Origin of the sequence: Oceanobacillus sp. FSL K6-0127 (genome assembly GCF_037983385.1) — a bacterium.
Classification (GTDB): domain Bacteria; phylum Bacillota; class Bacilli; order Bacillales; family Amphibacillaceae; genus Oceanobacillus; species Oceanobacillus profundus.
Genome location: NZ_CP150287.1, coordinates 4037000 through 4152342 on the forward strand (window position 1 = coordinate 4037000; position 115343 = coordinate 4152342).

103 protein-coding genes, 8 pseudogenes and 1 riboswitch (2 of these 112 running past the window's edge) are annotated in these 115343 nt (G+C 36.8%); of the genes and pseudogenes, 34 read left to right on the forward strand and 77 right to left on the reverse strand.

Going from position 1 to position 115343, the window contains the following annotated elements; genetic code table 11:
* Positions 1-56 carry the 3' end of a hypothetical protein gene (locus MHH64_RS19715; RefSeq protein WP_340002291.1) on the forward strand. It extends 136 nt beyond the left edge of the window, so only the last 56 of its 192 coding nucleotides appear in the window; the start codon falls outside the window, past its left edge; it ends in the stop codon at positions 54-56.
* A 100-nt stretch (positions 57-156) separates the two neighbouring features.
* Here MHH64_RS19715 and MHH64_RS19720 read toward each other — a convergent pair.
* The 4 genes and pseudogenes from MHH64_RS19720 to hxlA all read right to left on the reverse strand — a co-directional run bounded on the left by MHH64_RS19720 (position 157) and on the right by hxlA (position 4787).
* A pseudogene (locus MHH64_RS19720) lies at positions 157-1808 on the reverse strand (IS1182 family transposase).
* Between the two features lie 106 nt (positions 1809-1914).
* A complete protein-coding gene (locus MHH64_RS19725) occupies positions 1915-3048 on the reverse strand; it encodes a zinc-dependent alcohol dehydrogenase (RefSeq protein WP_065180902.1) in 1134 nt (377 codons plus the stop codon).
* A 541-nt stretch (positions 3049-3589) separates the two neighbouring features.
* Positions 3590-4147: a 6-phospho-3-hexuloisomerase gene (gene hxlB / locus MHH64_RS19730; protein ID WP_118890492.1), complete on the reverse strand. Its 558-nt coding sequence runs from the start codon at positions 4145-4147 to the stop codon at positions 3590-3592.
* A 7-nt stretch (positions 4148-4154) separates the two neighbouring features.
* Positions 4155-4787: a 3-hexulose-6-phosphate synthase gene (gene hxlA / locus MHH64_RS19735; protein WP_118890493.1), complete on the reverse strand. Its 633-nt coding sequence runs from the start codon at positions 4785-4787 to the stop codon at positions 4155-4157.
* Positions 4788-4995: 208 nt separating this feature from the next.
* Between hxlA and MHH64_RS19740 the strand changes: the two genes are divergently transcribed.
* Positions 4996-5340: a winged helix-turn-helix transcriptional regulator gene (locus MHH64_RS19740; protein WP_340002292.1), complete on the forward strand. Its 345-nt coding sequence runs from the start codon at positions 4996-4998 to the stop codon at positions 5338-5340.
* A 126-nt stretch (positions 5341-5466) separates the two neighbouring features.
* On the opposite strand, the pseudogene MHH64_RS19745 reads toward MHH64_RS19740, so the two are convergent.
* Positions 5467-5655, reverse strand: a pseudogene (locus MHH64_RS19745) (glucose-6-phosphate isomerase); the annotation flags it as partial.
* On the opposite strand from MHH64_RS19745, the pseudogene MHH64_RS19750 reads away from it, so the two are divergent.
* The 6 genes and pseudogenes from MHH64_RS19750 to MHH64_RS19775 form a co-directional block, all read left to right on the forward strand.
* Positions 5655-7199, forward strand: a pseudogene (locus MHH64_RS19750) (transposase); the annotation flags it as partial. The pseudogenes MHH64_RS19745 and MHH64_RS19750 overlap by 1 nt on opposite strands.
* On the forward strand, positions 7192-7401 hold the full coding sequence (locus MHH64_RS19755; RefSeq protein WP_095308359.1) for a hypothetical protein: 210 nt from the start codon (positions 7192-7194) through the stop codon (positions 7399-7401). The pseudogene MHH64_RS19750 and the gene MHH64_RS19755, both read left to right, overlap by 8 nt.
* A gap of 329 nt (positions 7402-7730) precedes the next feature.
* On the forward strand, positions 7731-7976 hold the full coding sequence (locus MHH64_RS19760) for a DNA alkylation repair protein (RefSeq protein ID WP_095308358.1): 246 nt from the start codon (positions 7731-7733) through the stop codon (positions 7974-7976).
* A 255-nt stretch (positions 7977-8231) separates the two neighbouring features.
* A riboswitch (TPP riboswitch) is annotated at positions 8232-8331 on the forward strand.
* A gap of 150 nt (positions 8332-8481) precedes the next feature.
* Positions 8482-9234, forward strand: coding sequence for a 3-oxoacyl-ACP reductase (locus MHH64_RS19765; RefSeq protein ID WP_095308357.1), 753 nt, complete (start codon positions 8482-8484; stop codon positions 9232-9234).
* Between the two features lie 81 nt (positions 9235-9315).
* Entirely contained in the window at positions 9316-10626 is a 1311-nt protein-coding gene (locus tag MHH64_RS19770; RefSeq protein WP_303448833.1) for an LLM class flavin-dependent oxidoreductase, read from the forward strand.
* Positions 10627-11113: 487 nt separating this feature from the next.
* Positions 11114-11611: pseudogene (locus tag MHH64_RS19775) on the forward strand (transposase); the annotation flags it as partial.
* A gap of 64 nt (positions 11612-11675) precedes the next feature.
* Here MHH64_RS19775 and MHH64_RS19780 read toward each other — a convergent pair.
* The 8 genes from MHH64_RS19780 to MHH64_RS19815 all read right to left on the reverse strand — a co-directional run bounded on the left by MHH64_RS19780 (position 11676) and on the right by MHH64_RS19815 (position 20142).
* Entirely contained in the window at positions 11676-12455 is a 780-nt protein-coding gene (locus tag MHH64_RS19780; RefSeq protein WP_095308354.1) for an IclR family transcriptional regulator, read from the reverse strand.
* Between the two features lie 28 nt (positions 12456-12483).
* Positions 12484-13749: a TRAP transporter large permease gene (locus tag MHH64_RS19785; RefSeq protein ID WP_251660676.1), complete on the reverse strand. Its 1266-nt coding sequence runs from the start codon at positions 13747-13749 to the stop codon at positions 12484-12486.
* A gap of 21 nt (positions 13750-13770) precedes the next feature.
* On the reverse strand, positions 13771-14295 hold the full coding sequence (locus MHH64_RS19790; RefSeq protein ID WP_303448835.1) for a TRAP transporter small permease: 525 nt from the start codon (positions 14293-14295) through the stop codon (positions 13771-13773).
* A gap of 69 nt (positions 14296-14364) precedes the next feature.
* Positions 14365-15420 (reverse strand): DctP family TRAP transporter solute-binding subunit, encoded by a 1056-nt coding sequence (locus MHH64_RS19795; RefSeq protein WP_303448837.1) that lies wholly within the window; start codon positions 15418-15420, stop codon positions 14365-14367.
* Entirely contained in the window at positions 15404-16600 is a 1197-nt protein-coding gene (locus tag MHH64_RS19800; protein WP_251660682.1) for an iron-containing alcohol dehydrogenase, read from the reverse strand. Before MHH64_RS19800 ends, MHH64_RS19795 begins: the two co-directional genes overlap by 17 nt.
* Before the next feature lie 138 nt (positions 16601-16738).
* Entirely contained in the window at positions 16739-17683 is a 945-nt protein-coding gene (locus MHH64_RS19805) for a U32 family peptidase (protein ID WP_187393191.1), read from the reverse strand.
* Positions 17684-17779: 96 nt separating this feature from the next.
* Entirely contained in the window at positions 17780-19246 is a 1467-nt protein-coding gene (gucD, locus tag MHH64_RS19810) for an alpha-ketoglutaric semialdehyde dehydrogenase GucD (RefSeq protein ID WP_095308349.1), read from the reverse strand.
* A gap of 494 nt (positions 19247-19740) precedes the next feature.
* Positions 19741-20142: a hypothetical protein gene (locus tag MHH64_RS19815; RefSeq protein ID WP_095308348.1), complete on the reverse strand. Its 402-nt coding sequence runs from the start codon at positions 20140-20142 to the stop codon at positions 19741-19743.
* Between the two features lie 374 nt (positions 20143-20516).
* Between MHH64_RS19815 and MHH64_RS19820 the strand changes: the two genes are divergently transcribed.
* Positions 20517-20897: a hypothetical protein gene (locus MHH64_RS19820; protein WP_095308346.1), complete on the forward strand. Its 381-nt coding sequence runs from the start codon at positions 20517-20519 to the stop codon at positions 20895-20897.
* A 392-nt stretch (positions 20898-21289) separates the two neighbouring features.
* Here MHH64_RS19820 and MHH64_RS19825 read toward each other — a convergent pair whose 3' ends face one another.
* Positions 21290-21394, reverse strand: coding sequence for a putative holin-like toxin (locus MHH64_RS19825; protein WP_222863058.1), 105 nt, complete (start codon positions 21392-21394; stop codon positions 21290-21292).
* A 302-nt stretch (positions 21395-21696) separates the two neighbouring features.
* Between MHH64_RS19825 and MHH64_RS19830 the strand changes: the two are divergent.
* A pseudogene (locus MHH64_RS19830) lies at positions 21697-21980 on the forward strand (YeeE/YedE thiosulfate transporter family protein); the annotation flags it as partial.
* A gap of 47 nt (positions 21981-22027) precedes the next feature.
* Here the strand turns inward: MHH64_RS19830 and MHH64_RS19835 are convergent.
* Entirely contained in the window at positions 22028-22186 is a 159-nt protein-coding gene (locus tag MHH64_RS19835; RefSeq protein WP_316246675.1) for an arginase family protein, read from the reverse strand.
* 1 nt (position 22187) lies between these two features.
* On the opposite strand from MHH64_RS19835, the pseudogene MHH64_RS19840 reads away from it, so the two are divergent.
* A pseudogene (locus MHH64_RS19840) lies at positions 22188-22310 on the forward strand (hypothetical protein); the annotation flags it as partial.
* Positions 22311-22435: 125 nt separating this feature from the next.
* Here MHH64_RS19840 and MHH64_RS19845 read toward each other — a convergent pair.
* Positions 22436-22609 (reverse strand): hypothetical protein, encoded by a 174-nt coding sequence (locus MHH64_RS19845; protein ID WP_168927303.1) that lies wholly within the window; start codon positions 22607-22609, stop codon positions 22436-22438.
* Between the two features lie 239 nt (positions 22610-22848).
* Here MHH64_RS19845 and MHH64_RS19850 point away from each other — a divergent pair, with 239 nt between their 5' ends.
* On the forward strand, positions 22849-24297 hold the full coding sequence (locus MHH64_RS19850; protein ID WP_340002293.1) for a DEAD/DEAH box helicase: 1449 nt from the start codon (positions 22849-22851) through the stop codon (positions 24295-24297).
* Positions 24298-24402: 105 nt separating this feature from the next.
* Here MHH64_RS19850 and MHH64_RS19855 read toward each other — a convergent pair whose 3' ends face one another.
* The 3 genes from MHH64_RS19855 to MHH64_RS19865 form a co-directional block, all read right to left on the reverse strand.
* Positions 24403-25842 (reverse strand): M14 family zinc carboxypeptidase, encoded by a 1440-nt coding sequence (locus MHH64_RS19855; RefSeq protein ID WP_340003294.1) that lies wholly within the window; start codon positions 25840-25842, stop codon positions 24403-24405.
* 1044 nt (positions 25843-26886) lie between these two features.
* Positions 26887-28260 (reverse strand): HAMP domain-containing sensor histidine kinase, encoded by a 1374-nt coding sequence (locus MHH64_RS19860; protein ID WP_339316232.1) that lies wholly within the window; start codon positions 28258-28260, stop codon positions 26887-26889.
* 61 nt (positions 28261-28321) lie between these two features.
* Entirely contained in the window at positions 28322-29035 is a 714-nt protein-coding gene (locus MHH64_RS19865; protein ID WP_340002294.1) for a response regulator transcription factor, read from the reverse strand.
* Between the two features lie 162 nt (positions 29036-29197).
* Between MHH64_RS19865 and MHH64_RS19870 the strand changes: the two genes are divergently transcribed.
* From MHH64_RS19870 to MHH64_RS19880, 3 genes are read left to right on the forward strand one after another with little or no spacing between them, the layout of a single operon-like run.
* Positions 29198-29965 carry an ABC transporter ATP-binding protein gene (locus MHH64_RS19870; protein WP_095308342.1) on the forward strand — a complete coding sequence of 256 codons (768 nt, stop codon included), beginning with the start codon at positions 29198-29200 and terminating at the stop codon, positions 29963-29965.
* The gene (locus tag MHH64_RS19875; protein ID WP_340002295.1) at positions 29952-31814 is read left to right on the forward strand and encodes an ABC transporter permease; all 1863 of its coding nucleotides are present in this window, start codon (positions 29952-29954) and stop codon (positions 31812-31814) included. The genes MHH64_RS19870 and MHH64_RS19875 overlap by 14 nt, the downstream gene beginning before the upstream one ends.
* Complete coding sequence (locus tag MHH64_RS19880) at positions 31815-32180, forward strand: YxeA family protein (RefSeq protein ID WP_095308339.1); 366 nt, start codon at positions 31815-31817, stop codon at positions 32178-32180.
* A 234-nt stretch (positions 32181-32414) separates the two neighbouring features.
* Here the strand turns inward: MHH64_RS19880 and MHH64_RS19885 are convergent, their stop codons facing one another.
* The 21 genes and pseudogenes from MHH64_RS19885 to MHH64_RS19985 all read right to left on the reverse strand — a co-directional run bounded on the left by MHH64_RS19885 (position 32415) and on the right by MHH64_RS19985 (position 55118).
* Entirely contained in the window at positions 32415-34157 is a 1743-nt protein-coding gene (locus MHH64_RS19885; protein WP_340002296.1) for a phospho-sugar mutase, read from the reverse strand.
* A 121-nt stretch (positions 34158-34278) separates the two neighbouring features.
* Positions 34279-35445, reverse strand: a complete 1167-nt coding sequence (locus MHH64_RS19890) for a nucleotide sugar dehydrogenase (RefSeq protein WP_340002297.1) — start codon at positions 35443-35445, stop codon at positions 34279-34281.
* A 51-nt stretch (positions 35446-35496) separates the two neighbouring features.
* Positions 35497-36522: a GDP-mannose 4,6-dehydratase gene (locus MHH64_RS19895; protein ID WP_340002298.1), complete on the reverse strand. Its 1026-nt coding sequence runs from the start codon at positions 36520-36522 to the stop codon at positions 35497-35499.
* Positions 36512-36733, reverse strand: a pseudogene (locus MHH64_RS19900) (UDP-glucose 6-dehydrogenase); the annotation flags it as partial. The gene MHH64_RS19895 and the pseudogene MHH64_RS19900, both read right to left, overlap by 11 nt.
* Before the next feature lie 139 nt (positions 36734-36872).
* Positions 36873-38345, reverse strand: a complete 1473-nt coding sequence (locus MHH64_RS19905) for a lipid II flippase MurJ (protein ID WP_340002299.1) — start codon at positions 38343-38345, stop codon at positions 36873-36875.
* A gap of 19 nt (positions 38346-38364) precedes the next feature.
* A complete protein-coding gene (locus MHH64_RS19910; RefSeq protein WP_340002300.1) occupies positions 38365-39465 on the reverse strand; it encodes a polysaccharide pyruvyl transferase family protein in 1101 nt (366 codons plus the stop codon).
* An 82-nt stretch (positions 39466-39547) separates the two neighbouring features.
* Positions 39548-40573, reverse strand: coding sequence for a glycosyltransferase (locus MHH64_RS19915; RefSeq protein ID WP_340002301.1), 1026 nt, complete (start codon positions 40571-40573; stop codon positions 39548-39550).
* Between the two features lie 362 nt (positions 40574-40935).
* Positions 40936-42054 carry a glycosyltransferase family 4 protein gene (locus tag MHH64_RS19920; RefSeq protein ID WP_340002302.1) on the reverse strand — a complete coding sequence of 373 codons (1119 nt, stop codon included), beginning with the start codon at positions 42052-42054 and terminating at the stop codon, positions 40936-40938.
* A gap of 50 nt (positions 42055-42104) precedes the next feature.
* A complete protein-coding gene (locus tag MHH64_RS19925; RefSeq protein ID WP_340002303.1) occupies positions 42105-43253 on the reverse strand; it encodes an O-antigen ligase family protein in 1149 nt (382 codons plus the stop codon).
* 33 nt (positions 43254-43286) lie between these two features.
* Entirely contained in the window at positions 43287-44393 is a 1107-nt protein-coding gene (locus MHH64_RS19930; protein ID WP_340002304.1) for a glycosyltransferase family 4 protein, read from the reverse strand.
* 38 nt (positions 44394-44431) lie between these two features.
* Positions 44432-45673: a hypothetical protein gene (locus MHH64_RS19935; protein ID WP_340002305.1), complete on the reverse strand. Its 1242-nt coding sequence runs from the start codon at positions 45671-45673 to the stop codon at positions 44432-44434.
* 14 nt (positions 45674-45687) lie between these two features.
* On the reverse strand, positions 45688-46524 hold the full coding sequence (locus MHH64_RS19940; RefSeq protein WP_340002306.1) for a glycosyltransferase: 837 nt from the start codon (positions 46522-46524) through the stop codon (positions 45688-45690).
* A 2-nt stretch (positions 46525-46526) separates the two neighbouring features.
* A complete protein-coding gene (locus tag MHH64_RS19945; RefSeq protein WP_340002307.1) occupies positions 46527-47381 on the reverse strand; it encodes an NAD-dependent epimerase/dehydratase family protein in 855 nt (284 codons plus the stop codon).
* Complete coding sequence (locus MHH64_RS19950) at positions 47378-48016, reverse strand: sugar transferase (protein WP_340002308.1); 639 nt, start codon at positions 48014-48016, stop codon at positions 47378-47380. Before MHH64_RS19950 ends, MHH64_RS19945 begins: the two co-directional genes overlap by 4 nt.
* A gap of 33 nt (positions 48017-48049) precedes the next feature.
* Positions 48050-48934 carry a UTP--glucose-1-phosphate uridylyltransferase GalU gene (galU, locus tag MHH64_RS19955; RefSeq protein WP_340002309.1) on the reverse strand — a complete coding sequence of 295 codons (885 nt, stop codon included), beginning with the start codon at positions 48932-48934 and terminating at the stop codon, positions 48050-48052.
* A gap of 48 nt (positions 48935-48982) precedes the next feature.
* The gene (locus tag MHH64_RS19960; protein WP_340002310.1) at positions 48983-50806 is read right to left on the reverse strand and encodes a nucleoside-diphosphate sugar epimerase/dehydratase; all 1824 of its coding nucleotides are present in this window, start codon (positions 50804-50806) and stop codon (positions 48983-48985) included.
* A gap of 29 nt (positions 50807-50835) precedes the next feature.
* On the reverse strand, positions 50836-51516 hold the full coding sequence (locus MHH64_RS19965) for a LuxR C-terminal-related transcriptional regulator (protein ID WP_340002311.1): 681 nt from the start codon (positions 51514-51516) through the stop codon (positions 50836-50838).
* Between the two features lie 141 nt (positions 51517-51657).
* Positions 51658-52311, reverse strand: a complete 654-nt coding sequence (locus MHH64_RS19970; protein WP_340002312.1) for a response regulator transcription factor — start codon at positions 52309-52311, stop codon at positions 51658-51660.
* Between the two features lie 102 nt (positions 52312-52413).
* A complete protein-coding gene (locus MHH64_RS19975) occupies positions 52414-53178 on the reverse strand; it encodes a CpsB/CapC family capsule biosynthesis tyrosine phosphatase (RefSeq protein WP_340002313.1) in 765 nt (254 codons plus the stop codon).
* Between the two features lie 505 nt (positions 53179-53683).
* On the reverse strand, positions 53684-54376 hold the full coding sequence (locus MHH64_RS19980) for a CpsD/CapB family tyrosine-protein kinase (protein ID WP_251660737.1): 693 nt from the start codon (positions 54374-54376) through the stop codon (positions 53684-53686).
* The gene (locus MHH64_RS19985) at positions 54354-55118 is read right to left on the reverse strand and encodes a Wzz/FepE/Etk N-terminal domain-containing protein (protein WP_340002314.1); all 765 of its coding nucleotides are present in this window, start codon (positions 55116-55118) and stop codon (positions 54354-54356) included. Before MHH64_RS19985 ends, MHH64_RS19980 begins: the two co-directional genes overlap by 23 nt.
* Before the next feature lie 508 nt (positions 55119-55626).
* Between MHH64_RS19985 and MHH64_RS19990 the strand changes: the two genes are divergently transcribed.
* Positions 55627-56712, forward strand: a complete 1086-nt coding sequence (locus MHH64_RS19990; protein WP_340002315.1) for a LysM peptidoglycan-binding domain-containing protein — start codon at positions 55627-55629, stop codon at positions 56710-56712.
* Positions 56713-57346: 634 nt separating this feature from the next.
* Here MHH64_RS19990 and MHH64_RS19995 read toward each other — a convergent pair.
* The 4 genes and pseudogenes from MHH64_RS19995 to MHH64_RS20010 form a co-directional block, all read right to left on the reverse strand.
* Complete coding sequence (locus MHH64_RS19995) at positions 57347-58297, reverse strand: nuclease-related domain-containing protein (protein ID WP_340002316.1); 951 nt, start codon at positions 58295-58297, stop codon at positions 57347-57349.
* 260 nt (positions 58298-58557) lie between these two features.
* Entirely contained in the window at positions 58558-59019 is a 462-nt protein-coding gene (locus MHH64_RS20000) for a hypothetical protein (RefSeq protein WP_251660745.1), read from the reverse strand.
* Positions 59020-59043: 24 nt separating this feature from the next.
* Complete coding sequence (locus tag MHH64_RS20005; RefSeq protein WP_340002317.1) at positions 59044-60054, reverse strand: DUF3231 family protein; 1011 nt, start codon at positions 60052-60054, stop codon at positions 59044-59046.
* 309 nt (positions 60055-60363) lie between these two features.
* Positions 60364-60762, reverse strand: a pseudogene (locus MHH64_RS20010) (secondary thiamine-phosphate synthase enzyme YjbQ).
* Between the two features lie 130 nt (positions 60763-60892).
* Here MHH64_RS20010 and MHH64_RS20015 point away from each other — a divergent pair.
* The 5 genes from MHH64_RS20015 (at position 60893) to rpsN (ending at position 65989) form a co-directional block, all read left to right on the forward strand.
* Positions 60893-62203 (forward strand): alpha/beta fold hydrolase, encoded by a 1311-nt coding sequence (locus MHH64_RS20015; RefSeq protein ID WP_340002318.1) that lies wholly within the window; start codon positions 60893-60895, stop codon positions 62201-62203.
* Between the two features lie 18 nt (positions 62204-62221).
* Positions 62222-62692, forward strand: coding sequence for a DUF3887 domain-containing protein (locus MHH64_RS20020; protein WP_340002319.1), 471 nt, complete (start codon positions 62222-62224; stop codon positions 62690-62692).
* Between the two features lie 403 nt (positions 62693-63095).
* The gene (locus MHH64_RS20025) at positions 63096-64577 is read left to right on the forward strand and encodes a zinc ABC transporter substrate-binding protein (protein WP_340002320.1); all 1482 of its coding nucleotides are present in this window, start codon (positions 63096-63098) and stop codon (positions 64575-64577) included.
* Positions 64578-64701: 124 nt separating this feature from the next.
* The gene (locus MHH64_RS20030; RefSeq protein ID WP_251660756.1) at positions 64702-65682 is read left to right on the forward strand and encodes a GTP-binding protein; all 981 of its coding nucleotides are present in this window, start codon (positions 64702-64704) and stop codon (positions 65680-65682) included.
* Positions 65683-65719: 37 nt separating this feature from the next.
* Positions 65720-65989, forward strand: coding sequence for a 30S ribosomal protein S14 (gene rpsN / locus MHH64_RS20035; RefSeq protein WP_095308323.1), 270 nt, complete (start codon positions 65720-65722; stop codon positions 65987-65989).
* A gap of 57 nt (positions 65990-66046) precedes the next feature.
* On the opposite strand, the gene MHH64_RS20040 is transcribed toward rpsN, so the two are convergent.
* Entirely contained in the window at positions 66047-67015 is a 969-nt protein-coding gene (locus tag MHH64_RS20040) for a ring-cleaving dioxygenase (protein WP_340002321.1), read from the reverse strand.
* 215 nt (positions 67016-67230) lie between these two features.
* Here MHH64_RS20040 and MHH64_RS20045 point away from each other — a divergent pair, with 215 nt between their 5' ends.
* Positions 67231-67602: a hypothetical protein gene (locus tag MHH64_RS20045; protein WP_118890006.1), complete on the forward strand. Its 372-nt coding sequence runs from the start codon at positions 67231-67233 to the stop codon at positions 67600-67602.
* A 95-nt stretch (positions 67603-67697) separates the two neighbouring features.
* Here the strand turns inward: MHH64_RS20045 and MHH64_RS20050 are convergent, their stop codons facing one another.
* The 5 genes from MHH64_RS20050 to MHH64_RS20070 all read right to left on the reverse strand — a co-directional run bounded on the left by MHH64_RS20050 (position 67698) and on the right by MHH64_RS20070 (position 72234).
* Positions 67698-69611 (reverse strand): VWA domain-containing protein, encoded by a 1914-nt coding sequence (locus tag MHH64_RS20050; protein WP_340002322.1) that lies wholly within the window; start codon positions 69609-69611, stop codon positions 67698-67700.
* Positions 69612-69626: 15 nt separating this feature from the next.
* On the reverse strand, positions 69627-70505 hold the full coding sequence (locus tag MHH64_RS20055) for a MoxR family ATPase (RefSeq protein WP_340002323.1): 879 nt from the start codon (positions 70503-70505) through the stop codon (positions 69627-69629).
* A 512-nt stretch (positions 70506-71017) separates the two neighbouring features.
* Entirely contained in the window at positions 71018-71329 is a 312-nt protein-coding gene (locus MHH64_RS20060) for a hypothetical protein (protein WP_251660762.1), read from the reverse strand.
* A gap of 21 nt (positions 71330-71350) precedes the next feature.
* Positions 71351-71911, reverse strand: coding sequence for a DUF2812 domain-containing protein (locus tag MHH64_RS20065; protein ID WP_340002324.1), 561 nt, complete (start codon positions 71909-71911; stop codon positions 71351-71353).
* A 14-nt stretch (positions 71912-71925) separates the two neighbouring features.
* Positions 71926-72234 (reverse strand): PadR family transcriptional regulator, encoded by a 309-nt coding sequence (locus MHH64_RS20070; protein WP_095308316.1) that lies wholly within the window; start codon positions 72232-72234, stop codon positions 71926-71928.
* Positions 72235-72526: 292 nt separating this feature from the next.
* Here MHH64_RS20070 and MHH64_RS20075 point away from each other — a divergent pair, with 292 nt between their 5' ends.
* The gene (locus MHH64_RS20075; protein ID WP_340002326.1) at positions 72527-73012 is read left to right on the forward strand and encodes a DUF2599 domain-containing protein; all 486 of its coding nucleotides are present in this window, start codon (positions 72527-72529) and stop codon (positions 73010-73012) included.
* A 646-nt stretch (positions 73013-73658) separates the two neighbouring features.
* Here the strand turns inward: MHH64_RS20075 and MHH64_RS20080 are convergent.
* From MHH64_RS20080 to MHH64_RS20100, 5 genes are all read right to left on the reverse strand, one after another.
* Entirely contained in the window at positions 73659-74777 is a 1119-nt protein-coding gene (locus MHH64_RS20080) for a transposase (RefSeq protein WP_251660768.1), read from the reverse strand.
* 252 nt (positions 74778-75029) lie between these two features.
* On the reverse strand, positions 75030-75203 hold the full coding sequence (locus tag MHH64_RS20085; protein ID WP_251660771.1) for a hypothetical protein: 174 nt from the start codon (positions 75201-75203) through the stop codon (positions 75030-75032).
* A 351-nt stretch (positions 75204-75554) separates the two neighbouring features.
* Positions 75555-76229: a phosphatase PAP2 family protein gene (locus MHH64_RS20090; protein WP_340002327.1), complete on the reverse strand. Its 675-nt coding sequence runs from the start codon at positions 76227-76229 to the stop codon at positions 75555-75557.
* A gap of 487 nt (positions 76230-76716) precedes the next feature.
* Positions 76717-77628, reverse strand: a complete 912-nt coding sequence (locus tag MHH64_RS20095; protein ID WP_240033829.1) for a DMT family transporter — start codon at positions 77626-77628, stop codon at positions 76717-76719.
* A gap of 195 nt (positions 77629-77823) precedes the next feature.
* Positions 77824-77994: a hypothetical protein gene (locus MHH64_RS20100; protein WP_340002328.1), complete on the reverse strand. Its 171-nt coding sequence runs from the start codon at positions 77992-77994 to the stop codon at positions 77824-77826.
* Between the two features lie 141 nt (positions 77995-78135).
* Between MHH64_RS20100 and MHH64_RS20105 the strand changes: the two genes are divergently transcribed.
* The gene (locus MHH64_RS20105; protein WP_095308310.1) at positions 78136-79053 is read left to right on the forward strand and encodes an SDR family oxidoreductase; all 918 of its coding nucleotides are present in this window, start codon (positions 78136-78138) and stop codon (positions 79051-79053) included.
* Between the two features lie 743 nt (positions 79054-79796).
* Here MHH64_RS20105 and MHH64_RS20110 read toward each other — a convergent pair.
* From MHH64_RS20110 to MHH64_RS20155, 10 genes are all read right to left on the reverse strand, one after another.
* The gene (locus MHH64_RS20110) at positions 79797-80576 is read right to left on the reverse strand and encodes a Cof-type HAD-IIB family hydrolase (RefSeq protein WP_339316163.1); all 780 of its coding nucleotides are present in this window, start codon (positions 80574-80576) and stop codon (positions 79797-79799) included.
* A gap of 156 nt (positions 80577-80732) precedes the next feature.
* On the reverse strand, positions 80733-82652 hold the full coding sequence (locus tag MHH64_RS20115) for a BglG family transcription antiterminator (RefSeq protein WP_340002329.1): 1920 nt from the start codon (positions 82650-82652) through the stop codon (positions 80733-80735).
* A gap of 221 nt (positions 82653-82873) precedes the next feature.
* Positions 82874-84262: a glycoside hydrolase family 1 protein gene (locus MHH64_RS20120; RefSeq protein WP_251660781.1), complete on the reverse strand. Its 1389-nt coding sequence runs from the start codon at positions 84260-84262 to the stop codon at positions 82874-82876.
* A gap of 16 nt (positions 84263-84278) precedes the next feature.
* A complete protein-coding gene (locus MHH64_RS20125) occupies positions 84279-84584 on the reverse strand; it encodes a PTS lactose/cellobiose transporter subunit IIA (protein ID WP_251660783.1) in 306 nt (101 codons plus the stop codon).
* 79 nt (positions 84585-84663) lie between these two features.
* A complete protein-coding gene (gene celB / locus MHH64_RS20130; protein ID WP_251660785.1) occupies positions 84664-85947 on the reverse strand; it encodes a PTS cellobiose transporter subunit IIC in 1284 nt (427 codons plus the stop codon).
* Positions 85948-85970: 23 nt separating this feature from the next.
* Complete coding sequence (locus MHH64_RS20135; RefSeq protein WP_095308298.1) at positions 85971-86279, reverse strand: PTS sugar transporter subunit IIB; 309 nt, start codon at positions 86277-86279, stop codon at positions 85971-85973.
* A 225-nt stretch (positions 86280-86504) separates the two neighbouring features.
* Positions 86505-87428: a Gfo/Idh/MocA family oxidoreductase gene (locus MHH64_RS20140; RefSeq protein WP_340002330.1), complete on the reverse strand. Its 924-nt coding sequence runs from the start codon at positions 87426-87428 to the stop codon at positions 86505-86507.
* A 199-nt stretch (positions 87429-87627) separates the two neighbouring features.
* Positions 87628-89139 carry a sodium:solute symporter gene (locus MHH64_RS20145; protein WP_340002331.1) on the reverse strand — a complete coding sequence of 504 codons (1512 nt, stop codon included), beginning with the start codon at positions 89137-89139 and terminating at the stop codon, positions 87628-87630.
* Positions 89139-89345, reverse strand: a complete 207-nt coding sequence (locus MHH64_RS20150; RefSeq protein WP_095308294.1) for a hypothetical protein — start codon at positions 89343-89345, stop codon at positions 89139-89141. Before MHH64_RS20150 ends, MHH64_RS20145 begins: the two co-directional genes overlap by 1 nt.
* An 88-nt stretch (positions 89346-89433) precedes the next feature.
* Positions 89434-90303: an N-acetylneuraminate lyase gene (locus tag MHH64_RS20155; RefSeq protein ID WP_340002332.1), complete on the reverse strand. Its 870-nt coding sequence runs from the start codon at positions 90301-90303 to the stop codon at positions 89434-89436.
* A gap of 178 nt (positions 90304-90481) precedes the next feature.
* On the opposite strand from MHH64_RS20155, the gene MHH64_RS20160 reads away from it, so the two are divergent.
* From MHH64_RS20160 to MHH64_RS20180, 5 genes are all read left to right on the forward strand, one after another.
* Positions 90482-91174, forward strand: coding sequence for a FadR/GntR family transcriptional regulator (locus tag MHH64_RS20160; RefSeq protein ID WP_340002333.1), 693 nt, complete (start codon positions 90482-90484; stop codon positions 91172-91174).
* 2 nt (positions 91175-91176) lie between these two features.
* Positions 91177-91848: a FadR/GntR family transcriptional regulator gene (locus MHH64_RS20165; RefSeq protein ID WP_339231020.1), complete on the forward strand. Its 672-nt coding sequence runs from the start codon at positions 91177-91179 to the stop codon at positions 91846-91848.
* A 10-nt stretch (positions 91849-91858) separates the two neighbouring features.
* Positions 91859-92743 carry an ROK family protein gene (locus tag MHH64_RS20170; RefSeq protein WP_095308291.1) on the forward strand — a complete coding sequence of 295 codons (885 nt, stop codon included), beginning with the start codon at positions 91859-91861 and terminating at the stop codon, positions 92741-92743.
* Positions 92744-92760: 17 nt separating this feature from the next.
* Positions 92761-93438 (forward strand): N-acetylmannosamine-6-phosphate 2-epimerase, encoded by a 678-nt coding sequence (locus MHH64_RS20175; RefSeq protein ID WP_339316145.1) that lies wholly within the window; start codon positions 92761-92763, stop codon positions 93436-93438.
* Between the two features lie 336 nt (positions 93439-93774).
* A complete protein-coding gene (locus MHH64_RS20180) occupies positions 93775-94629 on the forward strand; it encodes an ROK family protein (RefSeq protein ID WP_251660792.1) in 855 nt (284 codons plus the stop codon).
* Between the two features lie 76 nt (positions 94630-94705).
* On the opposite strand, the gene manA is transcribed toward MHH64_RS20180, so the two are convergent.
* From manA to MHH64_RS20230, 10 genes are all read right to left on the reverse strand, one after another.
* Complete coding sequence (gene manA, locus MHH64_RS20185; protein ID WP_340002334.1) at positions 94706-95662, reverse strand: mannose-6-phosphate isomerase, class I; 957 nt, start codon at positions 95660-95662, stop codon at positions 94706-94708.
* Positions 95663-95765: 103 nt separating this feature from the next.
* Positions 95766-97727: a PTS fructose transporter subunit IIABC gene (locus MHH64_RS20190; protein ID WP_340002335.1), complete on the reverse strand. Its 1962-nt coding sequence runs from the start codon at positions 97725-97727 to the stop codon at positions 95766-95768.
* Positions 97728-97880: 153 nt separating this feature from the next.
* A complete protein-coding gene (locus tag MHH64_RS20195) occupies positions 97881-99797 on the reverse strand; it encodes a BglG family transcription antiterminator (protein ID WP_340002336.1) in 1917 nt (638 codons plus the stop codon).
* A gap of 290 nt (positions 99798-100087) precedes the next feature.
* Complete coding sequence (locus tag MHH64_RS20200) at positions 100088-100846, reverse strand: SDR family NAD(P)-dependent oxidoreductase (protein ID WP_340002337.1); 759 nt, start codon at positions 100844-100846, stop codon at positions 100088-100090.
* Positions 100847-100944: 98 nt separating this feature from the next.
* Entirely contained in the window at positions 100945-102213 is a 1269-nt protein-coding gene (locus tag MHH64_RS20205; RefSeq protein ID WP_340002338.1) for a TRAP transporter large permease, read from the reverse strand.
* Positions 102210-102734, reverse strand: a complete 525-nt coding sequence (locus tag MHH64_RS20210; protein WP_340002339.1) for a TRAP transporter small permease — start codon at positions 102732-102734, stop codon at positions 102210-102212. The genes MHH64_RS20205 and MHH64_RS20210 overlap by 4 nt, the downstream gene beginning before the upstream one ends.
* Before the next feature lie 25 nt (positions 102735-102759).
* Positions 102760-103755, reverse strand: a complete 996-nt coding sequence (locus MHH64_RS20215; protein WP_340002340.1) for a TRAP transporter substrate-binding protein — start codon at positions 103753-103755, stop codon at positions 102760-102762.
* A gap of 305 nt (positions 103756-104060) precedes the next feature.
* On the reverse strand, positions 104061-105008 hold the full coding sequence (locus MHH64_RS20220) for a transketolase C-terminal domain-containing protein (protein WP_340002341.1): 948 nt from the start codon (positions 105006-105008) through the stop codon (positions 104061-104063).
* On the reverse strand, positions 105005-105841 hold the full coding sequence (locus MHH64_RS20225; protein WP_340002342.1) for a transketolase: 837 nt from the start codon (positions 105839-105841) through the stop codon (positions 105005-105007). Before MHH64_RS20225 ends, MHH64_RS20220 begins: the two co-directional genes overlap by 4 nt.
* Positions 105842-106240: 399 nt before the next feature.
* Positions 106241-107260 carry an alcohol dehydrogenase catalytic domain-containing protein gene (locus MHH64_RS20230; protein WP_340002343.1) on the reverse strand — a complete coding sequence of 340 codons (1020 nt, stop codon included), beginning with the start codon at positions 107258-107260 and terminating at the stop codon, positions 106241-106243.
* 395 nt (positions 107261-107655) lie between these two features.
* Here MHH64_RS20230 and MHH64_RS20235 point away from each other — a divergent pair, with 395 nt between their 5' ends.
* The 5 genes from MHH64_RS20235 to MHH64_RS20255 all read left to right on the forward strand — a co-directional run bounded on the left by MHH64_RS20235 (position 107656) and on the right by MHH64_RS20255 (position 112993).
* Positions 107656-108663 (forward strand): LacI family DNA-binding transcriptional regulator, encoded by a 1008-nt coding sequence (locus MHH64_RS20235; RefSeq protein WP_340002344.1) that lies wholly within the window; start codon positions 107656-107658, stop codon positions 108661-108663.
* Between the two features lie 104 nt (positions 108664-108767).
* Positions 108768-109265, forward strand: a complete 498-nt coding sequence (gene tpx / locus MHH64_RS20240) for a thiol peroxidase (RefSeq protein ID WP_340002345.1) — start codon at positions 108768-108770, stop codon at positions 109263-109265.
* A 98-nt stretch (positions 109266-109363) separates the two neighbouring features.
* Positions 109364-110797 carry a four-carbon acid sugar kinase family protein gene (locus MHH64_RS20245; RefSeq protein ID WP_340002346.1) on the forward strand — a complete coding sequence of 478 codons (1434 nt, stop codon included), beginning with the start codon at positions 109364-109366 and terminating at the stop codon, positions 110795-110797.
* A gap of 529 nt (positions 110798-111326) precedes the next feature.
* On the forward strand, positions 111327-112100 hold the full coding sequence (locus tag MHH64_RS20250) for a SurA N-terminal domain-containing protein (RefSeq protein ID WP_340002347.1): 774 nt from the start codon (positions 111327-111329) through the stop codon (positions 112098-112100).
* Between the two features lie 443 nt (positions 112101-112543).
* A complete protein-coding gene (locus MHH64_RS20255; RefSeq protein WP_303450584.1) occupies positions 112544-112993 on the forward strand; it encodes a nucleoside deaminase in 450 nt (149 codons plus the stop codon).
* Positions 112994-113357: 364 nt separating this feature from the next.
* Here MHH64_RS20255 and MHH64_RS20260 read toward each other — a convergent pair whose 3' ends face one another.
* Together MHH64_RS20260 and MHH64_RS20265 are read right to left on the reverse strand one after the other, a co-directional pair.
* Complete coding sequence (locus tag MHH64_RS20260; RefSeq protein WP_303450589.1) at positions 113358-114305, reverse strand: glycoside hydrolase family 43 protein; 948 nt, start codon at positions 114303-114305, stop codon at positions 113358-113360.
* A 101-nt stretch (positions 114306-114406) separates the two neighbouring features.
* A protein-coding gene (locus MHH64_RS20265; protein WP_340002348.1) for a sugar-binding domain-containing protein crosses the window boundary here: on the reverse strand, positions 114407-115343 show its 3' portion. Its footprint extends 833 nt past the window's final position; the window shows 937 of its 1770 coding nt (coding positions 834-1770); its start codon lies beyond the right edge, outside the window; the stop codon is at positions 114407-114409.

The window sequence follows — 115343 nt, forward strand, 5'->3', positions numbered from 1 at the left end:
CTTCAGGCGGGAAATATCAGGATGCATACCGGGAACTTGACTTACCCAATAGGTAGGTCTTTTTTTTTGAAAATCGAAGTTCTAAAAACAGAAGCGTTCTTCTGATCCTAGAGTCTGTGTAAACAGCAAAAGAGGCTGAGACATAACTAGCCTAAATTACTGAAAAATGGTTCCGATCATCGGTTTTTGATGATCGGAACCATTTTGCTTTGGATTATTTTTATTATCTACTGTTTGATTTCTGTTCATGGCGGTGTACTTCCTCAAGTTTACCGCCATGAACGCAAAACCTAATTCATTTTCCACTTTTCCTTTTCCCCTCACAGAAAAGCGAGTGAAGCACAAATTAGCCTTCAGAAATCCGAAGACTGGTTCCACATCTATTTTATGTTTGCCGTAAATTTCTCCAGTTTCTTTATTCGAAAGCTGTTCTCTTATATATTCTTTTTGTTGTTCCCATTTTTCGTTATAATAAACTTTTCGGTTATTTCCTTCTTTTGCTTTTGTGCATAAGGAACGTAACGGACAATCTGAACAGTCTTCACATTCATAGACTTTAAATGTTCGTGTAAATCCGTATTTGTCTGTTCGATTAGATAGGTAGCGGAATGACAATGTTTTATTATTTGGGCAAGTAAACGAATCTTCCTCTTCATTATATTCCCAATTAGCTAAGTTAAAAGCGTCATTTTTATATTTCTTTTTCTTCTCTTTTCGATATTGATTATATGTAATGAGAGGTGTGCGTTTTCGATTCTCTATGGTATCTTCATAATTTTGTTCACTTCCATAACCTGCATCAGCCACGATATATGGAGGTAGCTCAAAGAAGCCTTCCTCTATTTTATCCAGAAAGGGGATGAAAGTACGTGTATCAGTTGGATTTGGGAATACATCATAAGCGAGCACATATTGTCCTTCTGTCGCAGCCTGCACATTATAACCTGCTTTTAGTTGGCCATTCTTCATATAATCATCTTTCATTCGCATAAAAGTGGCATCGTGATCCGTCTTCGAATAACTGTTACGTTCTCCGAAGATCTCCATGTCGTTTTGATATTTTTGTTTGCGTGCCAAATAATCCTTAAATTGTTTTCGATATTGTTTTGGTGCTTTACGCTCTGAACGGAGTTTTTTACGCTCGCTTACACCTTCACTCTCTTCTATTTTTTTGTCATATTTTTCTACCTTGTCGTCTAGCTTTTCCACTATTTTTTCGAGTTCTTCGGTTGATATTTATCCAGACTTTCTCGTTCTATTTCTGGAATAACTTCCTTTTCCAATAATTCATCGTACACTTGGTTAGACTTCTCCACCAAATTAGTACTATATTTTTCAATCGATTTACGCCAAACAAACGTAAACTTATTGGCATTGGCTTCAATCTTCGTTCCATCAATAAAAATTGCTTCCTCATCAATTAGTTTTTCTTGGACAAGTTGGCAGCGAAATTGAACGAAGCATTGACGTAGTAACTCCTTCACTTCTGGATGCACACGAAAACGATTGATGGTACGATAACTTGGTTCATATCCTTGTGCTAACCACATCATGCGTACACTGTCTTTTAATAACCCTTCTATCTTTCTGCCAGAAAAAACAGATTGCGTGTAGGCACACAGAATAACCTTCATCATCATTCGCGGATGATAGGCAGGACAACCGGTAGTACGCAAAAACTTAATGAATGCCTCATCTGGAATACTTTCCACCACATCGTTCACAGCGTAGGCAATATCATTTTCTTGAAGTTTTATTTCTAAATCTAACGGCAATACAACTTGATTCATGGTATAATGTTTAAACATAGGGACACCTCCGAAAATTATTGTCTGGTAACTTTAATTTTATCAAAAGGTGTCCTTTTTAATTACTGGGGTTTTGTCCCAGCCTCTTTTTGGAAAGAGAAGAGTATTACGGTTTTAAAACGACTTTTATACATTCATCCTCACGATTATTAAAAATTCGATAACCATGACTTGCTTCTTCAAGGGACATTTTGTGTGTGATAATATCTCTTGGGTCAAATTCGTTATTTGTTATTTTTTTAAACAATTCTGGCATAAAATGAATGACTGGAGCCTGTCCCATTCTAAGATTAATATTTCTAATCCAAAATGCACCTAATGGAAATAGATTATAGTTACCTCCATAAACACCAGTCATTTGCACTGTCCCATACTTTCGGACAGCTTTAGTAGAAATTTGAATAGGTCCAAGGGTTCCGCCCTGCAGTTTGAATTTTTGTTCCAGAAACTCTAGGGGGGATTTCTTTCCATCCATACCTACACAATCGATGACGACATCTGCCCCACCATGTGTGATTTCTTTTAAATGTTCCCCCATATCAGGGTATTTTGTGAACTCAAATACCTCAACATTGTTCATCTTTTTCGCATGATTGATTCGGTAATCCAAGTAATCAACTGCTATTACACGCTTTGCACCTTCCATCCAGGCAAATTTTTGTACCATCAACCCAACAGGTCCGCATCCAAGAACAATAACTGTATCGCCTGATTTTACACCTGCATTTTTTACACTCCAATAAGCTGTTGGCAGAACATCCGATAAAAAGAGCAGTGACTCATCCTCCAATTCGCATGACTCCGGGATAACAAAGGGAGTGAAGTTTCCAAAAGGGACTTTTAAATATTCAGCCTGACCACCCGGATGGTTACCGAACTTCTCAGTATAACCAAAGTATCCGCCAGAATCATAATGAGGGTTTGAGTTATCACATTGGCTTTCCATTTCATGTTGGCAATAAAAGCAATGTCCACATGAAACATTAAAGGGAACGACAACACGGTCTCCCTTTTTTACTTTTGTGACTTCAGGTCCAACTTCTTCCACAATACCCATTGGTTCGTGGCCAATAATATATCCTGGGGGTAATGGCATGTTACCTTGATATAAATGCAAATCAGATCCGCAAATAGCGGTAGAAGTAATCTTAACAATAATATCGTCTTTTTTTTCTAATTTTGCATCCTCTACTTGATTAACCTGTACATGATTTGGTCCTTGATAAGTTACAGCCTTCATAAAAGCAGGGCCCTCCTATTTCTAATACTGTTAACAGTCTTAACTATGGTTAACAAAGAAAGTAAATAATATACACTCTTAGCGTAATTGCTTTATGTAAGTTAAAGAAGTTGCACAATTATTTATAGACTGATTGGTAAAACCGATAGTCTATTTTATTATCAATAGGGTACACCCTATTGATAATAGTTGGCTCCTTGGGATCATTAGCTTATCATTTCAGGAGATATTTTGCGCTTATTTTAAGTGTTATTTTGCACATCCAACTTTAAAACCCAACTACCTTCACATGAGAAGATTAGCTGAGTTTCTTAGTCGATGCTATTCCACAATCACTTTTGCGAAATGATGGATTTGTTTATTTTTTGTCTTCAAATCTGTTTTTGACTTTACATTATAGAATAAATGGTAATATACGGAAAAGACCACAAACTTACAAAGAATGTGGCCTTTTCTGTATATTTTAGCTATGCTCTATTTTAGATAGGTATTTACCCGTTAATTTAATTATTTAAAGTAGGAGAAAATAATTTATTTTTCTCTATTCGAGATTTGCATGTTTACCATACATTTTATTAGAATCTAACCCTTTTTTCTCCATAAAACGCAAGATTATGGCATCATAAAATAACAACATCGTTTGCTCAAATAGAGATCCCATTGGTTGAATGGTCTTGTAATCACCTTTAGACTGGTCTTTCGTTACCCCCGGTAATTTAACAATAATATCAGCTAATTCTCCAATGGTTGATTCAGGAGAAATGGTTACAGCTGCGACTTTACCACCTAAGCTTTTAGCTTTTTCGGCAATGGCAACTAAGGTTTTGGTTTCTCCTGAACCTGAACCAATGATTAATAGATCGTCCTTTTCTAAATTAGCTGTTACTGTTTCACCAACTACATAGGCATCAATCCCCATGTGCATCATTCGCATTACAAAAGATTTACCCATTAATCCAGATCTGCCCGCACCAGCCACAAAGATTTTCTTGGATTCTAAAATCTGGTTTACTAATTTCTCTGCTTCTGAATCAGAAATTAAGTGGACCGTTTGACTTAATTCTTGAACGACTTCGGCTAAATATTGAGTAGTCTTCATAGTTGAATTAACCTTGTGTAATTAATTCTTGCATTTCGCGAGCTGTATCTTTTTTATTTTCTTTACTCGTGATTCCGCCACCTACGATAACTAAATCTGGGTTTTGTTTAATTACTTCAGGAAGTGTTTCTAATTTGATTCCACCTGCAATGGCCGTTTTCGCATTTTTAACAACGCTCTTGATGGTCGCAAGGTCTTCGAAAGAATTCTTTCCAACAGCTTGAAGATCATAACCTGTGTGAACGCAGATATAATCAACACCAAGTTCATCTAATTCTTTTGCACGGGCTGCAATATCCTTCACAGCGATCATATCAGCAAGGATTTGTTTACCTTGTTTTTTCGCTTCTTCTACTGCGCCTTTGATTGACTCATCTTCTGCCGTTCCAAGAATCGTAATGATGTCAGCGCCTGCAGCAGATGCTTGGCTTACTTCATATCCAGCTGCATCCATAATTTTTAAATCAGCTAATACGGTTAAGTTAGGAAATGCAGCTTTTACTTCTTTCACTGCTTTAAGACCTTCATTGATCACCACAGGTGTACCAATTTCTACAACATCAATATGCTCTTCTACCTCTTTCACTAATTCAATTGCTCCGGGAATATCGACAAGATCTAATGCTAATTGTAATTTCATTTATACTCACTCCTTATAGAATATTTTAATTTGTTGTACTAAGTGGCTGTCAATAGACATGGGCAAATGTTTCCTTTTGAAAATCTATTTACTCACTAGCACGTTGTTTAGTATACTCATTATGTTGCGAAATTAAAAGTACGCACTTTTACCACATATAGTGCTAAAAAGTATACTATTGGGTAAAATAGGAGGGGGAGTGACATGTATGCCAAATTTAGGAGAGAAAGCTTTTAACTGTGAAAAAGAATTGACACTTTCAGTAATTGGTGGTAAATGGAAAATGTTGATTTTATGGCATCTAGGTAAGGAAGGAACTAAACGATTTGGTGAATTAAAGGCCCTTATGCCGGGTATTACCCAAAGAATGCTTGTTAATCAATTACGCGAACTTGAAGATCATTTAATTGTACATCGTGAAGTTTACCCTGTAGTTCCACCGAAAGTTGAATATTCATTAACTGAGCATGGAAGAAAACTTTTACCGATTTTAGAGGCTATGTACGACTGGGGCAAAGATTACATTGAGAATGTATTGGAAAAAGGAAACTGAGGATAAATCAGCTGTTAAGTAGAAAAAGGTTTCTTTTCATTCTGTAAGACAATAATAACTTACCACGGTTAGCCATTTTTAACCGTGGTAAGTTATTATTGTCTATATAAAGAGTAAAAACAACAACACAAATGTTTCATATTCTTCTGCGTCAGCAAGTTTTTTTAATACACCTTTTTCCTGATCAGTAGCGGTAAAAATACGTGTTCTTGCCTCTTCCTTTCCATATTTTTGTTCCAGATAGTTACAAAAGATACGGAAGGCTAAGGCAGGCTCTGTTGTTGTTCCTGATTTAGAAATAACATTAACCGATATACCGAAGTTTTGAGGACGATCTAATTGATGACAGGCAGTGACAACAAAAAGAAACATTATTGGCCAATGCCGGTCTGACAAATACCAACCAACCCATTCACGATTATTTAACGAAACTGGAACAGAAACTTGAAGCCAGAATGACGGAAGTGAACCAACGGATTGCGTCGGGGGAAAATGAACATATCAAAAAACATGGCGCAAATAATCGCTGGATACTTTCAAATTCACGGGAAACAGAAACCATCAACCACTCCTTTTTTGATGCGTTGAACTCTATTGACATTGGCAGTGTTCTGCACTATGCAAATCAACATTGTCAATTTATAGAGGCATTTGATCATATCTTGGGGCGTTATGCGAAACGAGCCAGGGATGATCGGGTTTTAATTGCTTGTCTGATTGCTTGGGGCACCAATATGGGGTTGGGGAGAATGGGTGAAATCTCCGACATCGGTTATCCCCTGCTTGCGGCTACATCTGAGAACTTTATACGATTGGAAACCTTAAAAGAAGCCAATGATCGCATCAGTAATGCTGTTCGAAGGCTGCCGATCTTTCACCACTTTGACATTAATGAGGTCATTCATTCGAGCAGTGACGGGCAGAAATTTGAGACGAGGATCCATACGATGCGCTCCCGTCATTCCCCCAAATATTTCGGCTTAAATAAGGGGATCGTTTCCTATACAGCGGTGGCCAATCATATTCCCATCAATGCCCGAGTCATTGGCGCAAATGAGCATAAAAGTCATTACGTGTTCGATATTTTATACAACAATACAACCGATATCCGACCGGATGTGCATTCCACCGACACCCATGGAACCAATGAAGTGAATTTCGCCATTCTTCACTCTTTTGATTATGATTTTGCACTCCGCTACAAGGATATCTATCGTACCGTGAGCAAGTCGTTATCCGGATTCAAACACCCGAGCCAATACGGGGATGTCCTCATCAAACCTGTTCGAAAAATCAATACGAAGCTGATTATTGAGGAATGGGACAATATCCAGCGTATTCTATTGTCACTTGCATTGAAATCTACAACACAGAGTATTATCATTGGGAAACTAAGTGCTTACGCCCGCAAAAACAAAACCATGCGGGCCTTGTAGGAGTACGATAACATCATCAAGAGTTTGTACCTTCTGAATTATATAGACTCCCCACCCCTACGTCAAAATGTGCAACGTACCCTGAATCGGGGTGAAAGTTATCATAAATTAAAGCGAGCCGTATCCTATGCGAACTTTGGTAAACTCCGTTTCAAAACAGAATAAGACCAACAAATTTGGGACGAATGCAGTCGTCTCATCGCCAATTGCATCATTTTTTACAATGCCAGTCTATTATCCAATATGCTAGAATACAGAGACAGGGAAACCCTCAATTCAGATGTATTGAAACGCATTTCCCCCGTTGCATGGCAGCATATTAATTTTTACGGGCATTACGAATTTAACAAATATCCGGAATCAGTTAACATGGATGCCATTATCCAAGAGTTGGCTCAATTGGAGGTTATTCCGAATGAATAATTCATATCCATTCGAAGGAAAGGTGAGAATCAATGAAACCAGAACCAAATTGGCAGCCCGTTCTAAACCGCATATATTAGACGATGCCACAGTCAACCGTGTCATCCGATCCTACACGGAACAGCTTGAATTTGCGCCGATCTACGAAAGGCAACTCGTCAAGTGGCAACAGGAAACGGATTTATCGTCGGCGCAACTGTAGGAACTGCAACGGCTTCAAAATCAGGTGAGTGAATTGAAACAGGCCGTTACCGATATTTTAGACTTGGCCAATGAACTGAAAGAGGGAACCATTGAAAAAATGTTATCGAAAAGTGACTTTAACGTTTCATTCATCCTTATCGGCTATAGTGAAAGATACTAACAAGTTGTATATAAATATCCACCACACGTTGTTTTAGAAGCTCATTAACCAAAACAAAACTCCCAAACAAACAGTTTCCCGAATAATAAAAAGCAAATAGGCCACAATAAACATGAAAATCAGAAAATGACTGTCATCACTAAAAGACATATGGAGGTGCAATACGGATCAAGCCATACCGTTGTCCAAATTGCAAAACAAATAAATCCCGCTTTAATCTCATTGAGCAAATCGCAATACCTGTTAAACTAGACGCAAAAACTGGAGAATTACTGGAAAGTTATACAGATGAGAGTACGGAAATGTTCCATCAGATGTATAAGGGGCCAAAATACCGTATTCAATGTGGGATATGTGGTTTGATAGAGAATGAAAATACATTTGAACAGTTTGCTAAATATGCAGGTTTTTAATGTTTGTATGTGTGTCTGCTGCGACCCTAATGATTTTTTGTTGTTGAGAAAACATTTATTTGAACAAACCTTTTAAGGAACCTAAACTCTGTTAATTAATGATCGATTATAAATATGAATCCATTATGATCAATAGTATAAATTGAATAAAAAAACAATCACGTTTTTATAGCAAAAAATCATAAAATTACGTTAACCATCCCTATTCCCTTGACATAAATTTCTAAAGATTATAACATATGGATATAACTTAATTATATGCACTAGGGGTGTTATTTAACTGAGATGAGTATTACTCAAACCCTTTGAACCTGAACTAGTTGAAACTAGCGTAGGAAAGTGTAAACTCTAAATACATACTTAAAGAACATTTATGCCTTATTCTTAATATGTAGTTATTTGTTTTTACGCAGCTTTCCTATGGGAAGGTTGCGTATTTTTTATTTTATCTATCATTTTTATGATGTAAGTTTCACGCTAAATTAATAGTATAGGAGTGGTTAGGATGATTAGAACAGTATTAGTAACAGGCAGCAGCAGAGGGTTAGGGGCAACTATTGCAAAGACATTGGCACAGCAAGGATTTCAAGTGGTTATCAACTACTATCAAAGCAAAGAAGCTGCTGAGAAGCTCGTTTCTGAGATTGGTGAAGAGAATGCTATTGCCATTCGGGCTGATGTAACAAATCGTAAAGAAGTAGATGAATTGATAAAAAAAGCAACGGAATATTTTGGCCAAATAGATGTTGTCGTCAATAATGCATTAATAGATTTCAAGTTTGATCCAACCAAACAAAAATCCTTCACAGAACTTACATGGGAAGATTATCAAAAACAACTGGATGGTACGTTAAAAGCAGCATTTAATGTCGTTCAAAGCGTCATCCCCCAATTTATTGAACGACAAAATGGAAGTATTATAAGCATTGGTACAAATTTATATCAAAATCCTGTTGTACCCTACCATGAATATACAACAGCAAAAGCTGGATTAATCGGTTTTACACGTAATATCGCTGCCGAATTAGGTGTATATGGCATAAAAGCGAATGTAGTTTCAGGTGGATTATTAAAAACAACTAACGCGAGTGCCGTTACAACACCAGAAGTATTCGATTTAATTGCTCAATCAACGCCATTGAAGAAAGTGACCACACCTCAAGATGTAGCCAATATGGTCGCTTATTTATCTTCAGAAAATGCTGACGGTATTACAGGGCAAAATTTCACAATAGACGGCGGTTTAACAATGAACTAATAGCTTAAAATACGATAGCTGATCCTTCAAAAACGGAATGTACAAGACAGTTAATAATGATGTATGTTGAGGTGTAAATAAATGACAAAAACGAAAGAAAGACAACTGCATTTAGGTGTTTTGCTGTATGGTTGCGGACACCATCAAGCTGCTTGGTTAATGCCTGACTCAAGCATTGAACATATTGGGGAGATTTCTTATTATCAATCTTTAGCACAGGTTGCGGAAAAAGGTTATTTTGATGCAGTATTTTTTGCTGATAATCAATCATTTCCGGCTAAACATGCCAGTGATATGCCAGCATTTTGGTTTGATCCAGTAGTCAATTTAACAGCTATTTCCCAAGTGACAAATCATGTTGGATTAGTTGCAACAATTTCAAGCACTTTTTCTAATCCTTTCACAGCTTCCCGGCAGCTCTTAAGCTTAGACCATATTACAAAAGGGCGTGTTGGCTGGAATCTCGTTACCTCCATGACTGATTTAGAGGCGTTGAATCATAGTATGGAAGAGCTGCCTCCTCGTGACAAACGTTATGAAAAGGCAGATGAATTCGCTGCTTTAATGAATAAGTTATTTATTTCATGGGATGATAATGCGTTTCTGCATCAGCGGGAAGAAAGAAAATTGATAAACCCATCAAACATTCAGCCTTTTCATCACGATGGTACGTATTTTAAAGTGCATGGCCCATCCACCACGCCAAAAAGTCCGCAAGGCAAGCCAGTATCCATGCAAGCGGGGGCATCTAAACAAGGCATTGCATTAGCCGCAAAATATGCCGATGCAGTCTATTCCGTGTCGTGGAACTTAAAGCAAGCAAAAAGTTTTCATAAAAAATTAGATGAACAAGTTAAACAAAGCGAAGACAGCAATAGACATATTAAAGTATTCCCAGGCCTAGTAACTTATGTAGGGCATACACGTGAAGAAGCTTTAGCCAAAAAAGCAGCTTTAGATGAGCAATTACCTATTGAAACAGCTTTAAAACAGTTGAGTTTCTTTATTCAGCAGGACTGTTCGAATTGGGAAATTGATAAAGCAGTCCCTCCATTACCTCCAGTAGAAGAATTTACTGGTCCAGTTGGACGTTACGAAACAATACTGGAAATTATCAATGATACCCAGCCTACAGTAAAAGAATTATTAGGTTATCTCAGTGCAGGCGGTGGACATCACACACTAATAGGTACACCCGAAGAAATTGTGGATCAAATGGAGGTCTGGTTTGAAGCTGGTGTTGCTGACGGATTTAATCTAATGCCTCCTACATTACCCGGCAGTTTAGAAGACTTTGTGGAACTGATTGTTCCTGAAATGCAAAGAAGAGGGATTTTCAGAAAGAATTATGAAAGTCATACCTTCCGTGAACATTTAGGGTTAAACAAATAATGAAAGTGCTGCACTATTATTTTGCCATTGAAATAGAGCAGCACAGTCAAAATTAAACAACCTGTTATCTTGGACTTGAAATTATGAATACAAAGAAAATAAATCCGGTAATGAGTAGTTAAGCAAATCTATTATAGATTTAACAAGTGAGGAAACTTAAACAGGATATAAGTTCCGATTACATTAATAAGAAAAAAGAAAAACCAGGCAAACCCCGACCGGTCCTTTTAGAAATTGATATTTAACCGTTACACTAATCTATTTTTCTCTTTCGCTAACCGAATAACTTCTCTAATCGTATTCCTTGAATGACCACAGTTCGAAGCCACCTCACTCTGTGTGACTCCCTGCAATAAAGCCTTAGAATTTCTGGATACTGAAACACAAAATAACTCCTATATAATAAATTTGCACGTATGTGCTCCTTTATTATATAGGAGGTTGGGTCAGTCATGTATTACGTAAATCACACATTATGTCCCAAGTAGTGAGTGGTTTGAAAGAAGGAGTACGAGCAATTTTCCCTGACGTAATCGTTCAATGATGCATGGTTCATTTGATTCGTAACTCCGTCAAATATGTTCCTAGTAAGGATTATCCCCAAAGCGTTAAAGAAAGTCTATGGTGCACCATGCCTTAAGGCTTGCCTAAGTGTTTTTGAATATTTTCAACAACAAGGGGCTGCATATCCAGGAGCTATTGATTTATGGACAAGAAACTTCCACCATGTCTAGCAACTTTATGATTATGGAAGTTCCATTCGTAAAGTCATGTACACAACCAATGCGGTAGAAAGTATCCATTCCAGCTTTAGAAAAGCAACCAAAAAAGGAGCATTCCCCAACGAGAACGCCTATTAAAAGTATTATTTTCACGGGTAAAAGAACTTGAAACCAAATGGGAAGGTGGCCATATCCAAAACTGGGCAATGGTTATGAACCAACTACTTCTCCAAAACGAGCTAAAAGATAGAGTGTTAAAGTAGCTTGAGTAAACTGGGACTTACACACTTTATTTGACAGACCCGGCTTTGCTCTTTCGTCGATCGTTTATCTCTCCATTAATGAGTTATTAGATTGTCCAGATCGTTCTGAAAGTCTTCTTGCTAACTTAACAACTTCTTCTCTCGCCACGTCTTTCTTTTTCTGCCAATGATTTGTTGTCATGACAATACTTACTCCTGCAATGATTTCGTTTTTATGGTTAAACACTGGAGCAGCGACACAATGAATTTCTTCGGCAGATTCCTCATGTTCTTCGGCAAATCCACGCTCTCTAGCCAATGTTAGTTGTTGATATAACTCATCTACTGACTCAATAGTTTTTTCAGTCTTTGCTGGTAAAGGTTCATCTGGATAAATCGCTTTTAATTCTTTATAACTAAATTGGGAAAGTAATATTTTTCCAATCGATGATGCATAGGCAGGAAATCTCATACCTGGCTCCGTGACTAATTGGAGCATGGAATCTCCTCTCATTTTACCTGTGTAGACGACATACCCATTATCGAATATACCCATTTGTAAGTTCTCATTAATGACTTTTTGTGTTATTGCACCCTCCTCGTAATAAGCTTGTAAAATATTAAACTGACTTAAATAGGAAGCACCAATATTTGCAATCGTAGTACCTAAAGAATATACACCACCATTATTTTTTCGAATCCATCCTAATTTCTCAAGCGTATTTAACAATGTAAACATACTACTTTTATTAATATCAAGTTTCTTTGATAGATCTATCATCCGGTATTTATTTGGATTCAAAGCAAGTAATTTTAGAATTTTATCTGTTCTCTCTATAGCTGGGCTCCAATACTTTTCTTTCATTTTTTATCTCCTCTAACTTACCTTACTATTATTCAGAAAGAAGTAATAAACTTATCTCTGGTATTATTATAAGTATAACCAAATTTAATAGCATCAGTAAAATAAATGGAATAATACTTTTTATCAGCTGATTAAACTGGATATTAGCTAATGATTTCGCGACAAACAAGTTCACACCTAAAGGTGGGGTAAGCAATCCGATAGCCAAGTTAAAAATCATTAATACACCAAAGTGAATAAGATTAATATCATAAGTATTTAGTAACGGTAGTAAAATCGGAACGATTAAAATGATTGCTGCATTTGTTTCCATAAATGTCCCGACAACTAGTAATACTAGAGTTATAATAAATAAGAATACTAAAGGACTTTCCGTAACAGATGACAATGCACCTGCAATTTTCGATGGAATTTGTTCAACAGTAATTAACCAACTCATTAGGTTTGCTGTTGCTACAATGAATAATACCATTGCTGACAATGTTCCCGCTTCAACAAAAACACTTTTTAACTCAGATATTTTCATCGTACGATAGATAAATAAAGAAACGATTAAACCATAAATACATGCAACAGCACCTGATTCCGTAGGAGTGAACCAACCTAAATAGATTCCACCAAGTATGATAAGTGGCATTAATAAACCAAGGATAGAACTTTTAAGACTCTGAAAGAATTTTTTAATACTTGTTTTTTCTGAACCCTTATATCCTTTTCTCTTAGAAATGATAAAACAATAGATAATTAAAGTTAATCCCATTAGAAGTCCAGGTAATACTCCTGCAATAAATAAGTCTCCCACACTTGCATTTGCAGAGATTCCAAATGTAATAAAAGGGATACTAGGTGGTATAATAATACCAATTGTTCCACTAGCTGCAATTAGTGCGATTGAGAACTTCTTATCATACCCTTCTTTAATCATAGCAGGTACTAAGATACTTCCAATCGCAACTACTGTTGCTGGAGCAGAACCAGATATGGCTGCAAAGAACATACTAGAAATAACTGCAATAATCGCAAACCCGCCGGTAATGGACCCGACAATACTTGCAGCTAAATCAACCAAGCGTTTTGATATACCACCAATCTCCATAATTTTCCCTGCAATCATAAATAAAGGAATAGCCATTAAAGAAAAGACGTCTAATCCTGTAATCATTCTTTGTACCGCTACAAAAAGATCTAAATCCCCCAAGTACAGTACTAAAATGGACGCTAACCCCACAGCGATAGCAAGAGGTACGTTTAATAATAAAAGACCTATTAATGATGAGAATAGCAATGCTGCCATCTCTCTCCCCCCCTTCGATTATTAAGAAACCTTCTGATCTAAATTATTTGTATTTTCAATAGTTTTTCCATAGAAAATATCATTAACAAACAAAATTATATATCGTATTAACATTAAAATAGACCCTACAACGATGGAGAAATAAACAGTATACATTGGAATTTGCATTGCAGGAGAGGTTTGCCCCGTTTGCATTAGATTATTAACGAAAGGAATACCCGCAAAAATGACAATAAGGCAATAAATAGAAGAAACAATATAACTTATTGCCCGTAACACTTTGTTAGCTTTCTCATTGAAATAGACTACTAAAACGTCTAGCGTAATATGTGCTCCCTTTTTCACCCCATAACTTACTGCGATAAACGTTGCCCAGATCATTAAATATCGAGACAATTCTTCAGACCATCTTAATTGGGCATCAAAAAAGTAACGACTAATAAAACTAGCAAAAACAGCCATTAACATCGAGAATAATAGAATAAATATCAAATTCTCCTCAACCTTAGTTAAATTTTTATCTGTCTGGTTTAATAGTTTTTTCACATGATTCACTCCTTTAGCAAAAGTAAGAACAATAAAAAAGGATAACTTCTTTATTGTTCTATTTTTTTGTTAGTTTGACTCTACTTCAGCAATAGCATCTTGTAATTCTTGATATATGTCTTCCCCAATTTTAGGGATATAATAATCTACAACTGGTTCCGCTAATCTCTTGAATTCTTCTACCTGCTCATCCGTTAATTCTAGCACTTCTACACCTTGCTCTTTAATGTAGTCAATACCCGCTGCTTCTTGATCTCTGTTCATTTGCCGTTGAATATCACTCCAGTTCTTCGTTTCCTCTACTAGAATAGTTTGTATATCTTCTGGCAGACTGCTGAAATAAGCGTCATTTACAATAAATGCGTACACTCCATTTACGTGAGAAGTTAGAGATATATATTTTGTTACTTCATAGAAACGCATTCCCTCGATTAGGGAGAAAGGGTTTTCATATCCATCAATAACATCTTGTTGTAAAGAACTATATAATTCTGGAAACGCAATTGGAGTCGGACTACCACCAAATGCTTCAATCATATCCATATGTGCTGGATTTTCTTGTGTTCTAATTTTTAATCCTTTAACATCATCTGGAGTTTCGATTGGATGAGAGTTGTTTGCCATATGGCGAATTCCGTTTTCTCCCCAAGCTAGACCTCTAATCCCTGTTTCTTCTAACATTGAATCAAACAAACTATCCCCAAATGGACCATCTAGAACAGCATCTGCAACCTCTTGACTATCTAAAATATAAGGCAAGTCAAGAATCATCATTTTTTCAAAGAATCCAGAGAATGGTGCAGTAGACAAAACTGCCATTTCAATCGATCCCATTTGTACACCTTCTAGTTGCTCCCGTTCACCACCTAACTGGCTATTAGGATATGTTTCAATAATAATTTTGCCTTCGCTTCGATCTTCAACTGCTTTTTTAAATTCTTGTAAAGAGTTTTCTAACCTGTCATCTGTTGCAGCAGATGAGTGAGCAACACGAATGGTGAATGTTTCACCATTTCCGTCTGCACTATTATTATCCCCTCCAGAGGCACCGCTAGAAGCATTTCCACAAGCAGCTAACAATAATACTAATACGATGATTCCGCATAACTTACACAAAGCTTTCATGTTTAACATCCCTTTCATTTAAGATTCCGTCATAAGAATTCTTAATAATTTTTTCTACATCTTTTGCAGTAGTTAATCTAGGATTAACCAACACATTTCCACTTCTCATAGAGTCTTTGACAAGTTTATCTAATTGCGAAATATCTACACCTAATTCCTTTGTATTATTAGGGATATCGTATGAGTGATTCCATTCCGCAATAGTATCAATTACTTTATCCGCAATAATTTCTTTAGAGTCATTAGCAGTATCAATCCCCATCGCTATAGCAATATCTACCATTTGATCCAAACATGCTGGTGCATTAAATTTGAGAATAAAAGGCAATAGTGTTGCATTTGCGATGCCATGTGGTATATCGAATAGCCCTCCAAAAGATTGAGAGATAGCATGTACATTCCCCAATCTAGTTTGCGAGAATGCTAAGCCTGCCAACATTGATGCCTCTAACATATTTTCTCTACTTTCTCTATCTGTACCGTAGAAATAAGCTTTGGATAGATTTACAGATATTAAAGAAATAGCATGAAGAGCAACAGAACCACTAATTGGATTATTTTCCTTTGAAATATAAGATTCAATGGCATGTGTTAAAGCATCCATACCTGTCGCAGCTGTAATGGATGGAGGACATTTCATTGTAAGTGAAGCATCCAAGATTGCTAAATCAGGGAAAATTTTTTCGCTAATGATAGCAGCTTTAAATAATGTATTTTCATCCGTAATCACTGTAGAAGCTGTTACTTCACTACCAGTTCCTGACGTGGTAGGGATAGCAACGGTGTAAATTGGCTCATTTACAAGTTTCCCTACCCCTTCGTAATCAAGGATATCTCCTTTATTCGTAGCCATTACACCAAGTGCCTTCGCCGTATCAATGGAACTTCCTCCACCGAACCCAATCACCGCATCAAAGGAATGATTGGACAAAACTTCTGCACCTTTTCTTACTGTTGATGTTTTTGGATTCGGCTCTACTTCATCAAATATTTCATAATGAATATTATTCTCTTCTAAAGACTGTAGAGAAGAACTTAATAATCCTGCAGTAGTAATCCCTTTATCCGTAACAATCAGTACGGAATATTTATTTTCATACTTTAATATTTCTCCTATTCTACTTGCACTATTTAATTCAAAGATAACCTTTGTAGGCATATAATAAGTATAATTATACAAACTTTATTCCTCCTCGATTACGATCTTCTAAAATGCCTCAAGCTCCATTTTGAGGCAATCACAATAAATTGTAAGCACTTTCATTTGTTCCACCGACCCATTATCTATTTATAGAATAATAGAGAATCGGTTCTTAGTTTAACTTTTAGTTTGAATAACCTTCGCTACTCCTAATCCTTCAGCTCCTAATTTGGATGTTTTTGCTTCAGGATAATAGCGTTCAATCATTTGTAGACCTAATGCAGCACGGTGCACTCTTTCTTTTACTAAAGATACATTTGTACTTTCCCATTGTTTTCCAGATGGGTAAACATCAGGGTGGTTTCTTAATCCGAACTTAATATATAATGGGGACAACACACGAATAATTTCAGGAATTTCATAATACCTTAGAAAACCACCAAAGTTATCTGGGACTTCAACATATAAATCAATTGGAATATCAATTGATTGTCGAATAGCAGCAAGTTTAGGTAAAGTTAGCGCTGTTGGAACATTATAAGTATCCGCACCAAGATCTTGCATGAGTTTTACCGATACAGGATTACCTGCACCAATTTGTACCGACGCTTTTATGATAAAGTTATTCGGTAATTGACCTTCTTTTTTCATTTCCTTCGTTAATAGCAATAATCCTTCGTCTGCTACTAATGCTCCGCGGAGCCCTAAGCTAGCTCCTCTTTTTAAATCTTCCATAGCATATATTAGTTGGTCAACACCTTCGTGACGTAACCCCATCGCCTTCCCACTAGAAGTAAAAGGTTGTGCACTAATATCCCAAGTACCACGTGGACCTACGAATAAACTTAATTCCATTCCTCTTTCTGCCGTTAACTCACACATTTCTTTAATTTCATCATCCGTTAACAACATAATACCGCTACCTTGGGAAATGCGGTGAATTTCTAGTCCGTATCGATCAATCTCTTTTAAGGTTTCTCTCAGCGCTACCGGACCTTCCGTGCTAGGTAATTCGATTCTATATTGTGCACCATCTGGAAAACGTTTCGGTGATGTCGGTAATTTCCTTAAATCACTAGAAGGGTAACCGAGTTTTTCCAGTAATTCTTGAGATTGTTTCATAATCACACTCCTCCATTCGGTTACGTGTCTTTCCCAGAGATAAGGGGATAAAAGAAGACACCAATATCCCCTGTCCCCGGAGAACTAAGCTCAAATTTAACCTTTAACAAATACAGTCTTGATTTCTGTGTAGAACTCTTTTGCCGCTTCGCCTTGTTCTCTAGAACCAGTACTTGTTGCCTTCATTCCACCAAATGGAGCCTGCAACTCTACACCAGCACTTTCCGCGTTGATTCGAACAAGTCCAGCTTCAATTTCATCTACAAATTCCAGGAAAGATCCGATATTTGTTGTAAAAATAGAAGCACTTAATCCGCATTCAGTATCATTTGCTTGAGTAATCGCATCTTCTAGATCTGTTGCCTTAAATAATGCGATAACTGGTCCAAATATTTCTTCTTTTGCAATTCTCATATCGGCATCAACATCTCCAAAAATAGTTGGTGTAACGAAGAATCCATTACTATATTCTCCATCTGTCAGAACTTCCCCACCAGCAAGTAGAGTTGCTCCTTCTTCCCTTCCAATTTCTAGATATTCTTTAACAGTGTTAAATTGTTGTTCATGCGCACATGGTCCCATCCAAACGTCTTCCCCTAGTGCGTTACCAACTTTGATTTCTTCCGTCTCTTGAATAAGTTTCTCTACGAATTGATTATAGATGCCTTCTTCTACAATGACTCGACTAGTTGCGGTACACTTTTGTCCAGTAGAACGGAATGCCCCACTTATTACTGCCTCGACCGCAACGTTAAGATCAGCATCCTTTGTAACGATAACTGGGTTTTTCCCACCCATCTCTAGTTGGAACTTAATACCACGTTCTGAAGCAGATCTCGCAACTACTTTTCCAATGGTATCCGAACCAGTGAAGGTAATTGCTTGAATTTTTGAATGATCAATAAGGTTTTGTCCAACAACTGATCCAGATCCAGTCACAAAGTTAAGTACACCTGCTGGTAAACCAGCTTCCGCCAAGCATTCTACAACTTTAGCTGCAGTTACTGCCGCTTCTGTAGCAGGTTTAAATACGACTGTGTTTCCATATATTAGTGCAGGTGCAATTTTCCAAATTGGAATTGCAACCGGAAAATTCCACGGAGTGATAATCCCAACAACTCCCACTGGTACACGCTTCGTATATAATAGCGCATCTTTATCTGTCGAAGGAATCATGTCTCCATCTTTTCTCATTCCTTCACTAGCATAATAGCGAAGAATTGCTACACCACGAGCCGTTTCTCCTTTCGACTCAGGAAGAGTTTTCCCCATCTCTCTTGCCATCGTCTCAGCTATTTCATCTAATCTACCTTCTAGGATATTTGCAGCTTTATATAAATATTGAGAACGTTCCACTTTTCCAATCTTTCGCCAAGATTTCCTAGCTTGGACAGCTGCTTCTACAGCCATATCTAAATCCTGCTTATCTGATTTTTGAACATATCCAACAACCTCATGTTTATTTGATGGATTCATACTCTTTAATGTTTCATTTGAAGAAGATTCTTCCCATTTGTTATTGATTAAATTTTTAAATGTCCTTTCGGTAGTAACCGTTTCCATTTTACTTCCTCCTTTTAGAATTGTTCCTAGATTCTTACTTAGAATCAAAAGGCTTAATTAAGTAATTTAAGTTTTGGTTTATTATAATAAACCACATTCTTTATAATAAACTTTTATGTTTTAGAGACTATCATATTTCATGAATTGTTGCAATACTTTATTTAGATTTAATTTACCAATAAATTAAAAAAGCCTTACAGTCAACATTTCGTTAAACTGTAGGGCTTTTAATTAGTTTATTCTAGAATTTAAACTATGCATAGAATCAAATAAAAAAGTGTTTTTAAGATCCTCTCAACTAATAAATATTCAATAGACTTTTAAGTAACCCAAAGAAAAGCTATCCACCTTATTACCAATCTCATAAAATGAATAACTGCCATAAGCCCGCCAAGTACCGCATGAACTGAATAGGAATAGTGCAATAAATAAGAAAGTAAATTCAAGTGGTTCTGTAATACCAGTTAAAACCGCTGTTAATGCAACAGGTACAATTAGTCCCCAATTGTCTTTTTACGTTTTTCTGGTTTACTTGCTAGAATAATAGCAATTGCAATACCTAGTGATCCAAACACTTTTGTATTCCCATACATCATAAATCCAGCTCTTGGAAATAGAGTCGTCATAGACTCAGAGGAAGCAGCAATGTTCCCTAAGTTGGTAAACCAGTTTGTGAGAAGTCCCTCATTAACTGCAGCAGGAACATATACAAATGGTTGCCACATAAAGTGATGTAAGCCAGTTGAACCATCTTGAACCCTTCCATCCATTTCATCTGGTTCCTCAACAATTTGTTGGATGATCGTTATCGTTTCATTCGCCTCCTCCAAAGATTCACTCATGGATTCATTTACAAGCGTTAAGCTAGATGATTCTTCTTGTATTCCAGCCGACATTTGCTGTACAGCATCAAGAATATGCTGACTGGACTCATGTATCGTTGTATTATCGGTACTAAAGTGGTTGATATTATTTTCTAATATATCCGTTCCTTTTTCAATGGCATGGCTTTGGTATTAGACATCTATTTCACTCCTTCTTGGAATCTGTTGATGAAAAACCTTTGTTGTAGTACAACACAAGAATACCTAGAAGCAAGGTCACTGGATTAAAAAATAAAAAAGGCTATTCTCAAAATAATTCTGACCTTTTTAAGCTTGGAACTTCATATATGCTAAATTTAAAACAGACAGTTCACCAATCTCGATGTTTAGAATAAAACCAATTTGTAAATACTAGTTTCAAAGAACAAAAGAAAGGTGGAATTAATATGCCCCGAATTTCCATGGTGCCCTTCGATAATTTAGTGAGGATATACAGTGAAACTCCTCATAAGAATGATATGGAAGCAATGAAACACCTTGAAATTGCTTTTGAGAAAGGTATGATAGAAGTTTTAAAAGAGATTGCTTACACTGAACTCTTAAAGTATGAAAATAGAACTGATAATCTAAACTATAGTGACAATGCATATACAGAATTGGACGATTCATTAAACAATGCCCTAGAGCAATGCAGTACCAAAGAACAAGAAGATGCATTTTTTAATCTTGAATCAGCGCTCAACCGAATAACCGTACTTGAATCTGAAAAACATTTTATTGGCGGTTTTATTACAGGATACAAATTTTTAAAGGAGATTGGACAATAGGGCTATTATTTTAAGATAAAAATCGTTGCATGGTGGAGTGACAGGTAACTAATTATGTTACAGTTGCGTTAATGGATTCAGTCATTCATCATGAATACATCTTGAGCTTTACTAAGAACAGTTATCGCAGTAACAGAGTATCAAATCAACAATCTAAATGTTTTCCTTAAATTCAACAATAATATTGACCTTCACAAATCGATTATAGAATTATTGCATATGGGTAATGTATTCATGTATAATAAGTTAAGAAGCAATATAGAATAAAATAGACTGAGTGCTACTAACGCTCAGCCAAAGCAACTACATGCCGCATGAAGAGCGGCTGACCAGAATAGTTGGTTAAGTTTTAAAAAGTAACCTATCCTAAACTTTGATCGGGCGAAGGACGGTTACTTTTTTCTTGTTTCTTTGACGATCTGCACAACTAGTGCTAGCACATTTACTAGAACTATACTCGATGTCAGTGCAATGATGATTGCTTCATATGCCGTCATTTTATACCACCTCCCCTCATGGAAGATGGTCAACCGTCCATCCGCTTTATGTGGTTGCTACAACTCTATTTATAGCAATATTCTTAAACAATATCTATCGAATCTATTGAAAGGAATTCGTTCTCTTATTTTTTTAACATCAAATACGACTTATCCATTCTTCTTTCAACCTGCTCCCATCAATGCATAGAAATCCTGTATCCTTGCCGTGCTGTATAACCAAGTTCAGTGGAAATTTGATTTGCGCCTTTTATAATTTCGTGAAGGATTTGTTTTGCCTTTTCTTCTTTATAATCTGTTAAATGAACTTTGGAATTATCTTGGGTGCCTTCATTGCTGCACAAGGTAACTTTAAGCCCAAAAAACTAAAAGCAGGTCCTGCAGGTGCCGCTATTGTCGGTGGGTTATTAATGGGGTATGGCTCACGCCTTGCCTTTGGCTGTAATATGGGTACATACTTTGAAGGTATTGCATCCTTTAGCTTGCACGGCTGGGTATGGATGGTCATGGCAATGCATCGCATAGGAGTTGCTTTTTTATCAGACTGTTATTTAGGCTGAATAATCCGAAAAAACCTCATCCATAGTGGGCGAGGTTTTTTCTAAAGAGATACAAAGACTCCATATCTATCAATCAAATATATTCATACCTCGGTTTATTTTTTATAATATGTCCCATAAAATTCAACATAGTCATTGCTGCAATTCGTGCTGTTGCTCCGGTTGGATCATATTGAGGGGCAACTTCCACAAAATCAAAACAGATAACATTCCCTTTATCAGCAATCCCCACTAGGATATCGTTTAAAATGATCTTGAAAAAAACCTTTGCGCTTAAGGCTTTGTACCATGCTGAGGTTGCTTCAGGCGGGAAATATCAGGATGCATACCGGGAACTTGACTTGCCCAATAGGTAAGTCATTTTTTATTTATAAAATTATAAAAATCTAAGTGATTCCTAAAAGCAATAGCAGTCTGATCCCAGAAACTGTAAAAAAGCAAAAGTACCGTTTATATATAAACGGTACTTTTTAAATTAGCATTAACTTCCCATTTTACGGCGCGTCATACTCGGTTTCTTCGCTAGTTGGCTTTGCATATGCTTTGCTCCACCTTTGCCGTTTTTGGTGTTTGTATTGTTTGCTTGCGCTTGTTTCTTTCGTTCCAGTTGCTGTTGTACAATCTCTCTGGTACTAAGCTTTTTTTCGTTGGACATGTATTGTCTCCTCTTCTTTCGTCATATTCTTATTATAGTCTATTTTTGTTACATATAGCTATCTATATTTTACACCGTTTTTAATGCTACCAATCCATAACTTATCACTCAAGCGACAGGAACCGGATGTCAATCACATGAGACGAGAGAACCCCTCCCCTTGTTTCATGATATACTGGTCTTTAAGCAATACTAAGAACGGAAATACAAGAAAAAAATAACAAAAAAGAGGTTAACAAATGACAGAGATACGTTTTACCGATTATAAACTAAGCGAAGACATCATGACTGCTCTAAAGAGCTTAGGTTACGAAAACCCAACAGAGGTGCAAAGCAAGGTAATTCCAATTGTGTTAGAGGAGAAAGATCTCGTTGCGAAATCACAAACAGGAAGCGGGAAGACAGCTTCTTATGGGATTCCAATCTGTGAGCTAGTCGATTGGATCGAAAATAAGCCACAGGCACTTGTCTTAACCCCAACAAGAGAACTCGCTGTCCAAGTGAAGGATGACTTGACCAATATAGGAAGATTGAAACGGATAAAGGCGACAGCCATTTATGGGAAACAACCGATTGCCATTCAAAAGACCGAATTGAAACAAAAAAACCATGTTGTAGTTGGGACCCCTGGACGTGTATATGATCATATTGAAAGAGGTACACTTGCCCTCGAGAAGATTCGCTATCTTGTCATTGATGAAGCAGACGAAATGTTGAATATGGGATTTATTGAACAAGTAAAAGCGATTATGACTAAGTTACCAAAAGAAAGGGTAACCCTGTTATTCTCGGCTACCTTACCAGAAGCAGTAAAAAGCTTAGCAGTGAAGTATATGAAAGACCCGATTGATATTGAAATAAAAGCTTCCGGACTGACGACCGATAAAATCGAACATTTTCTTTATAACGTTCGTGAACAAGACAAACTCTCCTTGCTAAAAGACATAACGATTGTTGAGAATCCAGATAGCTGCATCATTTTTTGTCGAACAAAAGATAGAGTCGATACGTTGTGTGATGAATTAACCGATTCAGGCTATAGCAGCGATAAAATCCATGGTGGCATGGAACAAGACGATCGTTTAGCAGTCATGAATGATTTTAAAAAGGGAGAATTCCGTTATTTAATTGCGACGGATGTGGCTGCAAGAGGGATTGATATTGAGAATATTACCCATGTCATTAATTATGATATCCCATTAGAAAAAGATAGCTATGTCCACCGAACCGGAAGAACAGCACGAGCAGGCTTGAGCGGCAAAGCGATTACCTTGGTAACTCCATTTGAAGATCGCTTTTTGAATGAAATAGAGGGATATGTTGGTTTTAACATTCCAGTGAAGCATGCACCGACAGTGGAAGACGTTGCAAATAACAAGTCTGCTTTCAAGGAAAAAATGAACAAGCTACCAACCTTGAAAAAGTCTAAAAGTGAGCAACTAAATAAACAAATCATGAAGTTATATTTTAACGGCGGAAAGAAAAAGAAGCTTCGAGCAGTTGATTTCGTTGGCACAATTGCAAAAATAGATGGTATAGCGGTTGAGGATATTGGTATCATTACAATCCAAGATACGGCATCTTTCGTGGAAATATTAAATGGAAAAGGGCCACTTGTTTTGGAATCGATGAAGCATACGAAAATAAAAGGGAAATTGTTGAAAGTTTATGAAGCGAATAAAAGGTAAGAAAGCAGGCCATTCAGGTGCTTACCCCTAAACATACTAATCTTAGTATGTTAGGGGTAAGCACCTGTTTAAAATAACTTTACATAAATGGGTATTCTCGCTAACTTAATCTATTAAATTACTGTCCCATCCTTCAAATAAAAGGCTTGTCTTATGGTAGAGTTTATTTTCCCATCTTTCAAATAAAAGATTGGCGTCACTATTGAGTCTGTTATACGCTTCTTGTTTGATTAGTCCGTTTTCTCGCTGATTATCAAGTAAAACTTTAAATCCATTCAAATGCTTGACCATTTTCTCGCTATTCTCTTGATTTTCATAAATTTCTAGTGCAGCTAAATGGTTATCTACTAAACGAGCATCCCTATCATTCTCAAATTGTTCCTCTTCCGTAAAGCGTACCATAACATCTCTCATGTCAGTTATGTTGTCTGTCCAATACCTAGGTATTTCTGTAAGAAAATCATCGCCATTCAGGTCATCAATAGAACCATCAGCCATGTGAGAAATAATCCCCCATAACCCGTTTTCCACACGATCTACTAGATCTTGATCATAGCCGAACTGGGGTTGTTGACCAGGCATTTCGAAAAGAACAGTTGCCGTTCCATTAAGAGCAAATGCAGATCTAGCTTGTCCAGGAAAATCACGTTCTTGAAAGGCAATATACTGGGCTACACCAGGCTCCTCTTTATCTGAGAATTCCTTTACTCCACGAGCTGCAGCTAACGCATAACGTTTTGATTTATCCTGATCCAGTAATGGATAGTCATCGTATTTTGTACTATCGTCTGGCCCCAAAGGTGGGTAGTCTATAGCAATTGTAACGTCTTCACCTGTTTTATTCATTACTGGGGTCCCCATATGATGCAGATCAACATAAGCTTCTACATGACTAAACTCATCTTGCAACTCCACGTAAAGATCTCTCAATAGTTGAGATTCCTTCGTTATAAAGAAACCAAAATCATTCGTGTGTCCAGGTAAATCTTCCGCTGCAACTTCATAGTTCAAATCAGCATTAAAATCACGATTAATATCAAAGCCACCATTTCTCTCATTATAATACCAAGCTGGTGCAGCACCCTCTAGATGTGGGTATGCAGAAACAACTTCGTCCCACGGAAAGATATTTTGTCTTTGCGGTATCTCGAGACCATCAACATTATATCGTGGAATAGCCACTATAGTAATCTCATTACGAACAGATTGAGCGAAGGAGCTATCGCTAGTCCCAAGGTATTCTAGTATTTCCACAAGTGCCTCGCCACCACTTTTTTCATTTCCATGTATGCTACCAGTGATTAGTAACACTTGATCACCAGTACCAACACGCACAGACATTACTTCATTTCCTTGCGTGGAATAACCGGCGACATCCGTCTCAACTTTTCCATCACTAGCCTCCACAATTTCGCTTAGTTTTACAAGAAATTCTTCGTTGGTCATCCAATCTCTTTCAGATTCAGCTGATATCTCAGCCACTGGAAGCAGCATTATCAATAAGACAATTACAAAAAACATGAATTTCTTCCAACTTTTTTTCATAATAGGCACTATAATACCCTCCTCTTAATATCAATTTACCTTTTCACGTTGTTCCTGATAGTAACAGAAATAGTAGTTTTATCACGAATCCCTATAATTTTTCCTAAAAATCCCTCCCTTCATCTTTACTCCTCTATATATTTGTTTCATAATTAAAACTATTCTTTCTACTTATCACGATTTCCTTCTAGTAAATCAAAAATGAATCTAATCTACTCCTTCGTTTTTTAAAATCGAGTCCTTATCACTAGCAATTATTCATAAATTAGGTTTAATGGTCCTCTATGTAAGGACTAGGTCTCGCCAAAAAACAAATCATTTTCTTCCTCTTATCATGTCCTCCTAAGAAGACGATGGAGATTTAACTTTTTGCTGGCTTCTTAATTGAACCCTTCGAAGTCTTCTGTGTCTGATAACTATCGTAAATAACATGAAAGATTTCTCTCAGGTCTTTTAGCCAGTAATTGGCGGGTTGAGTCTCGAATAGTTTAATGGCTGCCGGCTGATTTTCTGATGAGCAGACGACAATAAAGTAATCCTGATCCACCCCGCCTAGAAATTGTTTCAACAAATCATAACTATCTTCTGGACTACTTACTGAACGACTCTTGTACGGAATACTTGATTCTTTCATTCATCTTAGGCTTTAACGATGTACACGTTTTGCTAGTGTCCGTTTCGTTTCCTTTCCGTCTACCTCACATGCAACAATTCAAGTTGTTCTACAATTAATGCATACTTTTTCATTTACTTTTCCGCCTCAAATTAAAATATGCCCTATTACCAACAATAGGAATTAGGGCTATATAGTTGATTCATAATATATATTTAATAACATATTTGAAAATTAAGACTGGATTAATTATATATCACTCTTGAGGTATTCGGGGAGAGGCACTCCAAACAATTTACCAGTTAAAACCTCTTATATAATTAGAGAGCACACCTATGGTAGTGTGAAACTTTTATATAGGAGGTTTTTTGTTTGGTTCATTATCGAAAGATTTTGGACTTACATCATGACAACTGTTGCTTGGAAAGACGTTAAAACGATATCTTGATAGTTGTCCCTTTTCCAACTTGGCCCGCAAGCTCAACTTCCCCTCCATGAGCTACTATAATATCCCGAGCAATTGCCATTCCAAGGCCGGTTCCTCGTATATTTACAGTATTTGTACCACGATAATAGCGGTCAAAAACTTGGGTCTGCTCTTCAGGGGAAATACCTTTTCCATTATCGTGTATGGTAATAGCGTCTTCTGTAACATTTACAAAAACTTCTACATTTTCATCATTGTGAATGAATGCATTATACATAAAGTTGAGCAAAGCGCGTTTCATTAAATGCTGGTCTATTTTCCAGCTTAGTTCGCTATTTTCACTATGGAAATGAATTTGCGACGAGCCAAATTGAGGGTCATTTAGTAAATCAATGACCATTTCTCGAACAAAGCCTTCCATATTTGTGTTCTGTCTTTGAAGCGGCATTTCTTGGTTCCTGAGTCGCATGGTAAGATTGAAGTCATCTAGTAATTCCTTCATATAAAGAGACTTTCGCTCGATTACCTCTGCATACTTTAGGCGTTCATGTGACGAAACATTGTCGTCGCTTAAGAGTTCTGCATAACCACGAATGGAAGCGAGTGGAGTTTTGATGTCATGCGAGACATTACGAATCCAATCATTTCGCATTTTTTCTAATTTATTGCGTTCTTTTGATTGTTCTTGCAATGTCGCCGAAACATTATTTAGATTTGCAAAAACTGGTTTGTATATACCCGGGCGTTTTGGTTTTTCTGTGTGGAATTGTCGTTCCTTTAGTGCATTAATTCGTTCAATAATGCGATTTATGGGTCTTGTTAAAATAGTACTGAACAATAGGCCAATGACTGCCGCAATAATTAAATCGACGATGATAATGACTCCAAAAAACCGGGAAGCATACATCATGATTGCGGCTGGATTCAGCATAAATACTTCACGTTTTTCATTGGAATCTGGCACACCAATTAAGTAACTATACCCTTCATACTCGCCTATAAAGTACGTATGCAATTCATCGTCCATATACTTATATTTGTGTATAAGCTCCATGGGGGTGTAATTTGTCGCGACATGATCTGGAGTTTGATAGGACGAAATCACATTTCCATTGTCATCTAAGATTTGCAGCCAGGCACCAAATCCTTCTAAGGCAGTCTCTCCTTCTTCTGTCACATATGGTTGATTATCCTCTAATTTTAGGTATTGGCTGAATGTGCGAGTGAAATTTTCACCAGAACTGTTTTCTGAATCACCTGTATTCTGGGATGCTTGATAAATAAGCAGTCCAAATAAGATTATAGTGTTTACAATAATGACAATAAATACGATGCTTAAAATGGATATTAAATAACGAGCGGTTAGCTTCCATTTCATTTTCTATCACCTGTCCTTAAAAAGGAAAGTCTATATTTATGCACAAATCCATAACTTAAGTTTAATTATGTGGCACGAATCGATAACCTAGTCCCTTTACCGTCAAAATATAGGAAGGATCAGACGGATTGTCTTCAATTTTTTCCCGAAGCCTGCGAATGTGCACCATTAATGTATTATCAGCACCATAAAAGTCTTCTCCCCATACATTTAGAAATAAGGTTTCTTTGCTGAGGATTTGGTTCGGATTCCGCATAAATGATGCCATTAATCCAACTTCTTTAGCGGTTAACTCAAGTATTTGACCGTCCTTTTTTACCTCCGTTTCATCTGAATTGATTTCAAAAGGACCGACGTTTGTCGCCTTAGCTGCTGTTGTCTTTGGAGTTGCCTCTATCGTATAGACACCTGCACGCCTAAGTTGTGCCTTCACGCGATAGGCCATCTCCTTTGGACTAAAAGGCTTCGTAATATAATCGTCTCCACCGATTGCCAGACCTAATATTTTATCCACTTCATCGGACTTAGCAGACAAGAAGAGAATAGGGATACGTGAAACTTCTCTTATTCTTTTACACAAATCATAACCTTCTCCATCAGGAAGCATAACATCTAATATTACTAGGTTTGGTTGGAAAGCTTGAAATCTTTTCCATCCTTCTTCTATCGTGCCTGCCAAATTGATTTCAGAAAACCCTTCCTTTGTTAAGCTTGTTTTTATTAATTGGCATAAGTCTTGTTCATCGTCAACAATGAGAATCCGTGGTCTTTCCATGTTTATCACCTTTTCATACTTGTTATTATCATCTAATTTATTCTATCTTAACAGGAATTTGTGAGGAAAAAACGTATTTAAGGTTTTTGTAAGGTTCATGTGATTGTAGTTTAAGGATGGAGGGATATAGTAAAGACAACATACGAAAGAGGTGGAGGAATAATGGAATCCTTATTACAGGTGAAAAGTGTTGAGAAAGTCTTTGGAAAAGGAGCGAATACGTTTAAAGCGCTGGAGGACATTTCCTTTACGATAGATCATGGTGAATTTGTAGGAATCATGGGACCATCCGGTGCTGGAAAGTCAACATTACTTCATGTATTAGCGACAATTGATACCCCTTCTAAAGGTGATATTTATATAGAAAATGATAATATCGCAAAAATGAAAGGGGATCAGCTTGCTGATTTTCGCAGGGACCATCTCGGATTTATATTTCAAGATTACAACCTACTAGATTCTTTAACGGTACGTGAGAATATCGTATTACCGCTTGCAATTGCAAAAAATTCTATAAAAGAAATTGATGTAAAAGTAGATTCAATGGCAAAAGCATTCGGGATTGAAGCAATACTCGATAAATATCCCTATCAAATTTCCGGTGGCCAGAAACAACGCACTGCATCTTGCCGAGCGCTCGTTTCTAACCCAAAATTGATTTTTGCAGATGAGCCTACTGGGGCACTTGATTCCAAGTCAGCAACGGATTTATTAAAAGCCTTGAGTTCATTAAATGAAGATCAGGAAGCAACCATCATGATGGTGACGCATGATGCTTTTGCAGCAAGCTTTTGCAGAAGAATACTATTTATCAGTGATGGACGTTTATCCAGAGAAATGATTCGTGGTACACACTCACGAAAAGAGTTTTACCAAATGATTTTAGAGAAATTAGCACAACTGGATGGTGACGGGCATGACATTGTTTAATTTAGCGCTGAAGAATATCCGTCGAAACATGAAAAGTTATGGACTTTATATTGGCTCAACTATTTTTTCCATCATTATATTTTTTACGTTTGCAACGTTAAAACATAGTGGTGATATTAGTGGGTTGGCAGAACAGTCAAAACAAATCAGCGGTATAATGAGTGCTTCCGCGTTTGTGCTTATCATTTTTGTTGCAATCTTTATTCTGTATTCAAATTCCTTTTTTATGAGGAAAAGAAAGAAAGAAGTAGCATTATACGCTTTAATGGGTGTGCGAAAACAAAAAATCGGTTTTCTATTGTTCTTTGAAAATATGGTAATTGGGATCGTTTCCTTAATCGTTGGAGTAGTGTTGGGTTTCTTCCTATCTCAATTATTACTCTCTCTTCTTTTAAAGTTAATGGGATTGAATATCGAGATTGGTCTAGCATTCTCACCAAATGCTGTTGTCGAAACAATTATCGTATTCTTGATTATATTCCTTTTTACATCGTTGCAAGGTTATCGAGTCATTTATCGATTTAAATTGATTGATTTATTTCATGCATCGAAAAAAGGAGAAGAATTGCCAAAAGCTAGGGTTATTTCAGTCATTCTTGGACTAGCTACATTGGCGGGCGCTTATTGGTTAGCATTACAAGATTTAACTTCGGAAGCGTGGCGGCTCTTAGGCCTAGCAATGCCAATTGTAATCATTGCCTTAACCGTGTTGGGTACGTATCTCATATTTAACAGTGTGTTGGTTTTCGTACTTCAAATGTTGAAAAAAAGGAAGTTCTGGGCATGGAAAGGTCTCAATTTAATGACTGCTTCTCAGGTGTTGTATCGAATTCGTGGAAATGCAAAGACATTAACCATTATAGCTACATTAAGTGCAACAACGATTACAGCGGGTGGTGCAGTGTTTGGATTGTATTATGACACGGAGGAAAACGTAGAACAATATACACCATTCTCCTTTATGTGGGAAGGGCAAGAAGAAGCTATCGATGATTCTATTGTAAAAGAATCGATTCATGTAGACACCAAGAATATTCGTATTAACAGTGAACAAATGGAAAAAGCGTATACAGTTATTGACCATTCTGCATTTGAGCAGTTGGCGGAAGCGCTTGAATGGGATATTGATTCCTTAAACATAACCGAGGACGAAGTTGCCTTGATAGAACCTTTTTATGATGAACAATGGACGGAAGATGTAAAGGAAGTTTCTTTTAATAAAGTAGATTATGAAGTTGTACAAATTTATGGAGAATCTATCTTCAATATTTCTACGGTGCCTGGTACGGTAATTGTTGCTCATGATAAAGCTTACAATGATTTGAATGCTGAAGAATCGACTTATCAAGCAGTGCAAGTAGAAAATTATAAAGAGCACTTAGACTTGTCCCAGGAATTAGAAGCGAAGTCATCAACAGTAGACTTCTCCAGCGCAGTGCAAGATTTTCAAGATTCTTTAGAGGGAACAGGAATCATGTTATTTGTTGGTAGTTTCTTAGGTCTCGTTTTTCTTGTTGCCACTGGCAGTATTATTTTCTTTAAAATGATGACAGAAGCTGAAGATGATAAGGATAAGTATTCCATATTATATAAGATTGGTGTGCCTGAAAAAGAGATAAAGCGTACCATTCGTTACCAAGTAGGATTCATATTTATAGCACCGCTCATCCTTGGATTACTGCATGGTACAGTCGCTTTGATTGCATTTTCTAGCCTTTTTCAAATGGAACTATGGGTACCAATCACAATTTGGATGTTGGCGTATGTGTTCATTTATATTATTTATTATTTTATCACCATACGAGGGTTTCATAAGACCATTTTTAATACAATTCAGGAGGGAAATTAAATGAAAAAAATAATTGGTATAACGATTGGTATAGTTTCTATTCTATTGGTGGCTGCAGTAGTGATACTGGCCACGGTTGATTTTAATCGCTTTGGAAAAGAAAATGTATATGTGCAGGTTGGAGACCCTTCTTATACAGATGAGTATCAGCTTGACTCGGGACAAATTATGACAACCTATTGGTATGAACTTCCCGCATATCATGAAGATGGTAACGTGTTGAATGTAGAGTTTTCTGCACAAAAAGAATTAAAACAAGGTGCCTACTTGAAATTGTATGTTAAACAAGAAAATGAAGTTACATCTTATGATGAAGTGTCTTGGGAGGAGATTCCAGAATCCGTCCAAGAAGAATTAGAGCAATAAATACCCGGCGGTAGAAAAAGGAGTTATATAGGCCTGCTCTACTTCTGGAAGTAAAGTAAAGTGAAGTGAAGTAAAACCACCTTCATGGAAAGAGTCAGCTATAGCGAAGTTGTTTTCTCTCCGTCAATACTGGCTCAATTTATCCATGAAGATGGTTCTAATTCAGTACAATATTCAACTACTTCTCGCTTACAAACAATAATTTAAACTCGTTTTAAATTGGCATATCATGAACTAGCCTCTTACAATCCCCTCAACTCGTTCCATCACAACCCGCTTCATCTCATTCAATACTTCTAGGCTTTGTCCAAACGAATCTTCCTTCACGCCAAAATAAAACTTAATCTTCGGCTCTGTACCAGAAGGTCTTAAACAAACCCACGCACCATTATCCAGCTTGTATTTAATAACATTGGATTTAGGCAAAGTGATATTCTCTTGTTCAGCTGATTCAGTAAAGGTTCTAATCCTGCTCTGATAATCTTCAATTGCTAGAACCCCTTTTCCAGCTATCTCTACTGGTGGCTGATTACGAAAACTGCTTAAAATCGCAGCTATCTGCTCAACACCATCTTTACCTTTCAATGTTAGCGATTGTAATCCTTCACGATAATAGCCATAGGTTTCATATAGCTCCATTAATCCTTCGTGCAATGTCATCTGTCTCGATTTGTAAGACGCTGCTACTTCGGCAATCAATAAACAGGTTTGAACGGCATCCTTGTCACGTACAAAGTCGCCAATTAAATAACCGTAGCTTTCTTCATAGCCTAATAAAAAGCTTCTATTTCCCGTTTCTTCAAATGACTTGATCCATTCACTTATATATTTAAATCCAGTAAGTGTATCGATTGTCTCTAAGCCATGTGCTGTTGCGATGTCTCGTCCCATTTCTGAGGTTACAATTGTTTTTAACACGGTGGCATCGGGTTTTAGTGTGCCTTGTTTTTTCTTTTCCTGGATTAAATAATGTAACAGCAATGCACCAACCTGATTTCCAGTTAATACTTCATATTTCCCTTTACTATTTCGTACTGCAACTCCAACACGGTCTGCATCTGGATCTGTTCCTAATAAAATATTCGCATCACATTTTTCTCCATATCGAATTGCTAGCTCAAATGCCGCAAGTTCCTCTGGATTCGGTGAATGAACAGTTGAAAAATTTGAATCTGGAAGTTCTTGCTCCTTCACTACTTCAACATGCTTAAATCCAATTGCTTCAAGTCCTTTTCTTACTGGGATATTACCTATTCCGTGAAGTGGGGTATAAACAATTCGGAAATCATCTGCCACGCTATGTATAACATCTGGATTTACAGTAATGGATTGTAATTGCTGCATGTATGTTTCATCCACTTTTTCGCCAACCATAACGAGTAAGCCATCCTGCTTCAGCTGTTCTTCATCTGCAACAACTACAGCTAGTTCATCGCTTACTTCGTTTACCTTTGCGATGATGGAGTCTGCTGCACCCGATGAAAGCTGTCCACCGTCTGGTCCATATACTTTAAAACCATTATATTCTGATGGATTGTGGCTTGCCGTAATAACAACACCACTAAAGGCGTGTAAATATCTTACTGCAAAAGACAATTCTGGAGTTGATCGTAATGCTTCAAAGACATATGTTTGGATGCCATGTGCTCCCAGTGTTTTTGCGGTTTCCATTGCAAATTCTGCTGATTTAAATCGAGAATCATATGCAATTACAACTCCACGACGTTTCGCTTCTTCGCCATTTTGATCAATGTAACGAGCTAAGCCCTCTGCCGTTTTTCGGATTGTATAGATATTCATTCGATTTGTACCAGGACCAAGTTCCCCGCGCATTCCGCCGGTACCAAACTCTAGATGTTTATAGAAACAATCTTCTAATTGTTTCTCATCACTTTCAATTTTCTTTAATTGTAATCCTAACTCTTTATCTAATTCGGTAAACGCTTGCCATTTTGTATAATTTGCTTGCCAAGCCATGTATAGATCTCCTCCAGTATAATTAAATAGCCCCAATATGCATTGGAGCTATTCTAGTAATATGAAATTCGTATTCATATGTGGTATTCAAGATACATAAGAGCTTGTTTTACTTAACGAATTAATCCCTACTAAACACGTCTCGCGTATATACCTTCTCTTTTACATCTTTCAACTCATCAGACAAACGGTTAGCAACAATTACATCTGCTTCCTGTTTAAATGCTGCAAAATTCTTAATCACACGAGAGTTATCAAATTCCTCAGCATCAAGTACTGGCTCGTAAATGACTACTTCTACTCCTTGATCCTTTATTCGATTAATAACTCCTTGGATAGCTGACTGTCTAAAATTATCGGAACCTGTCTTCATTGTTAAACGATAGATACCAACGACCTTAGGATTTCGATTTGTAATCATATCAGCAATATGATCTTTTCTCGTATCATTAGCATCAACAATCGCCTGAATGATATTGTTTGGAACATCTTCAAAGTTTGCAAGGAGCTGCTTCGTATCCTTCGGTAAGCAATAACCACCATAGCCAAATGATGGGTTGTTATAATGTTCACCAATACGAGGATCTAGTCCAATTCCTTCAATGATTTGCTTGCCATCAATACCTTTTAACTCTGCATATGTATCAAGCTCATTAAAGAATGAAACACGCATTGCTAAATAAGTATTTGCAAATAATTTAATAGCTTCAGCTTCAGTTGAATCCGTGAATAATACAGGGATATCTTCCTTGATAGCACCTTCAGCTAATAAATCAGCAAACTTCTTCGCACGTTCTGATTGCTCTCCAACAATTATTCGAGATGGATATAAATTGTCATAGAGTGCTCTTCCTTCTCTTAAAAACTCTGGAGAGAAGATGATGTTGTCAGTTTTAAATTTCTCACGTACTGAATTTGTATATCCTACTGGAATTGTTGATTTGATGATCATAACAGCATCCGGATTCACACCGATAACCGTTTCGATAACTGACTCAACAGAGCTTGTATCAAAGTAATTCTTCTCTGGGTCATAGTTTGTTGGTGTTGAAATGATAACATATTCTGCATCTTTAAAAGCTGCTGTTGAATCTGTAGTAGCTTTTAAATTTAATTCCTTTGTCTCTAGGAATGATTGGATTTCTTCATCAACAATTGGAGATTTCTTGTTGTTGATCATTTCTACTTTTTCTTGGATGATGTCTAGGGCAGTTACTTCATTGTGTTGTGCTAGAAGTACTGCGTTAGATAGGCCGACGTAGCCGGTTCCTGCTACTGTTATTTTCATGAAAATTTACTCCTTTTTCAAATTTAAATGCACATAGCGAGCTTTAATAAACTATTTCTTATCATAATACTCAACATACCAATCAGCAAACTTCTGTAATCCTTCTTCAATAGAAGTTTCTGGTTTAAATCCAACCGCTTCATGAAGGCGATCTGTTGAGGCATATGTAGCCGGCACATCTCCAGGCTTAATTGGTTCGAATATCTTTTCAAATTCTATATTTCTACCTGCTGCATTACTTAAAGCTTTCTCTAACGTTTCAATAAATACCATTAGTTTCTCTGGGTTATTGTTTCCAATGTTGAAAACCCTATGTGGTACTCCATCTGTAGGAGGTACTCCGATAAGACGTTCAATACCAATTACGATATCATCAATATATGTAAAATCACGGTAAAGATCGTTTTCAAAATCTCCATTGTTAAATATCTTTATGGACTCACCAGCAAAATATTTATCTGTAAATCCAAAGTAAGCCATATCTGGTCTTCCCATTGGGCCATAAACCGTAAAGAAACGAAGTCCAGTAGCCGGGATGTTATATAGATGACTATATGTATGAGCCATTAATTCATTAGACTTTTTGGTTGATGCATATAATGAAACTGGTGTATCTACAAAATCAGTTTCCTCGAAAGGAACTTTCTTGTTAGCACCATATACAGAGCTTGATGATGCATATACCAAATGGTCCACCGGATGATGTCTGCAAGCTTCTAAGATATTATAAAAACCGATAACATTACTTTGGATATAAACATCTGGGTTTTCGATAGAATATCGTACGCCAGCTTGTGCGGCAAGATTTACGACTATATTTGGCTTGTACTCTTCAAATAGGTTGTTAACCATTGCTTTATCAGAAATATCATCTTTAATAAAGGTAAAATTTTTATATGGTTTTAGTTGATTTAAACGAGTATGTTTCAGATTTACATCGTAATAATCGTTTATATTATCAACGCCTATTACAATACAGCCTTGTTCTAATAATTGCTTTGATAAAAAGTAGCCAATAAAGCCAGCAGCTCCTGTAATTAAGTATACCTTATTAGTATCCAACTGTTTATAACTCAATGTCTTTCGTCTCCTTTATATCTTCTCTAGTTACTGACTTTCTTCCAACAGAGTAATATTCTACCTCTGCCTCTTCCCTATCTTTAATATCATGTATATTTCTACCATCGTATACTAATGAAGTTCTCATTAATTCTTTTTATCTCTTAGGAGTTACTGCTTTTACTTCTCCTCACTCGGTGAAGATAAAACATACATTAGCATCTTGAATGTTACCACTCTCTTAAATGATCAGTAGAACTCAATTTCCTTTATTCTAAAAAGAAAAGTTTTATTTTGTTTCTTTCTTTTTAGACATAATATTTTTTAAAAAGCCTTTCAATTTTAAAGAAGGGTCTTTTAATTATATACTATAAATTAATCTTAAATATCCTACTTCTTAGTACCTTCAACAGAAGGATAAAGATAGTTAAAGAAAACAATGCATATGTGATTAGCCCGAAATAGTTATTTTCTATGATAATAGTTTTCTTAAAAATCGTTGATGCTATTAAGGACAAGATAGTTATAATTATAATTTTTCCGTTTTCAAATAGAAAACCTTTTAAATTAAAATATAATGGAAATTTTCTCTTAAATCTAAAAGAGATAAAAAACAAGCTGATATATGATGCTAAAACTGTTCCAATCACAACTCCATATAAGCCAATATAAATAGACAATACCAAACTTATTACTATATTAATTACACTTATCATTATACTATTCATAAAAGGGGTAAATGTATCTTTATTCATATAAAAATATCTATATAGCAGATCTCTTGAAGCGTTAGTTGGCAATGATATAGTTAGTATTAATGCTATTATAAATACTATAAATGTATTATCACTAGTAAATTCTCCTCTTTCAAAGAGAATACTAATTGCTTCAAGCCCACTTGAATAAAATAGTATGATTATAAGACACATTATAATATTTACTAATAATAAATAATCTACTAAACTGCGCTGTCGTTCCTGATTATTGATTTTTTTAACTAACTTGGGGTAAACAAAAGATGTTATATTTCCAAGCAACAACAGATTTATCATGCTTATTACTGTGTTTGAATAGTTTAGAATAGAGATGCTACCTGTCGGTAATCTTGCGGCAATTAAAGTATCAATCAACAAAGCTATTTGATAGACTCCTGTACTTAGAAGAGTAGGAAAAAAAAGCCTCATCATTTCTTTAAAATTTTGATCTTTCATATCGTAACTCAAACTATATTTAAAGCTGCTTTTCTTTAAGAGAAGAACATGAATTAACACACTTATAAGTGCTGTGAAAAGTAACACTAAAGCATAATAATAGATATTATTATCTCCTGTCCACAACATTATTACTAATAATATAGTAGTGAGTAGTACAATTATCTTTTGAATATTAAAACGATCTTTAAACTCTAAAATTGCCTTCACTAGCTGAATTAAAGAATTTACAAAACCAGTAAGTGTAGTAAAAATAAATAAATTAGCAGCCAGACTTATAAAGTAGTTATCATTTGAGCCACCAGCGATAATCATTATATTTTCTCTGAAGAATATCATAATAACTAGTAATATTAGACTAACCGTATAAACTACACTAATAAAAACATCAATGGCTTTTTTATTAATTCTATCTTTTAAATAAGGTATAATGACTGTAGATATTCCAGCCCCTATAAAACTATATATAAAAGTTGATATCCTGTTTGCAAGATTAAATGCATCTAATTCAGCACTGACTCCAAAATAAAAAGCTACTATAGCATTTTTTATTAAAATAAAAAATTGTATAATGATAGTCAACAAGACCATTGTATTTAATTGTTTGATTATCCTTTTATTATCATTCAAATTTTACACACTTTCTAAATTACTTGTCTAATAATAGCTTATCTAACTCTTTAAAGTGGTTTACTGAGTTCTCTACTTGTTTGGATACATCAATAATATTTGTTTCTATACTATTATAAATCTCTTCAGCTTTTACATGTTCAAAACTATTTAATTCAGTATATGAACCTTTAAATCCTACATCATTCATTACATTAGTCATTTTCTTACTATAAACAATAGGGAAAACCGGTTTATTAAACAGCCATCCTAACACCATAGAATGGAATCTAGTAGCAATAACAAAATCAGAATTAGCTATAGTATTAATAGATTCTTCTATATTGTATTTATAATAATGATCTCTAACCATATTTAAATATTTCTCTGGTAAAATTTTTTTTATTTCTGCAATCGCTTGACCATCACCTTCACCTTCACAAAATGACATTAAGTCAATGTGATAGCCTTTCTCACAAAAATATATTATTATGTCTTTTAATTTTTCATAATAAATGTTATCAAGTTGAGATAAATGAGGTCTCAAAGATGGTTTAATAACAGAGATTGCAATTCTTTTTATTTTAGCATCTCTTCTTGGTATCTTATAATTCAATTGGAAAATAATATCGTCAGCCATTCTTACATTAGGGAGTTTTTGAAACAATTTATATGAATAACTATCCCTAAAACATATATCTGTATATTCCCTAAAAATATTATTATGTATTTCATAAAATTCATCGTCTGTATATGGTCCGAAATTAGCCCCAAGCAAGTAAAACGGTTTTCTTTTCAATTTGATTTGTTTAAGATTTCTTACTTGTGATTTCCAGTTTTTATTTTGCATAAAAAGAGATCCGCCGATATAAACAGCTGCATCACACTTGTCACCTAAAAAAGAACGAAAGAACATATCATTAATTTTCAGAGTTCTTAGTAGATAATTTATTGCCCTTACAATGAATATATTATTTGGAAAAATAGTCAAGTTTCTTACCTTTTTAAATAGCCTTTTATATTCTTTAGGTGCATATAAATAAAACCTTGTTTGAGGATATCGTTCACAAAGAATTTTAATAAATAAATCATCGCCTAAATTTAATTTAGTATATGCATTAATCATAACTTTTTTTTGCATATAATTTAACCAACTTTCTTCATTAATTATTTAATCAATTATTAATCTTTATTTGACCATTCATTCCCAAATATGGCCACTCTCATGATTTAAGTTTATTTCTAATTTTAAATAACCAATAAATACTATTTACTAACCTATATTTAATAAGCACCCCGATTATTTTCCATTGTAAATTTCCTTTTTTAAAATACGGAAGATTATTTCTAACAGAGTCTTGGGAAATTATTTCTTTGATTTCCTTCTTTATAGATTTAGGAGAATAAATATTATTGTTATGTAACAAATTATTTAAACTCCCAATTATTCTACTCGTGAATGTTAATTCTAAATAATTAGAGTTCTCCCCTTTATAATTGTTGTTTTCTATTAAAAAGTTTTTTAGAACACTAAATAAAAACTTTTGGGTCTCAAAATATTTATTTTTGTAGCTTCCTGTAAGGGAAAAGGTATTATTGTATTTTAAGTAGTTATATAAGGGTTTATTCACTAGACTAACACTATCTATTTCTTTAATATATTTAAGATTAAACATAAGATCCTCACCTATATTCATATCTTCCATAAAAAATAGTTTGTTTTTAAGGATAATTTGAGCTTTATATAATTTATTACAAGGAGAACTTATTTGGCCATCGTTAAAAAGTCTTCCGAAATTCTCTAAGAAATTTTCTTTATTATATACACCAAAAATAGATGGGATTTTTTGTAGTACAACAAATTGACTATTATACTGTTCAATTGTATTATAGCCACATATTACTAATTGGGATTGTTTATCTAAAGATTCAACTAAAGTACCTGTCATATCAGTTTCTAAACTATCATCAGAATCAACAAATTGAATTAGATCTCCTTTTGCTGCAAGAATTCCTTTGTTGCGAGCAACAGATGGACCGGAATTATGTTGATGTATGACTTTAATTTTCTTGTTGTCTTTTGCATATAAATCACAAATCTCTCCACTGTTATCCGTTGATCCATCATTCACTAAAATAATTTCTAAATTCTTATATGATTGATTCAAAATACTTTCTATACAATTTTCCAGATATTTCTCAGCATTATAAACAGGAATTATAATACTAACCATATATAATTGCTTCATATTATTCACCCAAAATCATCTTTATTCTTTATATCCATCTAGTTAGTTAAGTAAGATAAATTCTTTAAAATAAACTAGTTTGCAAATGCATATGTTGCTGAAACATCTCTAGATTAATAGGCTAAAATCCTTTTAGAAAGTAACCTCTTTCCCAAGAAACCACCTTAAATTTCTCTGGGTTATTATACCAGGATTGATTAATTCATCTTTTTTAACTATTAATACTTTCCTAGTTATAGGTTTACATCCACCAGATAAATGTTCTATTAATAATTTCGTATTTTTGCCAAACTCATAAATAATTCTGCCTCATATACTATCGGAGTTTTAGGCGCAATTGCTTTTTATTAATTCAACTATATCTAATCACTTATAACCAATTTTTTATATAAATCTTGATATTTCCTAGACATAATATTAGCACTTAAATGATCAATAATTATATTTCTAGCAGAGCTTGTAACTAAATTATAATCTTTCTCTTGTATAAAACTAAATGATTGTGCAAATTCTGAAATACTTTTCGTCTCTATAAGAATCCCAGCATTCTTATTTAATTTCAATATTTCTCTATGCTGCTCAATATTAGATAAGCAACATGGTAATCCTACTGATAATGCTTCTAAAACAGTATTAGGTAGACCCTCAGACAATGAAGCCGAAACAAAATAATCAGAAGCTGTTAGGTAATCTTTAACATCCTCTACTTGACCAGTAAAAATTATGTTTGTATAATCTTTAGCTACCTCTTGACATTCTTTTTTCAAAGGCCCATCGCCTATAATTAATAGTATAGAATTATCAAATGCCTTGCTTTGTATAAAGGCTTTAATAACAGTTAATGGGTCTTTTCTTGAAATTAGTGAACCAACAGTTATAAACACTTTTTTATTTAGTGGTATTTTAATTTTTTTCCTCATACTTTCCTTATTTTCAAAAGTAGGGAATGTATAATGGTTTATATCAACACCATTTTGAATAAATTTATATCGTTCTTTAATTTTAGTTTCTAACAAGCTTGCTAGACTTTCTGAACACGTTATTGGAGAATCGAAATATTTAAATGCTTTAATATGACTATAAGCCATTATAAGACCTTTTACTTTACCAAATTTCATCGGATAATCATGAAAAGGGTAGTTTCTTAATGTTGTAACTTTCTTGTACTGCTTTAAGTTTCTTGCAGCTAAGGTGTCTGCTCTTAATCCTTGTGTATGTACTAATGTTGGATCCAGTTCTTCAACTTTTCTTCTCAGATAATGTGAACCTTTTAACATCCCTTTAAATCGCGACAAATTTAAAGAGTCAACCTCAATATTTGCATTGATAAATCTTTCTAATTGAGAATCTTCCGATTCAGGGGATAAAGTCAAAATAATAGGATTAAAAGTATCTTTATCAAGATTTGTAACGATATTAAATAATTGATTTGTTGGACCTGTATTAGCTAAGGTAGAAACTATGTATAAAACTTTTATCATTTCCAATCTCCTTACTTATTATAGTTAAATATACATATGAAATTATATTACTAATCCAGTTTCTTAGATAGATTAATGTATATAAGAGAAATAAATACTGCAAACACCATATAAAACGGTCTAAAATCGAATATATAAGAAGGTGCCAAACATATTAATGGAAAAGAGAGCAAAAACAAAATCAACGCATAACTGTATATTGAAGTATTATCACTTTTAAGTTTTTTATAATGCAGAAATAAATTAAAGTACAATATAATAAAACCTATAATAGGTATTAACCCATAGCTAGCCATCAACTGAATAAAGAAATTATGGAAATTTTCATAGTTTGTCCCTGTATCTATCTGATCTGGTCCAACGCCTAACAATAGATTTTTTGTAAATTGATTAAATCCATTTTCAATCATTACAGTTCTCTCGTTCATCGAGGAGTACTGATTAGTATATTGCTCTATAATATTTCTACCATATTGATCCTGAGTTACTTTAAAAAATTGGAAGGGTATTACAACAATTAAAATCATTAAAATTATAGGTAGTAAATAACCGATTTTTTTTATTTTAAGATTGCGTATAAAGAAATAAATAAAAATTGCTAATTGTACAATAAACCCCAATTGATTGAAACGAGCATCCGATAATAATAAAACAACAAACACTAATAAAACCATCAAAACATTGCTAAAAGTTTTTTTCCTAGCAAGAATTTCTGATAGAATAAAAGGCATGAAAAGAACTAAAAAACTTGCTAATCTATTTTCATTTGAATAAGACGCAGTTATTCTCATATCAAACAGAAAATTAATAAGAGAATGTATAATTACTATTAACATAGTAAGTTTAATTATTACTATTAACCTTTCAAATCTTTTCCCATCATTAATAAAACTTATGGTTAAAGTAAATATAATTATTCCCAAAAAAATGTGCATTGTTTCATAGATGGATTTTTCACCACCGCTAAAAATCATATAAAATGTACTGTACATTAATAAAATCATAAAAAAGATATTCCAATTTTTAAAAGGCCAAACTAAGGATAATCGATTCTTTTTTAAGGATATTATTGATATTAAATAAATACCAATCGGTAACATGTAGACGAAATTATAAAAAGAATATCCTCCTGATAATAAATAGGTTGGAACTATTAAATATAAGAATATCCCAAAGGATGAAATTCCTAATTTAACCATATAAATAATTTACTCCATTTCATAGAAATTTGATCAATTTCTGTTAAATAAAAGATCGCATAACATTTTAGTGTTTTTTTCAAATGAAAACTTATCTATTATATCGTTAAAGTTTTCTTGTTGAGGGAATGGCTTTTTCCTTAAAATCTCTAAAACCTCTTTCTCATTTTCAATTAGGTAACCAGTTTTTCCAACATCAATTACCTCTTTCACCCCACCTAAATTCCTCCCAATAACAGTTGTTTTACAAAACTCTGCTTCTAAATAGACAAGACCCAAAGCTTCTTCATAATTTGATAATAGCCAAAAAAAGTCAACTGAAGAATAATATTTTCTTAATTCTTCTCTATCTAATTTCCCTAAAAAATGTACATTTGAAGTTAGATTATCATCTTTAATCATTATTTCTAACTTCTTCTTATAATCCCCTACTCCTATAATAATCCAATGGTAATTTCTATCCCCTTTTACTAATTCCCTGAAGATGTAGTACATTTCCAAGTAGCCTTTGTCTCTTACTATTCTGCTAACTGATAAAAGAGTTCTCGCTTCTTTTGATATACCAAGTTTTACAGTTAAATCTATAGGATCATATAAAAACACTTTTTCGTTAATACCAATGTAATTTGTTACTATCTTGTCCCTAAGTTCGTATAGTTCAGTATAGTTTATAAATTTATCTTTCATATAGTTACTTACCGAAATTATTGTGTTGCAGTGCTTTAATAATCTTGTATGTTTTTCATTAAACTTTAGAATTTTAAACATAGAATTAGGGTATAAGTAAATATTTTCTGGTTCACTACCATGAAGATATACTATTGTTTTTTTTAGTAACTCATTATTAAAAAATATTGCACCTACCATCTGGGCACCAACATCATTTAGTATGATTCTGTCGTATTCTCTAAGGTTTAAAGTTTTCATTTTTAACCAGAAATTAACAAATCTTAGCTTAGGAATAGTCTTCACTTCGATTAAATTATAATCTGCATCTTTTTTTCTACCTATATAATTGGTAACAAGAGTGACATCAAGATTATTATCAGTTAGCTTTTTTATAATATCCTGAGCTACTATACCGGCTCCTCCCCCAAAAGGTGGAAATTCATGACTTACAACAAGTACTTTTTTAACCATAAAGTAATATCCACTTCTCTCTATTCGTAAGTATCAGCTTAAATACTAACATTGATTGTATACAAACCTCTTCTACCTTCAAAAACGGAATCTATACATATTTTATTACCTGAACGATTCCACCTTGGATGCAGATCACATCGTAAGTCATTATCATATTTAAAAGGTGCAAAGACCCTAGCTACTTTTTCAGCTGAATCTTCCTTAATTAAGTATACTGAAGCAATTCTTGCTCTATCTGGATAAGTATCAGTTATAACCATACTTCTATCAGGTGAATAACTAGGATGCCCATCTGAAGTTAATTCAGTCCACTTTCTCTGATATTTGTCTGTTTTGTCTTTCATTAAATAATAACCATTACCTCCAGATTTCTTATGAGCGTAGGCAATTATTTCTGTATCGTTTTTCCAGTAGCAATGTGAAGTCATATCGTCGTCATTCAAATTATACATATGTGTCCCGTCAATATTAAGAGTAATTAAACGAGTATATTTATTTGTACCATTAATCCACCTATGTAATACCATAAATCTATCCCCAGAAGGGTTTAACATAATGTGATTAACCTTATGCTCTGCTTCACTCATTTCAGTTCTTGGTTGAAAATTGGCGAAATCAGTATATTGTAATAGCGACTTTACTTCACCGTTTTCTAGATTAACATACCAAATACATGGTTTGTTAGGACATTTTTCACCTTTATCGTTATCTTGTAAATTTGAATATCCATAACCGGGTCTTAGTCGATGTAATCGTGAGAAATCAAGAGTAAGAGCAAATTTACCACTGCCAGCAACACTATAAACAGGCATTGGTATAACTTTTTCTAAGTTAGTATTAATATTTAATATTATAGAACAGTGTTTTCCATCTCTAAAATCATTATAAATTATCTTTTCACTGTAATCCGGACCTAACCACTGTAGCATACATCCCTGCTGAACATTCCAGGAATTAGTTTTACCTAGAACTTTAAATGAATTATTATTTTCTGTGTCAATTAGTATAATTTCAGCAGATTCTTCCGGAGCTACAGTTGAGGTGGTATCTTTTGCTCTTAAACATAACATATATCTATCACTAGCATCCCACGGTGATTTATCATAATATCCGAAGAAATATTCCATACCATCACTGGGTGATACTCTCCTTATATCACCCTCGTATTTAATTTTTGGTGAGATTGCGTACATAGATAGTTGATATGCTCTTTTTATTGTTTTCTTGACTACTGGCATGTTATTTAAATATGTATTGATTTTCGCTTCAATTCCCATATAAATCAACTCACTTATTTATGATGTGTTTTCCTCAAGTATGTGCTCGATATCCAATCTAAAAAACTTAATGGAGCTAAAAATACAAGCACTTGACTTGCAGTAACTACCATTAAATCTGTAAAACTAGAATATCCATTTTTCCAAAAGTTATATATCATATCTATATAGCTCATACATTTAACCCAACTTTTCCTTCGTTTTAAATTATCCCCATTTGCACGAAATAGTAATAATGATTTATCAATGTTTTTTGCTATATGTCTACTATTAAGCATACGAACAAATAAGTCTAAATCTTGATTTCTCCGATAGTTTCCATACCCTCCACAGGCTAATACTTCTGACCTTTTGTACATTACTGTTGGATGGTTAAATGGGTTTCTTCTTCTCGAAAACTTCAGAATGTCTTTATGATTTAACGGAACTACACGAGAGGATATAACTTCGCTAGGGTTTTCATAGAATTCATCAATATGTGACCCAACTAAACTAAGATTCGAATCATTTATAAATTCTCGCACCTGTAAGTCACACCTCTCCTTAATTGAGATATCATCTGTATCCATTCTCGCAACTAGTTCATTTCTGCATTTTTTTAAACCTTCATTAAGAGCAAACCCTAACCCTACATTTTCTCTTAATGGTACTATAGTGAATAAATTCGGATAAGATTTTTTATATTTATGAATTATATAATCTAGTTCTTCAGTTAATTTTCCATCTTTAACTATTACTATTTCATTTGGCGGTAAAGTCTGATTCATCATACTTTCAACACTTGTTTTAAAATATGATGGATTCTCCTTCAGATAAACTGACATTAGAACACTGTATTCTGTGTTTATCATAATTATTTACTCTCCACATTTTCTGTTAATTTAATTGACTTATTAAAGCTTGCTATATTGTAATTTGATTTATACTCAGACATATTCTTCTCATAAATCAAATTACCGAACGCCTTATTAACAGTGCTAATTTTTAGCATACTTATAATAGGATTGAATAACTTTATGAGCTTAATATTTTTCCCATGAGTTTTTGCAATTAAGCTAACCATTTCTTTTGTTTCCACATACTCACTATTCTGCGGAAAAAATAGTCCGCTATTATAATTATCAATTAGTAACCGTATAAACTCAGAAAGGTTATCCACATAGATCATGCTTCGTTTATTTTTTATATCAGGAAATATTGGGGACTTCTTAGCAATGCCTGCTAATTTAGTATAATTACCTTTACAATTAGCTCCATATATCATAGGAGGTCGAAGAATTGCTACCTTGTACTTCTCTTCATTTAAAGCCCCAATCAATTCCTCCGCTTGTAACTTAGACTTTCCGTAGTTACTTTTAGGAGTAAGAGGAGTACTTTTATCAATCACAGCATTTTCTGTACCATAAACACTCATCGAACTCAAAAATATAAAGTGCTTAACACCAGCATGTTTTGATATTTCGGCAACTTCCAAAGCTAAATCACGATTTACTCGGTAATATAAGTCTGCATTTTGCTTTGTTTCTTTTCGATGTGCTATACCAGCAACATGCAAAACAACATCATAATTAGAGAAATTCTTTTTCTTCCAAGACCTATTTCTCAAACTAACTTTATCAATCGAATACTCACCTGGATAATTCTTTAACCACTTCTCAAAAGAATTACCAACATAACTATTAGTACCTGTAATAAGTATTCTCTTCATTTCGAAACTGTCTCCTTACTACTAGCAATCTCTTCCTTAGTCGTCGAACCAGTTCCACCTTCTATAACCCCATCACTCTTAGCAACACTTACTAAAGTCCCAAAGAAACACTTAACATCCATCCAGAAACCAATCTTGTCAACATACTCTCCGTCCAACCTTGACTTTACATCAATCGGAAGCTCATCTCTGCCATTAATTTGCGCCCAACCAGTAAGCCCTGGCTTCACATCATTTGCACCATACTTATCACGCTCTTCAATTAAGTCATACTGATTCCATAGGGCTGGACGTGGACCAATAATGCTCATTTGTCCAACAAATATATTCCAAATCTGTGGTAATTCATCAAGTGAAGTTTTCCTTAGAAATTTCCCAACCTTTGTAATATATTGTTCTGGATTATCCAAGAGATGTGTCGGAGTATCTTTTGGTGTTTCTATCCTCATCGTACGGAATTTAAGTATGTGAAAATAACTTCTTCGAATGCCTACTCGCTTTTGTTTAAATAGAACAGACCCTTTCGATTCAAGTTTAATAGCTAACATAAGAATTAAGAATACCGGCGATAGAATAATTATTCCTAAAAAAGAAAGAACTAAATCTATTATCCTTTTAATCTTTAAATAAACCATATGTTTGAAACCTCCACCAGGATTAAATTAGAGTTACTTTATAATTTCGGTACCTTCTTTTAGTTTTTGAACTAAGTACTCATACAACTCATCTTTAACCTCTTCATTATCTAATGCAAATTCAATAGTTGTCTTAATAAACCCTAGTTTCTCCCCAACATCATACCGTTTACCTTCAAAATCATAAGCATACACATTCTGAATCTCGTTCAACATCTGAATAGCATCTGTCAACTGAATTTCTCCACCAGCACCAATTTGATGTTTATCAAGGAAAGTAAAAATTTCTGGTGTAAATACATAACGCCCCATAATTGCTAGATTAGAAGGAGCTGTTCCTGGTTTTGGTTTTTCAACAAAATTATTTACTTGGTATCGTCTACCTTCAATTGTACTTGGATCAACAATCCCGTAGCGATGAGTTTGATTATCTGCTACTTGCTGTACACCTACAACAGAACATTGTGTTTCTTCATACTGCTGAATTAACTGTCTTAGACCTGGTGTTTCTGCCTGTACAATATCATCACCTAGCAACACAGCAAATGGTTCATTTCCAATAAACTTACGAGCGCACCATACTGCGTGACCTAAACCTTTTGGGTCCTTTTGACGTATGTAATGCAGATCAACATTGGAAGCATAATTTACTTTCTCTAGTATGTCAAACTTCTCTTTTTTCACTAAGTTATCTTCTAATTCAAAATTATGATCAAAGTGATCTTCAATTGCACGCTTCCCTTTACCAGTTACAATAATAATATCTTCAATTCCAGACTCAATTGCTTCTTCAACAATATATTGAATCGTAGGTTTATCTACAATTGGTAGCATTTCTTTTGGCATTGCTTTTGTTGCTGGTAGAAATCGTGTCCCTAGTCCAGCAGCCGGAATAATTGCTTTTTTAACAGTTTTCATTGATAAATACCTCCATGTAAGTAATGAATAATTCCAAAATAATATTTTTCAGACCTGCGCCATCAACCTGCGCTCAGCATAAACAATATCCATCAATTCGTCTTTAAGCCCGACCGCATCATAACCATCAAGCTGCTCAATCAACCGAAGTACAATTTCCGTATCCACTTCAATCGTTCGCCCCACATAAATCTTCTCATAAACCTCACCAGGATGAATCTCATCTTCACCTAATAGCTCTTCATACATCTTCTCACCTGGACGAATACCTGAGAATTCAATCGGGATTTCATCCTCTGTATAGCCAGATAATTTAATAAGGTTCTTTGCCAAATCAACGATTTTCACTGGCTCACCCATATCAAGCACGAAAATTTCTCCGCCTTTAGCAAGTGTCCCCGCTTGAATAACAAGTCTAGATGCTTCAGGAATAGTCATAAAATAACGAGTCATTTCTGGATCCGTCACAGTAACTGGACCGCCCTTTTCAATTTGCTTCTTAAACAAAGGAATAACACTGCCGCGGCTTCCAAGTACATTCCCAAATCGGACAGCAACAAATTTCGTTTTACTTTTCTGCGCCATATGCTGGACAACCATCTCTGCAACACGTTTTGTTGCTCCCATCACATTTGTTGGGTTTACTGCTTTATCCGTTGACACCATCACAAACGTTTTGACACCGAATGTGTCCGCAGCTTCTGCGACATTTTTCGTACCAATCACATTATTTTTGACTGCTTCATGTGGATTATATTCCATAAGTGGCACATGTTTATGTGCTGCTGCATGATAAATAATTCTTGGTTGGTGCTCTTCGACAATGTTAAATATACGTTCACGGTCCTGGACGTCGCCAATAATTGGAATGATTTTTGTTTCGGTGTCATGGTACTTATTTTTTAGTTCCATATCAATTGAATAAATGCTGAATTCTCCATGACCAACTAACAAAATCTTTTCCGGTGTAAAACGCATTAACTGGCGACAAATTTCGGATCCGATTGATCCACCAGCACCAGTAACCATGACCGTACTCCCTGTTACATATTCTGAGATTGCACCAATATCGAGTTTCACTGGTTCTCGTCCAAGTAAATCCTCTACCTCGACATTTTTTAAGTGACTGACAGATATTTTCCCTGTCATAAGGTCTTCGATCTTTGGAATCATTTGTACCTGTGCATTTGTTTTATTACATTCTTCAACAATTTTCTCCAATTGCCCATTACGTAACGAAGGAATCGCAATAACAATATGCTCTATCTTCAGTTGCTCAGCAACTGCCGCGATATCTTTCGTTGTTCCTTCTACAGGTAAGTCATAGACTTGCATTTTCTGTTTGTTGATATCATCATCGACAAAGGCAACTGGACTTAATTCGGAACTATGCTCATTCTTCAGCTGACGAGCAATCATGGCTCCAGCAGCACCAGCTCCTACAATTAACGTTCGTTTCTGATCAGTTTCCTGCTTTATGTAACTATCCCGGTAGATTCGCCAGACAAAGCGCGATCCGCCAATTAATAAAATATGGAGCATCCATGTAACAAGCAACGCTCTTGAATAAAGTGAAAAATCATTGATAAAATACTGAACAATTCCTGCTCCGACAATCGAGAATGTGATCGCCTTTACAATCGTTACTAACTCTCCAACACTAGCATATGCCCAAACCTTATTATAGAGCTTATAAACGGATGCAAATAAATGATGAAAGATTAATAGTGCAATTGCGCTCCATAGGATGGTTTCCGTCCGTAGGATTTCTGTATGTGCTGGATAAACAACCCAAGTCGCTATAAATATAGCCGTGCTGACAATTACGGAGTCTAGTAAGATCAGGAATGTTAGCCTCTTACGATAGGACATCGTACACGCTCCTTTTTGATGTTTTAATTTTAATTAGCTTCTTCGATACATACACGATTCGACATGATTTTATTTAAATAGTGTACCACATTTTTCCTGCCCCGGATGTTAATTTTCTTATAAATTTGACTGATATGTACTTTTACAGTTCCTTCTCTTAACTGGATACATTCTGCGATTTCGCTATTTCGTAAGTTTTTCCTGAGAAAGTAAGCAACAAGTGATTCTTTCATTGAAATATGAATTCCATTTTCCACGAGACGTTTTCGAAATAGATCAAGGTTATCTTTCTTTAATTCCTCTAAACGCTCTAATAGATCTAGGATGACACTGGAAGGAGCATAATAATGTGCATCCTGTATAGAAAGAATAACGAGCACCAGTTTATCTCCATAATCGGGACGCTTTTCAATAAGACTGTCACTGCCTGCTTCAATGATTGCCATAGAATCATCTAGCTGCGAAGCGCCCACAATCGTGATAACCTTCACAAATGGGTTAGCTGCTTTTAACTGTTTAATAGCAGCTGTCACTTCGGGTAACGCGATTGATTCTGTGTCCAATAAAACAACATTCGGCTTCTCTTCGATGACGAGACCATTAGTTGTATAGAGCACACACCCAATTAACTCCATCTCTGTTTGTTCCTCAATTTTCTGTAAAATCAACTTAGAAAACGGAGTCTTACTTATGTATAAAATAGTCGCCATTCAACTTTCCTGCCTATTCTTTCATTTTTACCGTCTTAACGACATATCGTAACAAGATTCTATTCTACTACATAGGAAGTCACTTTTTTAGTGACTTTTTACAATAAAAGTCACTACTAGGCAATTTTACCTGTTAAATTATCACCGTGTGACATTACCGAAAAATTCAATAACCTTTGCGCGGTTTCGTATATTCAGTTTATTGTAAATCTCACTAATGTAATTTTTTACCGTGCCTTCACCAAGAAATAGCTTGAGGGCAATTTGCTGGTTCGTATAGTTCTCTTTTAATAAAAACGCAATGTCAATCTCACGCTTCGTAAACGTGTAGCCAAGACGTTCAAGTCGCAATGTGAATATTTGTTTATTATTCATTGTCAGTTCACGTATGCGGGTAGCAAGCATCTGAGCTACTTCACCAGAGAAGATTGTCTCGCCGCGATAGGCGATTCGAATCGCCTCCAGCAAGCGCTCAGCGTACACTGCCTTTACTAAAAAACCGTCTGCACCAGCATTAATTCCTGAAATGATAAAATCATCCACTTTTGAAGTAAGCAAAATGACCCCTACTTCTGGATACTTCTCTTTCATATATTTTGTTGTGCGAATCCCGTCCATTTGTGGTAAATGAATGTCCATGATCACAATATCGGGATTTAGGTGTTCCATCTGCTTAATCGCATTTTCTCCGTTATCCACTGCTCCGATAACCTTTATATCATCCGTTCTTTCGATAATGGCTTCCATGCCATCCCGGAGTAACCTCTGATTTTCTACAATAAGAACATGTATCACCTAATTAACCCCTTTTTTTAGATATTTTTCTCTATTCTACCCCTACTCGGAATATCTCTTTTTCTAGTATAGTTATTAGGCTATAGGAGGTTGTCTATACCCTTAAAATAACCCAAGAAACTTCTTTTTCTTAATCATGACTGGTTCCATGCGGTTCACATTGCTATCCTCAATTAACAGCTGACTATTCTCCAAAAACATATAGTGATAATCACTGCCATATGTCGCTTTCACTTGCTGAAATGCTTTATCCATTACAAATCCACGTGATTTCGTATTATGTGCATCGGACGCAATAAAATGAGTAAGGTTGGATTCAATGAGTTGTTCTGAGAACTTTTGAATATTCTTACCAAACTTTCCAACGAGGCTTGCTGCAGTCACTTGTGTTAACGCACCCTTTTTGACAAATTCATAGAGCTTGGCAGGATGTTCAATAAGCTCTTGATTTCGTTCTGGGTGAACGATAATTGGAGTATATCCTGCGACTTGAATATCAAACAGCATTTGACTAGTATATCTTGGAACCTGTCCCGATGGGAATTCTACAAATAAATACTTCGACCCGTTTAGTGGTAAGAGTTCCCCTTTTTCAATGTCTTGAACCATATCCCCATTGATTCGTGTTTCCTGACCCGCAAGTACGTGAAGATCAATTTTTTCTTTTTTGAACAATTCATTTAAAATGGCTACATGATTTATGATCGACTGGGCGTCATTATCATATTTTCCATTTTTATGGTGAGGGGTTGCGATTATTGTCGTTATCCCTTGAGCAACTGCTGCTCTTGCCATATCTAAGCTGTCTTCTTCTGTTTTAGCACCATCATCTACTCCAGGTAAGATGTGAGAATGTATATCAATCACATTGCCACTCCCTCTCCGTCTTATTTTTTGAAAAAATTAATTAGTTAAAATTATACAAGAATCGATGTATGTTTACAATTATTCCCTAGCAATTTAATCCTTTAGTAACATAAAGCGCAATTCGGAATAGAAAGCAAGCAGATCATTAAAAATAGCCACGATATATCATTCGGTAAGGAGGCTATTTTTTAGGGTTATGTGATTCTCCTTTATTAATATGAAGTGTCATCGGATGCAAAACACGGACGATGTATACGTGAAAAATGGTTCGACACCAATACAAATTGATGAATGGCATTTGGTATCCCGCTATGTATGATGTAATTTTTGGAAGTTAACTAAGCATTTTTACCTACGAATATTTTATCACATGAAATTGTAAAAATATAGGTATTTAAAGTCACGAAAAAGTCATGGAAATGTAATAAAAATAGATTTCAGTCATATTTTTTCATGAAAAAACTCCTTATCAGCGCATAGGGTGATAAGGAGTTTCTTATTCGTATTAACTTCCATAATAATAGTAGTGATTTGATTCCTTCTTATCCCGGTCGTTTAGAACGGTACCAAGGATTTTGGCATTCACTGCCTTTAATGATTCAACTGCCTTTTGTGCTGATTCTGTCTCCGTGCTTTTGCTTCGTACTACGAGAATCGATCCATCAACGAAAGCAGATAGAATTTGTGCGTCTGTTACCGCAAGAACTGGTGGTGTATCAAAAATAATCACATCATAAAGCTCACGTGCTTCAGCGATCATTCGCTGCATTCGTTTCGAACCAAGCAGCTCAGAAGGATTCGGCGGGATTGGACCACAAGAGATTAAGTCTAAGTCCTGTACCGCGCTCGGAACGACTGCTTCCTGCAAGGGAATATCTCCAACAAGCACATTGCTAAGTCCTTTTAGGTTATCCAGGCGGAAAGTATAATGGATGGTTGGTTTACGTAAATCCGCATCAATTAAAAGTACCTTTTTACCCTGCTGTGCGTAAACAACTGCAAGATTCGCTGTCGTCATCGACTTTCCTTCCGATGGACCAGCTGAAGTTAACAGCAATGTTTGAATCTCTTCATCCGCGGAAGCAAATTGCAGGTTTGTACGAACGGTACGATATTGCTCTGAAATTGGTGAGCGTGGACTTATTTTCGTAATTAGGTGACGCATTTTATTATTTTTAAACTGTCTTTTTCGCGCCATCTAGACCACCCCTTACCGTTCTGATTTCACGAGCCTCGAAATTCTCCGTACGCATATCTTTTTCATCGATGTGAGAGATAACCCCAAGAACAGGAATTCCAAGTTTCTGCTCAATATCCTCTTCTGATTTAATCGTGTTATCTAAGTATTCTAGTAAGAATGCAATCCCAACACCAACCATGGCACCTAGAACAATTGCGATTGCAATATTCAGAATCGGATTCGGTGCTACTGGTGAAGGATTTTCAGCTAATTGTGCCTCCGATAAAATTGACACGTTATCAACATTCATCAAGTCTGGAATTTTATCTTGAAAAACTTCAACCGTCGTATTCGCAATTTCTGTCGCTAGAGCTGGGTCTGGATCCGTTGCAGTTACGGTTACAACCTGTGAATTTTCAGCACTGGCAACTTGAATTTTTTCTGATAATTGCCCACTACTCATTTCTAAGTTCAATTCTTCAACTACAGAATCAAGAATTGCAGGGCTTTTAATTATTACGTTGTATGTATTAATTAACTCCACATTTGTTCTGACATCTGCTTGCGTAAGCTGTGCATTCATGTCGGTATTGTTGCTTTGCGTTACAAGAAACTGTGAACTGTTTTCATATGTTGGTGTTAAGACAAAGTAGCTAATGATTGCTGCTACGAGTGCCGCCCCCAACATTAAGGCAATAATCAGTAATAAGCGTTTCTTGATGACCTCAAAAATCTCTTTGAGGGATATCGTTTCCTCCATTGCTGTACCTCCATTGTATTCGGTCCACCCCTGCTTTTGGGGAATGGATGTGTTTTTGGGCTTTCGGATAATGAGTGCTATATCTAAGCTATAATTTTTTTACCCTATATCTATTTCGACATTATAAAGGGAATTATAACATATTTCCATAACTTTTCAGAAATAAATTTTTTAGAGAATTTGGACCAGGTCGCTTTTTGTAAGATTTTCATTGAGATGAAGGTGTTATTCGGACCGGATGATACGCAGATTGGTGATCTGCTGGTTTTGCTTTCGAGTCAATCATGGGCATCGTCTTTACCAAACCTTAACATTACAATCATGTTACAAATGTCCTATTAATCTATAATATTTTTGAAATAATAGCTATAATAGTGTTAGTTTCTGTTAGAACATGGATATTCAGAAATAAATTGGCGAATTTTCCAGGATAAAAACATAATCTGCCGAACTGGCAAGTATTTACTGGAATTACTATACTAATTGATTACAACAGGGGGATAAAAAATTGGCGAACAAGAAAATTATTATGTCGGTTACTGCAAGTGCGGCGATTGCATCAGCTATTTTTGCAGCTGAGGAAGCAGAAGCAGCATCACACAAGGTTAAGAGCGGAGATTCACTATGGAAGATTGCACAGCAATATGGTACAAGCGTATCTGAACTGAGATCGATTAATAATTTGAGATCGGATTTAATTTTCCCGAATCAAGTCATTCAGACTACGAAATCATCTTCGAGCACGGGATCATCATCAAGTACGAATACAAACACTTCAACTAATAAATCTACTACATATACAGTAAAACGAGGGGACACGTTAAGCGGCATTGCCTCCAAACATGGAATCTCATTATCTAACTTGATGAAATGGAACAACTTAAACACAACCTTAATTTACCCTGGGAATAAGTTTGTTGTAAGTAAGAACGGAGCGTCTACTGGAAATTCTGGATCATCAAACTCATCTGGTTCTAGTTCATCTGGATCTAGTTCATCCGGCAATTCTTCAAGCTCCTCTTCTGTCTACACCGTTAAGTCAGGCGACACGTTATCACGTATTGCTACACGACATGGTGTTACAGTTAGCAACTTGAAAAAATGGAATAGCTTAAGCTCTGATCTTATTTTAATCGGACAGAAGCTAAGTATCGGAAGTAGTTCAAATGGCTCATCCGGATCTAACTCAGGCGGAAGTTCAAACAATGCTCCAGCAACTGATGTAAGCTACAATGTGGACAAGCTTATTAGCACAGCTAAAAGCATGAGTGGCGTCAAATATGTATGGGGTGGTTCTACACCGAGCGGATTCGATTGTAGTGGATTTATCTACTATGTATACAAACAAGCTGGGATGGACTTGCCTAGAACATCAGCAGCAGGCTACTTCGACCGTTCCTTTTACGTGAACACACCACAGGTAGGAGACCTTGTATTCTTTGAAGGAACTTATAAATCAGGCATCTCTCATATGGGAGTCTATCTCGGAAACAACCAATTTATCCACGCAGGAACATCAAACGGCGTACAAATTACGAGCTTAGACAATTCCTATTGGAAGAAGCATTTTGATAGCTTTAAAAGATTTTACTAGAATGATAGAAGACCTTCAGCTGCGGCTGGAGGTCTTTTTTTGTGTGGGCGGGGTGGTGCGTTAATTTTTTGTTTGGTGTCGTAATGTGCGGCGAGGGGGCGTTTATTTTGTCTTTGGTGTCGTAGCTTGAGGCGAGGGTGCATTAGTTTTCTGTTTGGTGTCATAGCTTGAGGCGAGGGTGCGTTAGTTTTTTGTTTGGTGTCATAGCTTGGGTGGGTGGTGCATTAGTTTTCTGTTTGGTGTCATAGCTTGGGCGGATGGTGCTTTAATTTTTTGTTTGGCGTCATAATGTGCGGCGAGGGGGCGTTAATTTTTTGTTTGGCGTCATAACGTGCGGCGAGGGGGCGTTAATTTTGTCTTTGGTGTCATAGCTTGAGGCGAGGGTGCGTTAGTTTTCTGTTTGGTGTCGTAGCTTGGGTGGATGGTGCTTTAGTTTTGTGTTTGGCGTCGTAGCTTGGGCGGATGGTGCGTTAATTTTGCGTTTGGCGTCATAATGTGCGGCGAGGGTGCTTTAATTTTGTCTTTGGTGCCATAGCTTGAGGCGAGGGTGCATTAGTTTTCTGTTTGGTGTCATAGCTTGGTGGGATGGTGCTTTAATTTTGCGTTTGGTGTCATAGCGTGGGCAGATGGTACGTTATTTCTGCTTATTTTTTACCCATCTTTTATTTGCTGGTTCATAGGTTAGATTTATATTCTTTAATGCTTTGTTTACCATGTGTCGGGAGTTTACCTGGAGGAAATTTTTACATGCCTGATTCGTTATCCATTGGTACAGCAATAAATATTCTTTAATTGCTAGGTGATGCGCGTGTCGATCTTTATGCTCGCATTTTGGGCACACCCAATTTCTAGGTGTCCGCTGCATTCCAAGCATGTCACAGTTCGTGCACTTTACGCCGTTCACTAAGTCCTCTCTTTTGATTTCATGCTCTTTCATAATATCTCGGTCAAAGTCAATGCATTTCTTTAAAATCATATGTCCGATTTTTTGATGGATGATTTTGTTCGTGTTCTCAAGCTTTTTTTCAATGTCTAGTATGATGTGGGGAATCCGTTCGCCGTGTGCAACTACTTTGGCTATTGGCTCTGTATCTCCTATAACTTTTATTATGGTAGATGGTTCGCTTATTGCGACGAAATAATAGATGGGAATGTTTGTGAAGCCGTTATGATAGAGCCAGTTTTGAAGTTTAAGCTGTTGTAATTCTACCTGTGTAATGGGGTGGCTAAACCCTGTCTCTTTCTTGCCGTCTTCTCGAATAAACTGGTTAAGTGTTGTATCAAAAATAATTGTGCCACTATAGTTTTTCACTTCAACGATATAAATTGCGTGCTGCGAAATGATAATATTATCAAGCTGAACACTTTTCCCATCCAGTTTTAAACAGACATCCTGGAGAATCGTAGTGATCTGTTCAAGAAATTGCAGATAATAATCGACCTTCACCTCACCCATATATCCTTTCATGTATTTTCCATATGCTCTATCGATCTGCTGAATTCTAGGAAAATTACGCTTTAAGCGTGTTCGCAGTATTTCATATTTACGTAGTATCAAAGGTTTCGTGCGCTTTCTTATTATCATCCCATCGCTCCTCTCTATCATTAATTTTTCTCTCCTTAATATATACTGGATAAGCAATGTGTACAAAAGGACAAATTAAAAGAACATGTTCTATTCAGACCATGAAAAACAAATTATTTCTTAACGATAAATTAAAAGTTTGGAGTGGAAGATGGCTAATAACTGCATTTTAATCGTGTTATTTCAAACCTAGGAAATTATTGCTATTTTTCAAGCAAAAAAATCCTCCGAACAGTATTTCGAAGGTGTTTTTGTTCCACTTAATTCGTTGTTTTTAACATAAGTATTTGTAATAAAATTCCTACAATCACCCCTGGGATAATCCCTAAAGTGGAAAGCCAGATTGGCCCTAATAATACTCCAAATAGTTTTAATTCAGACGAAAACATACATGCAAAGGTAACAAAATAGGCGGAAAATACAAACGGTAAAAAGGAAAAGGCTCGCTTCCCTCCTCCCGCATCTTTATATGCATCCCACATCGCAAAGAAATATAAACAAGGATAAAACAAAATCCATTGATAATCCGCTTGTTGAATTGCTTGACTTATTTTTCCGTGATAGCTGAGCACGACTACTTTATTAAGATTCCCCTCTACATTAATCAAAAGCTCTAAAAAAATCACCATGATTCCTTTGGCATATTTTTTATTTAATAATTGGCCTAATCCTGGTAAAGCAATACTCCATAAAAGTTTTTCACCTGCGCCCTTATCTGCCATAACATCTCAATGACCACCTTACCTTCAATTGTCTTTTGCTAAATCATTGCGGTTCGGAGCCATTGGGGGCTGTTCTAACCATTGGTTTTTGATCATGATATCTGCCCCATCTTCAGAAAGCTTCTGGATCTCAAGTGATAACCTGTTATACATTGCACCTAAATCCATTCTGGGGCTTACAGAAATGCTTGTACCATAAAAGCCAACACTTAAAGAAATCAAAGCGGTTGTATAATACATCATTAATCGATCAGAGAATGTGTATGCGGTACTAGTTGTTATATCTGCATCCCATGTCATCGCAACAGGCAAATTGCTTTCCTTTAATTTTCCGCTAAACAAATCAATATGCTTTTTAGCAACTTCAATACATCTCATCATAAATTTGGTGACATCTTTCGAACGGGAAACTTGGCTGAATCCAGTTAATGTTGCCGTTCCTAAAGCATTTCTCTGGATATTTGAATAAAGAGAAGCCACTTCTGAGGCTATTAATGGCCTTTTTTCGCCAATTACGTCCCACATAAAAGCTTGTTTTTTCACAAATTCAATTTCTTTATGATTAGACACGTATGGCGCTCGAATATAAATCCCTTTTTCTAACAATAAATCCTTTGACATCTCGAATAATTCCATTGTCTCAGTCAGACATTCTTTATAATAAGCTGTAATGTCTGACCTTACTGAAGAGTACAAGCTAGTTGATATGAGCGAAAGTCCTATTCCAGCCATTTGTTCGATAAAATTTAATACAAAGCCATCAGAATATAATCTGGGTGCGGTTAAATCAACATCTCCCTCAACCGAAAAGCCAATAGGGACTTTATGCTTTTCCTCTGTAAGAATCGAACTGATTTTTTGTACATGGGATTGAGATAATTTCAAAGCATGTTCAATAACCGACTTAATTTCCTCATCATCAGCCTTCTCCAAAAAAAAGCTTAATGCACATACACTTGCACTCTCTTCCATGTATTGATAAAGAAGCTGTGATAGCTCTCCCGATGTCAGCCTTATTTGTTTTTCCTGTTCCACACAAAACCCTCCATTGTAGAATAACTTTTATTCGTAGTTATCCTTTGTCATTAATGGTAAAGTATGCAGGTGTTTTTCTAAAATTACTGCAAAAAAAATTAGGATATATTTTGTTACGAAAATATATTTAGTACCGAGACAGCAATTATAAAGCTATTTATTATAGGTAGATCAAAAACCAAAAATCGCCCTACTAAAATAAAATCCCCCTTCAGCTCAAAATGTCTACTTGATAGGGCATGTTCAACAAGTAAAGTCGAGGCAGTTCCGTACATTGCCTCAACTTTTACTTGCACACGCCTTTACATTTTAACCCGCCATTATTTTCACATAAAAGTGCCGTTCTCTCGGCCCATCAAATTCGCAGAAATATACACTTTGCCATGTGCCTAATATGGGCTGCCCATCTGAAATGATTAAGGTTTCACTTGCTCCGACTACAGAGGATTTCATATGGCCGTCCGAGTTTCCTTCCATATGAATGTATTCCTGCTTGTTCGGAAATGTTTCATCCAGACCGTGTTTAAGATCTGTTTTCACATCGGGATCAGCGTTTTCGTTAATGGTAATTGCTGCTGTTGTATGTGGACAGAAGATAAGCATAATTCCATCTTGGACATTGCTTTCAGCCAATGTTTCTTCTAAATAATGGTCTAGATTTGTGAATCATTGCTTTTCGTTCGTATGGATTGTAAACTTTCTCAACAAAATCAACTCCTAACATTTCTTTCGTCTATCATAGCTAAACTTTCGATCCATTCCAAACATAACATGAAACCTTTTTTATGTAGAATCGTATAGCTGAGTTAGAGGGTTATTTTAGTCTGAGGAGGATATGATGAGGAAATTTCTATTGATTGGACTAGTAATATTAGCCGGTTGTTCGTCCGCTTCGCCTACAGCTGAGGAGAGTGCACGGGAAGTGATTGATTTTCTTGTAAATGAAGATTTTGAAAAGGTTCATGATGATTTTTTTGGTGAAAAATTACAAGAATCCACTTCACTAAAGGAATTGGAAGAAGTTTGGAAAGCTGAAGCAAGTGGAACATTTATTGGAGTGGGATCTTTGGAATCTTCCGAAAGGGGTGACGCTTATCAAGTTGTTGAAGCTGAAATCGAGTATAGTGAAGTAATTTTTCAATTACGTTTGACATTCGATGAAGCGCTTCAATTGGTTGGAATGAATTTATCTCATGTAGGAGCAAATGTTGATGTACCGGACAGTGTCACGGAGGAGCAAGTAACAGTCGGCCAAGGAACTGAATATGAGCTGGAAGGAACACTAACACTACCGAAGCAACATCAGGAGCTGGGTGATCTGCCAGGGGTTGTACTCGTTCATGGCTCAGGACCTAGCGATAGAGATGAAGCTGTCTTCGGTTATAAGCCTTTTCGAGATATTGCTTGGGGTCTTGCTGAACAAGGGATTGCAGTATTAAGGTACGATAAACGAACATACACCTATGGCAGCACAATGTCCCCCGATGAATTGCAGTCCTTAACTGTTTACGAGGAAACCATTGAAGATGCTGTTCGAGCTGCTGAGCTGTTAAAACATGATTCGCGCATTGATTCGAATAGCGTTTACTTAGGCGGACATAGTCTCGGTGGGATGCTCGCCCCAAGAATTGACCTAGAGGGAGATTTTGCTGGTCTTATTATACTCGCAGGTTCACCGAGGAGTTTATGGGAGATTATTTATGATCAAAGTATGGATATGTATGAAGATGAGAACCAGATAGCGTTTGTGCAAGCGGAATATGAAAAAGCAAAAGGGTTAAAGGATATGACAGAGGATGAGGCTTTATCAGAAACGCTGTTTGGTCTCCCTGCCTATTACTTTCAAGAAATGGATACCTTTGATGCAGGAGCTTTAGCTGCAGAGTCCGAAAAACCTCTATTGCTTTTGCAAGGAGAAGATGATTTCCAAGTTTACGTCGATAAGGATTTTGCATTATGGCAGGAAGCCTTAGCTGATAAAGAAAATACAACATTTATTAGCTATCCCGGACTGAATCATTTTTTCGTTGACTATGATGGTCCTGATGCAGGAACAATTGCCGAATACGAACATCCTGGTGTTGTCGATAAGCAGGTAATAGAAACAATAGCAGATTGGATTCTGGAGCAAACGAACAAATCACAATGATAGAAAGGTGAGCCTAATATGAAGAAGCTTTTCTTTATCTTACTAGCACTATTAGTTTTAATGGGATGTGGCGAACCAACAGGTGACCAGGCTTCTGAAAATGCAACCGAGAGCAGCACTTCGGATGAACAAAATGAAGATACAGATGATGCGGATTCTAGTGAAAAGAACGGTTCAGATGAAGATACAGAAGAGATAGTCACTCTTGCGGAAGAATTTATCGGGCAGCTTGCTAATGGAGAATTCGAAACAGCAACCCAACATTTTAACGGAACGATGGAAGCACAACTCACACCTGTCGCACTCGATGAATTATGGGTGGCACTTGAGGATCAGCTCGGTGGATTCATCGACCAAGAATATAGCTCGATTGAACAAGTCGATGACCACCAAGTTGTATTAATTGATGGACTTTTCGAAAGTGCCGATGTCGTATTTAGTGTCACGTTTGACAATAACAATCAAATTGCTGGTTTTTACATTCAATAAATGATGGAGAGCTTAAAACTCTCCATCTTAGCCCCAAACTAAATTTTATCGCATCACGAGAGCACCTAAATTAAAATTAACGCACTAACGCATCTCGCTAAGACACCTTAATCATATTTAACGCACCATCGCACCTCAATATGACACCTATATCAAAATTACAACACCATCACTCATCGCCAGGACGCCCTAATCCAATTTAACGCACTATCGCATCTCGATAAGACACCTAAATCATATCTAACGCACCATCGCACCTCACTATAACACCTATCTCAATTTCACCGCTCTGCTCTCACTATCTAACGAAAAAACAAATCGTAACAATTACTGTTTACAAATCGTAATGATTACGATATGATAGGAAATATTAAAAATACAAAACAAGAAAGGAATACGATAAATGAAAATTATCCAGGCTTTATTTATTTTTAGTTTTACAGCATTTTTAATGATTGGTTGTTCATCAACTGAAGAGGATCCAGCCAATGCCAATAATTCGGATAAGCTTACTGTCTATACGTCTGTTTATCCATTTCAGTATGTTGTGGAGCAAATTGGCGGCGATTCTGTTGTAGCCAAAACCGTTTATCCACCTGGCGCAGATGCACATACATATGAGCCAACATCCAAAGATATGACGGCAATTGCTGATAGTGATGCATTTATTTTTATAGGTGATGGTATGGAGGGCTTTGCGACAAGTGCAGCAGATGCGCTTGCTAATCAAGATGTAGAATTAATTGAAATCGGAAAGTATGAAGAGCTTTTCCATGGGCATGGTGGCGGCGATAATCACGATCATAGCGATCATACCGAGGATGGACATAATCATGGGGAAGACAGTCATGGGCATGATGAAGATCACGAACACGATGGCAGCGAACATGAACATGGTGATGAGCACGAACACGATGGCAGCGAACATGAGCATGATGAAGATCACGAACACGATGGCAGCGAGCACAATCACGAAAATGATCACGAACTTGATAACAGCGAGAACAGCGATACTGAAGATGGGCACGATCATGATGGTCACAGTCACGGAACAACTAGTGATTCACATGAAGAAAATAGTGTTTCCATTACTATCGATGGCCTGGCTGGACATTACCATACTGGCGATTCTATCCAGTTAACCGCCCAGTTAAGCAAAGACTCTGACCATGACCATTGGCATTGGTATACGTTAGAACCTGGTGCTGATGATTGGGAGACAGTGCCCGATAACGGAACCGCCATATTTGGTGGCGAGGCTACTATTGATGGACAGCAAATTAAAGCAGTCCTCTTCGGAGACGATCATGAAGTAGTAGCAGAATCAGATGCCGTAACAATTTCAATCGATGACCATACTGGCGATCATGATCCACATCTTTGGATTGATCCATTGCGAATGATCGAAATCTCTCGCATTATCAAAGATGAGCTGATTGCATTAAATCCCGATGCAGAGGCTGATTACAATGCGAATTTTGAAGGATTAGAAGCGGAACTTCTAGCATTGGATGAGGAATTTTCAGAGCTGTTAGCGACCAAAGAAAATAAATATATCATGGTACCGCATGCTGCTTACGGATATTGGGAAGAGCGCTATGGTGTAAAACAAATTGCGATTAGCGGGCTTTCAACAAGTCAAGAGCCGTCGCAAAAGCAATTAACTGAGGTTATAAGCCAGGCAGAGGAACATAATTTGGATTATATTCTCTATGAACAAAACAGTCCAAATCGACTTTCCGAGGTTATCCAGGAACAAATTGGTGCGGAAGATTTAACGATTCATAATCTCTCTGTCCTAACAGATGAAGATATTAAAAATAAGGAAGACTATATTTCCTTAATGCGATATAACTTAGAAATACTCGACCAAGTGACGAAATAATTATGTGTTGCCCTCATTTTTTGGCAGAAAGGAAAGTGTAAAACTTTTCTTTCTGCATAAATGCGACTAAGGAAATTGCCGAATGCCTTAGTTTTCTATAGGGCAACTAACTTATGGAGGGAAAATGAATTTGTTACGACAACATAAAATTCCAGTTACGATTCTCACCGGTTTTCTAGGCGCAGGAAAAACCACATTATTAAATCGCATTCTTAATGAAGATTCGCAGCAGAAAACAGCTGTGATTGTGAATGAGTATGGGGATTTATCGATTGATAGTCAGCTGATCACCGATACAAAAGAAGAAATTATTGAAATCAACAGTGGCTGTATTTGCTGCAATGTTCGGGGTGACTTGATTTCTATTCTCTCTTCTATGCTGCGGCAGCAATTAAATGGCGAAGTTCAATTTGACCGGGTCATTATTGAAACGACAGGACTTGCCAATCCAGCACCTGTCGTTCAAACCTTTTTAATGGATGAGGCTATGTCCCGCTGGTTTGAACTAGATAGCGTTTGTACGGTACTTGACTCGAAGCACCTCCCTCAACATATCGATTCAGAGGAATTACAGGAGCAAATCGCCTTTGCAGATGTGCTTATTTTTAATAAAACAGATCTTGTAAATGAAGGAGAACTGAAGAAGCTTCAAACGCGGATTACACAAATGAACCCGAATGCAAACGTAATACACTCTATTAATTGCGATATTAATACCAGCGATATTATTGGCATTCAATCATTTGATCTCGGACACAAGCTTCAAATACACCCCAATTTATTAACGGACGAGCATCATCATCACCATGATACTGTAAACTCTTTTGTATTTACTGACGATCGTCCCCTCAATTTGGATCGGGTAAACAGATGGTTCAGCTATCTCGTGCAAATTAAAGGTGAAAGCCTGTACCGTTATAAAGGAATTCTTCATATTGACGGAATGGATGAACGCGTTGTTTTCCAGGGTGTGCATATGTTATTTTCCGGTACAAATGACCGTCCATGGCTGCCAGCGGAAACGAAGCAAAGTGAAATCGTCTTTATCGGAAAAGACCTGGATAAATATGAATTAGAAAAAGGATTTTACGCTTGTCTGCAATGAACAATCTATTATGAAATAAAAGAAAGAAGGTAATACAGTGGCTAAGAAATCAAAGGTCGCAAAAACAAAGAAGCAACAAGCACTTGTAGAAAAATATGCTGATTTAAGAAGAGAATTAAAAGCTAAAGGGGATTACGAAGCACTTCGCAAACTGCCGAGAGATTCTTCCCCTACGCGACTGAATAATCGCTGTGAAGTAACGGGGCGTCCAAGGGGCTATATGCGAAAATTCGGCATGTCCCGGATTGCTTTTCGAGAATATGCACATAAGGGGCAACTGCCTGGTGTGAAAAAATCGAGCTGGTAGTAAGTGCTCGAGCAAAAAGGGGGCTCCCTCAAACTCTAGGGAGACCCTTTTTTTAAATTACTTCGTATCAAGGGGTTCTAAGCGCGCTTCGATTGCTTCCCGCTGATCTTCGAAGTAAGGCGGCAATGCTAACGATTCACCTAAATGCTCGAATTCCTCATCTGATGTAAATCCAGGACCATCTGTAGAAAGCTCGAATAGGATTCCATTAGGCTCTCTAAAATAAAGTGCTTTAAAGTAAAAACGCTCCACAACACCTGAATTACCAAAGCGTGCTTCTGTGATTCGATCTCGCCATTTTCTCAATTCCTCTTCATTTTCGACACGGAATGCAACGTGATGCACACTACCACGACCAGGACGTTCTTTTGGTAGATCGTTTCGAGTTTCTAGATGGATTTCTGCTCCTGTCCCACCCTCTCCAGTAGAAAAAACTAAAATATCAGCTTGCCCCTCAATCAATGACGGATAGCTTCCAACTTGTGTAAATGTTAACAGCTCGGTGAGAACTTTAATTGTTGGTGCTGGATCTTGAACCGTTAATTTTACCGGACCAAGCCCGATAATACCCGTATCCACTGGAACAGGGCTGCGTTTCCATGGCGTTCCACCTGCAACACCCTGATTTGTTTCATCTGAAACTAAGGTTAAACGCTGTTTCTCTGGGTCACGGAAATGAATGACACGACGCCCCCCCTGCTCCATAATCCCATCATGTTCAACCTCATATTCATTAAAGCGGTTTTCCCAGTAAGTAAGTGCGGCATCATTCGGTACACGTAATGATGTTCCCGAAATGCTGCTCACACCTTGATACGTATTCCCTGCTCGTGGAATCTCAAAAAACGTTAAATCTGTTCCTGGATTCCCTACCTCATCTGCATAAAACAAATGATACATGGATGTATCATCCTGATTTACTGTTTTCTTAACAAGACGCATCCCTAGAACAGTTGTGTAAAAATGGTAATTCGCTTTTGCATTGGCAGTGATCGCTGAAACGTGATGGATTCCTTTTAATTGCATGACTTTTCCTCCTAGGATTTTATTATGAATTAAACTATTTTTAATTAATTTATCTTTAATTAATTATATAATACAATTTATTTTATTATTTGTCAACAAGCTATAAAATTAACTTAACCGATTATAGCTGGTAAGAAACATAGTCTTATCTGAAAAAAATGTCATATTATGTTCGTCAGCTTCTATGCTATAATACAAACGAGGAGGTGATAAGAATGGACAAGTCGGATCAAATTATTGAAATGCTTGGGGAAATTAAGAGCAAGTTGGATGAGCACAGTCAAATTTTAAAGGAACATAGTCAAATCTTGAATGAACATAGTCAAATTCTCGGAGAGCACAGTCAAACACTAGAAAACCACAGTTCACAATTAAAAGAACACGGGCAAATTCTAACTGCATTGCGTGCGGGACAGGATCATTTAAAAGCAGAATTCGACGGGATGAAACTAGCAAATGCAAAAGAATTTGGAGAATTGAAAGAAGAAATAAATACGATTTCGATCAATCAGGAGCTGCTTCGCGATGACACATGGACAAATAAAGTAGACATACATCGCATCAAGAAAACGATGGGAATGGCCTAACATCACCTCGTTTTGCCTCTTAGAATGAACGCTCCCGAATCTTACCTACACTTAAAAGCAGGTTGGACATCCTATCCAGCCTGCTCTTCTCTTATCTATATGGCTTTTAACAATAACTTCTTCAAAAGCGGTGCAAAATGCTCCGGTAATTCAGCGACACTTGGTACCATCACACGTTCCCTGCCATAGATATTTTCCATCGTTGCATCTTCACGCTCGCCAATTTCACCATCAGATAAAAACATTCCGATAACATCAATTCCTTTTTTGCGCGCTTCGGAAACAGCGAGATGTGTATCGACAATGCCATTTTGATCATAGCCCGCTGCTGCAGGCTCTCCGTCGGAAAATACTAAGAGGAATTTATTTTTCTCGCGCCGTGCTTCTAAATCCTTTAAGGCGACACGAATGCTGAAGCCATCACGATTATCCTCTTCAGGCTCGAGCTGCATGATTTTTGGACCATTGTTTTGATAAAAGGAATCGGTATGGGCATGAATTATATGAAAATAATTTGGCTGATAGCCTTCCCTTACTTCATTCGCATCCTCCCAGAATCCGATGATGGAATGAGGTATTTGTAATTGCTTCAGCACCTCATGAAACAGCACAATTCCTTTTTTCGTTTCTTCCATTTTCCCAACCATGGAAGCCGAACAGTCAATTAGCAAAGTAAAAACCGCATCGAATTCCTTTGATTCCTGATCCTTTTTATAAAAAACTCGTGACGTATCATCCAATACAAGCGGCAGTAAGTTTCTCGATAATCGTCCTGCAAGCAGGTCTTTTCGCGGTGTCGTTTTCTTATGTTCGATTGTCTTCTTAATCGTATTTGCAAGCTTGCGGTGGAACAGATCAATTTCCGCTACATATTCTCGGTATAGCGCCTCATCTTCTCTTGACGGGGCATGCGCCTCTTTTATCAGCTTAACAGCATCAGCATTTTCTTCCCCATAGCTGCTTTCCGATCCTTGCTTCTGGTCCTTCGCCGCCTGTTTATCCACTGCTTCCATCTTCGAATAGTCCTCTTGCTTACTTTCGCCGGACGTTCCTTGAATGGAAGCCATCGCCTGATCGGCATCCTCCGTTTCGCGTGCTCCGCCACCTAGCATGCTTGTTTTCGAACCTTGCTCCAGCTCAAATTGCAGGAAGTTTTGCTTCCGGTCTTCATTTTTATTTTCGCGGTGCCAGGTAGAAAACGTCTCATCGAAGTATTCGCTTTTTTCCTTATCCACCTCGTCTTCATCGTCATTGACCAATTCATCGGTACGAGTTAGCTCATCAAAAAGGGTGTTTTTCGTATAGGTCTCCAGATGGCCAATTGGAAAAATAAAATATTCATTAATGGAATCCTTATAATCGCGGTTCAATCGAAAGACAATTTGCTCGCAAATTCTTACGGTTGCATCCGTACTTCTTGCTTCATAAACAGAATAAAGCAGCGGCTTCAGCTGTTCAAGATGTGACAGCTGCTCCTCATTTGCCCTTGGGAAATTAGGATCCGGACTGTCTGCCTGAATCAGTAAATAAATAAGGCAAAATAATTCATCGAGCGCAAAGCTTCTCGTCACATTTGCTGCTAATTGCATGTCAAAGTAATTTCTTAAATAATTTCTCCGTTTTTTGAACATCGCCACTGTTCCCGGACGGGTTTTTTTCACAATTTCTTCTAATCGAATATCCTCAAGGAGCGCGAATAATTGTGTAGCGAATTTAGGAAGATCGGATTCTTGAATACTTTCCATATATGCTTGCACCATGGGTATATCAGAATAATGCAGCGTACCAATCGTCCTTAGAAGCACATCCGATTTAAATCCTGCTTCCTTCGTGTCCTGATCCAGCTTACGCCAAATCTGGCTCACCGTAACTCTTTCATCGACTAGGTCAATTTGTGAGCCATAGCTATATTCAAAGTCTAGATTCGGATTTCCAGATAAAACGGTCGCTAGATCCTGTAACTGCATAAAAAGTTTGGTGTCCACTTTCGAATCATGGAAACGGGTCATCCGGCATTCTCCTTTTTAAAATAGCGTTTCAGCTAAGTTCTTCACAAATTCACGCTCTCGCTCTTCATCCAATTTGTCAACGATTGAACGTAAAATCGCACGTTTTGGAGGTATCAAGACACTCAAATCACACGCATCAAGTAACGCACGAATTGATGCCGCATCCTCGGATAGCTTTCCTTGAAAGACAGCTGTAATTAAATCTCCAGATAATTTTACAAATAAATTAATTAATGTCTCATCTGCCAACTTTGTATTGGAAACGATGAGTTGCTTCAATTGCTCGCCCTCGATGTATGGAACCTCAATGACGATAAAACGGTTTTTCAACGCTTCGTTAAGCGGAACGGTACCAATATACCCTTCATTAATCGCAGCAATCACGCCAAAACCTTCCTTGGCAGTAATCATTTCATTTGTAAATGGATTCGTGATTGTTCTCCGATAATCAAGCACCCCATTAATAAGCGGCAATGTTTCCGGCTTAGCCATGTTTACCTCATCAATATATAAGAAGCAACCAGCCTTCATCGCATTTGTCATCGGCCCCGGGATAAACTCAATCACCTGCTTTTCACCTTCGTAAGCAAGTGTTTTAAACCCAAGCAAGCTTTCCGCATCCAAATCCACCGAGCAGTTCACACTGAACATCGGCTGCTGGAACAGCTGGGATAGCGTCTCCGCAAATTTCGTTTTTCCCGCTCCAGTAGGACCTTTTAACAAGACATTTTTTCCCATACTTAATGCAGTAATAGCATCCGTTAGCAAATCCAAATGTGGCGGCACATAGCCACCAGGCCGAATTAAATCTTGAAACTCCTCTGCTTGTCTTGCTTTTTGCTTCTCCTCTAGTTGTTGGTTTATATTTTCAGGTAACTGATAGTTTAAATTCATTGTAAAAACTCCTTCCTAGGACATTGTATACGTGATTAGGGGGAGAAATCAAAGATTGCCTTCAGCATTATAGTGGAATGATTGTGTGGAAATGCTATTTATTTTGGAAGTGCGTGCTGGAATGGTGCCTTATTTTTGCGTTTGGTGCTTTAGCAGGGCGGGGATGGTGTCTTATTTTTGCGTTTGGTGCTTTAGAAGGGCGGGATGGTGTCTTATTCTTGCGTTTGGTGCTTTAGCGTGTGGCGATGGTGTCTTATTTTTTGCGTTTGGTGCTTTAGCGTGTGCCGGTGGTGCCTTATTTTTGCGTTTGGTGCTTTAGCGAAAAGGGGTAGCGTCAGGAAAATGCGTATTAACAACGTTAGGGAATCCAGATATAAAATAAGCCTAATTTATCGGTAGTTTTAGTGAGAAATTAGGCTTTGATTACTTCCATTAACGACCCTTACAGCTGAAGACGGTTGTTTTCTTAGAATGGAAGTGCTTTTCATGTTCCATCTATCTATGAGTAGCTATCATTTACTTTTTTTGTTATATACAATTGCAGTAATTACATTAAGTACAATAGTAACTATAGAAAGCAGGAAAGAAAGACGAACCACACCCTTAGAGGTGTCCATAAGAGCCGACCAATCCTCTATCCTGACTAAGTAATCGTTATACAAAATTTGAAAACATAGCGAGATTACACAGGCACTAAAACTTGCTATCGAAAATAAAATCCAAGTTTTGTTATTATCTTTATTACGCTTTGCCAGACTTGCAATAGGCAATATCCATGCAATTAAACCCAGCACAAGGCTTCCGATATTTAACAAACCATACATAATCATGTCTCCTTTCTATTTCTAATCCATATTTTCAATTATTTTCTTGAGTTTGAAAAATCCTGATAAATATTTCGTTGAGTAAAGAGTCAGTATTAATCCGCCAAGCCATATCAGCGATACAATGAAAATGATGCCTAATGGGAAGTAACTATAAAGAAACATATTTAATGCTAATACACATGAAATGATAACCGAAATGACTGTTAGAGGGATAAGTTGAACCAGTTTGCGCTTGATATTCTTTCTGCACATAGCGAGTTTCGTTTCACGATCACTGAATATTTTTTCTTCGCTACACTGTAAAGCAGGTTTTGAAAAATAAAATCTGCCGTCTTTTTCAGCCACGAATTCCCATCCAAAATCAGTAAATAATTGTACATATTCACTTTTACGCTGCTCTTTCGGATTAAAGTCTATCTGATAGATAGCAGCTTCTTTATCGCATTTTTCAAAAAAATATTTCTTGCCTCTTGTATCGGTCAATCTCCATCCAGCGTTGTGTTGAGAGGATAAAAATTCTTGCTCCTCCTCAAAATCGGATATATAAAAACTCCTTCTGATTGTTTTCTTTTCAGTCATTATTGCATCCCTCCCTATGCTCTTGTGTTTTTATATAATCTTTCAATACGCAGGATTTCAATGTCTAATATTTCACGTCCTAAATCAGTGATTTTATAAAATTTTCGATTGCTCTCTGTTTTCACAAGAACAATTAGCCCATCTTTCTCCATTTTGGACAAACTGGTATAAACCGTCCCTGCCCCTAAATCTATTTCACCTTTTGTGAGGGTTTTTACGTGTTTCATGATACTATAACCATGCATTTCACTTTGCAAAGCAAACAGGATATAAAAGCTGGTTTCTGTCATTGGCATATAAAACCTACGTATTCTTTTATCCAATCAAACACCACCTTCCTTATAGCGTACTACGATATAAATGATTATAGCGAAGTGTGATATATTTGTCAAAACCTGATTTTAAAGAACGGAATAATCACTGAAAGCCGTGAATTACGCTTCTAATAGCAATTCACTACTAACAAATATAACTAATTTACAAAAAATTTACAAAAAACAGTAATATTATCCTATTTGGTTTTAAGGGGTAGTTTACTAGAATGGAAAGTGACAGGGGTGGTACTTAGGTAGTTTTACTAATGGGCTCAGTTGTGATAGTCGGAGGGGAGTGATATTGGGTAATTTTAATCCAGTTTCCGCAGCAACTGAAACGGATGAATTTAAATATTTAAAGGACGCAATCGAAACAGTTGACGCTGTACCTTCTGAGGAAAGAGATCAATACTTGGAAGATAACCGTGATTGGATTGATGATGTTGGAGTGAGACTGGAATCTTATGTAGAATCCTTTCCAGAAGAGGAGCAAAATGATGTAGTTACGCGTCTTTTAAGCGATAACGCTATAGGAAAAATCGAAATCGCACTTAGCGGAAATCTTGATGAATACTTTAATAACGTATGGACTTCTACACGTGGGGGTTATTACACATATTCAATGGAACCAAAGTGGTCCGTCAGACTTTGGGGACCAACAATGGAGGCTGCTTGGAATGAATTAGGAAGAAACTATAGTGGTATCCGAAACGACAACGGAAGTTTATGGAACCAATATAAATGCCATTGGGATTATGATGTTTTTGGTGCAGTAGCAGGAAGCTAGGATTTAGAGGTGGGTAGACCGATTGTTTCTGTCTGGGAAATGTTCACGTCTCGTTGCAATCCGTCGTAATTAAATAATCAAATTTATTGAGTAGCAAAGAACAATTTTTAATCTAAGTATTGCAGTAGCGCAACAGACGATAGGAAGCAGAATTGCTATAATCTGGTAGACTGTGTTGGCTAAGAGAAAACGTGGTGAAAACCGGAGGAGCAAAGCGCCATGATAATCTGGCTGCAAACCTAATAGACCAATGTAACCAATCTATTTATATGGTGAGCTCATTCGAGAAGAGGTTGCGTTACATACTCTAAGACCACTAAAACTGTCTTAACGTTGTTAATCCTCATTTTCCTGACGGTATCCCCTAAAGGCAAAAGGAGCTTGGATTCGGTTCCAAACTCCTTCTTTTAATACTCTTTCCTCAATTCTAAGAAATGAATTGATAGAAGGATGGTATTCTTTATTTATTATTGCGTGTCCAGTTACGGAATTTCACATAACATGGAATGCCTTGAGTGAACTACCCACCACTTAGCTAACCTTATGGTCTGCTTGAAGTGGGGGCTTCTCGACTTATCGTTACTTTTACTGTACTAGCTAACGAAAAATGACCGAGCTAACCCTCTTGTTCCAAGAGTTTTTGTTTCTATGATAATGCTAATAAGCGTAATCCTTCATTCTTGATATTGATAGCTGAATTGTAGTCACGATCTGCCACATAACCGCAAGAGCATTGGTATGTACGGTCAGATAGCGCCATAGGCTTTTCTGCACCACAACAAGAACATTTTTTAGTAGAAGGAAACCATTTGTCAATTTTCATGAGTTGCTTCCCCAGTTCTTTTAGCTTGTATTCTAAAAACGTAGTGAACATACCCCACCCATTATCATGAACGCTTTTACCAAAGTAAAGGGTTTTAGACATACCTTTCATATCTAAGTCCTCTATACTAACCGCATCGTAGTTTGAAGCCAATTCCTTTGACTTATTATGAAGGAAGTTTTTACGTTGATTTGCGGTTTTTTCTTGCAATCGAGCTACTTTCAATCGTTGTTTTTCCCATCGTGCAGAACCATACTTTTTTCGAGATAAAATACGCTGTTCCTTTGCTAGTTTGTCTAATGATTGACAATAGAAACGAGGGTAATTGGCTTTCTCACCCTGTTCGCTTTCAACATATAGACCATCCATTGCAAAGTCTAATCCGACAACATGTTGAACGTTTACAGGCTTAATCTCTTTCTCATATTCTGTCAAAATAGAAATATAGTATTTTCCTGATTTTGTTTTGGTAATCGTACAGGACTTTATTTTATAATCAGAAGGGAGGTCTCGATGCTGTTTGATTTTTAGTGTCTGTTTTATTTTGGGCAATTTGATATGGCGATCTTTCAATTTGATATTTTCATTTACCATATTTGTTGTATAGGATTGTTTATCTTTTTGGCTTTTGAATTTCGGGTAGTTTGCACGACCTTCAAAAAAGTTTTTATAAGCTACTTGCAAGTTAATCTGTGCATTTGCCAAAGCCAATGAATCCACTTCTTTTAAGAATGAAAATTCATCTTTATATTTAGCAGGAGTCGGAAACTTTTGTTTGTTGAGTTTTTCATTGTCGTCTTTGTATTTCTCATACGTTTCTTTACGGTCTGCTAACATTTTGTTGTAGACAAAACGAACACACCCAAACGTTTTAGCAAGAAATATTTCTTGGTCTTTATTCGGTAATAATCGAAATTTGAAGGCTTTATGTTGCTTCGTCATATCCATTCACCTGCTTCGATAAAGAATATATGTTCTTATTATATCGTAGGAAGGGATGCTTGGCTATCGCCAACCGAAATTCATCTCCCACCTACTCATTAGGCTAACGCCATAATGCCATTCACATTCCTTGAGGATGGGAGACTTCTTTCGGAAATCCGTTAAAACGTATGGTTTTATCCGTTTCCCTCACGCCGTGACTTTCCGCTTCTCTATAAATCTTTTTTCTAGCATGGACAGGCACAAATTCCATTAATCCAATGGGTTTCCCGTCTTCGATGAGCTTAATAGAAACGAACGGTCCTTCTTCACCATTTCCGTTATCATCACGTCGATATATTTATAATTAATGACCTTCAGCCATTGATGGGAACGTTTATTGATATGATACTTCGAATCCTTTCGCTTCAGGACAATCCCTTCCAAGTCTGTCTTATTCCTTTACTAAATGGAAATACGGCACGCCACCCCTTCGCCCCATTGAACCTGCACTGTCTTTTCCGAATGGAATTCCAGCTGATTCAGAAGTTCTTTGCGTTCGATAAGCGGGAAAGACGTAATCCTTTCACCGGCATAAGCTTCATCCGCAGTACGTTTCCAGTCACAATTTCATGGAACAAATTTACAGATAAAAGGTTTGCTTCTTCTTTATCACAGATGACCGTCACTTCCCCTCTAGTCCTGTCAGGGTAGCAACTTCCATCAAAACGAGCTGTTTCATCAAGTTTTTCTACAGGTGTTCTATAATCAACCGTTTGTGCAATATACGGGATAAAATTATCTATAATCCCTCTTTTTCAGCAGTTTGATTTTTTCAAAGTGCTTATCTCTATATTTCTGAAAAAGTCCAACTACAATTGTTAGCCAAAATCCACTAGCGAAGTATCCGCCAATAATATCACTCGGATAATGTACACCAAGATAGACTCTACTGATTCCAATCAAAACAATAAATAGGCTGCTAAATAGTATTAAGATAGTACGTCCAGTGCGATTTGGAATATGACGCCATAAGAGGAATGCTAGAATGCCATAAAATGCAAAGGCATTCATTGCATGACCACTAGGAAAACTATAACCACCAATATCAATTAGACGATGAAACTCTGGACGTGCTCGATGAAAGATTTGTTTTAAAATCCAATTTAGGATTGGCGTACTAATAACAACCGACCAAAGTAAAATGATCTCTACTCGATGTTTCATTACAACATATAGAAACAGAGAAGTCAGCAGAACAATGACAAGCATGGCAGAAAAAGAGCCAATGAATGAGAAAAACTTCATGATGGACGTTAGTGTTGATGTTTCGAATTCTTGAATATAGGCAATCACTGTACGATCAAAGTTCGTAATATCTTGATTGACTGCAAAAATCACCATTATACTAAATCCGAAAAGCGTGACTAAACCGGTAATCAATGCCCCTGTCGAGTGCTTTTTATGTATCATGCTGAAAAACTCCTTAGATGAAATTACCTTTTATTTAGAGATACACGGAATCTTACCGCCTTCCCCAACAATACTTTCTTTGCGTATTATTACCTTACTTCCACCACTATATTTAAATTGTTAAAAGTTATCTGCTATCCTGGAGTATCCATTTGTATTGCATTTTTACGTCTATTTTATTATATATTGGACAGATGACGGATCTTAGAGGATACGGCACCAGCGCATGGAACGAAATCATGGAAAAACTTATTCAAACGACGTACCACTGTTGAACGTTTTCCATCCCGTCACAATCCTTAATTTCTCTCCAGAACGCGTCCGAACAAATAGCTTTCATCTGCTGTTTGAAACTCTATCAACAATGGCTCACTCTTCATTCTATTTTTTTATTATGCTCCAATCGCACCTCAAAACGGACACCCAACAACGTTCGGATACCCCATACCATGAAAAAATTTTAACTAACTAAGTTCTTAGTCATGAATCAGGAAGCTCGTCCCCGCCAATTAATCACAATAATTCCAACTGCAACTAGCAAAATCGAAAAAAGAATAAATACATTTAACGTCTCTCCAGGAATAAACATCGCGGATAGCACAGTTCCCGAAACTGGAACAACAAATTTGTAAATACTTATCTCGCCAGCTTTATTATATTTTAAAATTGAATACCAGAGCGCAAATGCAACGGCCGATAAAATTGCGGAATAGATAAATAAAGCCGTACCGAGACCATTAAAGATAATTGCATTTTCACCTAGCTGCGGATAGCCGACCGCAAGTAAAAGCACAGCACCTATTGTTAGCTGCCAGCCTGTCAATGCGAATGGATGGATACCAACCGCTAATTCTTTTGCCATAATCGTTCCAATTGCACCTGTCAGCGCAGCTAATATCATGTAGCCTTCCCCAGTAAATTGAAATGCCAGCTCAAATTCCTGTCCCCAATTCGCAACGATAATCCCGGAAAAACCGGCGATTAGGCCGATAACTTTTTTCCAATTCATCCGATCATTTTTGTAGTAGTAATGTGCTAGGATAACGGTAAAGAAGGTGGCACTTGCTGATAAAATCGATCCTTGCATACCTGACACTTTTGCTAAACCATTGTAAAAGAAAAAGTATTGTAACGAAGTTTGAATAAATCCAAGGATAACAATGACCATCAGCTGTCTTTTTGTAATGATAACTTTCTTTGGGTTGGTTAGAAGCAGTCCAACAAGCACAATAAGTCCAGCTAGTAAAAAGCGCCAGCCGGCAAAGACAATTTTTGCAAAGGTATCATCAGGTGCCATTTGCAGTTCTTCATAGCTTACCTTTAAAACAGGAAAAGCACTCCCCCATAAAAGCGAGCAAAAGATTGCAATACCAATGACTGCCCATTTATTTTGAAACATGTTTTTCACGTTTGATTCATCTCCTGCTAATTCTTCTAGTAGTAACAATAGTCTAATGTAGCTTATAGATAGGTATTTGGTCAAGCAAAGAAAACTTGGCATTCGCAAGCTTTTAACGAATGTCTTAGTTGAACTTATATAAAAAGATAGTTTTAAAATAACCCAGCTGGAATTAGCCGGGCTATGCCTTAACAGTTAAATAATCGGATAATACTGTTCATATCCCGGATTGCAGTAATAAGGTGGTCTTGGCCCGATTTTCGGAACAAGCCACAAATTCGGGTTATCATCATATCGCATTTTTTCTTTTTCGTCGGAATGCGTAACTAATAACAGTTTTACCTCTGGATTGTAATAATCATGCATCGTTATAAACCCCTCCTGCCTATGCTTTCCAATTACTTTATTCACCTCACACCGTTCATGAGCACGTACATTTAACCGATGCACAACATCCGCCCATTTTTCATAAATTAATTTCAGTATGAATGATGGAGGAGGAATATAATGACAAAGGATTATGGAGACGAGCAAACTTATCCTATGTATCCCAATTACGGAAAAATAACGCGGTATGAGGATATCGCTATTACGGTTCCTGAACAACGTCAATATCGACAGCCAGGTGTAGAAGCCAAAATGGTACCGAGACCAATCATCGAAAATCCGAATTATAAAGGAAGTGGAAAGTTAAAAGGTAAAGTTGCTCTGATTACTGGCGGTGACAGTGGAATGGGAGCTGCTGCGGCAATTGCTTTTGCAAAAGAAGGAGCAGATATTGCCATATCCTATTTGGATGAACATGATGATGCAAACCGAACGAAAAACAGAATCCACGAGCTTGGCAGAGAGTGTCTCCTGTTACCTGGTGACCTTAGAAACAAACAGCAATGTATCGCTATTGTTGAAGAGACAATTAATACTTTCGGGAAGCTTGACATTCTGTGCAATCATGTAGGTATCCAATTTCAACAACTAAGTTTGCTCGATATTACCGATGAACAATTCGATGACACATTCAAGGTAAATATCTATTCCCATTTTTACACCACACGCGCTGCACTTAAATACTTAGAAGCAGGTAGCTCCATTATTAACACCTCTTCTGTTGTCGCTTTTGATGGAAATGATCAGCTCATTGATTACACAGCAACTAAAGGTGCAAACATCGGCTTTACACGAGCATTGGCAAACAGCTTAGTACGTAAAGGAATACGTGTTAATGCAATTGCACCTGGACGAATATGGACACCCCTCATTCCATCCAGCTTTTCCGCCGACCAAGTTCCCCTTGCAGGTAATCCAATGGATCGTCAAGGCCAGCCATTTGAAGTGGCTCCCACATTTGTCTACCTTGCCTCAGATGATTCAAGATTCGTAACTGGACAAACGTTGCATGTAAATGGCGGGCAGGTGCTTTCATAGTATTATGTTTATATCTTAATGAATGACTCTTTACTGTTTGGATGGATCGTGCGTTAGCTTTCGGTTTGGTGTCATAGAGATGGGGGATGGTGCGTTTGTTTTCGATTTGGTGTCATAGAGATGAGGGATGGTGCGTTAATTTTGGATTTGGTGTAATAGAGATGGCGGATGGTGCGTTAGTTTTAGGCTTGGTGTCATAGAGATGGGAGATGGTGCGTTAGTTTTAGTTTTGGTGTCATAGAGATGGGGGAGCGTGCGTTAATTTTGGATTTGGTGTCATAGAGATGGGGGATGGTGCGTTAGTTTTGGGTTTGGTGTCATAGAGATGGCGGATGGTGCGTTAGTTTTGGGTTTGGTGTCATAGAGATGGAAGATGGTGCGTTATTTTTCGATTTGGTGCTTTAACCAGGACGGATGGTGCGTTAGTTTTGGGTTTGGTGCTTTAGCCAGGACGGATGGTGCGTTAGTTTTCGGTTTGGTGTCATAGAGATGGAAGATGGTGCGTTAGTTTTCTATTTGGTGCTTTAACCAGGACGGATGGTGCGTTAGTTTTGGGTTTGGTGTTATAGAGATGGGGGATGGTGCGTTAGTTTTGGGTTTGGTGCTTTAGCCAGGACGGATGGTGCGTTAGTTTTGGATTTGGTGCTTTAGCGACGGTGGATGGTGCGTTAGTTTTGGATTTGGTGCTTTAGCGACGGTGGATGGAGGGCAGTCAAAACCGACTGCCCTATTTCTAGATTAATTTACTTCAACAGACCGACCAACTGCAGTCCGTGTAAAATTCCATCTTCGCCAACATCTTTTGTCACGAATTTCGCAGCTTTTTTAGCTAAATCATGTCCATTTCCCATTGCAACACTGTTATGAACATACGTAAGCATTTCAACATCGTTTAATCCATCACCAAATGCATATACGTGTTCAGGCGAAACACCTAAATGATTTACTAGATTTTCAATGCCCATCGCCTTTGACCCACCTAATGGCAAAACATCGACAGAATATTGATGCCAGCGGACAAAATCAAGCTGATCTACTGCTTCTTTGTATGCTGCTTCATGCTCATTCTTACAGAAAAGCAATGTTTGGTAGATTTCATTATTTTCATAGAAACTTGGATCAAATCCTACCTTATTATTTACTTTCAATGAATCGATTGCCTCTGCCAATTCAGCATGCTCTTCCACATTCGAATACCAGCCTTCATGATCCATGTAGATCAGCGGATGCCCATGCTTCCTAGCATGGACAGTTAATTGTTCCAGCAAATCGCGTTTGATTGGGTTTTTATAAACGATTTCACCGTCTCTTACAACATATTGCCCATTAAAACCTACAAACGTATTGATATTTAACACTTCACGCAGGTCTTTAAAATTAAAGGGTGAACGGCCAGTCGCAATGGCAATTTCATGTCCTTCTCCTTGAAGCGTTTGAATAGCTTCCTTTGTTGATGCAGGAAGTTGTTTCTCATCGTTATACAACGTTCCATCTATGTCAAAAATAATTAACTTTTTTTGCATGTTGCTACCTCTTTCTATGGGGGTTCTACTGTTTAGCTTAAGGGAAAAGGTGGGGGAATGCAATTTATTCGGTTAGATAGAAATAAGAATGGGAAAGAATTTATTGCAGAGAGATGTTTCGCTCGGATATTTAAAAATGTCACGCAGCTCTTTATTTTATAAACTCCCAACAAACTCTTTATAATCCCTGGCTTTAATCAACCTTTCAACCATCGTACTACTATCAATTATCTCTCCGAGCATTTCGTACATTGCCTGCAGGTCTTCTTGTGAATCTTTCTTAACACATAGAAGGCATATAAATTGAACAGGTTTGTCCCCCCATTTTATTGGCTTTTCTAATGTACATACAGTCAGAAAGGTTTTTTCTGTTTTTGGTGTGATTGGATGTGGTATTGCCACTAAATTGCCATACGAAGTAGGAGCAACTTCCTCCCTTCCGTATACCGCTTCTAGAAACGTCTCATCCACTAAACCTTTCTTTAGCAATTCATCATTTAGAAAGCTCAAAACCTCATCCATCGTTTGGTGTTTTTTCCGAGGAAACATTAGCTCTTCACTAAAATAGGTATTTATAGATTGACCCTGTTCCCCTATAAATCGCCCAATTTTTGTTAAATCTTGATCTCCTAAAATGGCATTAACTTGAACAACTGGTACTGGGATATTATCTTGAATTGGAATTGAACTGACAATAAAATCTATATCATACAAACTATAATCACGTAATTTATAATATTCAGTTGTTCCAACAATATCTAAATCCTTACCAAATTGATTTTTCAATTTATAATAGATTAATTGCGCTGTTCCAAAGCCTGACGCACATATGATTAAACAGCGCTTTGGTCCACTTTTCAGCTTTCTTCTTTCTATCGCTGCTCCTATATGAAGGGCAATATAGCCAACCTCAGGTTCATCTATTTCAGTCCCTGTTTCTTCTCCGATAATTATTCCGGCATAAACAGCTGCTTCAAATGCTAATGGATAATTCTTTTTTATATCTTCCAGCATCGGATTACGGATGTTCATTCCATACTTATACCGATTAACAGCCGGCTTCAAATGAAGACTTAACCCAAGTATTAACTCCTTATCCTCGTTAATTCCAAGGTTTAATTCTTGCTCGATTTTATTCAATGCCGATGTGACAAGATGAAGAATATCCTCATCAATTACCTCTTCAACGGCATCATTCGCCTGAGAAAGCATTTTTGTTCCAAGTAAATGTATTGCAATATAGGCTACCTCCAATTGTGGAAATTCAACTTGGAACTTTTCTTCTATCTCTTTTACGATTTCCTGCGCAACTTTGTATTCTTTTTGTTTTAAAATATCCTGTAAATCCATATTGTATAATTTCACATGATTACCACTTTTTATTCGCTTATAAGCAATGGCAATATGAACGAGTAAATTATTCAATGCTATGTCTGATAGCGTGATGGAATGAGCGTTAATTTGCTTGATGATAATCTTTAAAAAACCATCAAGTACTTTCTGATCGAAGGAAGCTAGATATGGATCCATCAATTGCTCTCCAATATCTTCATTCCAATCAAAAATATATTCTGCCATACAAAAACGGAGTTTCATTTCATTCCCTTTTACTTTCAAACCATAATTTGGACGCACATCTAAACTAAGTTCGTATTTAAATAGTATTTCTCTAACTTGCTTTAAATCATTTTGAATAGTAGACCTGCTGATATACATCTCATCAGCTAAATCATCTAACTTAATATAATTCTTATTAAGCAGAAGTCGTATGATGATGTATTTCGTTCTTTCTTCCGGTGTCTTTGGAACAAATCCGTTTATCGACTGACCATCATTTGATATTTCTGTTAAAAAATCTCGGAAAAGTTGTTCTTCCATAATTTTCAGCTGATATCCCTTGCCCTTTAATGACTCAATCATAGCTCCATTTCCCTCTAGTAGCATCGAAAGATTTTTAATATCTTCTCTCGTAGTTCGTACGGATACTTGTGTTATAGAAGCTAAGTACGTCCCGGTAATAGGAGATTCAACTGCGATTAATTCTCGTAATATCGCTTTCATTCTGTATTCTAGCATTTTCTTAATCCACCCTCTTTCGGTGTACCAATTACGATTAACATGAATCTTTTATCACTAACCTTGCCCTCTATCATTATTTTAACCATAAAAGGCTCTGATACCTATGCAGAACCAGAGCCTTTTAGAAAAAATACTATTATAATGGAATCTTCTATACACCTTTTTGAGTCCGCATCATGTTCTATAGGATATTCTTTAGAAAAACAATCCAATTCTTATTAAAAGCCGTTACGCTCAGACACTTCTTTGATCCAGTGTGCACTTTTCTTCGGTGTGCGTTCTTTTGTCTTTACATCAACTGAAAAGAACCCATAGCGGTTTTTATAGGCGTTCATCCATGACCAGTTGTCCATAAATGTCCAGAGGTGGTAGCCTTTTGCATTACAGCCTTCCTGGATTGCTTGATGCAACCACTTTAAATGCTCACGGATAAAGTCAATTCGGTAGTCGTCCTGGATTTCTCCGTCTTCTAAAAAGCGTTCTTCATTTTGAACTCCCATACCATTTTCTGAGATGAAGGATTCAATATTGCCATAGTTTTCTTTTAGATTAATCATAATGTCATAGATACCTTTTTCGTAAATTTCCCATCCGCGATAAGGATTCATTTTACGACCTGGCATTTCATAGTTATCGAAAAACCAATCTGGCATGAAAGGTCCATAAGGGTTTGGCAAATGTTCCTTTGCTTTTACACGACGTGGCTGATAATAATTGACACCTAGAATATCAGCAGTGTTTGCTTTAATTAGCTCACGATCTCCATTCTCTGTGTTAGGTAAATGACCATGTTCACGTAGAATTTCAATTAATTCTTCAGGGTACTCCCCTAAGACAGCTGGATCCAGGAAGCTACGGTTGAAAAATAAATCTGCAATTTGTGATGCTCTTAAGTCAGCAGGGTTTTGACTACGCGGATAAGATGGCGTCAGATTTAAAATGATACCAATTTTTCCTTCGCTAATATCACATGTACGGAAAATCTCCACTGCTTTTGCATGAGCAACCATTGTATGAAAAGCAACTTGTACTGCACGTCTTCCATCGACTACATTAGGATAATGGAAATCATAAAGATAACCGCCTTCTACCGGAACAATTGGCTCGTTAAATGTAAACCATTTGGAAACACGATCACCAAATAGATGGAAAGCTTCTTTGGCATATGCTGCATATGCATCAACAACAGATCTGCTTTCCCAGCCACCTTCTTCTTGTAACTCGAATGGCATATCAAAATGGTATAGGTTTACAAAAGGTTCAATCCCATTAGCAAGCAGTTCATCAATTACATGATTATAGAACTTCACAGCCTCTTGATTTACTTCACCACGTCCACCAGGGATTAGCCGAGACCAGGAGATTGATAAACGGAATGTATTGTGACCAATTTCCTTCATTAATTGGATATCTTCTTTATAACGGTAATAAAAGTCAGATGTGGACTCTGGACCTACACCTTCAAAAAAGCGATTTGGTTCGACTTCGTACCAATGATCCCAGATATTTTTTCCCTTTCCTCCCGCATTGGCAGCTCCCTCCATTTGCGTTGCCGATGTTGCACTTCCCCACCAAAATCCTTCCGGAAATTTATATTGAACTGACATTTCATATACCTCCTCATTATTTGCTGCGATAGAGTTCAATAAATTCTACTGCTAAATCCCTCACAGTCATAGCGTTCATTAAATGGTCCTGTGAATGAATTAAAATCACATTTACATTTGCCTCTTCCCCATTAGCTTCTTCCTGTAATAGCTTTGTCTGGAAACCATGTGCCTTCGTTAGCTCTTCACCTGCTTCTGCTATTTTTTGATCAGCTTCTTCAAAATTACCCTCTTTTGCATCTTGAATAGCCTCCATCGCACTAGAACGACCATTTCCTGCATATAAAATAATTTGAAATGCAATTTCTGTTATATTATCCATTCGCAGTCACCTCTCATAAGTTGCTAATCTATCATCTTAAGAATAGAGTGGCCCCGCATAATTGGGGCCACTAATCTATCTACTTATTGCCACTTTTCTCTTTCTCATAATAGTTTTTATCCAGAATTTTCAGGAACGGCCACCAGATTACCATTACGACCATTAAATTAAATGCCTGCAGTACTGCACCTTGCCACGCATTGCCTGTTGCTAAAAATCCACTTATCAGCGGTGGTGTAGTCCATGGGACAATTATTCCAGCTGGCTTCGGTACGATTCCAGTTGACATTGCAATATACGTAATGACCGTTATAACAACTGGAGCGATAATCCAAGGAATCAGGACTAATGGGTTCATAACAATCGGCAATCCAAAGATAATTGGCTCGTTTACGTTGAATATGCCCGCTGGCGCACCAAGCTTCCCTAGCTCTTTTAACTGCCTGCTTCGCCCTATCATAAAGATCAGAATGATAACCGCTAATGTCATACCTGTTCCACCCATACCGACTAAGAAAGTATCAATAAACTGTTTTGTTACAACGTTTGGCAACTCAAGACCTGCCTGGAATGCTTGTAAATTTTCATCGTTTAAGGTGTACCAAATTGGATCAAATACAGAGTTTACGATAATCTGACCATGTAAGCCAAAGAACCAGAAAACTTGAATTAAAAGTACTGCCACAATAGTTGCTGGCAAACCACTGCCTAGAGTAGTCAATGGCTGTTGAATAATGGTATAGATAAAGTTCTGTATGGTTTCAAATGGTGTATAGCTGAAAATAATACGAATTATTAAAAATAATGATAACGTTAATGTGATTGGAATTAATGCGCTAAATGATTTAGAAACTGCATCCGGAACGCCTGGTGGCATTTTGATTGTCCAATTTTTCTGAGTGAAAAACCGATATAGCTCAGCAGATACAAATGCCGTAATGATTCCTAAGAACATACCTTGTGCACCTAAGCTTACTGTTGGAATAACACCTGCCACTCCCTCAAGTACTTGCGGTGTTAAGATTAAAAACGAAGCTAAAGCAGTTGCTCCACCATAAATAGCCTCCAAACCGTATTGCTCAGTTAGCTTATATCCGATACCAATAATGACAAACAGACCCATAATACTTAAGGTTGCGGCTGAAGCTGGTCCTAATGCAGTTTGATACGTTGCAAATGCTTCTTCCCCAATCAATTTATCTAAAAATGGCAGATTTGCCAGAACAACGAATATTGAACCAAAAATAATTAATGGTAGTGAAACCATGAAGCCATCACGCAGAGCTGTCAAATATTTGTTATTGTTAAGCTTGTCCGCAATTGGTAACAGTATATTTTCCAAGACCTCCATAAACTTGTTCAATTTTATGCTCCCCCTCTTGGTGACTATTCACCAATTAACTCCAATGCTTTATTTAAAACCGCTTCTCCATCTACGCGACCATAAGCCATAGGATCAATAATGTCTAATGGAACTCCAGCTTTCTCTGCGACTACAGAGAATTTCTTCTTCATAAATCTCATTTGCGGGCCGATTAAAAGAACATCTGCCTTTTCGATTTCAGTTGGTGCCTTATCTTGTGCAACAGCCCAAATATTGACTTCAATCCCTTTCGAAGCAGCTGATTCCTTCATCTTGTTCACTAAAAGACTTGTTGACATTCCTGATGAGCATGCTAATAATATATTTTTCATCTGATAATTCCCCCTGAATTATAATGTAGTTTGTTTTTGAACCTATATTCATCGTACAGCTAAAGCGGTTTCATTAACACGCATTGTTTTTCCTCTTTAAAGAGGAAGTTGTTAAACGCTTTCATTATTTTGTTTTTTTACCAGACACCAAGCAAAAAATAGCAATCTGTTATGAATCATAATAGAATGAAAAACTCCCTACCATCAAGTAAGGAGTTTATCAGTTTAAATTCCAGCTTTAGTCAGTAACTCTTCGACAACTAATTGTGATTTTAATCCCTCTACTCCATCGACAAGAAGTTGTGAGTCGTTGGTAACACATTCCACGAAATGTTCAACCGCGTCAACAAATCCTTTTTGCTTTAAGGTCGTTTCCCAGGATGGGGAAGTCTGTATGGTAAGTTTATCTTCTTGAACAGTTTCCATCACATTCAAGTTTTTCACACGAATTAGTGCTCCATCTGTAAGTAACTTTAATTGCTCTAAACTCGTTCCAGCCTTTCGATGCATTGAAAGATTAAATGAAGCTCCATTTTCAGCTTCGAAAACATGGTGAGCAAAAACGAGCTGTTCAGTCAAATTAGTTGTCATCTTTTGATACATCAACTTCAATTCACCACCATGAAACCACCTCATCAAGTCAACGATGTGAATGTAATCGTCAAGCATCGTAAAACGGCAACTCGCCGGACCAATGTTATTTGTACGGTGTTTCTCAACATAAATCGCAGCAGACGCCCCTGCCCTTTGCTTCGCTTCCACATACATCGGTGCAAAACGACGATTAAATCCAACCATTAGTTTTCGACGATTTTTATCACTTAACTCAACTAGTTTTTCCGCTTCTTCAACTGTAGCAGCAAGTGGCTTATCCACATAAACATCTTTTCCATTTTTAAGAAGTTCCGATACTACTTCAAAATGGGACTCCGTTGAGCTATGGACAAATACCGCGTCACTTGCTTGTATTAATGCTGACATACTATGAAAATCCTGAATTCGATACTGCTGGCAAATTTGCTTTCTTTTTTTCTCGTTCGGGGAAAAGGCCCCGACAAATTGCCACTTCGTTTCTTTCGTTAAAGTTGGTAAATAAGCTTTTTGTGCAATGCCTCCAAGTCCAATCATAGCAATTCTTGGCAATTTCATTTAGACACTCCTTAAATAAGGCTTCTTTTATTTATGTTCTTTCATGTTATTTAATATTGGATAATAATACAAGTACTTAGGTAATGAGAAACATGATTTATGGAATTTCTCGAAACGGTTGCTTTTAATCCATTCATAGATAATAGCAATATGAAAAAAACGAGTAATCACTTCCGTCAGTGATTACTCGATCCTTATTTTAAGCTCCTATTTTTTCTTTTACATACTTTTCATTTTTACTGAATATTGTAAGACCAGTTGTGTTTTTATGGAATTTAGGAAAGAAAAAGCTTGCGATATATCCAAACCCAAATGATGTAAAGAAAGATACCATACTTACAGCAAATGGGGTTAACTCCGTTTGCTGGATAAAGTACGAAGCAATTGCACTTAGGAATAGTCCAACCAATACACCTGGAGCATTTGCTCGTTTCGTGAAGATCCCGAGTGCAAATATACCAGCAATTGGCACACCGAATAATCCGGTTATAGCCAAAAATAAGTTCCATGTTTCTGCACGATTCGTGGAAATGAGATACAAAGCAACAGCTAATCCAAGAACACCAGTAATGATTACTACCCATCTTGCAAGTGCGACATCATTTGTTTTCTTATGATTGAAAAATCGCTGTTTAAAATCAACCAATATACAAGCTGAAATACTGTTAAGACTCGATGAAATGGTAGATTGAGCAGCCGCAAAAATAGCAGCAATTAGTAAACCTGCAACACCTACTGGCAATGAAGTCACAATAAAATATGGAACAATTGCTGAAGTGTTAAACCCATCAGGAAGTGCTTCCACATTACTGTAATAGCTGTAAAGCACCGTTCCCATACCATAAAATATAGGAATTGTGATTAATGCAAGAATTCCATTTGTCCACAAGGATTTATTTGTATCCTTGATAGAACTTGTTGTCTGGTAGCGCTGTACAACATCCTGACTCGCTGTATACTGATGCAGATTATTAAAAATGGAACCAAGGAAAATAATTGGTATTGCTGCAGCTGTAGTACCAAACTGAAAGTTTTGCGCTGTAATAAATTTTTCATTCGAAATCGCATCATTTAATACAGTTGAGAAACCACCATTAACTGCGGATATACCAAGTACAACAACTAATATTGCACCGCCAAGTAGTATAATCCCTTGAATAACATCACTCCAGATTACACCTTCCATACCACCTAAGAATGTGTAGATAATACATAACCCTCCAACAGCTGCAGCAATAAGCACTGGATTAATTTCTGAAACGGAAGTAATGGCTAATGTTGGCAAATAAATAACAATCGCTACACGTCCAATATGAAATAAAACAAATAATAAGCTCCCTATCACCCTTAGTGAAGGGCCGAATCTTTCTTCGAGATATTCATACGCTGTTGTTATATTAAGTTTTCTGAAGAAAGGAATGTAGAAATAAATCAAAATCGGTATAATTGCAAATATTGCAAGGTTTCCTGCTGCATAGGACCAGTCCGTTAAAAATGCCTGCTCTGGAGTAGACATAAATGTAATCGCACTCAAAGTTGTCGCATAAATACTGAAGCCCGCTGCCCATGCAGGAATTTTACCACTTGCTTTAAAGAAGGCATCTGTATCCTTACCGGCCTTTTTCGTGAAGTATAGACCTACGCCAAGCATAGCGATTAAATAAACAACTAATACGATCCAGTTTACTGTACCAAGACCCACTTTTTCCATTATTTTTCCCCCTCTTTGTATGCGCTTAAATATTTATTATTCAAAAAATTAATTGATAGGAAAAGCAGTTCAACTGCTTTTCCTTGTTTGGTCTTATGAAAACTTGGCATACGGTAAATAAATTGTTGAAAGCTTATTTTTTTCTTAGAAGCTCTTATTCTATTATTCTTGAAATTCAAGCTTCCTGAGCGTGCATGATTCTGCATAAAAATGCTTTTCCTCTGAGAAGTATGTGTTTTGGACTATTAATTGCTCACTTGTACAGAAAAAATACAAGTACACTTTCGACTTAAATCACAAATTAAAATCTCTCACCAGTTTTTCCACAGCTTCCCTTTTTGCTGGATCAAATGAACTCATTGGCTGCTTCACTGTTCCGGCATCGATGCCCTTCACATTCAATATCTCCTTCAATGTCTGATACAACCCAAGCTCTAAAACTTTTTCTATGATATCGTTCATAACATGCTGCACTTCATAGGCGCTGGCAATTTCTCCCCGCTGCACCATTTCAAAAATTTGTTTTGCAAGATTACCATGGATATTATAGGTACTTCCAATTGCACCGTCTACACCAGAGACCGCACCATATATTAGCATTTCGTCAAATCCTGAATAGATCAGTTTATTTGGGTATTTCTTACGCAGACGCTCTAACATAAAGAAATTGCCATCTGTATATTTAACACCGATAACTTTTTCATTTTGGAAAAGCACATCAAACTGTTCCAATGACATGGATACGCCTGTCAAAGCAGGAATAGCATAAATAATCATATTGTTGCCTGTTGCTTCTATAATCGTTTCATAGTAATTCTTAATCTCGTCAAACGTAAATTTATAATAGAATGGTGTAACAGCTGAAAGGCTATCATACCCCAATTCTGTTGCATACTTCCCAAGTTCCACAGCCTCATCTAGATTGATTGAGCCAACTTGTGCGATTAGTTTAACCGCTCCATTCGTTTCTTCATGTGTAATTTTAAAAATTTCCTTCTTTTGATCGGTTGTCAGCATGAAGTTCTCCCCAGAGCTTCCGTTTACATATAACCCATCAACCTGCTGCACGTCGATATTATTTCTGATTACTTCCCGTAACCCCTGTTCTTTAATTCTTCCCTGATCATCAAAAGGAACGAGTAACGCTGAAAATATACCTTTCATAAAAATTCCTCCCTTAGTTTTAAATTGCTAAAACGCATTCATAAAGTTATAATATTGTCAGACCAATTTTCAATTTCATCATAAAAGGGTTTTCACAAAATGTCAACACTTTTCGTAAGGGGTTTCATTATAACTATGAAAATATGATATGATTTAGGAAAAAAAACGAGGGATCAACGTGGAAATTCAGAAGACTTCTCTAGTGAATATTGTTATCGAAAGAATAAAAAACTCTATTCTAGAAAATAAGTTAAAACCAAATGATAAATTTTTAACGGAAAAGGAGCTTACGGAGCAGCTGAAGGTAAGTCGAACTGTAGTAAGAGAAGCATTAATCTCACTTCAAGCTGTGGGGATTTTAAAGATTAAGCCCGGTGGCGGAATCTACATTGCAGACACGAAGCTTGGAACGATCAATTCCATTTTAAAACATCATTATGAAACATACGGTGTAAAAATAAGGGAATTAATCGAAATTCGAAAGATCATCGAACTTGGGGCATTGCGCCTGATTATTGAAAAGCAGGTTCCATTGGATATACAACAGCTAAAAGAAATAAATGAGTCCTATCTCCAAGCGATTACAACCAATGGAGATACAAAGAAATTCGATCGTATTTTCCATCAATCCCTTATTAAAGCAACTGATAACGATACCTTTTATGACTTCAGTGAAATTATTCATCAGTACTTTGCTCTCGTAAGAATAGATTTGACAGAGAATCAGGATTCCTTAATAGAATCGTACAAACAGCACAATGAAATTGTTGATGCTATTAAGGATAATGATCTGCTTCATGCACAGAAAACAATGACTGCTCACTTTGAACCTATTTTTACTTTTATTAAGAAAATGGAGGAAGAATCGTGAAAATGGATCCAGTCGATGTGACAGAAAGAAAGTCTCTAAAAAAAACGGTCATACAGGAAATTAAAAAATATATAATCGATCAGCAACTAAAGGCAGGAGACAAACTTCCGACAGAGCGTACATTTACTATGATGTTCGGGGTAAGCAGGTCTGTGGTCAGAGAGGCCTTAAGTTATCTCGAAAATACTGGGGTTGTTACAACAACACAGGGAAAAGGTGCATTCATAAATGAATCAAACATAGAAAATCTTCTAAACAGCTTTTTTTTCCTTTGGCAAGTTAATGATGGACAAATCGAGGACATATTAAGCTTAAGAATCATTTTTGAGTCAAGTGCCATTGATGAAATAATTCGGCAAAATCGAATGGACGAACTAACTGAATTAAAAAACAGGGTGGATGACAGTAAAAACTGCCAATCATTGGAGGAATTCAGAGAAGCGGATATTGCTTTTCATAAGCATCTTCTAGAAGCAACCAATAATAAGCTGTTTATTCAAATGACAAACATGATTACAACCTATTTTTTCGAAACGGAATATATTGAAATGACAATAGACGAATATCAAAAAGCTGCATCAGAGCATTTACAAATTGTAGAAGCAATGATAAAAGGAAATGCTGAACAAGCAAAATCATTACTCACAGGACATATTCAAAACACAAAGGTATAGGGGGCTTCATATGGGGATTTACCTATCCATTGATATTGGGGGTACATACATTAAATATGCCCTGATGGATGAGCAGCATAGACTTTATAACCATCAGAAGATGGAAACACCCGTAAATATCAATCATGCCATTTTAAAACAGATTGAAACAATAGTAGAGAACACAACAGCTCAGTACGAGATTGATGGAGTCGGCATCAGCACCGCAGGGATTGTAGACAGAACGACAGGGGAAATAATTTACGCTGGACCGACCATTAAAGACTATAAAGGTACAGCTTTCAAATCTTTGCTGAATGATAAATATAAGCTGCCAGTACATGTTGAGAATGATGTAAATGCAGCACTGCTCGGAGAAATTTGGAAAGGTGCTGCCAGAAATCAAAATAACGTTGTTTGCATTACCTTGGGTACAGGAATTGGCGGTGCACATTATGATCATCAACTAAAGGATGGATTTAATTATCAGGCAAATTCAGTGGGATATTTATTGTATGACCCAGAAACACGAACAAACTATGAAGAACGCGCATCAACAGCTGCTTTACATAAGAGAATAGAAAAAGAATTAGGAACCGAATTCTCAGTAAAATCCGTTTTTGAACATGCGAAAAATGGAAATGAATCCTGTATTTCCATTATTGTATCCTGGGCAAAAGAAGTAGCAAAAGGACTAGCGCAAATTATTTTAATATCAGACCCAAAATGCATTCTAATAGGTGGTGGCGTTTCAGCTCAAGGTGATTATCTTCTCAAACAGATTCAAAATCAGCTCGACGTATTCCTACCGGAGAATTTCCTGAAAACGGAGCTGAAGATAGCTGAATTATTTAATGACGCTGCATTATATGGAGCTGTGTATCCTTTTTTTAATACGAAAAATAACACTTTTTGAATAGGGGGAAGTAAGATATGCTAGAAAAAGTAAAAGGAAATTTGATTGTATCCTGTCAGGCACTACCTGATGAACCATTACATAGTTCATTTATTATGTCCAAAATGGCATTAGCAGCATTACAAGGTGGAGCAAAAGGCATTCGAGCCAACTCTAAAGCGGATATTATCGCAATTAAAAAAGAAGTCGACCTGCCAGTAGTAGGTATTGTAAAACGTGATTATGAAGATAGCTCTGTCTTTATAACTGCAACTTATAAAGAAATAGACGAATTAATAGAGAGCGACTGTGAAATGATTGCAATGGATGCGACAAACAGGAAGCGCCCAAATAATATTGAACTTGCAGAGCTTGTGAGCTATACACGGGAAAAGAATAGTAAAATCCAGCTCATGGCCGATATTGCTACACTCGAGGAGGCTGTTCAGGCAGAGCAGCTTGGCTTTGACTGTATATCCACTACCTTGCATGGTTACACCGAAATAACAAAAGGCAAAAAGCTTTACCATGATGACTTTAAATTTTTGAAGGATGTTTTGGAACATGTGAGCATACCGGTTATTGCTGAAGGAAATGTGATCACACCAGAGATGTACAAACGTTGCATGGAACTTGGCGCATATTCCAGTGTCGTTGGTGGAGCGATTACAAGACCGAAAGAAATTACGAAACGTTTTATTGAAATGATGGGGTGATAATCAAGTAGGATAAGTGAATAACTCTTCAGAACCCGGAGTGCCGATTTCCCCACACCGGGTTTTCTAGAAATTAGTTCCTAGTATTGCGCAGTTCTTTAACAACTCTGAAAATCGAATTGATAGATTTGGAGCTTTTGGTTTTTTACAGATGACATCGTTCTTTTGACTTCTGCTACTTAACACTAGCTCTTTCTTGGTTAAGTAATTTAGATTATAGCTTTGAATCTGCCTTTATAGTGGTTTTTACAATAGCATTAATGCTACTCTTTGTGTTAATGCACGTTTATGTTGTTATTTTAGAATGATAAAAATATTATATAGGGGAGGAACGATATGCTTATAGGCGGAATTGAAGCAGGTGGTACTAAATTTGTGTGTGCTGTTGGAGATGAATCTGGAAATATTTTTGACAAGGTAACTTTCCCTACAGAAGAACCAGAAAAAACACTAGATGCAGCAAAGCAATTCTTTAACAAACATGATATCCAAGCACTAGGTGTAGGAAGCTTCGGTCCTGTGGACTTGAATAAAAAAAGCAAGACATTTGGCAGGATTTTAAATACACCAAAGTTAAAATGGAAGCAGCTTCATCTGTTAGAGCAGCTAAAACAAGATTATAATATACCAGTAACTTTGGATACAGATGTCAATGCTGCAGCACTGGGAGAATATAAATATGGTGCTGCAAAAAATGCCGCTAGTATTCTCTATATTACAGTAGGCACTGGCATTGGAGCAGGGTTTGTGAAAGACGGCCAAACTTATATTGGCAAAAGCCATCCCGAAATGGGCCACATCTTTATTCAACAAAGAAAAGACGATAATTTTGAGGGTAACTGTCCTTACCATGGTACCTGTTTAGAAGGTTTGGCTTCAGGACCAGCGATTGAAAAACGCTTTGGTAAAAAAGGAGATTTATTAGGAGCAGATCATATTGCATGGGAAATAACAGCAGATTATTTGGCACAAGCAATCATTAATTATCTTCTTATTCTTTCTCCTGAAAAAGTGATTATTGGTGGCGGCGTAATGAAACAAAAGCAGTTGTACCCGCTTATCCGTAGAAAGGTACTGGAGTTTTCGAATGCTTATATGGAACTTGAAAATTTGGACGAAATGATTGTAGCCCCTAAATTAAATGATGAGCAAGGGATTAAGGGTGCTATTGCGTTGGCTTTGTTGGGGTGAATGGGAAAAAGCTGTTGCTATGTGTTTGCAACAGCTTTTATAGTGTAAAAAATCAAATTTAACAGGACTTGCCCCTCTAGGAATGCGAAACAACCAGCTCTGCTTCCCCAGAAAGCTCATACGCTCCAACACGATGAGGAATGACAAAGTGACTCCCCTTCCCTATTTCAAAATCTTGACCATTCACTGTTAGCTTTGCTTTACCCGCAATTACACTAACCTGTAAAAAGTCCTTGTCCATCGTAAGTGAAGCATTACCATTTAACTCCCAGTGATACACAGAAAAATACTTCTCTTCCACTAATTTCTTAACTGTTAAATCATCTACGGCATTTTCGGTTTGTTCCACCTCTGCATCTTGATGTGGAACTGTTGTTACCTGCTTTGCACGTTCCAAATGCAACTCACGTTTATTTCCTGCTGCATCTGTCCGATCATAGTCATAGACTCGGTACGTAATGTCTGAACTCTGCTGTATTTCCAAGATTACGATTCCCTTACCAATTGCATGAATCGTACCACTTGGCACATATACAAAGTCTCCAGCTTGTACACTGACACGTCGTAACAACTGATCCCATTCGCCACGATCAATCATATCTTCAAGTTCTTCTCGTGTCGTTGCATGATGTCCCAACACAAGCTCTGCACCCTCTTCTGCACTTAAAACATACCAGCACTCTGTCTTTCCATATGGTACATCTTCTACCTCTTGTGCAAATTGATCATTCGGGTGTACTTGTACAGATAAGTCATCAGCTGCATCTAAAACTTTTACCAATAAAGGATAAGCGCCATCATTGTCTTTACCCTTATTAAATAGTTCACCATGTTCCAGCCAAGCATCTGCTAACGTCTTTCCCTTTAATGGACCATTCTCTATAACGCTTGGCCCATTCGGATGAGCAGAAACAACCCATGCCTCGCCAGTGTGTTCATAAGGAATCTCATAATTAAATTGTGTATTTAACTTTTGTCCACCCCAGATTCTTTCTTGAAATACAGGTTGTAGAAAAATAGGTTCGTTATACATAGCGTCCTCCATTAATCGTAATTTTTCTTTTATGTACAGTGTCATTCTAACATAAGAGGAACAGAAGAAAACACAAGGTTCTCTTCTGTCATTTTAGTTCCAATTAGCTTATCGTATCTAATAACTCATAAGCTTCTTCTGAACTGTGCACATTCAATAGTTGCTCTCTAAATGCATCATCCATCAATTTACGTGATAACATTTGTAAAATCTTTAAATGAGCGTCCCCTGCACTTTCCTCTGGTACTGCAATCATAAAAATTAACTTCGCTTCTGTTCCGTCTAAACTCTTCCAGTCAACACCGTCTCGCTTAATCCCAAATGCTACCGCAGGGCGTTTTACTGTATTAGACTTACCATGCGGGATAGCAATATTCATACCAAGTCCTGTTGTGCTTTGACTTTCGCGATTTAAAATTGCTTGTCTAAAAGCTTCCTTCGAATTTAAAATTCCGGATGCATCAAACTTTTCAATTAGCTCATCAATCACATCATCACGAGTTTCACCAGCTAAATCCGTTTCAATTAAATCAACATTCGTAATAGAAGTTAGCTTATTGATTTCTTCCATTTCAACTTCTTCTTCAACTTCTTCAGGAGCAGACGCTTGTTGTACTTCCTCATTTGTGTCAGGGAGCGTACCACCGCCAGCAACTGCAACAGCTGGCTCACCAACCACGTCTTTCTTCAAGAAGTTAACCATAAACGCCGTAACAATAACCCCAACAATTGCTGCAATAAAGAACATCACCACATTATTTACGGCACCTAGCACAGCTACAATTGGACCACCATGTGCAACTCTGCCACCTACACTGCCAATCATCGCAATAACGGATCCGGCCATTGAACCTACAACAATACTTGGGATTACACGAAGCGGATCTTGTGCTGCGAATGGTATTGCACCCTCTGTAATACCAAAAAGTCCCATCGTAAACGAGGCTTTTCCAGCTTCTCTTTCATTATCCAGATATTTTTTCTTATTCAGCATCGTTGCCAGTCCCATTCCGATTGGAGGAATACAGATAGCAACAGCAATTGGTCCCATAATTTCATAGTTACCTTCAGCTATCATGGCAGAGCCAAATAGGAAAGCAACTTTATTGAATGGTCCTCCCATATCTACTGCAATCATTGCACCGAGAATAAGTGCCAGCAAAATCGAGCTTGCACCTTGCATCCCAGCAAGCCATACAGTTAACGCTTCAAAAACCTGTGCAACTGGTGCGCCAATAACAAAGATAAATAATAGTCCAACGATAACCGATGCAATAATCGGGATAAATATGATCGGCATGACAGGTAGAACAGCTTTTGGTACTTTAATTTTCTTAATAGCAAGTGCGACATAACCAGCTAGAAAACCAGCAATAATCCCACCGATAAAACCTGCCCCGGCTTCACTTCCATAAAAACTTCCGTTAGCAGCAATATAACCACCAATCATACCCGGAACAAGCCCTGGTCGATCAGCAATACTTACAGCAATGAACCCTGCTAATATTGGAACCATAAACATAAATGCCGTACCACCAAGGGATTCAATTTGTTTCCAGATCGAATCTTCCGGTATCACGATTCCACCTGGAGTTTGCTCTCCGCCAAGCGTTAATGCAATTGCAATCAATAAACCACCAACAACAATAAATGGAACCATATAGGAAACACCATTCATTAAATGTTTATAAATAGGATTTTCTTTTTTCTTACGTTCGTTTTTAATATTTGCTGCATCCCTTAATTCAGGACGATATATAGCAACATCACCACTTTGAATTCGTTCAATCAATTCCTTTGGTTTACGAATTCCGTCCTGTACACCTGTCACAATCAATTTCTTCCCTACAAAACGTTCCTTTGATACCTCTTTATCAGCAGCAATAATAATTGCATCCGCTTCTTCGATATCTTGTTCTGTTAATGGATTCTCTACACCAATTGATCCTTGTGTCTCCACTTTTATATCAATACCCATTTCTTCGCCTGCTTTTTGTAAATTTTCAGCAGCCATGTACGTATGGGCAATTCCAACTGGACAAGCTGTCACAGCTAATACTTTCATTGTGTATCCTCCTCTTTAAGAAGTAATCGCTTTCTAAACTTATTATAACCCTGCCATGTACATGAATAAGTTTTTATTTTTACCAGAACTAGTGGTAATAAATGATTAATTAGATTTCACTATACAAAAAAGAAAGTAGGCATAATAACCTACTCACTTCTCTAAAACGTCTATAAATGCATGCATGTCCTGCGCATCTGCTAATTCCTTTCCTAGCAATGGATCTTCACTGATTCCTGCAATTTGTCCAATAACTTCCCTCGTTATTTTATGATCGACATTTGCTATAGCAAGCATGAAGACAACAGATACAAATTCATTTCCCCATTCAATCGGATTCTCCAAAATAGCTACTGCAATCGCTGATTTATGAATCAGATTTGGATCAGCATGAGGGATAGCAATACCTCCGCCAATTGAGGTTGCTGATTTTCTTTCTCGAAGTAACGCATTATGCGTAAAGTTTTCCTTTACATATCCTTTTTGAATCAGTGCATTTCCAAGTAGCTCAACTACCTCATAACGATGTTCCTTGTCCACTCCAAGGAACAACAAATCTTTAGAAATTAATCTTTGAAGTGAAGAGCCTCCACTTTTTACAACCTTATGATCCAGCTCATCTATAAACTGACTAAGCTTTTCCTTATCTTTTGTCTCCAAGAGAGGAGATATAATGATATAGGGCACCTCCACTTTTTCTAGTGGAACCGTAGATATAATAAAGTCTACTTGTTCTTTCTTTAAAACTTTATCTACCTCTGCTTTACTTACACAAGCGGCAATTTCTATCCCCTTATAATTTTGGGTAATCTTAGCTTCAAGTAAATGAGACATACCTACTCCCATATGGCAAACTATTAAGGTCCTCCTACGTTTACTTTTTGAACCTTCCATTCTTTCTATAGAAGCCTGAAAATGTAAAACGAGATATGCAGCCTCATCCTCTTTAATATCAAGGTTATGCGACTGTTTTACCTCTCCTAATGTTAGAATAACCATGCTAAACATGTAGGGATACATCTTTTTAATTTCAGATAACATTGGGTTTGTAATGGGAAAACCATATCGGATGCGATTAATCACTGAATGCATATGCACAACTAAACCGCTTTCTAATACTGCATCTTTTTCAAATGGAAACAATGTTAATTTGCTTAGCTTCCTAGTAAGGCTAGATACTACCTCCAGCAAAAAGTCATCGGAACTTAATTTATCTGTCCCGCTGCTTTCTGTCACCTTACTGCTTATAAGATGCCATGTAAAATAAACACGTTCATCCTCAGGGAAAGAAATCCGAAATATCGCTTCCAATTGTTCAAAAAAAGAGGCAGCATAACGATATTCTTCCTGACCAAAAACATGAACTTTTTCTTCCTTAGGAACAAGAACAGGCGATTTTTGTCTCGTACGCTTCAGCATGATGAGAGCATGTACAAGGAGACTCTCCATTGCTTCATCTGTAAAAGATAATTGATAGTTCAGCCGCAGATCACGCAACGCTTTCTTAACTGTCGCAATCTCATGAGGCAAAAATAAATCAAGGACGTAATTTCGATCGGCTGTTGAAACTAGTAGCGGCAGCCGCGATAACGCTTGGCGTTTCTGCAATTCTGTTCCCTTAATCATATGCCCAAGACCTGGTTTAGAAATCAATTTTAAATCAAAAGATGCTAACCAAAGCTCTATGTTTTCCAATTCTTTCTTTATAACAGTCTTTGCCGCATAATATTTATCTACAAAGGCTTGGATAGTAATTGGATAATTACTCGTGAGTAATTGAAAAGCAATTTCAATAATTCGTTCTCCCTTGTCTTGGAAAGGAGACGTTGATAAAAGCAAATGCAATACTTCAAGGCGTTCCGCTTCATCCATTTCGAGCGTAATGCCAACACCTGGTTTTCGCTTGATATTACCTCTTGAAATCTTCGGTAAATATAAATCAATTTGGTTTAAATCATTTCGCACTGTCTTTTCCGAACAATCCAGGCGCAAAGCAAGTTCTTGGATAAGCAGCGGGACTTGATATTCAGTTAAAAGTATTTTTAGTAGTTCTTTTTGTCGCTCATTCATCGTTTATCTACTCCTATGTATGAGTTTAGCTAATAGGTGATGGAGAAGCAATGAATATCTATCGGAAGATTAAAGTTAGTAACCTGTTTGATAAATTTTCAATTCAAATATGTGATGAATGGAAGATACTTTCATATGATGGCCTGTCCAATTATCATTATTAATAAAAAAGATATAACTCCAACACATTGTTGGATATTATATCTTTTTACTAATTAGTTTTTGTTTAAGGTTGAAACTATTTTCTAATCTAGAAAAGTTTACTCTATAAATTACCAAGCCCTTGTATATTAATCCATATGTGAACCACCATTAATATCAATATCTTCCCCAGTGATATAAGACGCTTCATCTGATACTAGGAATGCAATGGTTGATGCAATCTCATCAGTTTCACCAGGACGCCCAACAGGAATACCGTCAATTACTTTTCTTGCGTCTTCTTCAGGAAGTGACTTCCAAATTTCTGTATTCACAAGACCTGGTGCCACACAGTTAACCGTAATCCCATCTGTCGCTACTTCACGCGCAAGGTTTTTGGAGAATCCCAATACTGCAGCTTTTGATGCAGAATAGTGTGCTCCTCCAAACACCCCCCCACCTCTTTTGGCAGATACAGATGACAGACTTACAATTCTACCAAATTTCTGTTCTTTCATTGGCTTTAATACTGCTTGTGTACATAGGAATAAACCAAACACGTTTACATTAAACACTTTCGTCATATCTTCTATCGTCATATCCTCCACAGTGACTTTCTGAGAAATTCCTGCATTATTTATAAGAATATCAATTCTTCCAAACTCTGCTAGAACTTTCTCGATCATTGCGTCGACCGATTCTTTACTCGTTACATTCAATTCCATTCCAAGTGCCTTACTTCCTGTTTCCTCTACCGCTTTTACCGTATTTTCAATGCCCTCTACATTTAAATCGGCTACAACAATGGACGCCCCTTGCTTTGCTAGTGTTAAAGCAATATTTCTTCCGATCCCTTTTGGTGATCCACTTCCAGTAACGATAGCTACTTTATTATCTAATTTAAACATGATTTATTCCCCCTAGTTGTTTTTGTTTCAAATACGATCTTTACTAACAAATCTCCCTTTTTGCTTTATCTATATTCTTTTTTCAGATACAAATATTCCTATAAGAAAAGCAATGTTATTTTTGGAATAGCAGCAATTACAATAAGCCCCACTAAAAGAACAAAGAAGAATGGAATGGATGCTCGAGCCAATACCGGTATACTTAATCCGGATATTCCAGAACCAACAAACAAGTTTACCCCTAATGGCGGTGTGATAAATCCAATTGCTAGTGTAGTAATCATTACAATCCCAAAGTGAATTGGGTCCATTCCAATTTCCATAGCAACTGGGAATAGAATTGGTGTAAATATGATTACAGCTGCTGACGTATCAATAAACAACCCAATTATTAACAACATTACAATAATAAGTAATAAAATAATGAAGTTATTTTGGGAAATGGATAAAAATAAGTCCGCAAATGCCTGAGGTATTCTTTCCATCGACAAGATATTTCCAAATGCATTTGCAGTTCCAATAATAATCATAATTGCTACAGAGCTGAGTGCAGAGTTCTTTAAGATATCGTGAAGGTCATTAAGCTTTATTTCCTTATGTAAGAAAACACTGACAAATAAAGCGTACACTACTGCAACTACAGCAGCCTCCGTTGGTGTAAAGATTCCACCATAAATCCCGCCCAGAATAATAATTGGTACGAGTAAGGACCATTTCGATTTATTGATTGCTTGGAACAATTTCTTAAAAGTAAACTTCTCGTTTGTCCCTTTGTAGCCCATTTTTTTCGAATAGAAATATGCCCAAACTATCAAGAATAGTCCAATCAGAACTCCAGGAAGAATACCACCAATGAATAAATCACCGATCGACTCATTAGAAGATATTCCATATAAAACCATTGGTATACTTGGAGGCAAAATAATACCTAACGACCCAGCAGCTGCAATGAGTGCTGTTGAGAACTTTTTATCGTACCCTTCTGCAACCATCGCTGGAATCATAATTCCTCCAACTGCAGCAACTGTTGCAGGGCCTGAACCGGAAATGGCAGCAAAAAACATGGATGTAATAACTGCAGCCATTGCAAATCCGCCTGTGAATCTTCCAACAAATACATTCGCTAAGTCAAATAGCCTTGTTGAAATACCACCTTTACCCATTATTTCCCCAGCAAGGATAAAGAAAGGTATAGCCATTAAAGGAAAGCTATCTGTAGAAGTAACTAATCCTTGTGACAGGAAAGTAATCGATATATTAGGAGAGTAAATAGCTGTAATAAGACCAGCCATTCCTAACGCAATCCCAATCGGTACTGTCAATGCAGTAAATAGGAAGAATGTTCCAAATAACATAAAGATTGTCATGCTATTTCCTCCTGACCGTCAGTTAGCTGCTTTGAATTAGAATTTTTGTGTTTTAACTCCTTTAATTGTTTTACCTCAATTACCATATTTTGTATTAGCCGGATAGAGGTTAAGGTCATTCCGACTACTGGAGCAACATATACCCAGGTTAAAGGTATTTGCAATGCAGCTGATTCCCTAGTAACTCTCAGAACAATATCCAAGCCAAAGTAAGTCATAACAATCGCAAATATTAAGAATGAGAAATTAGCGATCAGCGCAACTATTAGGTTTCCTTTTTCTTTAAATAACATTGTTATTGCATCAACACCTAAATGCCTTTTCTTCTTTACCGCATAGCTTACTCCTATATAAATCAACCATATAAACATGTATCTGGCCATTTCTTCAGACCAAGTCAACGAGTTACCAAATACATATCTCATAACGACTTGAAGAAAAATAATAACAACCGTAAACGCACTTAGAAATACAAGGATGTATTCTTCAAAATGCTCGTCTAACCACCTTACTACCTTCATAACTTCCCCCCCTGTTTAACTCAGATTATTCAGCTGCCTTAACCACTTGATCAACGAATTCTTCTCCAAATTTCTTTTTGAAATTTTCATAAACCGCTTCTACATTTTCTTCAAATAATTTCGTATCCGGATAAATTACTGTCATACCAGATTCTTCTAATTCCTCAATTATTTGTTCTTCCTTACTTGTCACTAAATCTCTATGAAACTGTGCTGTCTCTAAAGCACTTTCTTCAACAATTTTTTGTTCCTCTGGTGTTAGTGACTGCCAGAATTCTTCACTGATAGCAACAGGCATTGGAATGTATTGATGTCCTGTCATAATTAAGTAATCCTGAACCTCATTAAATTTACTTGCATATGTGTTGGCAACCGGGTTTTCCTGCGCATCAACAGTTCCTTGTTGAAGACCCATATATAATTCTCCAAAAGCCATCGGGGTCGGGTTAGCACCTAGAGCTGAAAAAGTGCTTAACGATATTGGAAACTCAGGAGTTCTGATTTTAAGTCCTTTTAAATCTTCCAGATTTTCAATAGGTTTATTTGCAGTGACATGTCGGAAACCGTTTTCAAAAAAGGTAAGTATTCTAAGATTATCTTTCAAAAAGGGCTTTGATAGTTCTTTCCCAATTTCTCCATCCAAAACTTCCCAGGCCTTTTCATAGGAATCAAATAGATATGGGAGTTCGAATACTCCTATTCTTTGATCATATTGACTAAATGCACTCGCTGTGACCATTTGTAAATCATTTAATGTTACACTTTCCAGCTTCTCAGCCTCTGACCCTAGTTGATCACTCGGAAAGATAATTACTTCCATCTGCCCATTGGATTTTTCCTCCACTAATTCCTTAAAATGCAGCACAGCTACATGTCTTTCATTCGTTTCTGCCGCATCATGGCCAAATCGGATGGTTGTTACATCTTCAGATAGCACATTGCCTGTTGTAAAGAAAACCACTACTAATCCTATGGTCAATGCAACAATCACTGAAACTACTATATTTCGAAGCTTGTTCAATTTTTCCCCTCCTATACCCCTAATACGTCAATGGCAACTTGAAAAATTTAAATGAATGTAGTCTGAAGCGGTTTACTGCTACATACATGCTATACATTCATTTTTTTGCAAATAAATAATCATACCTTACCAGGAGCTACAAGATTCATTTTACCTTCATACACTTTTCACTAAGACAACTATTATTCTTACTAGTTGTCTTAGTGAATTTCTGCCCGCTTTTGTCTCCATTACAGCCAAACCAAGCCTTTTTATCTCTAATTTTAACTCATCGTACATTTTCTTTCTTATTCATAACTGATTAACTACAGTATCTCTTCAGCCATATTGACAATATTTTCAACGGTTATTCCATTTAGCTCCAATAGTTTCTCATATGGCGCAGACTCCCCAAAACGGTCTTGAACACCAATTCTTCTTACTATTCCTTCTCCTTGCTCAGCTACTATTTCACTAACCGCACTGCCTAAACCATTAATAATGTTGTGGTCTTCCACGGTTACAATTTTACCAATTTCCACACATTCTAATACTGCTTCCCTATCAATCGGTTTAATCGTATGCATGTCTAATAATCGAACCGAAACACCTTTACTTTCCAGGATCTCTGCTGCTTGCAATGCTAAATGGACCGTATCACCATTTGCAATTAAGGCAACATCCTTCCCACTCTTTAATTGTTTCGCTTTTCCAATTTCGAATTCCTCGTTTTCATTATAGATAACAGGAACCGTATCTCTCGTAAAACGAAGGTAGACTGGACCATATATTTCAGCTGCCTGTTTTACAAGTTTTCTTGTGGAGTGATAATCCGCGCTCATAATCACCGTCATATTTGGAAATGTACGCAGCACACCCATATCCTCAATCGCTTGGTGACTTCCGCCATCATTGGCAGGTGTGAGTCCACCATGGGAACAAGCAATTTTAACATTTAGGTTCGGATAACAGATTTCTTGACGAATCTGCTCTGCCATTCTTAACGAACCAAATACTGCGTAAGTGCTTACAAAAGGAATCTTACCTGTCGTTGCAAGCCCAGCTGCTAATCCAGCAGCATTTTGTTCAGCAATCCCAACGTTAATATGCTGCTTTGGAAACTCGTTCATAAATTTTGTCGTTTTACATGAACTGCCGATATCAGCGTCTACCACGAGAATATTTTTATTGTTACGCCCTAATTCTGCAATTTCATCACCGAAGGCTTGTCGTGTTGCTATTTGTTCTGTGGTTTTCAAATCTAATACAGTCATACTTGTAACCCCCTTGCTATTTCTTCCATTGCTAGATTGTACTGTTCTTCATTTGGTGCTTTTCCATGCCAGCCAACGACATTTTCCATATAAGAAACACCTTTTCCTTTTACCGTGTTGCAAACAATACATTTCGGCTTTCCATTTTTCGCTTCTCTTACTTCATCCAACGTTTCTATGATTTCCTCCATCGAATGACCGTCAATTCGCTTTGTTTCAAATCCAAATGCTTGAAATTTCTTTTCCAGATCGTGGTTTGGCATAACCTCTTCTGTCGTTCCGTCGATTTGCAAACCATTATCATCCACAAACACTACTAAATTATCTAATTCATATTTCACCGCTGATTGGGCTGCTTCCCAAATCTGTCCCTCTTGACATTCACCGTCACCAACAACTGCAAAAACGCGATAGGCTTTTTCATCCAGTTTTCCGCCTAAAGCCATTCCAACTGCACAAGAAAGACCTTGTCCAAGCGAACCCGTTGAGATATCTATACCTGGACATTTTTTTGAATCCGGGTGTCCTTGAAATGGGGAACCATATTCTCTTAAAGTGTTAATCGTTTCATAGGGTACAAACCCTCGATGTGCTAAAGCAGCATATTGAATTGGTGCTACGTGACCTTTTGAAAGAACAAAACGGTCCCGATCTGCCCAGTTTGGATCTTCAGGATTAACATTCATTTCTTTAAAATATAAAGCGGTTACGAAATCCGCCGCCGAAAGCGAACCACCTGGATGACCAGATTGTGCTTTATATACCATCGTTACTGCTGTTTTTCTTAACTCTGTTGCTTTCATTTTTAATTCTTCAAGTGTTATACTTTCCAATGTTATCACCTCTGTATGTTTTATAAAATTCAACTGATTATCGTGATTCGTATAAATAAAACGATTCTCCATCATAATTAATAGTAAGCGCAATCAATCAATAATTACGCAAGGTAAATCCATTAACTAGTTAAACGAATTATATATTGTAAGCGGAGTCATGTCAATACCTCTTTTATAATTATTCGACGAATTCCGACTCTGCTAATAAAGCTAAAAACAAATAAAAAGATCTTCAAAGTGTTATATCATTTAGACCCTGTCTAAATACTAATCATTGTTATATAAATCGAGCATATGAAATGTTTTAAGGTTTTACATAAACGTTTTAAAAGAAAGAGCTGGTCGCTAAAGCGATTAGCCATCAGACTCTTTATTTTTTCAAGGCAAAACTTCTAGTCAGGAAAAGTCAATCAGCACTTTAATTGCATTATCTTTTTTAGTAGCTGCAACTTCCATAGCTTCGTTTATTTCATCTAACTTAAAGGTGTGTTTAGTTAAAACTTCTAATGGATATTTTTGTTGTGAAATGATGTTGATCGCTTCTTGAAAGTCCTCTTTTATGTACATGGAAGACCCTAGAATTTGAATTTCAGACATAAATACTTTATTTAAATCTACTTCTGTTTTGCCTTCAAAAATGGCAATGGAAATAATCTTCCCCTTTTTCGAAATGATTTCAAAAGCATCATCTACAATCGATTCAAAACCTACTGTCAAGAAGACCTTATCCACACTCCCCAGATGTTCTTTTACATAATCAGTTATAGAACATTCCGTAATATCTACTGTATCTGACACACCTAATGCCTTACCCGCCTCTAGATTATGTTTTAGTGTATCTGTAATAACGATACGTTCTGCTCCAGCATGGTGAACCGCTACTGCTGTCAATAAGCCTATCGGACCTGATCCAAGAATAGCCACTTTATCTCCTTTTTCTATCCCAGCAATCTTAACAGCATGAATCCCAACCGCCAGAGGCTCTGCAAGAACACCAATTTTGTATGGAATATCCTGTGAAAGCCTGTATATTGTCGAAGCAGGTACAGCTATATATTCCGCAAATGCCCCCTCCCACTTGGGTGTTCCTAAAATAGTTTTATTATTACATAGATGGTAGTCACCTTTTTTGCAATATTGACATTCAAAACAACCATATTGAGGCTCAACGCTTACCATATCTCCCTCATTAAGCCCATTAACATTAGAACCCAGCTTGTACACAACACCAACTACTTCATGACCTAAAATACTTGGTGGTTCTCTAAATGGATGCGTGCCATTATATGCATGTATTTCTGATCCACATATTCCTGTTTGAAGTACTTTTAGCAACACTTCCTCCGAGCCAACTGAGGGCACTTCTTTATCAATAAGACTAATATTTTTAATCTCGTCAAATAACGCAGCTTTCATATTCGACACTTCCTTTAAAGTTATTTTTTACATCATTCAACCTAAACGATTAATCTTAAAAATGATAATTGAGGTATCTACACCAGCCAGGCAAATATCTCTTTTTGTTTCGAGCTCAAGCTTATAGCAAAATTTTAAGTTAATCGTTTTACTAATTCTAGTATGAAAACGGTTTTATGTCAAAGAGATAATTAAAATTTAATTTATGGGTTTATCGTATCTATTAAATTTTAATCAAAACAATCATTTATCTAAGCAAATTATGGTATGGTATGGCTATAATCAACTTGTCGTTTGCTCTTGGAGAAATTATAATAGTTGAATACAAAAATAATCTCATGTAAGATATTAGATAAAACTAGTCAAGGTTAATTGTTTTAATAAGAGGAGATAAAATGAAAAAAGAAGTAACCACAATGAAAGACATTGCAAGAGAGGCTGAAGTATCCGTTGCAACCGTTTCCCATGTTATTAATAATACGAAGCACATCTCCGACACTACACGAAATAAAGTATTGAAAGTCATTGAAAGGTATAACTACGTACCTAACTCTGCTGCAAAGAATTTGAGACAGCAATCGACGAAGACGGCAGGACTGGTTGTATCCAGTTTTCCAGATTCCTTTGTAACTGAAATGATTTTCGCTATTGAAGAACGTGCAAAAGAAATGGGATACAACCTTCTATTAGTTAATACAAATGAGGATCGCGATTACGAAGAAAAAACAATAAATTTACTGCATTCGAAGCTGGTAGATGGTATTATCCTTTCACCAACTTCAAGTGATATTCAATACTTACAAAAGTATACCAATGATAATTTCCCAATCGTCATGGTCAACCGGTATGAATCTACTATTAAAAATATTCCAAGGGTGACCGGCGACAATTTCCAATTGGGTTATGAAGCTACATTGCATCTTCTTAAACATGGACATAAAAAGATTGGGCTTATCTATTCGTATCCAAATGTCTCCACTACGAATGATAGAATCAGGGGTTACCAAGAGGCGTTAGTACAGTATAACCTTCCGTTAAACGATGATTATATTGTTCAAGGTTATGCGAAGGTAAAAGGCGGAGCAGCTGCTGCAGAAGCGTTACTTGCAAAGGATCCCCAAATTTCTGCACTTTTTGTCCAAAATGACCTAATGACAATTGGTGCAATTAGTAAAATCAAGGAGTTAAACTTAAGCATCCCTGATGATATTGCAATTATCGGGTTTGGTGATTTCTCATCATCTCATATAATTGAACCGCCAGTCACCAATATTGTCTTACCACCTGAAACAATCGGAAGAACTGCGTTTGATGTGCTTTTAAATAAAATTAATAATCCGAATTATATGAGTCATATTGAGTTACCACCTTCCATGCTGATTAGAAAATCGTGTGGCTGTTAATAAAATTCGTAGTAAAGTTATTTAATTTTTTCAACCTAGAACTGCACTAAGTAAAAGAATTAAATACTTTCATATATTACAACAATATTTAGGGGGAATTTTTCATGGCATCCATTACATTTAATCAAGATTCAGTAACATTGTTAGGAAATGAAGTTAAAGTCGGTGATACGGCTCCTAATTTCATCTTGTTATCCAATGACTTAAAAGAAGTTACATTGGATGATTATCAAGGAAAAGTGAAATTAATTGCAGCTGTTCCATCCGTTGATACTGGTGTTTGTGCAGAGGAAACAATTCGCTTTAATAAAGAAGCCGACACACTCCCAAATGTACAAGTATTAACAATTAGTATGGATTTACCTTTTGCTCAAGGTCGCTGGTGTGCAGCTAACGGCGTAAAGCAATTAGATACATTATCAGATCATCGCAACGCAGATTTCGGTAAAAACTACGGTGTACTAATCGAAGAGCTTCGACTATTAGCAAGAGCAATTTTTGTAGTAGATGCTAATAATAAAGTAACTTATGTGGAATACGTGAGTGAAGCAACAAATCATCCGGATTATGACAAAGCACTCGAAGCAGCAAAAAACGCATAAACCAATAAACTAGACGAGGAAGCGTGCTGAAAGCTTCTTCGTCTTTTTAATTAAGTGCTGCATGTGGATCGAACACCCCCTAAAGGAGGTCTACTAATATGAATATTCATATTCTATCATCCTATCCTGCATATAATTCTGCCAAATTGGATGATTTATATCTTAATGCAATGAATGATTTTGATTATAAGGTTGTTGTCTTAGATGATGATCCAACAGGTATTCAAAAAGTACATGGTATTCATGTTTATACGAACTGGGACACCAAATCCATTAGAGATGGCTTCCAATCAAAGGAGAAGATGTTTTTTATCCTTACCAATTCGAGAGCATTCTCTGAAGAAATGACAAAGCAATTCCATAGGGATCTTACAAAACGGATCGAAATGGTTGCAAACGACTTGAATATGCCTTTTCTGATAATAAGCAGAGGCGATTCCACACTTAGAGGGCATTTTCCACTCGAAACGCAGACAATTAATAACACACTCACATCACCAACAGACGGCGAAATTATAATTCCATTCTTTAAGGAAGGTGGTCGGTACACCCTCAACAATATTCATTATATCGAGATCGATCATGTACTTGTACCAGCAGCCGAGACAGAATTCGCAAAGGATCGAACCTTCCCTTTCTATACGAGTCATTTAGGGGAATATGTAGAGGAAAAATCGAATGGAAGCTTTAAAGAACAACACGTTACCTATATCGATTTACATGATTTACGCACCCTCCAAATCAAAAAAATAACAAATCAGCTCTTACGTGTACGTAATTTTAATAAAGTGGTGGTTAATGCGATTTCGGATGATGATTTAAAGGTGTTTTCCATTGCACTCATTCAAGCACTTGCAAAGGGAAAAAAATTTCTATTTCGAACTGCCGCTTCCTTCACAAAAGTGATTGGCAACATTGCAGATAAAAAACTGTTAACGAAAGCAGAAATGATCCAAGAAAACAGTTCTTCCGGCGGCTTGATTATTGTAGGTTCGCATGTCAGCAAAACGACCCAGCAATTAAATGCGTTGTTAGAACTAGATACAATTATGCCAATTGAATTTAATAGTGATCTTGTTCTAGATCAATTTCAGTTTGAGCAAGAGATCAATGAACGTATTGCAGAAATTGATAGATCGATTACAAATGGACAAACCTGTGTGATTTACACAAAAAGAAAGCGGCTTGATCTTGGTGAGGGCATGGCAGAGAAAGAGCTAGAACTATCTGTAAAAATCTCCAACGGACTAACCGAAATTATTCAATCCTTAGAATGTCAGCCAAAATATATTATCGCTAAAGGCGGGATCACCTCCAGTGAAATTGGAACAACAGCACTTGGTGTAACGAAAGCAATAGTATTAGGACAAGCTTTACCTGGTATTCCAGTTTGGAGGACAGATGAGAATAGTAAGTATCCGAATATGCCTTATGTTATTTTTCCAGGTAATGTTGGGAAGGTAAGTGATTTGTATACGATTGTTAATAAGCTGGAACAGCCTTACATTGAAAATACCAGCAAACTTAACTAGAGTATAAATTAAATAACAATACAGTTTTAGGAGGTTTTCAAGTGGACGAATTCATGGAACGAGCAATTGAGCTAGCGATTGAGAATGTGCAGGATGGTGGACAGCCATTTGGTGCAGTACTTGTAAAAGATCATAGCATTGTACATTGTAGCTGAAGGTGTGAATGAACTTCACAAAAGCTTTGACGTTAGCGGTCATGCGGAATTACTAGCAATTCCGAATTACACAGGACAAATTTCAAACAAATAACCTATCTGATTATATTATGTATGCAAGCAGAGAACCTTGCCCAATGTGACTAGCAATGATGTACTTTGCCGGAATCGAACAGGTATTTTATTGTGGAACCGTTGAAGAAGCGGATGAAGAACATAACGCTCTTTATCAATGATAAGAATGCCATTGCGTGAGGACAAGTAGATCCGACGAATATCCTTTGACAGATAAACATTCTTTCAGCTATCGTTAGTACAATCAATAATGTTATGTTACACTAAACCAAATCTTCGAAATGAAAGGAGAATGTTATATGAGTAAAAAATGGTTATTAGGTTTATCCCTTGCCTTATCCGTACTTGTAATAACTGCTTGCAGTAATGGAGATGAGGCAGCTGAAGACAATAAAGAGGAAACAAACACACAAGAAGAATCTCAGGGAAACGGGGAAGGTGCTGAACAGCCCGAGATGCCTCAAGCTGACTTGGAAGGTATCCCTGAAGTAGTTGCAGAAGTAAATGGAGAAGAAATAAGCAAGGAAGAATTTGAAACTACGTACCAAGCGCAATTTCAGCAAATGGCTATGCAGTCTCAGATGACTGGACAAGAGCTTGATCAGGATCAATTAAAAAAGCAAATTGCAGAAAGTATGATTGGTTCGGAACTGCTCATACAGGAAGCGGACAACCGTGGTTTTACTGCTTCGGAGGAAGATGTCAATAAAACAGTGGATGATTTAGTAAAACAAAATGGGCTTCAATCGAAGGAAGAGTTCATGACCGCTCTTGAAGAACAAGGTCTCCCTGAAGAAGAGGTAATGACCCAGGTTGAAACGCAAGTAAAAGTGGATCAACTTATTGCAGACGAGTCTGGTGACACAAAGCCAACAGAGGAAGAATTAAAAGAAGCTTATGATCAAATGAAAACTCAACAGGAGCAAATTGGCGGAGAGGAAGCAGAAGTCCCATCTTTTGAAGAAATGAAACCTAATCTTGAAGAACAACTCAAGATGCAAAAGGAAGGCGAAGCAGCTCAAAAGCTAGTTGAGGAACTTCGGAAAAACGCAGACGTCACTGTCAATATATAATCTAATAAAACCAGGTTCCTTTTCGGACCTGGTTTTATTATGTATGTATAGCCAATGAGTAGTTATAGAGCTGCTTCCCTTTTACGCGGAAAGAATTAATATAAAATAATTGGCTAACCAGGAGAAAAAAACTCGCAAATGCTAGTATGTTTCACGCGTATTTAGCGCTGGAATTGGACATCCCCATTTTTGAAAAGGAATGGTAAACAGGAAAATCCTATACTTTCCTACTTCGGAAAAGAGGTAACTATGGGCTCCTTATATCAACATACATTGGACCATTTCAAGCATAAAATCGTTGTATTCCACGATGATCCCACAGGTATTCTAAATGGATAGTAAAGCCGTTTTCCCAAAACGCCCTATTATCAATTTTTAAAAATTGAAATCCACATAAAACTTAAGTACAGTAAAGTTAAACGATACATTTATGGAGGTTTAATATGGACAAATTCATGGAACGAGCAATTGAACTAGCGACAGAAAATATTCAAGAGGGTGGACAGCCATTTGGTGCTGTACTCGTAAAAGAGAATAACATCATAACTGAAGGCGTAAATGAACTGCACAAAACATTTGATGTTAGTGGCCATGCAGAGTTACTTGCTATCCGACGTGCGCAAGCTAAATTACAAACGAACAATCTATCTGGTTATACGATGTACGCGAGCGGTGAACCTTGTCCAATGTGTTTAACTGCGATGTACTTTGCGGGAATCGAACAGGTATTTTATTGTGCAACCGTTGAAGAAGCGGCTGAAGTTGGGTTAGGTAAATCAAAGGAAATCTATGACGATCTTAAAAAAGCGAAAACAGAACGCACCTTATCAATGAGACGAATGCCATTGCGTGAAGGGCAAGTAGATCCAATGAAACTCTGGGAGGAGAGATAATTAGTTGAGATATCAGCTAATTCCATCTTAATACGAGTATAATTTTTGATATTTTTCCCATTTTATTGATATGAAAATCTCTAGTTCCAGATCGTAATCAGGGATCCTGTTGCTGTCTTTTTTAGAATTATGCTTGGATTCGACTTATCAAAAAGATTCTGCTCTGAACGAGGATAAACGTCCGTTCTTTCTGCCTATTTGTCAGGTTATTCAACTCTATCCAGTAAACTCGCTGTTAAAAGGTTCCCATTCGTCTTAATATTAAATAGCGAAGATCCATAAAAAGACAGTTACTCTGCCTTCTTATGGATCTTAATCTTCATTTATTCTTGACCTTATTAACATATAATCAATTAAAACCTATCTAATCTTCTCCAGAGGGAACAGGTATCGAATCGTCAGTTGCTAACGGAATACCAAATTCTGGTGTTCCATCAACTTTCCAGTAAATCTTTTGGATTCGAGTACTGCGTTGCCCTCCCCCTTCTGATTCAGGAATAGCATGGTAAACGATCCAATCTTCTGTCCCATCTGGTGACTCTACAAAACTATTATGTCCTGGTGCAAACACTTTATTTTCCAAACTTTTCTTAAAAACCGGCTGTGTTGATTTTTCCCAAGCACTTGGTTTCATAACATCTGAATTGGCAGATAGAGTTAACATTCCTAACGAATAATCATCTGACCATGTGGCACTGGCTGAGTAAACTAGGAAAACTTTAGATTTTCTTTTTAGTATGACGGGGCCTTCATTTATCGCCATACCCCCTTGCATTTCCCATTCATATTCTGGTTTCGTTAACATTACATTTTCACCAGTCAACGTCCATGGGTCAGTCATTTCAGCAATATAAAGCGCTGATCCATAAGCAGGAAAATGCCCATATCCCGCATAAACAAAATATAATTGATCCTTATATTCGAAAACTGTACCATCCAGTCCAGGGTATTCTGTATTTACATATCCGCGTTCAATCCATTGACCTGTAAAAGGATCCTCAGAGTTATTTTCCAGAACAAATATTTTACGTGATTCATCATCGCCAACTCCATCATTTGCAGTAAAATAAACGTACCATTTCCCGTTTATTCTATGAATTTCCGGTGCCCATATATTCTTGCTGTTTATCCCTGCTAATGGAGGAGTCCAGATGGTCTTACACTCTCCTTTTGAAATCCCGCTCAATGTGCGGGATTTCCATAAATCGAGCCTATTGCCTATGGTAATCATTAAATAATACATATCATTTTCTTTATAAACCCATGGGTCAGGACCGGGATCTAATAATGGATTCTTAAACGTTTTCCCCATGAAGTACTTCCTTTCGTATAGCTATTACATTTTTTGTAGCAGCATTATTAATTACAGTTAAGGATTGTTCAAGAATACCTGAACAATCCTTCTGCTTATTACTATTTAATGGAATTATTAATTTCCTTTATCTTTTTCAGTTCAATTTTTGGTGTTCGATCTTCTTTTAATAATCCATTAATCTCCTGCTGTACATCTGTTGTCTGTGTATAGCAGTATCCAGAAATATACGGAATTGATTTTATTGCATCTGTGATATTGCGGTATCTGGTTAGAAATTCCTCCTCTGTATTCACTTGATTCCCGTATCCCCAGCCGCTTTCATCATTAAAGGCAATTCCGCCATATTCTGTTATCATAACTGGCTGACCTTTATATTCATATCCTTCTGCAAATGCATACTTTCCTTTGTTATGAGGTATTTCATTATTTACTATTCTATTTTTATCTTTATAACGTTCTAAAAATGCTTCCCCGAACTCTTCATAATCATGAAGGGCAATAATATCTGAAATTGTGTGTTCCCACCCATCATTCACGATAACCGGGCGATTTGGATCAATTGCCTTTGTTAAGTAGTAAATTGATTCTGTAAATGCTTGCTGCTTTTTATCCTTTAATATATTTGGCACACCCCAGGATTCATTGAATGGGACCCAAGTCACAATAGATGGATGATTATAATGCTGCTGAATGATTTCCAGCCATTCTTTCGTAAAATTATCTACTGCTTCATCAGAAAACTCATATGTAGCAGCCATTTCAGACCATACAAGCAATCCCTTTTTATCGCACCAATATAAGAAGCGTTCATCTTCAAGCTTTTGATGTTTGCGTACGCCGTTAAAGCCCATCTGAATTGTCTTCTCAATATCCTCCAGCATTGCTTCATCGGATGGAGGTGTAAGCATCGTATCTGTCCAGTATCCTTGATCCAATAGTAATTTTTGGTATATTGGTACATTATTAAGAAGTACTTGACCATCTTTAATAGAAATTTTTCGCATGCCGAAATATGAATTTACTTCATCTACCAAT

What these genes read in the sequence shown, in the direction of transcription:
- MHH64_RS19855 (WP_340003294.1), bottom strand. Translation starts at nt 25,842, where the DNA reads ATGAAAAAAAGTTGGAAGAAATTCATGTTTTTTGTAATTGTCTTATTG.
- MHH64_RS19765 (WP_095308357.1), top strand. Translation starts at nt 8,482, where the DNA reads ATGATTAGAACAGTATTAGTAACAGGCAGCAGCAGAGGGTTAGGGGCA.
- MHH64_RS20060 (WP_251660762.1), bottom strand. Translation starts at nt 71,329, where the DNA reads ATGTATGGTTTGTTAAATATCGGAAGCCTTGTGCTGGGTTTAATTGCA.
- MHH64_RS19885 (WP_340002296.1), bottom strand. Translation starts at nt 34,157, where the DNA reads ATGGCTTGGCAAGCAAATTATACAAAATGGCAAGCGTTTACCGAATTA.
- MHH64_RS19930 (WP_340002304.1), bottom strand. Translation starts at nt 44,393, where the DNA reads ATGGTTAAAAAAGTACTTGTTGTAAGTCATGAATTTCCACCTTTTGGG.
- MHH64_RS19910 (WP_340002300.1), bottom strand. Translation starts at nt 39,465, where the DNA reads ATGCAAAAAAAAGTTATGATTAATGCATATACTAAATTAAATTTAGGC.
- MHH64_RS19960 (WP_340002310.1), bottom strand. Translation starts at nt 50,806, where the DNA reads ATGTCCTATCGTAAGAGGCTAACATTCCTGATCTTACTAGACTCCGTA.
- MHH64_RS20150 (WP_095308294.1), bottom strand. Translation starts at nt 89,345, where the DNA reads ATGCAGAATCATGCACGCTCAGGAAGCTTGAATTTCAAGAATAATAGA.
- MHH64_RS19935 (WP_340002305.1), bottom strand. Translation starts at nt 45,673, where the DNA reads ATGGGAATTGAAGCGAAAATCAATACATATTTAAATAACATGCCAGTA.
- MHH64_RS20140 (WP_340002330.1), bottom strand. Translation starts at nt 87,428, where the DNA reads ATGAAATTGCCAAGAATTGCTATGATTGGACTTGGAGGCATTGCACAA.
- hxlA (WP_118890493.1), bottom strand. Translation starts at nt 4,787, where the DNA reads ATGAAATTACAATTAGCATTAGATCTTGTCGATATTCCCGGAGCAATT.
- MHH64_RS19740 (WP_340002292.1), top strand. Translation starts at nt 4,996, where the DNA reads ATGCCAAATTTAGGAGAGAAAGCTTTTAACTGTGAAAAAGAATTGACA.
- MHH64_RS19785 (WP_251660676.1), bottom strand. Translation starts at nt 13,749, where the DNA reads ATGGCAGCATTGCTATTCTCATCATTAATAGGTCTTTTATTATTAAAC.
- MHH64_RS20180 (WP_251660792.1), top strand. Translation starts at nt 93,775, where the DNA reads ATGCTTATAGGCGGAATTGAAGCAGGTGGTACTAAATTTGTGTGTGCT.
- MHH64_RS20040 (WP_340002321.1), bottom strand. Translation starts at nt 67,015, where the DNA reads ATGCAATTAAAAGGAATCCATCACGTTTCAGCGATCACTGCCAATGCA.
- MHH64_RS19940 (WP_340002306.1), bottom strand. Translation starts at nt 46,524, where the DNA reads ATGATAAACACAGAATACAGTGTTCTAATGTCAGTTTATCTGAAGGAG.
- MHH64_RS19795 (WP_303448837.1), bottom strand. Translation starts at nt 15,420, where the DNA reads ATGAAAGCTTTGTGTAAGTTATGCGGAATCATCGTATTAGTATTATTG.
- MHH64_RS20065 (WP_340002324.1), bottom strand. Translation starts at nt 71,911, where the DNA reads ATGACTGAAAAGAAAACAATCAGAAGGAGTTTTTATATATCCGATTTT.
- MHH64_RS20245 (WP_340002346.1), top strand. Translation starts at nt 109,364, where the DNA reads ATGAATATTCATATTCTATCATCCTATCCTGCATATAATTCTGCCAAA.
- MHH64_RS19985 (WP_340002314.1), bottom strand. Translation starts at nt 55,118, where the DNA reads ATGGAGGAAACGATATCCCTCAAAGAGATTTTTGAGGTCATCAAGAAA.
- MHH64_RS20090 (WP_340002327.1), bottom strand. Translation starts at nt 76,229, where the DNA reads ATGATACATAAAAAGCACTCGACAGGGGCATTGATTACCGGTTTAGTC.
- MHH64_RS20220 (WP_340002341.1), bottom strand. Translation starts at nt 105,008, where the DNA reads ATGACTGTATTAGATTTGAAAACCACAGAACAAATAGCAACACGACAA.
- MHH64_RS20135 (WP_095308298.1), bottom strand. Translation starts at nt 86,279, where the DNA reads ATGAAAAATATATTATTAGCATGCTCATCAGGAATGTCAACAAGTCTT.
- MHH64_RS19820 (WP_095308346.1), top strand. Translation starts at nt 20,517, where the DNA reads ATGCCCCGAATTTCCATGGTGCCCTTCGATAATTTAGTGAGGATATAC.
- MHH64_RS20020 (WP_340002319.1), top strand. Translation starts at nt 62,222, where the DNA reads ATGAAGAAGCTTTTCTTTATCTTACTAGCACTATTAGTTTTAATGGGA.
- MHH64_RS20095 (WP_240033829.1), bottom strand. Translation starts at nt 77,628, where the DNA reads ATGTTTCAAAATAAATGGGCAGTCATTGGTATTGCAATCTTTTGCTCG.
- MHH64_RS20230 (WP_340002343.1), bottom strand. Translation starts at nt 107,260, where the DNA reads ATGAAAGCTGCGTTATTTGACGAGATTAAAAATATTAGTCTTATTGAT.
- MHH64_RS20165 (WP_339231020.1), top strand. Translation starts at nt 91,177, where the DNA reads ATGGATCCAGTCGATGTGACAGAAAGAAAGTCTCTAAAAAAAACGGTC.
- MHH64_RS20250 (WP_340002347.1), top strand. Translation starts at nt 111,327, where the DNA reads ATGAGTAAAAAATGGTTATTAGGTTTATCCCTTGCCTTATCCGTACTT.
- MHH64_RS19965 (WP_340002311.1), bottom strand. Translation starts at nt 51,516, where the DNA reads ATGGCGACTATTTTATACATAAGTAAGACTCCGTTTTCTAAGTTGATT.
- MHH64_RS20080 (WP_251660768.1), bottom strand. Translation starts at nt 74,777, where the DNA reads ATGACGAAGCAACATAAAGCCTTCAAATTTCGATTATTACCGAATAAA.
- MHH64_RS19890 (WP_340002297.1), bottom strand. Translation starts at nt 35,445, where the DNA reads ATGAAAATAACAGTAGCAGGAACCGGCTACGTCGGCCTATCTAACGCA.
- MHH64_RS19915 (WP_340002301.1), bottom strand. Translation starts at nt 40,573, where the DNA reads ATGAAGCAATTATATATGGTTAGTATTATAATTCCTGTTTATAATGCT.
- MHH64_RS19865 (WP_340002294.1), bottom strand. Translation starts at nt 29,035, where the DNA reads ATGGAAAGACCACGGATTCTCATTGTTGACGATGAACAAGACTTATGC.
- MHH64_RS19860 (WP_339316232.1), bottom strand. Translation starts at nt 28,260, where the DNA reads ATGAAATGGAAGCTAACCGCTCGTTATTTAATATCCATTTTAAGCATC.
- MHH64_RS20155 (WP_340002332.1), bottom strand. Translation starts at nt 90,303, where the DNA reads ATGAAAGGTATATTTTCAGCGTTACTCGTTCCTTTTGATGATCAGGGA.
- MHH64_RS20000 (WP_251660745.1), bottom strand. Translation starts at nt 59,019, where the DNA reads ATGGCAGATAAGGGCGCAGGTGAAAAACTTTTATGGAGTATTGCTTTA.
- MHH64_RS19875 (WP_340002295.1), top strand. Translation starts at nt 29,952, where the DNA reads ATGACATTGTTTAATTTAGCGCTGAAGAATATCCGTCGAAACATGAAA.
- MHH64_RS20255 (WP_303450584.1), top strand. Translation starts at nt 112,544, where the DNA reads ATGGACAAATTCATGGAACGAGCAATTGAACTAGCGACAGAAAATATT.
- MHH64_RS19870 (WP_095308342.1), top strand. Translation starts at nt 29,198, where the DNA reads ATGGAATCCTTATTACAGGTGAAAAGTGTTGAGAAAGTCTTTGGAAAA.
- MHH64_RS19925 (WP_340002303.1), bottom strand. Translation starts at nt 43,253, where the DNA reads ATGGTTAAATTAGGAATTTCATCCTTTGGGATATTCTTATATTTAATA.
- MHH64_RS20125 (WP_251660783.1), bottom strand. Translation starts at nt 84,584, where the DNA reads ATGGATAATATAACAGAAATTGCATTTCAAATTATTTTATATGCAGGA.
- MHH64_RS20175 (WP_339316145.1), top strand. Translation starts at nt 92,761, where the DNA reads ATGCTAGAAAAAGTAAAAGGAAATTTGATTGTATCCTGTCAGGCACTA.
- MHH64_RS20050 (WP_340002322.1), bottom strand. Translation starts at nt 69,611, where the DNA reads ATGACCCGTTTCCATGATTCGAAAGTGGACACCAAACTTTTTATGCAG.
- MHH64_RS20115 (WP_340002329.1), bottom strand. Translation starts at nt 82,652, where the DNA reads ATGCTAGAATACAGAATGAAAGCGATATTACGAGAATTAATCGCAGTT.
- MHH64_RS19725 (WP_065180902.1), bottom strand. Translation starts at nt 3,048, where the DNA reads ATGAAGGCTGTAACTTATCAAGGACCAAATCATGTACAGGTTAATCAA.
- MHH64_RS20100 (WP_340002328.1), bottom strand. Translation starts at nt 77,994, where the DNA reads ATGCATGATTATTACAATCCAGAGGTAAAACTGTTATTAGTTACGCAT.
- MHH64_RS19755 (WP_095308359.1), top strand. Translation starts at nt 7,192, where the DNA reads ATGAATAATTCATATCCATTCGAAGGAAAGGTGAGAATCAATGAAACC.
- MHH64_RS19950 (WP_340002308.1), bottom strand. Translation starts at nt 48,016, where the DNA reads ATGGTTTATTTAAAGATTAAAAGGATAATAGATTTAGTTCTTTCTTTT.
- MHH64_RS20015 (WP_340002318.1), top strand. Translation starts at nt 60,893, where the DNA reads ATGAGGAAATTTCTATTGATTGGACTAGTAATATTAGCCGGTTGTTCG.
- MHH64_RS19920 (WP_340002302.1), bottom strand. Translation starts at nt 42,054, where the DNA reads ATGATAAAAGTTTTATACATAGTTTCTACCTTAGCTAATACAGGTCCA.
- manA (WP_340002334.1), bottom strand. Translation starts at nt 95,662, where the DNA reads ATGTATAACGAACCTATTTTTCTACAACCTGTATTTCAAGAAAGAATC.
- MHH64_RS20030 (WP_251660756.1), top strand. Translation starts at nt 64,702, where the DNA reads ATGAATTTGTTACGACAACATAAAATTCCAGTTACGATTCTCACCGGT.
- MHH64_RS20025 (WP_340002320.1), top strand. Translation starts at nt 63,096, where the DNA reads ATGAAAATTATCCAGGCTTTATTTATTTTTAGTTTTACAGCATTTTTA.
- hxlB (WP_118890492.1), bottom strand. Translation starts at nt 4,147, where the DNA reads ATGAAGACTACTCAATATTTAGCCGAAGTCGTTCAAGAATTAAGTCAA.
- MHH64_RS20205 (WP_340002338.1), bottom strand. Translation starts at nt 102,213, where the DNA reads ATGACAATCTTTATGTTATTTGGAACATTCTTCCTATTTACTGCATTG.
- MHH64_RS19845 (WP_168927303.1), bottom strand. Translation starts at nt 22,609, where the DNA reads ATGTCCAACGAAAAAAAGCTTAGTACCAGAGAGATTGTACAACAGCAA.
- galU (WP_340002309.1), bottom strand. Translation starts at nt 48,934, where the DNA reads ATGAAAACTGTTAAAAAAGCAATTATTCCGGCTGCTGGACTAGGGACA.
- MHH64_RS20200 (WP_340002337.1), bottom strand. Translation starts at nt 100,846, where the DNA reads ATGTTTAAATTAGATAATAAAGTAGCTATCGTTACTGGAAGTGGATCA.
- MHH64_RS20055 (WP_340002323.1), bottom strand. Translation starts at nt 70,505, where the DNA reads ATGAATTTAAACTATCAGTTACCTGAAAATATAAACCAACAACTAGAG.
- MHH64_RS20170 (WP_095308291.1), top strand. Translation starts at nt 91,859, where the DNA reads ATGGGGATTTACCTATCCATTGATATTGGGGGTACATACATTAAATAT.
- MHH64_RS20105 (WP_095308310.1), top strand. Translation starts at nt 78,136, where the DNA reads ATGACAAAGGATTATGGAGACGAGCAAACTTATCCTATGTATCCCAAT.
- MHH64_RS19880 (WP_095308339.1), top strand. Translation starts at nt 31,815, where the DNA reads ATGAAAAAAATAATTGGTATAACGATTGGTATAGTTTCTATTCTATTG.
- MHH64_RS19995 (WP_340002316.1), bottom strand. Translation starts at nt 58,297, where the DNA reads ATGATAATAAGAAAGCGCACGAAACCTTTGATACTACGTAAATATGAA.
- MHH64_RS20120 (WP_251660781.1), bottom strand. Translation starts at nt 84,262, where the DNA reads ATGTCAGTTCAATATAAATTTCCGGAAGGATTTTGGTGGGGAAGTGCA.
- MHH64_RS19850 (WP_340002293.1), top strand. Translation starts at nt 22,849, where the DNA reads ATGACAGAGATACGTTTTACCGATTATAAACTAAGCGAAGACATCATG.
- MHH64_RS19825 (WP_222863058.1), bottom strand. Translation starts at nt 21,394, where the DNA reads ATGACGGCATATGAAGCAATCATCATTGCACTGACATCGAGTATAGTT.
- MHH64_RS20145 (WP_340002331.1), bottom strand. Translation starts at nt 89,139, where the DNA reads ATGGAAAAAGTGGGTCTTGGTACAGTAAACTGGATCGTATTAGTTGTT.
- MHH64_RS19780 (WP_095308354.1), bottom strand. Translation starts at nt 12,455, where the DNA reads ATGAAAGAAAAGTATTGGAGCCCAGCTATAGAGAGAACAGATAAAATT.
- MHH64_RS20110 (WP_339316163.1), bottom strand. Translation starts at nt 80,576, where the DNA reads ATGCAAAAAAAGTTAATTATTTTTGACATAGATGGAACGTTGTATAAC.
- MHH64_RS20260 (WP_303450589.1), bottom strand. Translation starts at nt 114,305, where the DNA reads ATGGGGAAAACGTTTAAGAATCCATTATTAGATCCCGGTCCTGACCCA.
- gucD (WP_095308349.1), bottom strand. Translation starts at nt 19,246, where the DNA reads ATGGAAACGGTTACTACCGAAAGGACATTTAAAAATTTAATCAATAAC.
- MHH64_RS19945 (WP_340002307.1), bottom strand. Translation starts at nt 47,381, where the DNA reads ATGAAGAGAATACTTATTACAGGTACTAATAGTTATGTTGGTAATTCT.
- MHH64_RS20195 (WP_340002336.1), bottom strand. Translation starts at nt 99,797, where the DNA reads ATGAATGAGCGACAAAAAGAACTACTAAAAATACTTTTAACTGAATAT.
- MHH64_RS20235 (WP_340002344.1), top strand. Translation starts at nt 107,656, where the DNA reads ATGAAAAAAGAAGTAACCACAATGAAAGACATTGCAAGAGAGGCTGAA.
- MHH64_RS19770 (WP_303448833.1), top strand. Translation starts at nt 9,316, where the DNA reads ATGACAAAAACGAAAGAAAGACAACTGCATTTAGGTGTTTTGCTGTAT.
- MHH64_RS19815 (WP_095308348.1), bottom strand. Translation starts at nt 20,142, where the DNA reads ATGTCGGCTGGAATACAAGAAGAATCATCTAGCTTAACGCTTGTAAAT.
- MHH64_RS19805 (WP_187393191.1), bottom strand. Translation starts at nt 17,683, where the DNA reads ATGAAACAATCTCAAGAATTACTGGAAAAACTCGGTTACCCTTCTAGT.
- MHH64_RS20190 (WP_340002335.1), bottom strand. Translation starts at nt 97,727, where the DNA reads ATGAAAGTATTAGCTGTGACAGCTTGTCCAGTTGGAATTGCCCATACG.
- tpx (WP_340002345.1), top strand. Translation starts at nt 108,768, where the DNA reads ATGGCATCCATTACATTTAATCAAGATTCAGTAACATTGTTAGGAAAT.
- MHH64_RS19980 (WP_251660737.1), bottom strand. Translation starts at nt 54,376, where the DNA reads ATGGCGCGAAAAAGACAGTTTAAAAATAATAAAATGCGTCACCTAATT.
- MHH64_RS20210 (WP_340002339.1), bottom strand. Translation starts at nt 102,734, where the DNA reads ATGAAGGTAGTAAGGTGGTTAGACGAGCATTTTGAAGAATACATCCTT.
- MHH64_RS20045 (WP_118890006.1), top strand. Translation starts at nt 67,231, where the DNA reads ATGGACAAGTCGGATCAAATTATTGAAATGCTTGGGGAAATTAAGAGC.